Raw genomic sequence first — 112,412 nt, forward strand, 5'->3', positions numbered from 1 at the left:
CAGTGCCTCCCGTACCCACCGCAGTGCGGCGTACGACCCGGCGGGACCGTCGGGACGCCTGCGCACGTAGCCCTTGATGTACTCCACATAGGCCAGCCCGGACATCGGGCCGTCACGCAGCAGGAGGTGGGCGATGTCGGCCTCGCTGTGCCGCCGGCTCGCACGCGGATCCTGTCCCGCCTCTGCCGCCTTCAGTATCTCCCGCTGCCGATGGCGGCTCTCCTCGACGACCGTCCGGCAGGCGGAGTGCATCCGCTCCCACTCGTCGTCGGTGTACGCCTCGTACGACCCAACCGGGGGGTGCGGCAGGATCGCGTGCCCCTCCAGCAGCGCCCTCACCTCTGGTCGCAGGCACCTGTTCTCGTCGTCCAGGGCCTTCAGCACGATCCGGGTGTCGCACTCGCGCTCGTGTGTCCCTGCCATCCAGTAGCGCAGCAGCAGCGCCTTCGTGAGATCCCCCGCCGATTCGGCGAAGCCCATCGTCGCCAGCTTCTTGACCATCTGCCGCACCGAGACGGCGTACTTCTGGGCCGTGTTCTCCGCTCCGATACCGCCGTGCGGATGGGCGCATCCGGCCAGGCCCACTGCGAGGTCCCGGGCGAGCTGCGGGTTCGGCAGCCCGGCAAGACGGGCCGTCCACGTGCTGCCGTTGCGCAGTACGAACCGGACCGCCAGGGGCTCCTCGATCACGACGGCGGGCATCAGGCTCCCACCTCGTCCCCGTCGAACTCGGACTCCACCTCGTCGGCCGCCGCCCGCGGCACATCGAGCCCCAGGCGTTCCGCCGTCTCCCGGTACGCCTCGCGGTAGATCCGGGTCACGTCCAGGCGCGCGACATAAACTTCCGTGGAGAGCACGCTGGAGTGCCCCAGCAAGTCCCGCAGCACCAGCATCGGTTCGTGCCTGGTCAGATACAGCGCGAGCGCGGCGTCCTCGCCGGCCGTCAGGACCAGCTCCGCCGCCCGCTGGTAGTAGCCGGTGATCAGCCGCTCCAACGTGGCCATGGCGAAGCTGTGCCTCAGCCGGTGCGGGGAGACCGTGGGAAACCGGGGCTCGAACCGCTCCCGGATCCGCACCGCCGTACGGCGGAAGACCGTCGCCCAGTCGACGAACGGCTTGCCCGTGGACTGCAACCCCACCAGCGGCGACTGACCCTCCGGTGTGACCAGGCACAACCGCTCGCGCAGCGTCAGCTTCCGCCATGAGCGCCGTACACCGTTGACCGTGGCACCCTCCCAGTCCGGGGCTTCCACGAGAAGCGGCTCACCCAACCGCCATGGCGGACGCCACACGAACCCCTCCGCCGACGCGGCCCGGTCCAGATCGATGTACCGGTGCATGCGGGCCAGCGCGTCGTACGCGACCCAGGTCGCTCGGTCCTTCTTGCCCTTCGTCAGCGCCCTGCCCAGCGGGAACAGCACCGGCAGCGACGAACGCCGCCGCGGCATCGGCGGCACCTCGTAGATCGTCAGATGCGTGAACTCTTGCCGTCGGGGACCGCTGGACAAGACGAACTCACCCATCGCGGCATTCCGTGCTCCCTCACGACCCCGGAAGACCCGGTCCGGACAACCGTCGGGCTCAAGGCCCGCCAGGGCACGGACGAACAGGCCGCAGAAGTCCCGCTCCATGTACTTGATCGACGTGTGAGGCCGCGGGCCACGCACCCGCGCGAGGTTCCGCTCGACGTCCACCAACACGCCGTCGGCGATGCGCTTGCCCATCCGGTACGTGAACGGGACCCCCTGCGCAAACCCCTCGGCCCGGGCCCACCTGTAGAAGGCGGACAGATGACCGACATGGAGGTTCCAGGTAGTGCCGTCCCACCGCTTCTTCAACGGACCGGCGAAGCGGTACTCCGCATACATACTGAGCGCGGCACGCAGCTCCCGCCGCTCGCCCAGCGGATGAACCCCTCGGTCCTGCACAAAGGACATCCACTCGCACAGCGTGTTCGCATGGTTTCGCCAAGTCCGTTCCGCCGGCGCACCGTCGAGAGGCAGCTCCCTCAGCCACCGATTCGCGACCGCCGCCGGCCGCAGCACGCCCGGAGCGTCCTCGAAACGGAGGTCGTCATCGACGAGGACGGGCATCCGGTCGCGGATCAGCGGCTGTCGATCAAGGCCCCAGGACTCCTGGCCTCTCGCGGAGAAGTTGATCAGGTGCATGGCGTCGGACCCTAGATATCCAACATGACCTGCTGCAACAGACTGCGGTGAGCTCCACGAGAGAGTGGTCAGGAGAATGCGACACGCTGACTAAGCAGCGACTTCCGAGTGATATGTCAGAGACCCGACCTGAACCTCGAAGGGCGCGAAGTCTGCAAGCTGCTTGGTGAGTTCGCCGACCAACTCGTCGCGTTCAAGCTGGGGGATGAGAGCCGCATGGCAGTCAGTGATCTGGTCGAGCGTGACATGCAGCCACTGAAGAGGAACCGGGGTGAGTGGGAAGTCCTTCAGAGCCTCGTTCGCGCTGGTGTAGGCCCGCAATCGGAATGTCCTGTTCCGACGTGGTGACCTGGGCTTCACTCACCGTCTCATTCGAGGGACACGGCATTTCTGTCTCACGATCTTGTCCCTTTACGCTGGCCCGGCGCACCATGCGGAAGGTTGTGGCTGCGGTGAGGACGAGGGGCCCCGTCGTCTGCCGAGGGGCGGCAGGGCCGTCCGCGCTACTTTTGGAGGGCGTGTGCGAGGGCCTCGTCGAGTAGTTCCCGTAGGGCCGAGGAGGTTGGTGCGACGGCGGTGGCGAGCAGTGCCGGGCCGTTGGCCAGCGGTGTGAGGACGGCGCACCCGTCCCGGGAGCCCTGGCGGAGAAGGACGGGGTCTCGGGGAGTGTCCATCTCCGGGTTGACGAGCAGGAGTTGGCCGACGGCGCGGTGTCCGTGCAGGACGGCTGGGCCGTCCCAGCCGGGCTCTGGGGCCCCGTATGCCGTCTGCTGGTCGAGCAGTGGTTTTCCGGCGCGGTGGATCAGGAGTCGGCTGACGAGGTGGCCCGGTTCCTCGTTGGCTCGGCCCAGGAGCTGTTCCTCTCGCAGTAACAGCCGGGAGGTTGCGGCAAGTTCGACGGTGTAGGTCTGTCGGAGGTTGCTGCCGGCGGCGCTGATCAGCGGCTGGGGCAGCCAGCGCAGCCTGGTGTGTTCACCGGCGGTGAGCCGTACGTCGTAGGTGGCCGGGGCGGTGGTGGGGCCGCGCAGGGCGAGTGTGGCGGCGGCCGTCTTGACCTCCAGTGCGGACCGGTTCCCGGCGGTGACGTCGATGGTGAGCCGATCGCCGCCGAGGGGGGCGCTCATCGCGCCGATGATCCCGACCTTGGCGGTGTTCTTGTCGGTGCGCATGCGTCGGAGGTGGAACGGGCCGTCACTGCGTAGCTGCGGAAGGGTGGTGGCGCGTCCGTTGTATGTGGCGTGGATGCGGGCTGTTGCCCGCACTCCGTGCGGGTGCCCGGTGGGCGCGTCGGTGCCGGAGAGGGTTCCGGTCAACGCTGCCTGGTCCGTGGCGAGTTGTGCGGCGGGGCTCATACGGCTGCCTTGGTGTGCCACTCGGTGAGGTGGGCGGTGATCCAGTCGGCAACCTCGCGGATGCCGTCATCGCGGGTGAGGCTGGTGAAGATGACGGGAAGGTCGCCGCGTTGCCGTTTGGCGTCGGCGGCCATGGTGGCGAGGTCGGCGCCGACATGCGGGGCGAGGTCGGTTTTGTTGACGAGGAGGAGGTCGGCGGTGGTGATGCCGGGGCCGCCCTTGCGGGGGATGTCGTCGCCGCTGGAGACGTCGATGACGAAGATCTGCACGTCGACGAGACCCTTGGAGAAGGTTGCGGTGAGGTTGTCGCCACCGGACTCGACGAGCACGAGGTCGAGGGGGTGGAGGGTCTCCTCCAGGTGTTCGACGGCTTCCAGGTTGGCTGAGATGTCGTCGCGGATCGCGGTGTGCGGGCAGGCGCCGGTCTCCACCGCGGTGATCCGCTCGGGCGGCAGCACGGCCTCGCGCAGCAGGTACTCGGCGTCCTCGCGGGTGTAGATGTCGTTGGTGACGACGGCGATGGACCAGCTCTCGCGCAGGGTGCGGCAGAGCGCGGCCACGCTGGCCGTTTTGCCGGAGCCGACGGGCCCGCCCAGGCCGACACGGAGGGCTCGGCGGCTGCCGTCGGCGCTGAGCGGCTCGGCGCTGTGGGTGTGGCGCTGCGGCATGGTCACGGGGTGGTCGAGGTGCACGAAGAACTCCAGGTAGGCAGGGGAAGGTGTCAGGAGGCGAAGAGCCGGACGGTCCACGCGGCGTGCTGTTCACCGGTGATGTCCAGCAGCGGCGAGGACGCCGACGGCAGGGCGTCGATACCCTCGACTGCGACGCGGTCAGCGGCCTGGGCGGCAGCTTCGGCGACGGCGTCGATGTCGGAGCTGAGGCGGGCCAGCAGCCCCGAGGCGTCGAGCGGGTCGAGGCTCAGCAGGCGCACTGCCGCGGTGGCCGGGCCGCCGGCGCTCTCGTACGCGGCGGCATGGGCGGCGTCCAGCGGGGTAAGCCCGGCGGCCCGGGCAGCGAGGCCCAGCACGAGCGGCTGGTGGGCACCCTGGGGACGTTCGGCCGCCAGCCGTTCCAGGTCCTCGGACGGAAAGGTGGCACGGGCCGCGCGCATCATCTGCCGGCCGAGCCGACGGGCGACTGCGCGCAGCGCGGGGGCGGGGGTGCGTGCGTCGGCGGCGTCGTCCAACAGCAGCGGGTCGACTCCGGCGGCGGCTGCGGCGGCCAGGCCGGCCGTGGTCAGGCCGGTGGTGTGCAGACGGCCGCGGCAGAATGCCTGAAGGCTGTCGGTGTCGTGTACGGCTTGGTGGGCGATGGCGGCTTCGACGCCGCCGGAGTGGGCGTGGCCCCCGGCGGGGAAGCGGCCGTCGGCCAGCAGGAGCAGGGCTGCACGGCTCATCGGTGAGCGGCTGCCTTTCGCAGGGTCGGAAGAGGTGCCGAGCACGGGCGGGCATGGCGTACCCGCCCCGGGGCCGGGCCGCGGTGCTGTTGCTTAGACGGCCGGGCAGGTGGCGGTTTTAGAAGAGGAAGTACCGCTGTGCCAGGGGTACTTCGGTGACGTAGGAGCGCGGCACGGTCGCACCATTGAGTTCGGTGCGGGTGTCGGTCGTGGTCGCACCGCCGATGGTGACCTCGAAGCTGTTGTGGTCGACTTCGAGGCTGTCGGGCACGGTATCGTTCAGTTTCATGTCGGCCTTCGTGACGTGCCGGGTGCTGGTGATGTCCACGAAGTCCTTGTCGAGACCGAGACCCGGATGACTGCTGGTGCCGTCTCCGTTCAGGTTGCCGGCCACGCCCGGAGCCACGAAGTTCACCGAGTTGTGTCCCGGGGAGCGCCCGGTGGAGCCCCAGACCGGGCGCGGCTGGTAGGGCTGCGGCGTTGGGATCGACGCGTTGGCGTCGCCGACCTGCGCGTACGCGAGCTGGCCGCCCTTGAGAAGCATGTGTGGCTTGACGCCGAAGAACTTCGGCTCCCACAGCACCAGGTCGGCGAGCTTCCCCATCTGCACGGAGCCGACGTGGCCGTCGATGCCATGCGTGATCGCCGGGTTGATCGTGTACTTGGCGACGTACCGGCGCGCCCGGAAGTTGTCGTTCGGCTGCAGCTGCTGGTCGTTGAAGGAGTGGTTGGTGTCGTCGGCGATCCTGCGGACCTTCGCGGCTTCGAGGTCCTCCTTCAGCGGCCCGTAGCGGCACTTCATGACGTGCGCGGTCTGCCAGGTACGCATGATCATCTCGCCGATGCGGCCCATCGCCTGGGCGTCGGAGGACATCATGGAGATGGCGCCCATGTCGTGGAGGAGGTCCTCCGCGGCCATGGTGGACGGCCGGATCCGGGAGTCGGCGAAGGCCATGTCCGCCGGAATCTCCGGGTTGAGGTGATGGCACACGATCATCATGTCGACGTGCTCCTTGACGGTGTTGACCGTCAAAGGACGCGTCGGGTTGGTCGAGGCCGGCAGCACGTTCGGCTCCTTGACCAGCTCGATCATGTCCGGCGCGTGACCGCCGCCGGCCCCCTCGACATGGAAGATGTGGATGGAGCGTGCCTTCTTCTGCGTGAACTTGCCCCCGGCGTCCCTGCCGTCGCCGGTGAAGGCCGCCCGCGTGCTCTCCAGGAACCCCGACTCGTTCAGTGAATCGGCGTGCAGAGCGAGCTGGACACCGCGCTCTTCACAGACATCCAGGGCCCGGTCGATCACCGCGGGCGTGGCGCCCCAGTCCTCGTGAATCTTGAACCCGCAGACACCGGCGTCCACCTGCGCGTTGAGCTCGTGCTCGTTCATCGTGCTGCCCTTGCCGAGCAGACCGATGTTGACCGGGAACTCATCCAACGCCTCGAAGACCCGCCTGATGTGCCACGCGCCCGGGGTCACGGTGGTGGCGGTACTGCCCTCGGCCGGTCCCGTGCCGCCACCGATCAAGGTGGTCACACCCGAAGCCAGAGCCTCGTGGATCTCCCCGGGGCAGATGAAGTGAACATGGGTGTCCACACCACCCGCGGTGAGGATCCGCCCATTGCCGGAGACGACCTCGGTGCTCGGCCCGATGACGAAGTTTGTCGGCGTCACCGGCGGGGCTTGCTTCGTGGGCCCACGATCCGGCATCTCGAAGCTCGTGATCTTGTCCATCGTCTCGGGGTTGTACGCCTTGCCGATGGCCGCGATCCTGCCATCGCGGATGCCGATGTCGGCCTTGACCACGCCCCACCAGTCGAGGATCAGCGCGCCCGTGATGACGGTGTCCACGGGCCTGTGGTCCGTGGCCTTGCCCTTGCCGTCCTTCCCGTCCCTGGCGAGGTGCGACATTCCCATCGACTCGCGGATCACCTTGCCGCCGCCGAAGACCATCTCATTGCCGCTGTACGAAGGGCCGCCACTCCAGTCAGCCTCGATCTCCAGCGTGAGGTCGGTGTCGGCGAGCCGGACCCGGTCCCGCGTGGTCGGCCCGTACAACGCGGTGTAATCCGCCCGCGTCAGCTCATTGCTCGGCTTCGGCCGGCCCTTCACCGGCTTCGGCGCCCGGCCGGGGGCTTGTCCCTGCGGGTTACTCATCGGACGATCCCTTCGCGCAGTCCCTGGATCTTGGTCAGGTCGCTGGTGTTGCTGCCGCCGGCCGTGACATCACCCTGGATCTGCACCAGCTCCACACAGCACTCGTCGCCCGGCTCGAAGCGCACGGCCGTGCCCGCGGCGATGTTGAGCCGTCTGCCCTTCGCCGCATCGCAGTTCCACAGACTGCGGTCATCCGGGACTGTCTGACCGGCAGGGACCTCGATGCTGACGACCTTGAGCCCCGGGTTGACCTCGGCGAAGTGATAGTGGGAGGCAACCTGAACGGGACGGTCCGACTCGTTCTTCACCTTGATCTTCGTCCTTCCCGGCCCCGGCAAGGCGGTGGCGTCCCTCTGCAGACTGACGCCCTGCTGGTCCCCGTCGAGGTGCACATTGAAGTAGATCGCTTCGTACCGGGAGACCGTGTCGTCGTCCTCGTCGCAGCACACAGGCGAGTCGCCGCTGTCATCGCAGTCGACCGGGGAGCCTGGCTTGCGGGGCGGCTGCGGGTGCTCAACCTTGCCCGGGTAGACCTCGCTCTCCTCTGCGCCCTCCGGAATGGGGTCGTGGATGGTGACCAACTTGGTGCCGTCCGGGAAGGTGGCCTCCACCTGGACGTTCTTGATCATCTCCGGGACGCCGTCCATCACCTCATCACGGGTGAACAACTGCCGACCCGAGTCCATGATGTCGCTGACCGTCTTGCCATCGCGCGCTGCCTCAAAGACGTGCACCGTCAGCAGGGCCATCACTTCCGGGTAGTTGAGGCGCAGCCCGCGCTCGCGGCGCCTTTGCGCAACGTCGGCCGCGACATGGATCAGCAGGCGCTCCCGCTCATGCGGAGTCAAATGCACGATGAACCACTTCTCTTGGTCGGACAGTGCATGCGGCCAGGCACGCCGGAGACCACGAGCACGTTCCCCCAAGCCGGCAACCGGGCACTCCTCGATCATCAGCGGAACAAGATCAGCGAAACGGCTAAACCGCAGATGAACCACACCATCTGATGAAATCCGAGACGCGGGATACGCAGTCGCTACCCGGCCGGACCAGAGAACCTGGATACACAAAACTCGCTAGCCATAGGCGAGTTGAACGAGCCATGAGCTGCCTGTGCCCTCTGATGCGCATGGGCCTCGCGAGCCCAGAGCACATCGGGCAAGTCGGGCCGACCTGGTGCGCAGTCCGCGGGTCTCGGGCAGTGGCGTCACACCCCCGCGCCTGAGGGCACGGCGTTCCCCTGCTCGGCGCGAGCGGACCCAGAAGAACCAACTGTCGCTCGGGTTCCCCGCTCAGCGCGACGCGATGGCAATCGGCCAGCACGAACGAGAACCACTGAGAATCCGACTGCTTCAACGCGACAAGACGCCATCGTTCGTCTCACATGGGTGCCCCATGGGCCAGACACGGGCCACCTGCAATGAGAAAGGGACATCCGAATTGCGAACCTACAAGGCCGCTGTAGGCCCGCATTCGGAATGCCCCACTCCGCTGCAATGGCCTGGGCTTCCCCGACTGTCTCATTCGCGGGACACAGCACCTTCGTCTCACGATCTTGTCCCTTGAGGTCCAACGCGCCATGTCTCTGGACGGCCGGCCGTCTGCGAACGCGCAGGATGGCGGGTCCAGCTGCCTGGTTGGAGGCTGTCGACAGTAGAAGAGCGAGACACACGAGCGCCCCTGGAGCTGTACCTCGGACGGCCCGTGGGTGCCACTGTCCAGGGGTTTGGTGGCGTTCGGGGTGCCGACCAACGTCAGACACAGGGCTTTGCCGGGGTCGATGGAGGGTTCCGGCTCGTTTGGCCAGGAGGTTGCGGAGGTCCTGGTCGCTGGACCGGACGTGGGGCGAGGCTGCTGCCTGCCGGTCAGTTCCCCGTCGACGTGGGTGAGGGAGTCGATCAGCCCGCGGGTGCCGATGCCGTTCGGGAGCCGTGGCGGGTGCTGCTGAAGCGTCCGTACGGGACGGCGGCGCTGCAGACCACGGCCGCGTGTCTGACGGGCCCCTCGCCGTCAAATAACCCGAACAGGCTACCCCGCACTACTCAGAGCAGGCTCCTGAGCTGCAAGGAGCTTAGTGTCCCTCTATTGGGTCGGCTGGCCTCTCCTTCCCGGGATGGCCCGGCCGCCTCCGCTCCTCGCTTCCCAGAAGGGCACCTCGCCATGTCGCCTGCGACGACGGATACGCCAGCACACATACCGCTCCGACACAGTCCTGCCGTGTCGCGTTCTTCGACGAGGCGTCTCTTCGTCGCTGCGGGCACTGTCCTGGCGTTGCTGATCCCTGCCCCGGGGGCATCCGCGGGTGGGCCCGGACCCACCCCCACGCCCGAGCAGGGCCTCCACCTGACTTTGGATGGCGATTCGCTGACCGCCCAGGAGATGTTCGACGTCCTAGATGCCAAATCGCTGACGGTCAAACTTTCCGAGGACAGCCGCAAACGCATGCAGCGATTCCGCGACGGCGCGATCAACGAACTGGCAAGCGGTACACGCGTGTACGGGTGGAACCAGGCCCTCGGCCCACTCAAGGACAAGCAGCTCAACAGCCAGCAGCAGAAGGAATTCCAAAAACGCATCCTGCGCTCCCATGCCGCCGGCGTCGGCCAACCACTGCCCGAGCGGGTCACCCGCCTGGTCATGGTGCTGCGCGCCAACCAGATGGCCCGCGGACACATGGCGGTCCGCCCGGAGCTCGTCGACCGGATGAACTCCCTCGTCAACACCGGTGTCACGCCGGTCATACCGCAAGTCGGCTCGCTTGGCTCGGGCGACCTGCAGCCCATGGCCGCGCTCGGCATGGTCCTCACCGGCAACCGAGCCCCCGCCCGCTACCAAGGTGAACAGGCCCCCGCCTCGGACATCCTGCCCCGCGCCGGGCTGGAGCAGACCTTCGAGCTGGAGCAAGGTGAGGCACTGCCCATCATCAGCGGCAGCACTGTGGTCCTGGCCTCCTACATCGACTCCCTCCATCGCGCCACCAAAGCCGCCGACCTGGCCGAAGGCGTCCTGGCGATGTTCATGGACGCCACCCGCGCCGAAATCAACACCCTGGACCCACGCACCCACGCCGAACGCCGCATCCCCGAAGAGGAAAAGGTCGCCGAACGGCTCCGCCACCTGCTGCAGGGCAGCAAGTGGACCACCGACGAGGGACGCAAACGCCTCGGCGAAGACCACCCGCGCATCCAAGACGCGGTCTCCCTGCGCGCCGCACCCCACATCTACGGGACACTGCGCAAGACCATCGCCGAGGGCCGCCAGCACATGGAACGCGAAGCCAACGCCTCCACCTCCAATCCCCTGATCTTCGAACGCGACGCCGGCAGAGGCTACGAATTCGTCATGGGCGGCAACTGGGACGGAGCCCTCCTCGGCCACGCCGCCGACACCCTCAACGCCCAGATCGTCGACCTCGGCGTCCACACCCAAGAGCTCTCCGCCCGCCTGCTCTCCCCCAAGTGGAGCTACGGCCTGCCCGCCAACCTCGCCGGCGGAACGCCCGGCCTGAACTCCGGCATGGTCCAAGTCCAGACCGTCGCCACCGCCCTCGTCCCCGAGATGCAGGCCCGCGCTCTTCCCTCCGGCACGCTCTCCCGACCCGCAAAGGACGGCCAGGAAGACCACAACACCATGGCGATGGGCTCCGTCCGCAACCTCCACGAAAACCTCGACCGTCTGGAGACCATCCAGGCCGTCCTCACCCTCATGTCCGCCCAAGGCATCGACCTCATCCAGGACAAGATGACAGACCTCCCCCTGGGAGCCGCCGTGAAGGACCTGCACGACACCGTCCGCGGACACATCGAACCCCTCCACAACGACCGCTACATGACCCCCGACCTCGAAGAGATGACTGAACTCGTCCGGGGCGCCGAACTCACCACCGCGCTGCCGCGCCGGTAGTCATCGGACGGGAACGCCCCCGTCCAGAGACACGCCCCACGCGTGTCCAGACACGCTTCCCAGTCCGTAGCCCAAAGCGCACCTCTAGTGTGTTGCGCGGCGAGACCGCAGCCGAGTGCGCTGCGGGCGGCTGGGCGCCCGGCACCGTCCGTGCCTGCCCGGCATGGCCCCGACCGCCTGCCCGGCCACAGCACAGGTCGTCTGCGGACACCCGCGCAGAGCTCACGAGTTCGGTGAGAACGGCTACTTCGGGAGGCCACGGCGTAGATCCCTGGGTCTGCGACCACCTGCGAAGCAATCGCGACCGTGAGCGCGTAGGGCTCTTCGGGCGGGGACTGAAGCGGTCCAGCGGCGCGAAGATGGGGTGCTGGTAAGAACCGTGTCACCGATCCTGCTGGCTTATTCGGTCACGCGGCGAGGGAGAGGCCGAGGCGGGCGAGGTGGCTGACGCGGGTGCGGTCGAGGGGGTGGCCGTTCCACCAGGCATCGAGGCGGATGAGGTTGAGCGCAACGGCGGAGAGGACGTGCTCCAGGTGGGTCTTCTGGAGGCCGAGGTAGCGGGCACGTCTTATCCCGGTGACCGCGACGGCCTGGTGGATGGTTCCCTCGACGCCCGCGCGGCTTCCGTACTTGGCTCGCCACTGCTCGTCGGACTGCTGGAGGCGGGCATGGTCGAGGACTTCTTGCAGCTCGCGGGGTTGCAGGGAGAGGGTCCGGCCGCCGGTCTTCCAGCGGGTGCACTGGTCGCGCACCGGGCAGGGGCGGCCTCGGCCATGGAGGCTTCGGAGAGGTAGCGGCGTTCGAAGACCTGCCATTTGTCATGTAGTTCGGACAGAACGGCGGCGGCAAGCCGTTCCAGAGCGGCGGGGTTGGCGAAGACCTGGACGACGTCAGCCGAGCGCCGCACGAAGGTCTGCCCGTACTCGAACGCCAGCCGGGGCAACATCGATGTCCCTCTCGGCCGACGCCGACCCGCCTCCCGCAGCCGCCCCCTCTCGCCACAGGGCATTCACAGCACACTCATGTCATGACCACGACTAGATGATTGCATACAGCCTCAAGATCATCGATCTTCTGAAACGAGGCACTTGTGCGTCTTCGCCACTCCGTTGTCCCCCTCGCCGCCGCCACGGCAGCGTTCTCCCTCACCCCCTCACGGCCCAGGCTGCGCCCAGGGCCGACCAGGACGTCTCGGCGGGCGTCACCGTTTCCGTCGAGGAGAAGACCGACCGGGAGATCCGCGCCTACTGCACCCCCGGAGCGCGTGCGGGCCGCCGCGGCCAACCCGGCGGACATGCCGGGGCTGAAGAAGCGGCCCTCGGCCACCGCGGACGACGCGGCCGAGGACACCGCACCGGCCGTGGACTCGGCCCACGCCTCGGCTCCCTCGGCCAAGCCGGTGAACAGCACGTTCGCCACCACCGCCGCGGCGGCCTCCGAGATATCCGTCTCGCAGGAGGTCCCGTACACCACGGCACCGCAGTACTCCCTCGTGGGCCGCCTGTTCTACAGAGAGCCCGACGGCTCCGGCCACTCCTGCTCGGCCGCGGTCATCGTCTCCAATAACCGGAACACGCTGTGGACCGCCGGGCACTGCGTCCACATGGGCGACGGCACCGGCGACGCCGGATGGAACGACATGCTGCAGTTCATCCCCGGCTACCGCGACGGCAGCGGCCCCTACGGGGCCTGGACCATCAAGTCGAAGGTCGTCAACAACGAGTGGATGAGCTCCGCCGACTTCGAGGACGCCGACTACGCCGCCGTGGTCCTCAACGACCACCCCACCTGGGGCAAGCTCCAGGACAACGTGGGCGCGTTCGGCTACACCTTCACCGAGAATCTCACCGACCACCCCGAGGTCTATGCCGCGGGATACCCCGGCGAGGGCTACAACCGCACCGACCTCAATGCCGAGCGGATGATGTACTGCTACGGCGACACCGTGGACGCCGGCCCCTGGAACCCCTTGGACGACCGCATGTCGATGGACTGCGACATGGGCAAGGGTGCTTCCGGCGGCCCGATGATCGAGGGGAAGAACACCAGCGACCCGCGCATCATCGGCGCCATCAGCCACTACGTGACCGACGACGCTGGCGACCGCAACTCCGACGATCTGTTCTCCTCCGAGCACGACTCGAAGGCAGCCAACACGATGAGCGCCGCCAACGGCATCAGCTGAACCATCTGAACTAGCTGAATCAGCCCACGCGGCATGGTGGAGGGGCCCGCGTGCCGGCGCGGGCCCCTCCACCATGCCTTTCCACGGCCCGGACCGGGTCACCCTGGCTGAGCGTGCTTCCCCAGCTCCGTGCCCCACGCGTCGAGGATCTCCTGCGTGGTCATCGAGTCCACGTCCGCTGGCAGTTCCTTGCCGGACTTCTCCAGGTCCGCCTTCCACATCTCGATGTAGTCCGCACGGCTCCTCGCCGGTTCTGTGTGCACGGAGACGGACGTGTCCTCGGCGAAGGCGGCGTACGCGGCGGCGCCGGCTCCCGCGCACACGGCGGCCAGCAGCACGCCTGCTATCAGGGTCTTCTTCGTCACACGGGCAGGCTACCGACCCGACCGGAGCCGGACGGTCCTCCTTCGCCTTCCCACACGCAACCCCCTCCGATTCCGCCGAGCCGAGGAATCGCAGGCGGCCACCCGCTCACTGTCTCCAGCGATGACAGGCGAGGATCGCCGCCCCCCGTCCTTCCTGCCGAATCAACCATGACAGGCACCATGTGACGAACCGGGCTAAGCGGGACTCAGACCCCATTGATCGAAGCAAGATCCAATGCGAACTGGCCACGGCGAAGGCGAAAGACCGCGAATCTGCCAACTGGAATGCGACGTGTCCCGTCTCATTAGATCTTGCAGAGGCGGGGCCGTTGACCTGCGGGGTGACAGGGCGAACCGCGACTTACTGGGGGAATGACAAGGCGTCGCGGAAGACCCGCGGGCGGTGCCGATGGCGCGTCTCATTGATCACGGCGAGGGCGAAGCTGCCTCGGCAGGGGCTTGTCAGGATGGCGAGACGCTTGACGCCTGGTTTCGCGTTGAAGATGGCAGATTCATCGGCAGAGGCCGTAGCAGTAGACGCGTTCAGGAAGGATGTCGCCGCTGAGAATCCTGAAGCTGCCGACGGGCGGTCGACCAATCGATCTCGAACTCATTGGCCGACAACCACTGCGGGTCGTGCCCCTCCCACTCAGAGATAGTACTCCTGCCGTAGATCGTTATGTGTCCTGTTCTTGGGGCTGCCGCTGGCGGAAACTCAGGTGGCCTCAGCGCACCATCTGGGTAGAGTCGGGCGGTGCTTGAGTTGAAACGGCTGCATGCTGGCCATGCCCCGGCGGTCCTGGCCTTCGAGCTGGCGAACCGCGCCTACTTCGCGGCCTCGGTCTCCGACCGCGGCGACGAGTTCTACGAACAGTTCGCCGACCGGCACAGCGCCCTGCTGGCTGAGCAAGAGGCCGGCATCTGCGCCTTCTACGTGCTCGTCGCCGAGGATGGCTCGGTTCTGGGCCGGTTCAACCTGTACGACTTCGAAGACGGCACTGCCGTACTCGGCTACCGGGTTGCGCAGCACGTCGCCAGCCGCGGCGTGGCGACCGCGACCGTCCTGGAGCTGTGCGGGCTGGCGGCGGCGCGGCACGGGCTGCGCACGCTGCGGGCGGCCACCTCGCGCGACAACGTCGCGTCCCAGAAGGTGCTAACCAAGGCCGGGTTCGTCCCAGTTGGCCCGGCCGACCCGGCCGACATCGGCGGTAAGCCAGGCACCTGGTATCAGCGCGACCTGTACTCCAGCGGTATGCCGTGATCTTGCTGGTCGACCGGCTGCGGGAAGGCTGCGGCCACCGCTGATCATCGGTGTGTGAAGACTAACGATCTTACGGTGGCCGCAGGTCACAGCCTAGACCCTGCCCGCTGGCAGGAGGCGTTCGAGGTCCTGATGGGCCAGATAGCGGGCCGGTTCGCGCGGGTGGAGCCCCGGCGCCGGGTACGGGGCTTGGTGCTGGGGCTGTTGTCGGACCTGCCACGCAAGAACTGCTGGTCGATCGCCGAGTGGGCTGGGGAGGCGAGTCCGGACGGCATGCAGCACCTGCTCGGCCGGGCCAGGTGGGATGCCGACCGCGTGCGTGATGACGTGCGTGAGTACGTGCTGGAGCGGCTGGGCGGCCACGAGGATGCGGTGCTGGTGGTCGACGAGACCGGGGACGTGAAGAAGGGCACGCACACCGTTGGTGTCCAGCGCCAGTACACCGGCACCGCCGGGAGGATCGAAAACGCGCAGGTCGCCGTCTACCTCGTCTACGCAGGCCGCCGCGGGCACGCGGCGGTGGACCGGGAGCTGTACATTCCACGCTCCTGGACGTGCGACCCGGACCGCTGCCGGGCCGCGGGCCTGGCCGACGACACCGTCTTCGCTACCAAACCGGAGCTGGCCGCCCGCATGATCGGCCGGTTTCTGGACGCCGGGCACCGCGTGAGTTGGGTCGCGGCGGACGAGGTCTACGGCGGCAACCCTAAGCTGCGGTCCGCGCTGGAAGAGCACGGGGTCGGCTACGTGCTCGCCGTCGCCTGTTCGGCCGAAGTGACCACCGGCGCCGGGAAGTTCCGCGCGGACGCCCTGGCCGCGAGGGTGCCGAAGCGAGCCTGGCAGAAGCTGTCGGCCGGGGCCGGCGCCAAGGGCCACCGCTTCTACGACTGGGCCGTCATCGACCTGGCCGAACCCCGGCCCGGCTGTCACCGGCTGCTGATCCGCCGCAACCGCACCACCGGTGAACTCGCCTATTACCGCTGCTGGTCGCCCGCCCCGGTGCCCCTGACCACCATGGTCCGCGTCGCCGGGTCGAGATGGCGGGTGGAGGAGACTTTCCAGGCCGGAAAGGGCCTGGCCGGACTGGACGAGCACCAGGTCCGGCGCTTCACCTCATGGTCCCGCTGGGTCACCCTGGCCATGCTCGCTCACGCCTTCCTCGCCGTCGTCCGCGCCGACGAACACGCCCGCCATCCCGCCCCGGACGGGCTGATCCCGCTCACCTGCAACGAGATCCAGCGACTGTTCACAGCATTCGTCCGGCCCATGCGCGACGTGGCCCACCGGCTCCGCTGGTCCGCCTGGCGACGCCGCCACCAGGCTCGAGCCCAGGCCAGCCATTACCACCGACAAGCCGCGAATCAGACGTGAAGATCACGATCTACGGCTGGAGTAATAGGCGGTTCCGCGGTCAGACCGTAGACACTCTCGTATTCAGCCAACCGACCGGCACTTTGGGCTTCTTGCCACTCGACCAGCGAGGCAGCGGCCAAAGCCTTGCTTCCGGGCTCCTGCAACTCGACTTGCCGGATCACGTATCCATCGTTGTCCAGCTCGAAGTTGAACCAGACGGCTTCCTCGTCCCAGAAGCAACGAACCCAGCGCGTCACTGGTTCACCGCGTCGAAGGGCTCGTCGTGCCAGCGCCCGCCGGCGGTGCCGTCGTCGTGGATGTGCAGCATGAACTCAGCGACCGGACTGCCGTCGGGAAACGTCATGGTGAGCGCACTGCGGATCTGGGTTAGCAGGCGTCGGCCCGCTCCCAGTCCTCCTCGTCGACAGCCCGCTCTTGCTCCGCGAAGAGGGGGGCGGAACTCTTCAAAGCCAGGCAGTGTCTCGACTTCGGCGTGAGTCCAGGGCATGTCGGCGCCGGTCACGGTCAGCTGGCCAATCTCCTGGCCGCCGTGGTGGAGCCGCCAGATACTGCCGGTGGTCAGGTTCGGGTTGGTCACATCCCCATGATGGCGATCACCACTGACAGGCGGGGAGTGAGATCATCGCACCTTCTCGATTATGGGCACGACCATCTCGCGCAGCGGAAGTGAGACAGGCCACCTGCACCGAGACAAGAGAGCGGGACACCGTCTCACTTAAACCCGTTCCGGCGCCCTGCATCGCAAGATCCGCGCACAGACCAGTGCGACAAGCCGCGGTTCGCTGAGACGGGACACGACGGGACAGAAATTCGTCTCACTGATATGTCCTTTGGGTCGGACAGGGGCCACCGTCAATGAGAAAGGGACACCCAAAATGCGAACCTACAACTGGGCTGTAGGTTCCCATTCGGAGTGTCCCATTCCGGTGCAGTGACCAGGGATTTGTCGGCTTGTCTCATTCGTGGGTCACAGGACTCTGTCTCACGATCTTGGCCCTTGAGCTCCGGCTTCAAGCTGCTGGGAGAGTTCAGCGCCACTGCCCTCCTCCAGCCCTACCAGGAGAGACTCCAGGCACGGAACTGGTCGACCCGCACCGGATAGCCGAGACCGGTACGCGGGAGCGATTGACTTGGTCGCCTCGCTACATTCGATCTTCACGGACGGGGACCGTTTCGGGACGCCTCGGTGGGCCCCGCCGGAAAACAACGAAGTAGCCCCTGACCTGTCCCGTTGCCTGGAGCTGGTGGCTCGTTGGGCACGCGGGTGTTCTCCGATGAGGAGTTGGAGGCGCTGCGGTCGTTTCCGGCGATCGGCAAGGACGAGCTGATCCGCTACTTCAATCTCAGTTTCACAGCGAGCTGTTGGACACGCCGTGCCTCCGTGGCGTGCCGACTCCCGGAATGCGCCGCCTGCTCGGAGGTGTCCGCAAACCGGAAGGTGTGGTCCGCGTCTCACCCGAGTGCGGGGTGTCACATTTGTCGCCGCCGGGCTCCTCCTAGTTGACAAGACCAGCCTGGACGACGACAGCGTGCGCACTCTCCAGCCCACCCACCAACAGAGTCGTCCGCAGAAGAGAGGACCTCAAGTGAAGCTCGTCATATTCGGAGCGAACGGACCGACCGGACGGCAGGCCACCGAGCAGGCGATCGCCGAGGGGCACACGGTCACCGCTGTCACGCGCCGCCCCGAGGAGTTCCCGCTGAGCCACGGAGACCGCTGGGTGAACCAGTGAGGGAGGAACCCGGTGGAGGTGGTTCCGACCGGGGCGACACCTCTGCCCGAAAGAACCTCTCCCTGCGGTCATTTGACCGCCAGAGTCAAGATCAGAGGCGGTGACGGCGGGGAGCCGTTCGGATCGTCCCCTGCTGTGTGCACCTCTGCGCCCCCTCGGTCTCCTGCACCCCCTGTCTCCCTGCGATTAGATGATCGTGCTGACGGTAGGAATGACGGTGCTTGGGGAAGGGCCACCGGCGGCGGAGGGATGGTCTTCGGCAGTGCGCGTGAGACTGCGGGAGCGGTTGCGGTACTGGTTCGACAGGACGATGGACCGGGGGACGCAAGCCTTGATCGGCTGGCTGGGCATGGCCTCCGTCGTGTTGATCGTCCTGGTGACGTCTTTGGTGGTTCTGTTCACCGACGAGGGCACCGAGAGGAACGGCGGCTGGCTGGGCGTGGCCTGGATGAGCCTGCTGCGTACGCTCGATCCCGGCACGATGGGCGGGGATACGGGAGGTCGGCTGTTCCTCGGCCTCATGCTGGCCGCGACCGTCGGCGGGATCTTCATCGTCAGCGCACTCATCAGTGTGCTGACCGCCGGCCTGGAGGCCCGGATCCACGAACTGCGACGGGGCAAGTCCCGGCTGATCGAGCGCGGGCACACGGTCGTGCTCGGCTGGTCGGAGCAAGTCTTCACGGTGATCGCGGAGTTGGTCGAGGCCAACCAGAGTGAGCGGCGTTCGTGTGTCGTGATCCTCACCGAGCGGGACAAGGTCGAGATGGAGGACGAGATCCGCAGAAGGATCCCGGACACCGGACACACGCGGGTGATCTGCCGCTGCGGCAGCCCACTTCAGCGGGCGGATCTGGAACTGGTGAGTCTGGACGCGGCCAAGTCCATCATGGTGCTGCCGTCCGTCGGGGACGACGGGGACACCGATGTCATCAAGACCCTGCTACTCCTGAACAACCGGTCCTGGAGCGGCCCGCGCCCGAACATCGTTGCGGCTGTGCGCAGGTCACCCAATCTGGCGGCGGCCCGCCTCGCGGCCGGCGAGGAGGCCCTGGTGATCGACGTCGATGACGTCGCCGTGCGCCTCATCGTGCAGTCGCACCGGCAGACGGGCCTGTCCACCGTCTTCAACGAGATGCTCAGCTTCGTCGGCAACGAGTTGTATCCCTACCCCGTAACCGGGCTGGCCGGCGCCACGTACGGGGAGGCGCTCAACAGATTCGACCTCGGCATCCCGGTCGGCCTGCGCAGGAAGGACGGTGAGTCCCTGGTCAACCCGCCGATGAACACGGTCATCGCCCGCGATGACGAGGTGCTCGTCCTGGCCGAGGACGACCTGCTCATCCGGCCGGCAGCCGCCCGGCCCACGATTGTCGGCTCGGCGATCACCTCCGCCCCCGGCCGGCCTCCGACACCCGACCACACACTCATGATCGGCTGGAACTCCCGCTCGGCAAAGATCATCACACTGCTCGACTGCCTGGTCGAACCTGAATCGCTGATCGACATCGCGGCCACTCAACGCCCCGAGAACAATCTCCAGGAGCACTTGGAGAACCTCACCGTGGGCTACAAACCCTGCGAACCCACCCTCCGGCCATCGCTGGAGTCTCTGGGACTGGACGGCTACCGCAACATCATCGTCCTGACCGATGACGACATCGACCCCGAATCGGCCGATGCCCACACGTTGGTGACGCTGCTTCACCTCCGCGACATCGCCATCCGGTACGGCAGTGCGTACTCGATCGTCACCGAGATGAACAACGACGCCAACCGCGAGATCGCCCAGGTCACCAAGGCGGACGACTTCATCGTCAGCACCAAGATAATCAGCCTCCTGCTGACCCAACTCGTCGAGGACCGCCACCTCCACGCCGTATTCACCGATCTCTTCGATCCTGCGGGATCGGAGATCTACCTCAAGCCGGCCACCAACTACCTTCTTCCGGAAACACCGGCGAACTTCGCCACCGTCATCGAGGCGGCCCGGCAGCAGGGAGAGACAGCCATCGGCTACCGGATCGCCCGGCACAGCGACGAACCTCCGACCTACGGCATCTTCCTCAATCCCGCCAAGACCGCGCCGCTGACCCTGAGCGAGGACGACGCCATCGTGGTACTCGCCGAGAACGGCCGCCCGGCCGTCACCATGCCCTCGGCCAGAGACGGACACGGCACGGGCGGCGCGGAGGCGGTATCGCCGTTCAGTTCCGGCCGCGGTCCGTCCGCACAGGGCCCGTCTTGAATGCCCAGGGCATCTTGGGCTCCGTGCTGCCAGGATGGTCCTGCGTCAAAGTCCGGCGCTGTCTGAGCGACCTCGGCTGCGGAGATGGGTGAATCGTGACGTTTTGCCTTTTGCTCCGGCGTTGCAGAGGTCATATCCAGGCCATGCAGACGCGATCAGACTTCCGCATCATCCGCTTCAACGAACGTCTCGGAGACCGCAGGCCCCCCAGTAATTTCAACCCTGGGTCGTCTCACTATGCCGGGCAGGAGACGTCCGAGAAGCGATTCGAGGTGGACCGGGAGCCCGTCGGGGACGGGTATCTGGTGATCCAGGTGTACGGGGTGGACTTCCGCACACACCGCGTCCTGGTGAACGGCGAGGACCTTCCGCAATTCGACATTGCCAGTCAGCAGCCGGGAAGGCCCGTCTGGGAGACCTGGCTGGACCCGATCGAAGAAGGCATCCTGCGGAGGGGGCGGAACACGATCCGGATCATGCACGGCTCGACACCCCAGCCAGACAACTTCATCGTCGGGAACGTCGTCGTCCACTGGCGCGAGGAGGTCGACGGCTCCGGAGGCGACGGGTACGACAGGTACCGCAACCGCGACGATCACGGCGACTACTGACCCACCGCCGAAGCCCGGGGCATCCGACGGGAGCTGCCGCCGAGCCGAGGCACATGCGCGTACGGCTGTTGGCCCCGCCGGATCAGGCCAGGTCGATCCCATGGACGGCGTGGAGCATCGCTCGTTGCTGCGGGCGGCTGAAGGTGATCTCGGCTCGGCCGGTCTGGAGGATGCCCATGTCGGGCAGATCGGTACCCTAGGCGGCGATGCGGTCGGCGGTGTAGACACCGGTGTTCAGCAGGGCCAGGCCGTGCGCGGCGGTGTCGGCAGGGAGCAGGACGTCGAGCCATAGCCTGGACGGTGTGCAGGTCGAGTCGGCCACGTGCCATTGCCGCCACGCCTGGCCGGGGTGGGGAAGACGGAGGGGTATCGGGGGGTAGGAGCGGTCGCTGGTGGGGCGTAGGACGTTGCCGGAGATCGCGGTGATCAGCCAGTCTTGGCCGTCCTTGTGGCAGGCGGAGATGACGTCGGTCAGCACGATCGCGGCATCGGCGAACACGAACCGGCCAGGCTCCAGGACGAGCCGGTAGCCTCGCGGCACGGTGCGCAGTGCGTCATGGGCAGCGTCGGCGAAGTGCTCGCAGAAAGAGCCCGCCCGCTCCAGCATATTGCGCGCCTCCAGTCCGCCGCCCAGGTTGATGACCCTCAAACGGGTTCCGTGCGCGGTCGCGAACGCGGCCGCGAGGTCTCCCATCCGCTCGGCGAGTGCGGCGAATTGCTCGACATGGGTGCATCTGCACAGCTGGTGGGCGTGGAGGCCGGCCAGGTCCAGGTGCGGTGAGACTGCCGCCCGCTCCAGCAGCGCGTACGCTTCGTGCGGAGTGGAGCCCAGTTTGGAACGATCGGAGAAGAAGTCGTCCGCGGGCAGCGGATTGACCCGGATCGCCACCGTAGTCCGCACACCCAGGCGCCGCGCATGCCACTCAGTACGCTCCAGCTCTTCTGCACCATGCACCCCGAGCAGCACCTCCGGCGCGGCCAGCAGTCGCTGGAGGTGACCAGTGGGCCGGGCGACGCTGTCGGCGATGATCCGCCGACTGGTGAAGCCCAGGCGGTGGGCCAGCCGCCATTCGAGATCGCTCATGATCTCGATGCCGGCTCCGGCCGCCCGCAGGGCGTGGAGCACTCCCGGCACGTAACAGGCTTTGAGCGCGCAGTGCACGGAGACGTCGAAGTGCAGGGCGAACGCCGTGCGCAGTGCGTAATAGTTGTCGACCGCGCGGCGTGGCAGGTACAGCAGCAGCGGATGCCTGCCGTTCCACAGCCGAGCCACCGGCACCCCGTCGATGAACAGGTCCTGGCGGTCGCATCCGAGGTAGGGAAGCAGCCGCCCAATCTGCCCGATCTCACGCTGTGAGAACGTTTCGGGCCCGGTGCGGGCCAACGACCGCGACACACCCGCCACAACAGTGCCTCGCATCCTGCTGGTTCAGCTGTTGACCGCCCTGGCCAGGGCTTGCACAGCCCTCGGTCTGCTTAAGGGGCACACGCGCGCCCGCACCTCGCATTCCGGGGGCGTGTGCGGTCTGAGCGTCCCCGGACGTGCCTGTCGCTTTGTGCTGACCTGTCGGTGTCACCTGCCGACTGACGCATGTGTCCTCTGAACAGCCCGTTTGACAGGGGAGGGGGCGTGAGGGGCGCACTTCAGTGTGAGCGGCACCCTCGCGCGCCACTCAAGCCAATTACTCACCGTGACAGATTGCTGATAGTTCTGTGCACAGAACGTGACGACCCTGATGGTCGATGCGTCGATCGCTCGTGCGAGTAGGAAGAGGTATGTGATGTCGGTCGAGACCCGGACAGCCCCGGCGGGCGCCGAGGCGGCGCAGCAGCAGGAACAGCAGAGCCTCAGCACCGCGGCAGCGCGGAATCTGGCCACGACGACCAAGTCCGAACCCCAGATGCAGGGCATCAGCTCGCGCTGGCTGACCCGGATGCTGCCGTGGGTGAACGTGCCGGGCGCGACCTACCGAGTGAACCGCCGCCTGTCGTACACCCTGGGCGACGGCCGGGTGTCCTTCGTGAAGACCGGTCCGAAGGTCCAGGTCGTACCGGCCGAACTCGGTGAGTTGCCGCCGCTGCGCGGCTTCACCGACGACGACGCGCTCGGCGCGCTGGCCGAGAAGTTCGTGCAGAAGGAGTACGAGCCGGGCCAGGTCATCGTGCAGGCCGGCCGGAAGGCCGACCATGTGTACCTGGTCGCGCACGGCAAGGTGGAGAAGATCGTAGACGGCCCCTACGACAACGACGAGTCCGTCGTCGGGCTGCTGGCCGACGGGGACGCCTTCGGCGGGCAGGCGCTGGCCGAGCCCGGCAAGAAGTGGGACTTCACGGCACGTACGCTGACTGCCGCGACGATCCTCGCGCTGCCGCTGACGGCGTACAAGACGATCGCCGAGCGGCACGACAAGCTGCGCGCGCATGTGCAGATGATCAGCTCCAACGGGCACAAGAAGCTGAACAGGTCCGGCGAGGCGGAGATCGCGCTGAGCTCCGGGCACGTGGGCGAGGAGACCCTGTCGCAGACCTTCGCAGACTACGAACTCGCGCCGCGTGAGTATGAGTTGAGTGTGGCGCAGACGGTGCTGCGGGTGCACAGCCGGGTCGCCGACCTCTACAACGAGCCGATGAACCAGACGCAGCAGCAGCTGCGGCTGACCATCGAGGCGTTGCGGGAGCGGCAGGAGTACGAGCTGGTCAACAACAAGGAGTTCGGCATGCTGCACAACGCCGACTTCGACCAGCGGATCTCCACGTTCTCGGGCCCGCCGTCCCCGGACGACCTGGACGAGCTGCTGGCCATGCGGCGCAAGACCCGCTGTTTCCTCGCCCACCCGAAGTCGATCGCCGCGTTCGGCCGTGAGTGCAACAAGCGAGGCATCTACTTCGGCGGCGTGGAGTTGCACGGGAACCACCTGCCCGCCTGGCGCGGGGTGCCGCTGCTGCCGTGCAGCAAGATCCCGATCAGCAAGCAGGGCACCTCGTCGATCATCGCCATGCGCACGGGGGAGGACGACCAGGGCGTGATCGGGCTGTACCAGACCGGGATCCCGGACGAGGTCGAGCCCGGCCTGAACGTGCGCTTCATGGGCATCAACGAGAAGGCGATCATCTCCTACCTGGTCAGCAACTATTACTCGGCGGCCGTCCTGGTCCCCGACGCCCTCGGGATCCTGGAGAACGTGCAGGTCACCCGCTCGAACGGGACGAACGGGAGCTGACGCCGGTGTCGCTGATCTCCCGGATCACCGCGCCCGCCGCGAGTCATGACGTGGCGGGGCTGGTGCGGGCACTGCTCTCGGCGGGTGTGCCGGCCGAGCCGCGGCCGTCGGCGCCCGCCAAGGCGTCGCCCGGCCCACGACTGCCCTCCATCCCCACCGGGCTGGGTACGACGGCGGCACGCATCTCCTCCGGCACGGGCACGGCCGGAACCCGTACCGCGACCAGCGGCGCCCCGCGTGTCACGGCGCCCACCCTCCCCCTCCCGCCCCCGTCGCCCACCCGACAGACCGTGCCCGTCCTGCCCACCGGCCCCACCGGCCTCGGCACCGCCGCCGTCCGACCCGAGCCGGCTGCCCCACCCCGGCGGGAATCGGCACCGGCCGATCCCGCACCCCGGCTCCACTGCCCGCCCGCCGCCCGCGACGACCGGGCCCTCGGGGACACCGTCACCGAACGCCTCGTCCAGTGGGCCGAGGAGATCGGGATCTATCCCGGCCAGCTCGACAAGATCCGCAAGGCCGACTTCGGCCGGCTGATCATGCTCGCGCACCCGGAGTCCGACGACCCCGACCGGCTGCTCGCGGCGGCCAAGTGCGCCCTGTCCGAGTGGGCCGTCGACGACCACTACGTGGACGGCGAAGTGGAGGAGGCCCGGCACGACCTGCTCGGCCAACGCCTCGCCATCGCCCACTCGGTGATCGACCAGGCGAACCTCCCGCTGGCGTACGCGGGCCAGTTGGAGGAGGTCGTCACGGCGGACCCGGTATGCCGCGCCCTGCGCGACAGCCTGCGCAACCTCGCCTCGTACGCGACGACCTCACAGGTGCGCCGCCTGCGCCACGAGCTGGGCATCATGTTCGTCGCCTACGGCCAGGAGGGGGTCTGGCACACGAAGCGACAGACCCCGCCGGTCTGGGAGTTCCTGATGCACCGGCACGAGAACAGCTTCATCCCGTGCATGGTGCTCATCGACGCAGTCGCCGGCTACGAGCTGCCGTACGGCGAGTTCTCCGATCCCCGGGTCCGCCGGGCGTTCACCCTGGCCGGCACCGCCAGCGTGATCGTCAACGACCTCTACTCCATGGGCAAGGAGGACCCGACGGACTTCAGCCTGCCGAGGCTGATCGTCGCCGAGGACGACTGCTCGCTGCAGGAGGCCGTCGACCGGACGGTCGACATCCACAACGAGCTCATGCACACCTTCGAGGCCGAGGCCGCCGCCCTCGCCCTGACCGGCTCCCCAGAACTGCGCCGCTTCCTGGCCGGCACCTGGGCCTGGCTCGGCGGCAACCGGGAGTGGCACGCCAGCAGCGGCCGCTACCACGGCGACGCGAACGCCGCCTGACCACGGGCCCGTTCGCGCTCGGCCCCTATCCCATCCCACGAGTAAGGACCTGTACGACTCATGTCCCGCATTTCGACGCAGATGGAGGACATCGCCATGGGCGACGTCCTGCGCACCGAATACCAGAAGTCGGTCGCCGCGTACTGGAACGCCGAGAAGGATCCGGTCAACATCAAGCTCGGCGAGGTCGACGGCCTCTACCACCACCACTACGGCCTCGGCGACTACGACCCCTCCGTCCTGGTGGGTCCGGCCGAGACCCGCGAGCAGCGCATCATCGAGGAGATGCACCGCCTGGAAACGGCCCAGGCGGAGGTACTCCTCGACCACTTCGGCGACATCACCCCCGGCGACCGCCTCCTGGACGCTGGCTCCGGCCGCGGCGGCACCAGCATCATGGCCAACGCCCGCTTCGGCTGCCATGTCGACGGCGTCAGCATCTCCGAGCAGCAGGTCGCCTTCGCCAACGACCAAGCCGCCAAGCGCGGCGTGGCCGACAAGGTCCGCTTCCACTTCCGCAACATGCTCGACACCCGCCTGGACACCGGCTCACGGCGCGCGATCTGGACCAACGAGACAACGATGTACGTCGATCTTTTTGAGCTCTTCGCCGAGTTCTCCCGCCTGCTGGAGTACGGCGGCCGGTACGTCTGCATCACAGGCTGCTCCAACGACGTCACCGGCATGCGCTCCAAGGCCGTCAGCAAGATCGACGAACACTACACGTGCAACATCCACCCCCGCAGCGAGTATTTCAAGGCGCTCGCGGCCAACAATCTCGTCCCCATCCAGGTCATCGACCTCACCCCGGGCACCATCCCCTACTGGGAACTGCGCGCGAAATCCTCGGTCGCCACCGGCATCGAGGACCCCTTCCTCACCGCCTACAAGGAGGGCAGCTTCCACTACCTCCTGATCGTCGCCGACCGCATCTGACCCGCCGGTGTTTGCGGCCCGAGCATCCCCGGTAGCACCCGGGCCGCAACGCCAGTTCAGTCCAGAAACGTCACCTGTGGAAAGCGCGTTGAGGGCCCTCCAGCAGGCTCTGCGGTTTGCCTGTGAGGTGCTGGTCGAAGAAGGCAGTGACAGAGGCCCGCTGGGCGTCGACGCCCGGGGCCTCCTTGATCGAACCGAGGAGAGCGCGCATATCGTGCGGCACCTGACGCCCAGGGCTGGACAGATGACAGCCCAGGCCATGAACGTGTTGTGCCCGGCTCAGGTCAGCTGCAGGTCACGGTGGAATCCGCGGGGACGGAACCACTTGCATGCGGCGTCCACCGACGGGGCGATCTCGGGCCGCTCGGAGCGCACGAGCATCACCGGTCGGTCCAGCCCCACGCTCCGTACCGGCTGCGGCACGGGACCGTCGAGAGCGCATCCCTTTCCCGCCAGCATCGCTCAGAGCGTGGGATGGACCAGGGGCCCCTGCCAGTCGAGACGTTTCCGCCCACGCGTGGCCTGGCTGTCCGGACACGCCCCCAGGCGCGTCCGCACTATCCGGACGGACCTCCGACACCACAATCACCCGGCCGTAGGCGGCTTTGAGGCTCGGTGATCTCGCTGGTGACACGTTGACCGGCCGTTTCGCAATGATCAATGCCGTCGTTGATCCGCGTGATCCGCCCTGCCCCAACAAGCGTGGGAGACGACATGAAAACGAACCGCCCTTGGGCCAAGGCCGTTGTCATCGGCGGGAGTTACGCGGGGCTGGTGACGGCGCGGGTGCTGGCCGATTTCTTCGCGGAAGTCGTGCTCGTGGAGCGGGATGCCGTGGACGGGGACACCGGTGCCCATCCGGGTGCGCCGCAGGGCTATCACGCGCATGCGATGCTGGCCAAGGGGGGCGAGGTCCTGCAGCGGCTGTTTCCGGGGCTGCGGGAGGAGCTGCGGGAAGCCGGTGCGCCGGTGTTCGACTACGGGCAGGGGATCGACTTCCTGCTGCCGACCGGACTGGCACCCCGGGGACGGACGGGGGTGCAGATCCAGACGTTCACCCGCGACGAGTTGGAGCGCCGGCTGCGGCGCAGGGTGCTCGCGCGTGCCGAGGTCACGCTGATGGCCGCCACGCAAGTCTCGGGCCTGATCCGGGACGCCTCGGGGAGGGTGACCGGTGTGACGTGCAAACAGCAGGGCGCGGAGGCGATCGACCTGGCCGCCGATCTGGTCGTCGATGCCTCCGGACGGTCCAGCTCACTGGAGGACTGGCTGGGCGCGGTCGGCGTTACGGTCCCCCCGAAGCGGACCGTGAAGGCGAAGGTCACCTACACATCGATGAACTTCGACCGGCCCGAGGAGAACCACCCGAGCCACCCGGACTTCTACGTCGCGTACCAGATGCTGTTCGCTCCCCGTGTGCCCCGGGCCGGGGTCCTTCTGGCCGTGGAGCGCAACCGGTGGACGTGCTCGCTGTTCGGCTTCCAGGACCAGCCGCCGACCGACGACACGGGCTACCTGCGGTTCGCGGAGAGCCTGGACAACCCGCGCCTGGCCCAGCAGATCGCCCGCCGCACCGTCCAGGAGCCCACCCATCGCTACACCAACGTCGACAACCAGTGGCGGCCCTATCACGCCGTCAAGAACTGGCCAGACCGGCTGATCGCCATCGGGGACGCGGTCTGCGTCTTCAACCCCGTCTACGGCCAGGGCCTGACCGTGGCCGCGATGGAAGCGGAACTGCTGCACCGCATGCTGGCCCGCCACAGGGCGTCCGGGAAGCGGCTGGACGGGCTGGCCGGCGGTTACCAGAAGCGGGTGGGCCGGTTGCTGCTCGGCCCGTGGACGCTCTCCACCAATTCGGATCTGATGTGGAATCCGGACCGTCAGCCCTTTGGAGCGAGGTTCGCGCACTGGTACAACGCGAGGCTCTTCCAAGTCGCGGTGAAGGACGCGGCCGTTTGGTCGAGGTTCGTACGAGTGGTGAACATGGTGGCTTCCCCCGCCGTGCTCTTCCATCCCGCCGTGGCCCTGAGGGTCCTGTCCACCGCATTCACCCTGCGGGACTGACATCTCACGAACGCGACTCGGCGAGCAGGCCACGGACTCCTCCGCGAGACCGCCCACCTTCCCGGCGAGTGCCTCGAAGTGCCTCGACGACCACGCATCTGCACAGCAGCATGAGCAGGTCGCACAGGTCGGCGACTGAACACCAGGGTGAGCTATGTGCTCTCGATCCCACGGACGGTTCGCTGTCAGGTCAGAGCGGTCTGGTCGGCTTGCGGCTCGGTTGTGCTTTGGAAGCGATGGAAGTGTGCGGTGCGCTTTCCGGCGGTGAGGAGGGGGGTGAAGAGGGCGAGTTCGAGATCGAGACCGTGGTCGAGCGGGCCTTCGAGAGAGGCGTCCATCGCGCGCTTGGCGGCTGCCAGGGCGTCGGGCGGGCCGGCCGTGTAGCGGTGTGCCCGGGCCTGGGCCGCGTCGATCAGGGTGCCTTCGGGGACGACTTGGTCAACCAGGCCGATCCGCTCGGCCTCGGCCGCGTCGACCTGGCGGCCGGAGAAGAGGATGTCCTTGGCCCGGGACAGGCCGACCAGGCGGGGCAGGCGCTGGGTTCCGCCGGCGCCGGGGATTAGGCCGAGCGGAATCTCTGGCAGGCCGAAGCGGGCGGTGGGGTGCAGATGCGTACGTCGGCGGCGAGGGCGAGTTCGCAGCCGCCGCCGAGCGCGTACCCCTCCACGGAGGCGATCACCGGGACGGGCAGCGCCGCGACCTCGCGCGTCAGGCGGCTGATGCGGGCCGCGTAGTCGGCGACTTCCGCTGGCGTCAGCGTGCCCATCTCCGCCACGTCCCCGCCAGCGGAGAAGTGGCCGTTCGATCCGGTGAACAGCACCGCACGAAGGTCGGTGCGGTCGCGGAGCTCCCGCAGGGCGGCATCTGCCCGCCGCTGCTGGGCGGCGTCGAACAGGTTAAGGGGCGGACGGTCCAGGCGTACCCAGGCGAGGTCGTCCTCGTAGCGGACGCAGACCGTCACAGCACGCCTCCGTCGACATCGAGGACGTGGCCATTGACGTACGAGGCTGCCGGGCTGACCAGGAACACCGCTGCGTCCACCGCTTCCTGCGCGGAGCCCTGCCGTCCGGCCAGCAGGCGTGGCCAGTACATCTGCCGCAGCCGCTCGTCCGCCGCCACAGCCTCGCCCATGCCCACGCTCAGAATGCCGGGCGCCAGGCAGTTCACCCGGATCCGCCGGGAGGCGAACTCGACGGCGCAGCAGCGGGTGAACGCCTCGATCGCCGCCTTGGAGGCGATGTAGGCGCTGGCACCGACCGCAGGATGCGAGGTCATCGCGGAGGACACGGTGAGGACGGTGCCGCTGCCGCTGCGCTCCAGGTGAGGAAGGGCGGCTCGGACCGTGTGGAAGACGCCGTCGACGTTGGTGCTCATCACCTCGCGCCAATGTTCCGGACTGAGCCGGCGCACGGTGTTGTTGCGGGTGATGCCCGCGTTGGCGACCACGATGTCGATCCCGCCGAACCGATCCGCGGTCTCGGCCATCAGCCGTTCCAGGGACTCCGGCTCCCGCACGTCGCAGGGCACGTACGCGGCCCGGTCTTCATACCGGTCGACGATCTCGCCGACGCCGTGATCCCTCCTCGCCCCGCACACCACGCGCGCCCCCGCGCGCAGGAACCCTTCGGCGAGTTGCCGGCCCAGCCCCGTCGTCCCGCCGGTGATGACCGCGGTCCGATCGGCCAGCACCGCCGATGCCGGCCGTTCCTGAGCCGTCGCGGCCACCCGGATCCTCTCATCCGCCGCGACCGTCCTGTCCGTCGGGTCCGCCGCCGAGGAGCCGTCCGCTGTCTGCGCGATGACCGTCACTGGGGTCACGCCCCCTTTACCTGTCACTCAGCTTGTTCTTTATGGTCTTACCTGGTCACGTTCGGCGATGGTCTCGGGTCGCTTGACCGTTTTGCCTACGTCGTAGCGGGTGGCGGGGTGCCGGTTCTTCGAGCCGGGCGGGCGTCCGGGGCCAGGCCGGTTGGGTTTCGGCGCACGGGCCGGGCAGGGCAGGTTCGGGCGGAGGTTCCTGAACCCGCGGCGGACTCGGGCGGGGGTGAGTTGGCCGGGCTCGGCCGGCTTCTCCCAAGGGCGGCGGAGGTCCGCGGCCAGCGGCCGGGCGAGGCGGAGTTGGGTGTGGGCAGCAATGATCAGCCAGGTCCATCGGTCCGCGGCCCGGGGTGTGCGGAGCTTCGGGCGGGTCCAGCCCAGCGTCTGCTTGATCATCCGGAAGGTGTGCTCAAGATCGAATCTGCGCAGGAACGCATGCCAGCGCAGGTCGACGCCCTCGCCCGACAGGCCGGTGGCCGACGTCCACAGCCAGACGGGGAGTGGATCGTGGCCGCCGGGCAGGCGGTCGACCTGAAGACGGATCAACGTGCCTTCGATGACGGGGAGTTCGCCGGTGTGGTCGATCCACGCGGAGCGGGTAGTCAGACGAGGATGGATACGGTCCCAGACCATCGCGCGAGCGGTGCCGTAGCGGTCGGTGACCTGCAGGGTCGCGGCATCGGGCGCGCCCCAGGTGTCGGGCTTGGCGAAGCGGAACTCCTTGCCGTGCTTCGGCGGGCGCCCGCCCTGCGGCGGCGAGATCCACGGCACCGGGACCGGCTTGCGCATCACCCGGTCCGTGCGCATCCGCCCGAGGACCTCCACCGGCAGTCCTTCCAGCAGATAGGCCATGCGCGGAGCGTCGTACCCGGCGTCGAAGACGACCAGGATGTCGCGGTCACCGACGTGCCAACGGCCCATGTCGATGAGGTCCTCGACCACCCGGCGGACCTGGGCCGCGGTGACCTCGGCGACATCATCGGCCGGCCCCAGCGGCAACGCGTCCAGGATCTGGCACCAGGAGGTGCGGCCCGATTCCAGCGCGGCGACGAAGGAGTAGGGCCAGCCGGGCACGAACTGGTCCGAGGACCGGCCGCTGCGGCCGTAGACGTGGCAGAACAAGCGGTCCGGGCTGGTCGGCGCGTCCGGCCGGAGCCAGTGGGTGACGTCCACCGCCATGACCAGGCGCCCGTCGGCGGCCTCGGGTTGCGGCAGCCCGGCCAGCACCTGCCGCAGCCGCGGCACATCGACGTTCCCGCGGTTCAGCGCGTCGTACATCGCGCCGTGCCCACGCCGGTGCTCGGCCGTCAGTGTGAGGTCCACCGGCGTGGTCACCGGTCCGTCCGCGCACAGCAACGCGTCAGTCAGCTCGAACAGCGTGTCTCCACGCGCGGTCAGGCAATCGAAGAAGTCGTCCCGGAAGTGTGACGCCACCGCGAACGCTTCCCGCTGGACATCGTGATGCAGCAGACTCATTCCCCCACGGCCTTCGTGCTGGTCAGGTGCCTCTTTGGTCGGAGCACAGGATCAGACGAAGGCCGTGTTCACGTCCCCGGAATCCTCGTACGAGCGATCACGTTCGGGGCATCGTTCGAGGTCAGACCATAAGGACAAGCTCAGGAGCGAACCATCGTCATCTCCAGCCACTTGACGAGCTGCAGGAGCTCCAGAGTCAACCTCAGGGGCGGCGGTAGCACAGGGCGACGGCGCCTGTTGTGGGGATGGTGGTGGCGTGGGAAAGCCGCCATTTCGACGAGAGGCCGTCGGGCAGCAGGCGCACTCCTCCGCCGAGGGTCGTCGGGAGCACGGTCAGGCAGAGTTCGTCGATCAGGTCGGCCTTGAGCAGCGCCTTGATGATGCTGGCGCTGTTCAGGACGAGAATGTCGCGGCCCGGCGCGGCCTTGAGGGAGCGTACCTCGGCTTCGAGGTCGCGGGAGACTCGGGCGTTGGCCCATTCCGTCTTGTCCAGGTCGGTTTGCTGCAGGGTCGTGGAGATGACCACCTTGTCGACGGTGGCGAGCCAGTTACCCAGATCGCGAGTCCGGGCCGAACTGGTCGGGTCGCTGGTCAGGCCGGGCCATACGGAGGTGAAGCCCTCCCAGTTGACGCGGCCGACGACCGCTGTGCTTACCCCGCGCCAGATCCCCTCGTACATGATCTCGCTCTGCTCGCTGGTGATGTGCTCCATGGCCCAGCTCATGTCGTCCTCGGGGCCTGTACTGGTGTACCCGTCCATCGAGACGACGGCGTCGGCAATGACCTTGCGCTGCTGTTCGGTGTTCGCAGGCATGGTGGGTCCCTTCTGACTGTTGACGTTCGCCCATAGGACTCCTGGCACCACCGGAACTCATCGCTCGGCGAGCGTCACCGGAACCACTCTGCCCTCGCGCCTCTCGCGCTTATGGAGGCGCCTGCCAGCGTGTGTATCGGAGATGGGATGCCGTTCGCTGGCAACCAACAATCCCTTCGTCACTCACCGTGGTTGTGGGACAGCTTCTGAGCTTGTTCTTTATGGTCTGACCTGGTCACGTTCGGCGATGGTCTCGGGTCGCTTGACGGTTTTGCCCACGTCGTAGCGGGTGGCGGGGTGCCGGTTCTTCGAGCCGAGTGGCCTGCCAGGGCCGGGCCGGTTGGGTTTGGGCGCACGTGCCGGGCAGGGCAAGTTGGGGCGGAGGTTCCTGAACCCCCGGCGGACCCGGGCGGGAGTGAGCCGACCGGGCTCGGCCGACTTCTCCCAGGGGCGACGGAGGTCCGCGGCCAGCGGCCGGGCGAGGCGGAGTTGGGTATGGGCCGCGATGACCAGCCAGGTCCACCGGTCCGCCGCCTCGGGGGTGCGGAGCTTCGGGCGGGTCCAGCCGAGCGTCTGCTTGATCATCCGGAAGGTGTGCTCCAGGTCGAATCTGCGCAGGAACGCCTGCCAGCGCAGGTCGACGCCCTCGCCCGACATGCCGGTGGCTGACGACCATAGCCAGACAGGGAGCGGATCGTGGCCGCCTGGCAGGCGGTCGACTTCCAGGCGGATCAACGTGCCCTCGATGACGGGGAGTTCGCTGGTATGGTCGATCCACGCGGAGCGGGTGGTCAGCCGGGGGTGAATGCGGTCCAGGCCATCACGCGAGCGGTGCCACAGCGGTCGGTGACCTGCAGGGTCGCGGCATCGGGCGCGCCCCAGGTGTCGGGCTTGGCGAAGCGGAACTCCTTGCCGTGCTTCGGCGGGCGCCCGCCCTGCGGCGGCGAGATCCAGGGAACCGGGACGGGTTTGCGCATCACGCGGTCCGTGCGCATCCGCCCGAGGACCTCCACCGGCAGTCCTTCCAGCAGATAGGCCATGCGCGGAGCGTCGTAGCCGGCGTCGAAGACGACCAGGATGTCGCGGTCACCCGCGTGCCAACGGCCCATGTCGATGAGGTCCTCGACCACCCGGCGGACCTGGGCCGCGGTGACCTCGGCGACATCATCGGCCGGCCCCAGCCGCAACGCGTCCAGGATCTGGCACCACGAGGTCCGGCCCGACTCCAACGCGGCAACGAACGAGTAGGGCCAGCCGGGGACGAATTGGTCCGACGAGCGTCCGCAGCGGCCGTAGACGTGGCAGAACAAGCGGTCGGCACTGCACGGAGCGTCCGGCCGCAGCCAGTGGGTGACGTCCACCGCCAGGACCAGACGCCCGTCGGCGGCCTCGGGCTGCGGCAATCCGGCCAATACCTGCCGCAGTCGCGGCACATCGACGTTCCCGCGGTTCAGCGCGTCGTACATCGCGCCGTGCCCACGCCGGTGCTCGGCCGTCAGTGTGAGGTCCACCGGCGTGGTCACCGGTCCGTCCGCGCACAGCAACGCGTCGGTCAGCTCGAACAGCGTGTCACCGCGCCGGGTCAGGCACGAGTAGAAGTCGTCCCGGAAGTGTGAGGCGAAGTCGAACGCGTCCCGCCGGGCATCGTGGTGCAGCAAACTCACCTCTGCGGCCTTCGTATGAACCTGATTCCGTGGCGGAACACATGATCACGCGAAGGCCGTCCGCCTGCCCGGCGAGTCCCCGGACGAGCGAGCGCGTGCGATGCGACGTTCGAGGCCAGAGGTTGAAAGACAAGCTGAGCGAGCCCGCCGGACGATCAGTCGCCGAAGTAGGCCTTGGCAACGGCGTAGCTGTCCTCGTAGAGGTGGTAACGGGTGATCCGCCCGTCCCGGACCGTGGTGTGCAGGGCGAACGCGGTTTCGATGTCCCGGCCCGTCTTCTTGACCTCGGAGACCATGCGCCCGATGAGCACCACATCGTCGCCCTCGGCGATGACCTGGCGGAGGTCGAACTCCTTGGCTTGCACATGGATCTGCAGCAGCTCGAAGAACGTCCGCATGCCCTCCGCCGAGTCGACCTCCGGTACCCACGGAATGCCCGGCGGGTGCGGGATTGAGAACGACACCGAGTCGGCGAACAGCGCCGCCGCCTCCGCACTCTTCCCCTCGGCGAGCAGCGGGAACAAGCGTTGCACAGTCTGCGTCGGTGACTCTGCTGTCATGCGTGTCGACCTTACAGGCCGGATATGCGGTGCAAGCCCATCAAGCCCTGATTCAAGAGCACCCTCTAGGCCGTGCCGACATGTGTCGAAGCCGCAAGTCAACCGAGGCGGGGCCGTGCCCGCCTGCCCTGTGGGTGCACGGCCCCGTCGGAGGGCTTCAGCTGAGCTGCTCGGCGAGTCCGACGACGATGCCCTCGGGGCCGCGGACGTAGCAGAGCCGATAGATGTTCTCGTACTGCACGATCTCGCCGACGAGTTCGGCACCGTGGGCCCGCAGGCGGGCAACGACGTCCTCGATGTCGTCGACGGCAAACATGATTCGACGAAGGCCGAGCGTGTTCGCCGGCGCGTCTTTCAGCTCGGGGGTGATGGCCTTCGGCCTGTGGAACTTCGCCAGCTCTACTCGCCCGTGGCCGTCCGGGACCCGCAGCATGGCGATGTCCTGCCGGACGTCATCGAGCCCGATGACACGCTCCGCCCCGCGCCATTCGAGTGGCCCCTTACCCTCGAGCTCCATGCCGAGTTCGACGAAGAATGCAATGACAGCCTCAAGGTCGTCGACGACGATGAGGACGTTGTCCATCCGCTGGATCGTCATGTTGGGCCTCCTTCGTGCGGCACGGCCACGGTAGCCGCTTCTGCCCCTGAGACGGAGCTGAGAAGCCGCCCTCGACGTCCTCGGCCACATTCCCTTCGAGAACCGCAGGGCTGTCAGGATCATGGAGTCTCAGCGAGCGGCCTGCACCACTCAAACCTCGATGGCACGCGCTCAAGGTGCAGTGTCATAGAACAATCAGACTTCGATGAGACTGCTCAGACATCGATGGGGCAGGACAGCCGGAGGTTAAAGAACAAGCTCAGAAGCTGCCCGGAAACCGCGGAGATCGTTTCACCCGTCCCGGCCGAAGCCCGTTTCGATCTGCTCGCAGGAGTGAACTTGCCTGGCGATCCACCCAGTTGGCGCAATCACGGCTCGCTCGGCGCGCGAGTCAAGCTCAATGATCCACAAGTCCCTTGCGCGCTCGCTGCCACGCGAGCGGCCCACCCGCACGGAGGTCCCCGAGTTGCACGCCCGCCCCTTCCCCTACGAGATCGGCGGCGCCTGCGCCGAACTCGGCACAGTGATCGACATGGAGTCCTGGGCCCGGCAGGCAGGCGTCCCCGACCGGCGCAGGCCCGGGGCGCACCTCACCGGAGCCACCGTCACTCGGTTGTTGGCCGTGGAGTCCAAAGCCTGGGATCCCGACCGTTTCGCCGATCTGGAGACCGTCGCGCGGGTGGCCCGCGGCGCGCTGGACAGTGCCCGTCTGTCCCCTGCCGAGGTCACCGCGGTTGTCCTCGTGACGTGCACCCCGTACCAGGTCATGCTTGACCAGGACGCCTTCGCGCTGCTGCGCATCCTGGGAATCCCGGACCACGTCCCACCCGTCCAACTCGGCGCGGGCTGCGCAGGCTTGGCACGGGCAGCGGCGGTCGTGTCGTCCACCGACACCGAACGAGCCCTGGTCATCGCCTACAACGTCGCCAGCCGGGTCAGCACCGCCCCCGACGGCTCCCTGCTCCCCACTACACCGACAACACCGTGCACCCGTACGGCAAGAGCCTCTGGGCGTCGCCGGCGCTCTTCTCTGACGGCGCCGGCGCCCTGGTCCTGCGCCGCAGCAAGGACGCCGACGGGCTGGTGCTCTACTCGCGCGACAGCCAGTCGTTCGGCGACGAGCCAGGGCTCAGCGATCCCCTGATCCACTTCCCGGGCGGCGGCAGCCAGCACCCCGCGGGCTCCCCCGGCTCCTGCGAGCTGTCGGGCTACGGCATGAACTCACCCGAAATCCAGCGCTACTACAGCAGGGGCATGACCCTCAACCACGAGGCCCTGGAAAAGGTCCGCCCCGGCTATCTCAAAGAGGTGACCAGGCTCTACACCCATCAGGCCAACCCCCGGCTGGTCGACGCCTTCCGCGAGGAGATGGGCATCCCCGCCGAGCAGGCACCCTCGAACGTACGCACCATCGGCAACACCGCGGCGGCCTCGACCATCGCCCTGCTGCACGCTGACCTCGTCGCCGGAACAATCGTCCAACCCGACGAGGTGTGTTTCTCCGTCGTTGGTTCCGGCCCCGAACGCGGGGCGCTCGTAACGCCGGTCCGGGTACCCGCGCTACGGGTCTGAGATCATCCATGCTCAGCGAGACGGGACAGATCAGACAGGAGTGCGTCTCACCGCGCTGTCCCTTGGGCCGGACAGAGGCCATCGCCAATGAGAAAAGGACATCGGAAACACGAACCTACAGCTGGTGACGAGGTCGAGAAGGGCACGATCCCGGTCCGATACGGCCAGATATACGTGCAAGAGGGTGGCGCCCTCGGGCCAGCGGGCATCGGCGTGCTTGAAGACGAAGGGCTTCATGTCGTGTCACAGTATCGTCCGTGCAACCGAACTTGCCCTTGTGTGACGGGGGTTCGGCCAGTCACCCGTCTTTGGGGCGGCGGCGGTGCTGTGTCGCGGAGCGACGCAGCGTTCGAGCTGCTCGTGCCCGTTGCCGTAGGTGTGACTGCACGGTCACCGTCCTCAGCGGACGAAGGCGACGTAGGTGCCGAGGGTGAGGCCGCAGAAGGTGATGAGCTGGCGGGGCTTGAGGCAGGTGAAGGCGGTGTGCATGGCGATGCCGGCTTGCCTTTTGTCCTGCCGTGCGGTCTCAAGATCGTGACCGATTCCTCCGGACCGTCACCAGGGAGGGAGTCAGTGAGCGGATGGCAGAGGGGCGCTCTGGCGTAGGCAATTGCCGTAGGGGCGTGTGAGGTTGGATCATTGCGGCAAGTGGCGGGGCCGAGAGGGAACGTCGCGGAGAGTTCCTGCATGCCTGTGTCGGCGTCCCGGGCCGTGCGTGATCTTAGCTTAGAGGAGTGGGGCAGGGGGCATGGACGACGGCGGCAGTCGTAGCGGTGCTACGGACAGAAGGGTGCTGGCCCTGGGGGTCGCGCTGGAGGGGCGGGACGGAGAGGGCCCGCCGCCTATGGATGCGCTGGATCCCCTCCTCAAAGCTCCGCAGCATGCTGCGTACGTGTCCGAGGTCGTGCGCGAGTTCGGCTACAGGAAGCACTGTCCGGCGGACTCAGAGGCAGATCTTGCCGAGAAGGTCCGCAAGGCTCTGAAGAGCCCTGCTGAGGTGCTGATCGTTCATCTCGTCGGGCACGGCCGGCTGTCCGACACCGGCGAGCGGGGCCTGCATGTGGTGGGCGAGGACGGCAACAACCTGGATGATCCAGTGTCGTCGTGGATCAGCCTGATTGAATCCCATCCGGACAAGCCGCGGCCGCTGACGTTGTTCATCCTGGATCTGTGTCATTCCGGAGTCGCTGCGACGCTGCCCTGGCATCAGGAGATGCCCGCCATGCACCGCCGCGCTTGGATCATCGCCGCGACCGGCTCGCAGAACAGCGCGTTCAACTATCGGCTGAGCCGGGCCACATGCACCGTGCTGGGGAACTACCTTGACGGGACATCAACGGTGGACCGGGCCTGCGAGTACATTCCGCTTCCCACGGTGGGACTTGAGATCGCTCGTGAAGTAGCGAGCATGTGCGCCCAGGAAGGCTTCGAGCAGTTGGTCGAGGGCAGTCGTGTTGCCTTCCTCGAACGCGTCGAAGATCTGGAAGAACTGCCGTTCTTCCCCAACCCCCAATACGACAGCCGCTGGTCCAACCCGCTGTCCGACCTCGACAGTGGGATCGCCTCCCTGGTGGACGAGGCATTCGATGCCCGGCACTTCATGCTGCGGGGTGCAGGCAGTGAACCGCTGGACCGCGGGCTGCAGGAGGGCTACTTTCACGGCCGGGAGCAGGAGGTCCGTCTTCTGACCGACTGGCTCAACGGCGAGGGCAGCGGCTTCCGGGTGATCACCGGCAAACCGGGGGTCGGTAAATCGGGTCTGCTCGGGGTTCTGATGTGTGCAGCGCACCCTCAACTCCGCGAAGCGGCACGGAATCTGTGGTTCCGTCTACCGGTCAAGCCGGCGAGCAATGACCGACTCGCCGTGGTGCATGCACGGCGCCGCGATCTGGACCAGATAGCCGACTCCCTAGCGCGCCAGATGGGGGCGAGAGAAGATGATCGGCCTGCCGACGGATGGGACGCAGAGCGGCTCATTCAGCTCGCCGGTCCCGAAGGGTTCACGTTGGTGATCGACGCGCTCGACGAAGCCGAACGGCCCGCCGACGTCACCCAGGCCCTGCTGCTACCGCTGGCCCGCGCCGCCCTCGACGGCCATGCCGGAATACGACTCCTGGTCGGAACCCGCTCCGATCCGCCGTTCACCGCTTTGCTGCAACTGGCTCAAGACGCCGACGGGCTGATCAACCTCGACCACGCCCAACCGGACGACATCTACCAGGCGGTCCGGCAGTACGTCAGCGATCTGCTCGCCGTCGACACCCCCTACGCCGCTCGCGATGCCGTGAACGCCGCCAACGCGCTCGCCGAAGGCATCGCAGAACGCCTAACAGGCAAGGACGATCCGACGCGCAGCGAAGCCACGCCGGATGAGCCGAAGCCTTTGGGCTGGGGCGAGTTCCTAGTCGCGGGGCTCTATGTGCACCACGTCCTGACCCTGTCCACCGAACACGATCCTGGCCGCGCCAGAGAACTCGGCTGCCGAGTACCCCGAGACCTGCCTGCTCTCCTCGAACTCGACCTGGCCCGCCGTGCCGACCAGCCCGACCTGCGCGCGGTCCTGGCCGCTGTGGCCCACGCCCGGGGCTCCGGCATGCCCGAGCGCATCATCGCCACCGCTGCCACCGTGTTCACGCCCGGGACGGATCCCCTGTCCGTGCACCGGGTCCAAGGAGCCCTGGAACAGGCCCGCTTCTACCTGCGCCAGGACATCGACAGCGATGGCACCACCTTGTACCGGCTCTTCCACGAAGGTCTCGCCGAACACCTACGAGCCGACCCGCTCAGCCCTCAAGAACAGGGACAGAGCACGTGACCACAGCGCTTCGCCGGGAGCCATTTGCCGACGCCATCTTCCGGCAGCTCATCGCCTCGCTGCCCCGCACGGCCAACGAACGGCCCGCCTGGCACGTCGCCGAACCCTATCTGGTGCGCCACGCTGCCCAGCACGCCGCGAGCGCCGGGCTTGCGGACGAACTCCTCCAGGATCCAGGCTTCCTCGTCCATGCCGACCCCGAGACGGTGACCGCCGCCCTGCGCCAGGCAGCGACCCCTGAGGCACGTCTTTCGGCCGCGATCTACCGGGCTTCTCAGGGGATTCACCGAGACCTCGGCGTCGACCAGCGTCGACAGGTCCTCGCCCTCGACGCGGCACGATTCCAGGCCTCGGATCTCAGCCGCGAATTCGCCCGCAATACCGACTGGAGGCCGCTGTGGGCGACGGGCAGCCAGGTGTCGAGCGCACTCGTTGCTACCCTCACTGGCCACACCCGCGGGGTGAGGGAGGTGGCCACGGCGGTGGTGGACGGCCGGCCCGTCGCCGTCACCGCCGGGTTCGACGACACGGTGCGGGTGTGGGACTTGACCACCGGCCGCACCATTCACATCCTCGCTGACCACACCCGCGACGGCCGCGCCAGCTGGACGCAAGCAGTGGCGACGGGGTTGGTGGACGGCCAACCTGTCGCCCTTACCGCCAGCGCTGATTCCACGGTGCGGGTGTGGGACTTGACCACCGGGCATGCCCTGCACACCCTCACCGGCCATACCCAGGGGGTGTGGAGGATGGCGACGGCAGTGGTGGACGGCCGGCCCGTCGCCATCACCAGCAGCATTGACCTCACGGTGCGGGTGTGGGACCTGACCACCGGGCACGCCACCCGCGCCTTCACCGGAGACTTGGGCGACCATGTCAACGCGAGCGACGTGGGGACGGCGTTGGTGGACGGACTACCCATCGCTGTGACCTCCTACAACCGCGTGGTGCAGGTGTGGGATCTGAACAGCGGGCAAGCCACCCATACCCTCACCGACCACACCCGCAATGTGGGCGCGGTGGCGACGGCGGTGGTGGACGGTCGACCCGTCGCCGTCACCGCCTGCGGAGACGGCGTGGTGCGGGTGTTGGACCTGAACAGCGGGCAAACCATCCGTACCCTCACCGGCCACACCAACGCGGTGGTCTCGGCGGCGACGGCGGTGGTGGACGGCCGGCCCATCGCCCTCACCGGGAGCCTCGACGACACGGTGCGGGTGTGGGACTTGACCACCGGGCGGGCCACCCAAACCCTCACCGGCCACACCGGCGAGGTGCGTGGTGTAGCGATGGCGGTGGTGGGCGGACGACCGGTCGCCGTCACCGCCAGCAGAGACGGGACGGTACGGGTGTGGGACCTGAACAGTCAGCACGCCACCCTCACCGGCCACACCGCTGATGTGGATGCGGTGGCGATCGCGGTGGTGGGCGGACGGCCCGTCGCTCTCACCGCCGGCGCCTACGGTGATGGGACGGTGCGGGTGTGGGACCTGAACAGCGGGCACGCCATCCGCACCCTCACCAGCCACACTCGCTGGGCGAGCGCGGTGGCGACGGCGGTAGTGGACGGCCGACCTGTCGCCATCACCGCTGGCGGCGGACTCACGGTGACAGTCCCAAACCCGCACCCTTCCGGCGGCGGCACAGTGCGGGTCTGGGATTTGACCACCGGGCAAGCCACCCTCACCCTCACCGGCCACACCGCCCAGGTGCGTGATGTGGCGACGGCGGTGGTGCACGGTCGGCCCGTCGCCCTCACCGCCAGCGCAGACGGGACTGTGAAGATGTGGGACCTGAACAGCGGGCACGCCATCCGCACTCTCACCGGCCACACCGCCCAGGTGGTCTCGGTAGCGACGGCGATGCTGGACAGCCGTCCCGTCGCTGTCACCGCCAGCACCGACCAGACGGTGCGGATGTGGGACTTGACCACCGGACAAGCCACCCGCACCCTCACCGATCTCAGTGGCTACATTGGCCAGACGAGATCGGTGGCAACGGTGGTGGTGGACGGCCATCCGGTCGCCATCACCGCCAGCACCAGCGGCACGCTGGTGTGGGACCTGAACAGCGGGCACGCCCCCCACTCCCTTGGCGACGACGAGTGGTTGGGCGCGGTGGCGACGGCGGTGGTGGACGGTCGGCCCGTCGCCGTCACCGCCGGCGACACGGTGCGGGTGTGGGACTTGAAGAGCAGATCGTGCTTGACGACCCTTAGCCTCCCCCACCGTGCAAGGTGCATGGAGATCACCGCGGAGGGCACGGTCGTACTCGGCATGGGCAATGAAGTCATCGCCCTCACTTTGGAGCCGGTCTTCAGGAGATTTCGATGAGCAGTGGCAGCGTCGAGCCGTTGGCTGTCGTGGCCGTGCATGGCGTGGGATACCGCGATGCCCGAGCCACCGCCGACCAAGTACGCGCGGGACACATCCAGAGCTGGACGCGCCACCTCGCCAACGGACTAGGGATCGAGACAGCCCGCCTTGCCCTCGACTTCGCCTACTACGCGCACCTTCTCTATCCCGGTCCCATCGTTCAGGGCCCGCAGGAGGATGAGTTGCGGGATCCGCTGGCCAGGGAGCTGATGGCGGCTTGGCTGGCGGAGCTGGGTGCGCCGCGGCCCGTCGCTCAGGGGGCGCTGACGATGCCGGTGAGGTATGTCGCTTCCTGGGTGGCGGAGAAGTTCAGCCTGGATGGTCGGCTGACCGAGCTCTTCATTCGGGTCTTCTTTCGTGAGGTGGCCACCTACCTGGCCGACGTCGACTCCCCGGCGCGTGCTGCGGTGCGGGAGGAGGTCGCCACACGGATCGCCAAACACCGGCCCCGGGTTGTCCTCGCCCACTCGCTGGGCACCGTGGTGACCTATGAAGCCCTCCACGCGCACCCCGAACTGCAGGTTGAGCTGTTGGTGACGATGGGCTCGCCGCTCGCCCTGCCCCACGGCGTCTTCGACCGCCTCGTCCCCGGTCCCACCGGTGCCCCGTCCGCCCGCTTCGGCGTGCGCCCGGCCGGTGTTGCACGGTGGGTGAACATCGCAGATCCCGGAGACCCCGTGGCCATCCCGCCCCGTCTGGCCCGAGCCTTCACCGGAATCAGCGAGGACCTCACCGATCCCATTCACCCGACTTTCGGATTCCACCACGCCAAGAACTACCTGTCCTGCAAAGCCACTGCCGTCACACTGGCCCCGTACATAGGCGCACTGCGGCAGTGACGGTCCGCTCCTGTCCTCGATGGCGTCGTCTGCCCGGCGAGATCGAGCCGTTGATCGCAAGGCCCCGCGGGTAGCGTTCGCGTCATCGAGGGTCTGTCAAACGAACGCCCGTACATACCAAGTAGCGGTCAGTACCGGTGCACTGGCACCCAAACGTACGATTCCGGGTTGCACGATCGCCAAGGCGGCTTGAACAAGTTCGCTGAGGGTGCCCGCAAGGTCCTGCACGGGCTGGCATGAGCCCGACCAGAAACAAGGACGACAAGCGGGCTGCTCCGACACCCCCCTACCTTGCACCTGGGGTCACGGGGTTTCGTGACCCCCACCGGAAGGCCACCACGTTGGACGCAGGCATAGCCGCGGTCATCGGACTGACACGTACGGTGTCGTTCACTCCTCGTCGGCGGCGTCCGGGGAGCAAAGGCCGCAAGCCGCCGGGCAGGTCAGGGAGCTGGAACGAGTACCGGCCCATGTTGACGAGGTGCCGTTCGAACGGCGAGAGGCGGGCCAGGTCCTCGTCACGGACGTCGAGGCCGTCCGCGCGCAGATGGTTCACTGCGGCGTCCATGTACCGGGTGTTCCAGCACGCGGGCGTTGAGAACCAGGTCGGTATCCCTCAACTGAGCCAAGCTCGATCAGGTCACGTGCCTAACATGCCAGACACCATGCGAGACGCTTCACCTGGGTTTTTTCGCGCGACCTATTGATAACGAGCGTGACGTGGAGCCAACGGTCCTCGACACAGGTGATCGGAAAGCCGCGCAGTGCCTCTCGCCCGCGGTTCACCAGCGCGGCCAGCTCGCGATCTTGATCGGAGGGGGCGATGTGCGATGTACACGTGGAGCAAGGTCTCGCCCTCGGGCCACACGTCCTCGGCATGCTGGAACACGAACGGCTTCATGACCAAGCACCGTAGCGGCCCGAGAGTGAACACGCGTCATCTGTAAGGAAGTTGGGTGCGGCCCAGCCGGGCCATCAGCAGACTAGTCACCGGAACCCACTAGGGCCTGTTGCGAAAGTCGATCTTGTTCGTAGATGATCACGCGTCGTGGGGCGTGGTGATCTGACGAACGGCCAGTGGGCCCGGCTGGAGCCGTTGTTGCCGAAGGGCATCAAGCCGGGCCGTCCGCCGGTGTGGACTCGGCGGCAGTTGATAGACGGCATACGGTGGCGGACCCGGACCGGTGCTCCCTGGCGTGATGTGCCGGAACATTACGGGCCGTGAGACAGGGTCTATGCCCTGTTCCGGCGCTGGCAGCGGGACGGCAGCTGGGCGAGGATCGTTACCCGGCTGAAGGCCGAGGCGGACGCGAAGGGCCTCATCACGTGAGACGTCAGCGTAGACTCCACCATCGCGCGGGCGCACCAGCACGCTGCCGGGGCGCGTAAAAAGGGGCAGAGCAGAAGGAGCCGCCCGGCGGCGTCGACACCGAGCCCGACGACCACGGTCTCGGACGCTCGCGCGGCGGGCTGACCACCAAGCTGCACCTGGCGGTCGAGCAGGGACAAAAGCCGCTCTCGCTGCGCATCACGGCCGGTCATCGGCATGACAGCCCGCAGTTCCAGCCGGTCCTGGAGGCCATCCGAGTGCCTCGCCTTGGCCGGGGCCGACCGCGCACCCGTCCGGACAAGGTCCGAGCCGACAAGGCATACGGCTCTCGCGCGAACCGCGCCCATCTGCGTAGGCGCGGCATCGGCTGCACGATCCCGGAGAAGTCCGACCAGATCCGCAACCGCAAGAAGCTGGGCTCTCGCGGTGGTCGTCCGCCGAAGTTCGACAAGATCGACTACCGCGAGCGGCACGCTGTGGAGTGCGGGATCAATCGCCTCAAGCGCCACCGAGCGGTGGCCACGCGGTATGACTGTGAGGATGTGTGGGTGCCGCCTCGGGCGGTGGTCTGGCCCGCGATACGACTGGCCTTGGTGCCTTGAGTTTGATCTGCCGACCGCTGTCTGAGGCGGCGCAAACTGCCGCCGGACCGGGGGGCGTGTCCCGATAGGGGCCTTCGCGACAGGCACCGTCACAGTCCTGACCGCCGCACTCGGCCCGGCGTCGGCCGGTGTTCCCGAGGCGTCAGGAGACAGTCGACCGTGACCAGCATGGCCCAGCACACCCATCCACGTCACCACATCACTGACCTGAGCGAGGAGGTGGTGCTCGGGGTGGACACACACAAAGACGTACACGCAGCCGCTGTAGTCACCAGTACCGGAGCAGCGGTGGCCAGCCGTACCTTCCCCACCACGAGGGAGGGATACCGCCAGCTCCTGTCCTGGGCCCGCTCCTTCGGACACTTACAGCGGGCCGGTGTGGAGTGCACCGGCTCCTACGGAGCCGCACTGACCCGCTACCTGCTCAGCGAGGGCCTTACGGTCACCGAAGTCAACCAGCCGGACAAAGCCGTACGGCGCCGACGCGGCAAGACCGACGCGATCGACGCGGCAGCAGCGGCTCACGCCGTCCTCTCCGGTCGGGCCACCGCTGCCGCCAAGACCGCCAACGGCCCGGTGGAGACAATCCGGTTGTTCAAAATGGCCAAGACCTCCGCGGTCAAGTCCCGTTCGCAGGCCATCAACCAGCTCAAAGCCATCCTGGTCGCCGCAGACCCCGCCCTTCGTGAGTCCCTGGCCGGCCTGAGCAACCCCAAGCTCATCCGCTGTTGCAGCGAACTGAGCCACGGCGAGGGATCCAGCCCCGAGGCAGCCGCCCGACACACACTCCGTCTCCTGGCCAGGCGCATCCTGCATCTCACCGACGAAATCAGCGACCTCACCAAGCGGATCACGGCGGCGATCGGCGCCTGCGCGCCCAGGCTCCTTGATGTCTACGGCGTCGGCCCCGACACCGCTGCCGCGTTGCTGACAGCGGCCGGGGACAACCCGCACAGGATGGGCAGCGAGGCGTCCTTCGCCGCTCTCTGCGGCGCAAGCCCCGTCGAAGCATCCTCCGGCAAGACCCAGCGCCGCAGACTCAACCGCGGCGGTGACCGCCAGGCCAACTCCGCCCTCTACACGATCGTCCTGGCCCGGATGCGCTGGGACACTCGCACCCGCGCCTACGTCGAACGCCGAGTCTGTGAAGGCAAGACACGCCGAAAAGCTATTCGCTGCCTCAAACGCTACGTCGCACGCGAGATCTATCAGGCGATCGTCACACTCCGATCAAGCACGGACAAGCCAAGATCAGCTGCTTGACATCCATAGGGGCATCAAGCTCGCCGTCCGCTACGAGGCGACGGTGCTGATCGCCGTCATCAACGAATGGCTGTGACCGTCAGCATCACACTGCCGGGTCGCGCACCTGCGCCACGATGATCACGTTCCCGTACAAGTCGGCCAGGTGCAGCGACCGGCTGTCGGCGTCTTCCCGTTCGTTCCATACCCGCACCCCGTGCCCGAGCAGGTGTTCGCGGACCGTATCCAGGTCGGCGGTGTACAGGACGAGCAGAGGCTGACCGCCGCACTGCTTGCCGATCAGTTCGCGTTCCCGGTCGCTCGTGGCGGTCATGAGCCAGAGGCCGACCGCCTCCTGGCCGGGCACTCCGATATGCAAGTAGCGATAACCATCTGCCACCTGGTCGTGCAGGACACAGAAACCGAGAGCGCCGCGGTAGAAGGCCAGGGCTGCATCGGGGTCGTCAACAAGGACAACAACACGGCCGAGCCCCAAGAGCAGGCTCTTTTCAGCATGAGGAGTCATGATCGGCACCCTAGACCGGGCCACTGACAGCAAGCCGAACCACTCGGGACGCCTACAGTCGGAGCGGGGCAAGATCGACTTTCGCAACAGGCCCCTTCCGAGTCAGGAATTCTGTTCAGATATGTAGGGTTGCGGGGTGGCGCGTACTGGGCGGCCGAAGGCCGAGTTGATCCTGTCGGACGAGGAACGGGCTGCGCTGGAGGGCTGGGTGCGGCGCCGTTCCACCCCGCAGGCGTGGGCTCTGCGGTGCCGGATTATCCTGGCCTTGCGCGAGCGGGGCGTCGAACAAGGACGTGGCCGCTCAGCTCGGTTCGACGCCGCATGCGGTGGGCCGGTGGCGGGCGCGGTTCGTCGAGCACCGGATCGCTGGCCTGGGTGACATGCCACGGTCGGGCGGGCCCAGGACGGTCACCGACGAGCAGGTAGCCGCCGTGGTGACCAGGACGCTGGAGAGCACGCCGAAGAACGCGACGCACTGGTCAACTCGGGCGATGGCCAAGGAGATGGGCCTGTCGCAGTCGACCGTGTCGCGGATCTGGCGGGCCTTCGGCCTGCAGCCGCACTGCACGGAGACCTTCAAGCTGTCGACGGACCCGTACTTCGTCGACAAGGTCCACGACGTCGTTGGCCTGTATCTGGACCCGCCCGAGCGGGCCTTGGTGTTCTGCGTCGACGAGAAGTCACAGATCCAGGCGCTGGACCGCTCCCAGCCGGTGCTGCCGATGATGCCGGGCGTCCCGCAGCGGGTCACCCACGACTACGTGCGCGCCGGCACCCCCACACTCTTCGCCGCACTCGAGGTAGCCACGGGGAAGGTGATCGGCTCCCTGCACCGCCGGCACCGGGCCGAGGAGTTCAAGAAGTTCCTTATCAAGCTGGACCAGGAGGTTCCGAAGGGTCTGGACGTCCACCTGGTCCTGGACAACTACGCCACCCACAAAACCCCGGCCATCAAGGCCTGGCTGCTGGCCCGCCCCCGCTTCCACCTGCACTTCACACCCACCGGGTCGTCCTGGCTCAACTTGGTGGAACGCTGGTTCGCAGAGCTGACCAACAAGCAGATACGACGAGGCGTCCACCGATCCGTGCAAGCTCTGGAGAAGGACATCCGCAACTGGATCGCCGCATGGAACACCGACCCCAAGCCCTACATCTGGACGAAGACCGCAGACCAGATCCTCGAACGCCTCGCCAGCTATCTGAACAGAATTCCTGACTCAGAAGACTAGTTCCGCTCGGGAAGGCGCAGCTTTCCATCGCCGACCAGGCAGACTCCGCCGCCCACCTGGATCGATGTAGGCCGATCGGACTCGACTACAGCCACCGCCAACAGCGTTGAGGGACGCCCGACGGCCTCCCCCTGGCTCAGGGTGATCTGTGCCCCGGAGGCAAGATGTCCATGGCGTACAAGGTGCGCGGCGAGCGGTCCGGCCGCCGAGCCACATGCAGGATCCTCGGGGACTCGGCCGTACGGGCTGAACATGCGGGTCACTGCTGTGTTCGGTCCGGTGAGGGCGAGGACATTGATGCGGCTGCTGACTGCGGCTTCGCCCAATGCGGGGAAGTTGGGCACGATGCCACGTACCGTTTCGGGGTCGTCGGCCACGACATACACATGGGGAATCCCGGCGTCGTAGCGCGTAATGGGCAGCACGCTCGTCTTCAGCCCGAGGACGTCCAGGAGCCGCGCGGCCTGTTCCCGGGGAACGGTCTCCACCTGCGGCAGCGGCTGGTCCATCCAGCCGGTGAACCGTTCGCCGCCGTGGCGCCGGACTGTCACGGGGACTATGCCCACGTTCGTCTCGATCCGCAGCGCGACCTCGTCGTCGGCTCGCTGACACGCGAGGATCGCAGCCGTGCCCAACAGCGGATGGCCGGCAAAATCGATCTCGGTCATGGTGGAGTACAACCTCACGCGGGCGTCCACCGCGGGGTGCTGAGCGGGGAGGAGGAAGACCGTCTCGCTCAGGTTCATCTCCAACGCGATCGCCTGCATCAGATCGCTGTTGAGCGGGGCGTTTGTCTCGGCGAACACCGCGAGCTGGTTGCCGCCGAGGAAGGTCTCGGTGAAGACATCGGCAAGGTCATAGGGCAGTGACAGCACGGGAATCTCCATACGGTCGAAGGACCAGGTCGGTGGCCTACGCCGCAGCCTGGGGTTCGCCTGATCGCCCGTGACATCGCGCACCGCGGCCAGGGCGTGCCGATCGAATTCCCGAAGCCGCTCCTCGAAGGCGTCGATCAGCGCATCGCACTCCAACTCGGTGGGCCGAGTTTCCCGAGCAGCGCTGGACAGCAGATGCTGGATGGCCGGGATCATCTTGTTGGTGCTGGCGATGATGTACGGATTTGTAGGTTCCCATTCCGAATGGCCCATTCCGATGCAGTGACCAGGAGGTTTCACTCTGTCTCGTTCGCGGCCATGGCATTCCGTCTCACGATCTTGACCCTTGGGCACTGCCCATGGACTCCTCGGAGGTTTCAGGCTCCCGTCTGCCGTCATGCCCGCCGGGAACGACTTCAAGTCTGGGAACTGGCCGACATGCACCGGGTATCCGAGCCCGGCACGGCAGGGACCGACCCTTCTTCTCTCCGTTCCGGTAGAAGCCCTTTGTGTACTCCTCCCGGGCCCCCTCCGCCTCGTCCGCGAACTTGAGTGGTCCGGCCGAGGTGATGAGGGCAGCCTCAGGCATTGATGGTCCGGTGCAGATGTCACGTGTGCGTTCTGGAAACGGAGTTCTTCAGCGGGACGGCGGTCGTGCGGTCGAGGAACCGCCGCAGCCCGGTCCGCACGCCGTCAGTGGGCACGGTGGCGGCGAAGCAGGCCGCCTCGACCGCAAGTCCTTCGTCGACGGGTAGGTTGATGCCGCGGGTGACCGCGCGCAGGCAGGCCGCTACGGCCGTCGGCGCGTGCCGGATGATCCGGTCGGCCAGGTCCCGTGCGGCGTCGAGGAGTTCGTCGCCAGGTACGACGGCGTTGACGAGCCCGATCTCCGCAGCCCGCGCGGCCGGGATCGGGTCGCCGGTGAGGATCATCTCAAGGCCGCGTTTGCGGCCGACGTGCCGCGGCAGCCGCTGGGATCCACCGAAGGGCGGTGGGAAACCGAGGGAGATCTCGGGCTTGGCGAACATGGCGTGCTCGGCGGCGATCGCCAGGGGAGCGGCCTCCGTGATCTCGCAACCACCGCCGTACGCCAGCCCGTTGACGGCGACGATCACAGGCTTGGGGAATTCCTCGATCCGCCGGGTCAGCGCGTGTCCCCGTCGGACGATCTCGCGCAGGGCGCGCTCGGGCCCGCCGGCGATGCTCCCCGCCAGAGACGGAATGTCCGCTCCCGCACTGAACGCCCTGCGCCCGGCGCCGGTCAGGACGATCGCCCGGACGGAGTCGTCGGAGTCGAGGCGGTCAAGGCCCGCGAGCAACGCGTCGATCGTCGGGTAGTCGAGGGCGTTGAGCTTGTGTTCCCGGTCGATGGTGATGGTGACGACGTGCTCGTCCCGGTCGATGTGTACGGTCATGCCACCTGCTCCGTTCCGCCTGGGCTAGGACGCATCGAGGCTAGGAGCCGTACCCTAGGACGATCCATTAATTGTCCTGGATACAGATGGATGCAGGTGCCACATGCGGCCACCGTCCTACAAGGCCATCGTCGACGAGTTCGCCGCGTCGATCAGGTCCGGCGCGCTCCCGGCGGGCACCCGGCTCCCGACGCACCGCGCTCTCACCCGCGAACGGCGGATCGCACTGGCCACGGCCACCCGGGTCTACGCCGAACTCGCCGCCATGGGCCTGGTGGTGGGAGAACCGGGGCGCGGGACATTCGTGCGGGTGCAGTCCGGCTACGACGGCCTTGAACCGTCACGCGCCCTGCCGGTGCCGCGGATCGCGGACCTGTCGTTCAACCAGCCGCTGGGCGAAGGCCAGGCCGACCGACTGCGGCAGGCGCTGCGTGCGCTGTCCGTCTCGGGTGAGGTCGAGGCGCTGCTCCGCCAGGACCCGCCGGGCGGGCGCCTGCACGAGCGGGCGGTCGTGGCCACCTACCTGCTGGAGCGAGGGATCGACACAGCGCCGGCGAACGTCCTGCTCACCAGCGGCGCCCAGCAGGTACTCGATGCCGTGCTGCGCTCCCTCACCCGGCCCGGTGACGTCCTGGCGGTCGACGCACTCAGCTACCCCGGCATCAAGCTGTTCGCCTCGGCCCACAGGCTCGATCTGGCCCCGATCCCGGTCACGGAAACGGGGCCCGACCTCGCCGTGCTCGAGCGCCTGTGCCGCACACGCCCCGTCCGCGCGATCTATGCGATCCCCACCCTGCACAACCCGCTCGGCTGGGTCCTCGACCGGGAACAGCGCGACCGCCTTGTCACCATCGCCCGTTCACACGACTGCCTGATCGTCGAGGACGGCACCTACGCGTTCCTCGCATCGTCACCGCCTCCTCCCCTCCGGGCCCTCGCCCCTGAACGCACCTGCTACGTTGCCGGACTGTCCAAGAACGCAGCCTCCGGCCTGCGATTCGGCTTCGCCGTGCTGCCCGGCCCTCACGTGGAGACTGTTGCCAGGAGCCTTCGCCTGGCGGCCTGGGGCGCTCCGGGACTCATCACCGCGCTCGCCATCGGCTGGCTGGCTGACGGCACCATTGCCCGCTGGGAGGAGGAGCGCCGAGGCGACGCGGCCGCCCGGCAGGACATCGCCCGCGCCGTACTCGACGGCATGCACCTCACGGCACATCCCGTCTCCTACATGGTCTGGCTCGGCCTGGAGCCGCACCAGCGCCCTGACCATGTCGCAGCTCTACTCGCCAACGCAGGCATCCTCGTGTCCACCGCAGACGCCTTCGCCACCGGCCCTCACCGCCCCCGAGCACTCCGACTGGCGCTCGCCACACCACCCCGGGACCAGCTCGCGACCGTGTTGCAGCGCCTGAAGGACGTGCTCGATGCGATCCCACCGTGACGGCCTGCTGGCTGCCCACCTCTAGGTATCCGAGCAGACGTGAGTTCGTCTCACCCCGCTGTCCTTTGGGCCGGACAGAGGCCACCGTCAATGAGAAAGGGACACGGGAAACACGAACCTGATATGTAGACGATTTTGTCAAGTGGGCAGGAGTGTACGGGCTCGTCGGTGCGGGCCTGGGGGTGTCTGTGGGACCGGCGGGAGGCCGGTGGCGTGTCGTGCGTCGACGCGCGGTCAGCCTGATATCCGCGGGTTGGTTACCGCATGACCGGATGTTCGTCGGGGACGGAGCCTCCGGTCTACAGCCGAGCGTGGCCCGCCGGAGCGGGTGCTCATAGGGTCCGCGGGCATCGTCCCTCGCGCTGGCACGTCCGGCCTCCCGCCGGCCGTTCTGTGGACCCTGCAGGGTCAGTCCATCACCGCCAGACTCCAGCATCAGCCCGCCAGTTCGCGGGCCACCGCGACGGCGGCGACGTTGGTGTTCTTCCTGCGTGCCAGGAAGGACTCCCACCGCTGGTGAAGCCTCCGGTTTCCGAGGTCGGCCCGCTGCCGCACCGGCAGGGAGGCCAGTTCCATGCGACGGCGCAGGGTCACGCCCGGGCCGCGGTAGGGCTTGTAGTGCTGCCACGACGCCTCGACCAGCAGCCGCCTCGCGTGGCTGTTGCCGGTCTTGGTGATCGGCCCTTGGAAGCGGTTGGGGCCCGAGGAGTGTTCGCTGGGCACCAGGCCGAGGCAGGCGCCGATGGTCGCGCCGGTGAACCGGTGCCAGTCGCCGACTTCGACGGCCAGGCCGAGCGCGGAGAGTGTGTCGATGCCGCGCAGGCAGGCCAGGCGGCGCACGACCGGACACCATTCGGGGCGGGCGGCTGTGTCGGTGATGCGCTGGTCGAAGCGGTCGCGCATGGTCTCCAGGGCCAGGACCTCCTCGTATCCGTTGTCGAAGGCGAACTGGGTGTCCGCGTCGTCGAATCGCTGCTTGCGCAGCCACTCGTGGTGGATGTAGGTCCAGCCCGAGCCGCCGCGCCAGACCCGGCCCTGCCTCAGTAACAGCTTGGAGATCCGGTTGCGGGCCCGGGCCAGGTCCCGGCGCACGTCGTCGCGCCCTCGGACGAGATCCCGGGCGGCCTCCTCAGCCAGGGTCGGGACCCGTACCACCGGCAGCTCGTCCATCCGCAGCAGCTTGGCCAGTCGCTGGGCGTCCCGCTTGTCCGTCTTGATCCGGTCGCCTGCGGGTCGCTCCATCTTCGACGGGGCCGCCACCACGCAGCGGATGCCGATCCCGTTCAGGGCCCGGGCCAGCACGAACCCGGTCGGCCCGGCCTCATAGGCCACCGCCGTCGGCTGCGGCAGTGTGGCCACCCACGCCAGCACGTTGTGCGTCTCGGCATCGAGGCGCTCGCTATAGATCTCGCCCGTCTCGCCGTCCAGGGCCCAAGCCGTCGTGGTGCGGGCGTGGACATCCAGACCGACCGAAGTACGCTCGGAAAGCATCCGGTGCCTCCCGGTAATTGCGGTACTACCCGCCACCGTGCTCACCGGTGGGCAATCCGCGTCAACTTCCCTGCGGGGCATCGGTCTTCGGCGCGGCAACCGCCCCTCACCGACCAACTCAGGACGGCCGCTTCATACGGTCTACAGGATTCTTGTGCGCATCGAGCACGTCCGGCGCCGTGTGCAGCTTCTCGAGGAGCGCCCTGCGCTCGTCAACCGCGAGGCGGCTGCCCAACTGCCAGTGCGTCCGGACGCTCTGCACGATGTCCGTGACGGTGGCGGCGTACTGCCGGTAGGCCGCTGCGCGTACCTTCGCCGCACGCTGGCGGCCCGCCCTAGTCGTCAGGCGCAGCTGCTGCAGGTCGCTCACGTAAGGGGCGGCGCCCTGCAGCACCACGAACAGAACGATGCCAATGAGCACGGCAAACACCGACGGCATGCCGGCGAGCAGCATCACGGCCGAGAGGGCCACGGCACCGCAGCAGGTGATCAGATAGGAGGACGCCGAGATCTTCGGGCGAGCACCGGAGACCGGGGTACGTCTGACCAATCCTGAGAGCCGCAGGGGAGCGACCGGTGGCCGGTGCTCGGACGAGGGGGCGAGCAGTTCCACCATGTTCTGTCGGGTAATCTCCCGGTCCTCGGCGTCCCCGCCCTCGGCGCTCGTCAGCTGCTCAGCGACGTCATGCATCAGCCGCGTGAGGCGGCTGCCGCCCTCCTCAACCGGGAGCTCCCACGCCGCCGCTCAGGTACCGCGGATCAGAGCCTCGGCAACCGTGGTGTCGGGGAGCTGAAGGGCCTTCAACGCTTCAACGGCAGCGTCGCACTCCCCGTGACTCGGCGACCAACTGCCAACGGCGAGCTCGAACCTCAGCCGGACCATCCGTTCCGGGGCTTCACTAGGCGTCATGACGGCGCAGCCTAGGCGCCTCGATCACCGGGTGACCAGTGGAAGACGAAACCCGGCTACCGAGACCTGAAGATCAGCGATCCGGCGCTGTCGGATGGCCCGCCCGCCCACTACAAGTGGGGCCACTGAGAAGGCAAATCGGGACAAGATTCCGAGCTTTCCGAAGGTTCCAATATCTGACGCTTCCGTTATACGACGCGGCGAACTCGGCCCCCCTGAACAGCCGCCTGCGTGCCATCCCCCCGCGCCGGGCAACGCTGCACGTGGACACCCTGCACCTGCTGAACGTCCGTTTCACGATCGCCCCGGACACCGGCGGCTGGCGCATGACGTGGGAGCCGCTCGCCGAGATCACGCTCGGCGGCCAACTGCAGACCATCGCGCCCGCCCCTGTGGCGGCGGGAAGCGCAGGTCAACCTCATTTCGACGTGATCGCCCTCTCAGGCCGTCACGGGGTCACCCTGAGGATCAGGTCGTAGTCGGGGCCGGTGGTGCGGCCGTTGGTCAGCACCCACAGCGAGCCGTCCGGGGCCGCCGTTACGAGCCGTAGCCGGCCATATTGGCCGGTCAGCAACTGCTCGGGGGACGAGCCGTCGGTGGCGATCCGGTAGAGCCGCTCCCCGCGCAGGCAGGCGATCCAGATCCGGCCGTCGTGGTATGTCATCCCGCTGGGTGAGGCGTCGGCGGGTTTCCAGGTCGCTATCGGGTCCGTGAAGTCGGGCTCCCCACCGGTGCCTTCCACCTCGGGCCAGCCGTAGTTGGCGCCGGGTTCGACCTGGTTCAGCTCGTCGAGGTTGTGGTGGCCGAACTCGGAGACGTAGAGCCGGCCCTTTTCGTCCCAGGCGAGCCCCTGCGGGTCGCGGAACCCCCAGCTGTAAACCGGTGAGCCCTCGATCGGGTTGCCCGGTGCGGGCTTGCCCGTCGGCGTGATGCGCAGGATCTTGCCGCCCAGGTCGCCCCGATCCTGGGCCTTGGAACGGTCGTCCGCTTCCCCGGTGGTCACGTAGAGCATGCCGTCCGGGCCGAACCTGATCCGCCCGCCATTGTGGATTTCACCGCTGGGGATACCGGTCAGGATCGGCTCGGGTGGAGCCGACGAGTCCAGCCGCAGCCGGCTCACCCGGCTGTCCTGTTCGGTGGTGTAGTAGACGTAGATCCAGCCGTCCCGTTCGTAGGAGGGGGAGACTGCCACCCCCTGCAGCCCGGCTTGTCTGACCGGCTCGGCGATCTCCCGGATCGTCCGGACCTCAGTGAGCTGCCCGTCCGGGGTGACCTTCCTCAGACGGCCGGACTCACGCTCGGTGACCAGCGCCGACCCGTCGGGGAGGAACGCCAGGTCGAACGGGTAGCGCAGCCCGCTCACGAGCGGCTCCACGGCCGCCGGTTTCGCCTCCGGAGCGTCGCGGACGGTCGGGCGGGCCCACCAGCCATAGAAGGAACCGTAGGAGTACACCCCGACGGCCGCCGCCGCTACCAGCAGGCCAGCAAAGCCAAGCACGAGTCCCCGTCGCCATCGCACGCGGTGATCTTAGGAATTGCCCCGTCGGGCCATCCACTCCGAAACAGTGACCGTTAGCTGAAATGTTGGCTCTGCGAACCCGTCTCAGATGGGGACCCGGCAGCCCTGGCACCAAGACCCCGCCGCCTGCGGGCGGCGGGGCGTTTCGTTTCTCCGGCATGGCCTTTCCACTCACGCGGGCGGAGCCCCGGGGGGAAAGCGCTGATCGCGCCCCCTGGAGCACGGCTATCAACGGCACATGGTCAACGCTGTCCTGTGCGGCCTCGCTGCCGCTGCCCTCTGCGTCCTGCCTGCCACCGTCGCTACCCCTGCCCACGCCGCGGAGACCCTGCCCCTGGCCCAAGCCATCGACAGCCTGCCCGTGTCCACCGAATCCCGCGACGGCTACAGCCGCGACAAGTTCCGCCACTGAAACGCCGGTAAAGACCCGACCGACGGCTGCAACACCCGGGCCTGAGCGCACCGCTTCGCTCGTGCCGGTCGATGCGGGATTGCGCGATACTCCGTTCGCTGTCCCGATCCAGTGATCATCCCGCATGGCGCCGCCGACCCTCGCAGCTTCGCCTGTGACTCTCGCACCGAAAGGCCAGAACCCGCGAGAAGAGGAGTCGCTCATGCCCGACCTGATCACGACGCTGCCTATCGGCCCGGTGGCGATGTCCCATCACGTCACCGGGACGTACTTCATGTGCAACGACTGGCACGACGGTGTCGGCAACCATGCGCAGACCTGGGCTGAGTTCCCATTCCCGAAGGACGGGACCAGCCACAAGTGGTACTTGGTGACGAACCCGGGCGGGACCACGGCCCGTATCGAATCGTTCGCCAACCGCCGCTGCCTGACCGTCGGTTCCAAGCCTTCGGAGGTGGTCACCTTCCAGGAGCGAACTGACAGCCTCCACCAGGACTGGAAGTTCATCCGTCAGGATGTCAGTTCTGACAGCTTCGCCATCGTCTCGGCCGTGCATCCGCGATTTGCGCTGGGGCTCTCCGAATACCATCAACTCAATGACAAGGCGCTGGGCCTGACCCGGATGTGGGGTGGCGGGGTGCACATGGCCCAGGTGTGGCGGGTGTTCCCTGAGAGCGAGCTCTGAGCGTGCTGCATGACTACCGTCCGCATGCCCCGCTCGCGTCTGGCGCGGGGACGGGACACCTTCGGTTGCCGATGAGCTGAGGAGCGCGCCCCGGTTTTCCCGCCCCGGAGCTGGACCACCGATCAGTTCGGTCACGCTTCCCGCAATGACACCCGCAGACCGTCCGGGGTACGACTCCCCGGACGGCTCGTGTGTCACTCTGCGTTGCTCTCGACGACCGACCCTCGCCTGCGGTCGGCCGACGACAGCCTCAGGGTGAAGGACCGGCGGAACAGGTTCCCGACCGCGGCGGGTTCCAGGTCCAGGCTCACGCGGGCCCTGAGGCAGATTTCCCCGAGGAGGCGGGCGGTCTCACGGGGCCGGTGCCGGATGTACCAGGTGAGGAGTTTCACGGCACTCGTAGGCATGTCGGAGAGAATGATCTCCTCCCGGCCCTGGCCCTCGTCGCGGCGCCGTTCGACGTCTTCGGCGAGGCGGCAGAGGATGGCCTCGACCAGCACGTCACGCAGCGGACCATGGGGAATGAGGCCCTGGTTATGGCCGTACATGAGGCTGGCTGCCGCATCCCATGCGAGAGCGTCGGCGGCACTCTGCGCAAGGTCCCCTTCCATGTAGGACGCCTGCTTCTTGCCGCCGCGGTGGCGTTGTTCGGTCAGGGCTTCGTGGAAGACGCCGCGCAGCCGGTTGCGGTCGGCCACGAGGCCGGTGGGATGGGTGGTGTCGTACACGGTGGTCGCGGACAGCAGGTCTGCGGGGCCGTTGTCCCGGCGGTAGTTCTCGGCCCAGTCCCGCGCGACCGGCACGGACCACCACATGCTGCCGGCTGACTCGTACTGTGGTTCGGGTAACTCGCTACGCCCGCCGTACTTGGGGTCGGGCAGGTCGTCCGTGCTGATCGCCGCGATCTTCGCCAACCCGGCCACGTCGACGAGGCTTTCCGTGTCCAGTTCGGGAGCGTGAAGGTCGACGATGCAAGCGTCTAGTGGCAGCAGGCCAGGCTGCGACGCCCGGAGCTGCGCCCAAAGGGCCAGGTGGTCCTTCCAGTTCGGCACGGGGCCTTGCGCGGTGAAGCCGGCGATCTTCATGATGCTGGCGCTGTGAGGGCTGCTGCCAGAGTCCAGCAGGTCCGCCGCCGTGATGGTCGTGGGGTTGTCGACGGGCCGGGGGCCGTAGCTCTCGAAGGCCGCGTCCCACACCTGGCCGGGACGGTGCCGGCGTTCACCGTTCCACCGGTAGCCTCCGCGCCGGTGGAGGAAGCCCGAACGGCGGTACTTCCACTCATGGTGCAGATCGCTCTGGTCACCGTCACGGATCAGGAGGACGGTGCGACCGTGGGGCGGGTGGTCTTACACCGCCCACGCAAAGGACGGATTCTTGGGCTCCGTGGTGAACGCGACCCACCCGCCGTCCCCGGCGCGGTCGGTACGGCCCCAGAGCCGTTCCCCCTGATTCCGGCCTGTGCGTTCGATCGCGTCGGGCTTGTCCAGGGGTAAGCGGCCGTCATTGATGAACGGCAAGCCCGGGATGGGGTGGTCGGTGCTGGTGCTGTTGGCCACCGGGCGTAAGCGGTACACGTCGGTTTCCCTCTTCGTCGGTTGTTGATCGGGATGGTGGTGCTCTTGGATAACACCGGCCCGCTGGCGAACCGGATATGCCTCGTGAGACTGCCCCGAATCTTCCCGCCCCGCGTACAGCGAGCAACCCACCGGAACCGTGCTCCTCAGCCGGTCCCATCGGCGGCCGAAAAGCCATCCCGCTCGCTCGCGGATGACCCGGTCACAGCACCAGCGGACGGACTTGCGGGTGACTTCCGCGGCGGGCCGGACATGCGCGGCCGTCACGCGCCGGCACCCGTGTCGGTCTTGCCGAACTCCGGCGGGCTCCGGGGTTTCATGGAGAAGAGTGTCGCTGCCGGTTGGTAAGCGACCGAGCGATGCCGGACATTGCTGGGCTATGGATGCGGATGAATCCAGTGAGCGGCTGGAGCAGTTGTTCCGGCAGACGTTCCGGCGGGTGATGGCGTACTGCCTGCGCCGGACCGGTGATACGGCGGCACACGACGCCGTGGCAGAGGTCTATGCGGTGGCGTGGCGCCGGCGACGTCATCTGCCCGACGACGGTGAAGAGGCGGTGCTGTGGCTGTTGGGCATCGCGCGACGCGTGCTGGCCAACCAGGCGCGCAGCCAGCGGCGTTGGTCCCGACTGCTGCTGAGAGTGGCGGAGCAGCCGGATCCCCCACGCCGCCAGGAGCGTGACGCCGACGATGAGCTCTTGGCCGCCCTGGAGCAAGGGTCGGCCGCCGACCGGGAGCTGTTACGCCTGGCCTACTGGGACGACCTGTCCCGCCATGAGATCGCGGCGGTCCTCGGCATCTCCGTCGGTGCCGTCGACACACGCCTGCACCGGGCCCGGCAGCGGCTGAAGGAACGGCTCGCAGCCTCAAGCTCCGATCTGCATGCGACCAAGGAGAAGGATCATGCTGAGCGATGACGAACTCGTCCGGATGCTCCGGACCCGCGATCCACACCCTGACCTGTCGGAGACCGATCCGGACTCGCCGGTCGCCGACCGGATCCTGGCCCGGGTGCGTGAGCGTACGCGGCGGCGGCGCAAGCGCACGATGGTCGTGGCTCCCGTGGTGGCCCTGGCCGTGGTCGGTGGCACCGCCGGGACCTATGCGTGGGTCGCCGGTGACGGCGATGGCCACACGCTTGATTCGAGCGGGCCGACCTGCGTCGGATCCGAGCATGCCGACGCCGTGACCGGCTTCGATCCCATCGCCGACGACCCGATCCGGGTGTGCCGGCAGCTGTGGCAGGACACCTTCGGCAGGCCGGCGCCAAAGACGCTCACAGCCTGCGTCGACAGCTCCGCGCAGGGCTCGATCCAGGTCTACCCCGGCGGTCGGGACCAGTGCGCACGCCACCGCGCGGATCCGTACCTCGGACCGACCCGCGAGCAGCTGAACCTCGCCCACTTCCGCACCGACGTCAGGGAGCGTTTCGCCGAACGCGACTGCGTCAGCTACCCGGAGTTCCGGAACGTGATCAGCGAGCTCCTCGCCAAGCACCGCCTCACCGGCTGGTCGGCAGGCCACTTCCAGACCGCTGACGAGGAGCCGGAGGGCCCCTGCGCGCAGATCGTCTACTTCGACGAGCCGGAGCAGAAGATCTGGCTCGGAGACGCCAAGGCCGGCGACCCGATCCACGTGCCGTGGACGAGCCCCTGATGGTGGCCGTGGGCGTGGGCTGCGAGGGCGACGTGGAAAGCGCGGCCTCGTTCGGAGAGCCGCATGATCATGCCGTCGGGCGGTCCTGCGGCGGCCACGCCTTGGTCCGCTCGAGGGTTGTTCCCGGACCGCTGAATTCCTTACGGCCTGCCGGCGTCCCGGGGGACCCACCTTGCTCGTGGTGTACGCCTGGCGCAAGCTGGTCGTATGGGTGCGGACGACGGCCCTACGCTCATCACGTCCGTCCAGCGGGCCCTGCGCCTGCTGGAGGCGGTGAGTACGCACGAGAACGGCGCGCCGGCGAAACAGCTGGCGCGTGAGACGGGCCTGCCCTTGGCGACCGCCTATCACCTGCTGCGGACGCTGGTCCACGACGGATATGTGCGGAAACTGGACGACGGCGGGTTCATCCTGGGCGACAAGCTGCAGACGCTGCAGACCACGGGCCGTGGACAGGCGCTGCTCAGCCGCGTTCGTCCCACGCTCGCCGCGCTGCGGGACGAGCTGGCGACGGCCGCCTACCTCACCTTCTACGAGGACGGTGAAATCCGGGTCGCGGAGATCGTCGACGGCCCTCGGGCGCCTCGCGTCGACCTCTGGGTGGGGTTCGAGGACGCGGGGCACGCCACCGCGCTGGGCAAGTCCGTGCTCCGGGAACTGGATGAGGCCGACCGCAAGGACTACCTCTCCCGTCACCACCTCGCCGACCTCACACCACGGACGATCACCAGCCTGCCGGAACTGCTCCGGCGACTGGACTCCTCACCCGGGGCCCCGGCCGTCACCGACCTGGAGGAGTACGCCCTCGGCACGGTCTGCGTCGCCGTACCCGTCTACAGCGGGGACACGCTCGGCTCGCTCGGAGTCTCCCTGCCGGCTGACCGGCTGTCCCGGCTCCCCGAGATTCGGGCACGGCTGATCCCGACCGCGAGTCGCGTCACCAGGAGCCTTTCGCTCACTATCTGAAAATCCTGTTCTTGTGAGTGGCCGGGCTGACCCGTTTTATGGATGAAACAGGCATTTCAGGTGTGTGCCCTGCGTACAGGTGAGGACTGCGGACGAACATGAGTCAGGCCCGAGACCATGGTGGCAACCACTGGCCGATGCGGCTGCTCAGAAACCGAGTGGCCGGTCCCAGGGCTTCGGCCCGCAGGCGCGCCGTCGCGCAGTTGGCCGCCGGGATGCCCGTCCTGCCCGTGCTGATCGTCTCTGCCGTCGTATTCATCGATCTCGCCGACGGAGCGGGGATGATCTGGCTGCCCCTGCTCGCGGCGGGGCCCGCCCTGGCCGCCACCACCAACGGACCACGCGGCGTGCTCTGGGTCGGTCTCCTCACGGTGGTGCTCGGCGCCACGCTGGGAACCCGGGACGGTATTCCGGGCCGTGAACTGGCCGCTGTGCTGTCCGCCCTGGTGGCTGTCACCCTTGCGAGCGGCCTGGCCAGCGCGTTGCGCGGGCGCCGTGAACGGGTGCTCGCGGCCGTCCGGTCGGTCGCGGAGACGGCGCAGCATGCGCTGCTCAAGCCTGTGCCGGCGACCGTCGGGCCGTTTCAGGTGGCGGTCCGCTACAGCGCCGCGGCGGCCGAGGCCCGTATCGGCGGTGATCTCTACGCTCTGGTACCCACCCCGTACGGAGTGCGGCTGATCGTCGGGGATGTGCGCGGCAAGGGGCTGCCGGCCGTGGGGACCGCCGCCCTGGTGCTCGGTGTCTTCCGCGAGGCCGCCTACGACGAACCCGATCTCCTCGCCGTGGTCGACAGGATCGAGCGGAGTCTGGCGCGCAATCTCGGTCACGACGACTTCGTCACCGCCGTGGTCGCCGGATTCCCGCAAGCAGGGCATCTGGAAGTGGTGAACTGCGGGCACACGCCTCCGTTGCTGGTACACGCCTCGGGGAGCGTCGCGGCGGTCGAGCCCATGCATCCGGCCCCGCCCCTCGGACTGCGCGCCCTCACGGGTGAAACGCCGGGCCTCGGAGTGCTGCCCTTCGCCGACGGTGATCAACTGCTGCTCTATACCGACGGGGTGACCGAGGCCCGAGACCGCGGCCGTGCGTTCTATCCGCTTGCCGAGGGTCTGGAGCGCCACGTCTCCCACGAACCGGCACGCACCCTCGACGCGCTCCATGACGAGCTGCTGGCGCATGTCGGCGGTCGACTGCACGACGACGCGGCGCTGCTCCTGATACGCAAGCCGACGCATTCCGAATCGCGGGTTCCCGAAGTGGCCGTTCCGGCGGCGACCGTTCCCGAGCCGGCGCCCCGGCCCGCGGCGGCTGCTTCTCCGAGGCCCAGGACGTGGCTCCAGGCCGCTGACTGGGCCTGACGCACCCAGATCCGCGTCGGCTCGGCGAGCCCGATCCCGGCTCGGCCAGGAATGCCTTCATCGCGGCCCACTCCGTCGTGGAGCTCGGACGGAGTTCTGAGGCGGTCTGAACTGCGGCCGACCGCTCACCCCACGCCAAGGACTCGAGCGACGGGACGGCGGAGGAACTCGCTCGTCTCCAGCGCTGAAGGTGGGGAGGGCGTACGGGATTTTCAGAGGCGTCAACCGAGGCTGAGCGCCTTGCACCGACGACACCGCCCTGGTCCTCATCCGCCCGTGCACCGGCCCGGCCCGCAGCACGGCGCGTTGCCCGGGCCGGAGTCCAGGGCCGTGGCGCGGGGCGTGTGGCCCACCATGGTCCTGTGCGGTCCTCGCCCCGCCCTGCGGATAGCATCAGAGGTCCGGCGCGGTTCCCAGCAGAGGCGACGATCATGGATCCGGCCGCGGTTTCTCTCTCCCCCGCAGCGAGCATCAGCCTGCGTCATTTGCTGATGGCGCTGGGGGACTCGTTGGTGGAGGTGCAGGTCGCTCCGGCGGGGCTGGATGTCGAGATCCGTGGCGTTGCGCTGCTCGATCCCGAGGATCCGCCGACCGCGCAGGCGCCCAGCGCGCCGACCGCCGCCACCCCCGCGAGCAGCGACCGCGTTGGATGAAGCCCGGTGCCGTCTGGAGGACTTCGCAGCGGATGTGTTCGAGCCGTTCGCTCGGGCGGATCAGCGTCGGTGGGGCGGGGTGTATCTGCGGGGACTGCTGCTGGGAGGGCAGCGCAAATCGGTGGAGCCGATGGCCGCCCGGCTGAGTGAGGACGGCAACCGCCAGGCCCTGGCCCACTTCATCACCACCAGCCCATGGGATGCGGCGCATGTGCGAGCCCGACTCGCATGGAAGATGGCCCCGGCGGTCGTGCCTGTGGCGGCCTACGCGCGCGATGTGGCCTCACGCTGAGCGTGGATTGTCGGCATGTGGCGGCCCCCAGGCACTGAGCGGCGACAGCGCGTCATTCAGCTCCACGCCGTGCTCGGTGAGCGAGTACTCCACCCTGGGTGGGACCTCGCGGTGCACGATGCCGTGCGCCTCCAGTTCGCGCAGCTGCTGGATCAGCATCTTCTCGCTGACGCTGGGCAGTTCACGGCGCAACTCTCCGGTACGGCCCTCGTGCAGGGCCCACAGGATCAGGCCCTTCCACTTGCCGCCGACGACGTCCATGGCCGCGTCGATACCGCAGATGTACGGCCGATGCTTGGCTATGGTCCCAACTTCCGTTCGATGCTTACCAATTGGTGAGTACCGCACAGAATAGTTGGTACTTGCCGAGCCTGGCTGCCTGGGAAAGCATCGAGGTCGTGAACACCCGTCAAGAGGGCCGTGCGCAGGTGACGCGGCCGACGGGTCACGCTTTCTCGAGACAGGAGCACTCCGTGAGTAATACGTCACCCGTAACCGTCCTTGGCCTCGGAGACATGGGCCGGGCCCTGGCCGCAGCGTTCCTCGCCGCGGAGCGGGCGACCACTGTCTGGAACCGCACCGCTGCCAAGGCCGATGAGCTGATCGCGCTGGGTGCCGTGCGGGCCGGCTCGGTCGCCGAGGCGGTAGCCGGAAGCCCTTTGGTGGTGGTCTGCCTGCTGGACTACGGCATCGTGCGGGAGACCTTGGAGCCGGTAGCGGGGCAGCTGCGCGGCAGGACGGTCGTCAACCTCACCAACGGCACTCCGTCGCAGGCGTCCGAGAGGGCCGCCTGGGTGGCGGGCACGGCGGGGACTACCTGGACGGCGGCATCATGGCCGTGCCGACGACTGCGGCGACCCCTGAAGCGTTCATCCTCTACAGCGGCGAGCAGCGGATTTTCGACACGTACCGCGAGGTGCTCAGGGAATCTGCCGTCAGGGCCAAGCTCGGGAGTCAATGAGCAGCGAAAACACTGCTGTCGTCACCGTGCGCAATGTTGCATCTGGTGCAATTCAGCACGTTTACCGATGCCATCCGCTTCGGCCTACCACCCCACATCGCCCAGGTCATCGTCGGACACACCAACATCAACACCACCATGGGCTACAACGCCGTCTACCCCACCGAGACCATCGAAGCCCACCGCGCCTTCATCACCCGCCGCCGCCCCCTGCGCCCCGCCGAGGAGTACCGCACCCCCACCGAAACCGAGTGGGAGGACTTCCTCGGCCACTTCGAACGCCGCAAACTCTCCGTCGGCACCTGCGCCCGCGCCTACGGCACCGCCTGCATCCACGAACACGCCTGCTTATCCGAACTAGGTGTGCTGCTTGGACACGTTGGTGACGCGGCTGGCTGGGGTTTGGCCGCTGATTCCTGTGTGGGGTCGGTGGTAGTTGTACCAGTCCAGCCAGTCGGGAAACGCCGCTTGGCGTTCGGTTTCTGAGGTGTAGGGCTGCCGGTAGGCCCATTCGTCGAGCAGGGTGCGGTGGAAGCGTTCGACCTTGCCGTTGGTCTGGGGCCGCCAGGGGCGAGTCCACCGGGGGCTGATACCCAGCTCGTGGCAGGTCTTGCGCCAGGTGTTCTTCGTGTAGGCCCAGGCGTTGTCGGTCAGCACCCGCTCGATGACGACGCCGTATTTGGCGAACCATGCGGTGGCCCGAACCAGGAAGGCCGCGCAGGTCGGGGCCGTTTCATCGGGCAGATGCTCGGTGTAGGCAAGGCGGGAGTGGTCGTCGAGGGCGGTATGCAGGTACAGGTAACCGTGGCCTGCGCGGGCCTGGTTGCTCCGGCCGGTGGCCCGGCCGAGTACCTTGTGGCCGCCGCCGTCAGGGATGCGGCCGAGCTTCTTGACGTCGATGTGGACCAGTTCGCCGGGGCGTGTGCGCTCGTAGCGGCGCACCGGTCGGCCGGTTGCCCGGTCCAGACTTGCCAGCGGGGGCAAACAGTGATCACGCAGGATGCGGTGGGCGGTGGAAGCGGCCACACCGGTGCGCACTGCCAGCCTGAGCGGTCCGATCCGGTGCTCTTGCCGCAGGTGCACCACCCGCTCTTCGACCGCGGCCGCAGTCTTGCGCGGGGAGTGATGGGGGCGGCTGGAGCGGTCGTACATGCCGGCCCATCCCCGCAGCCGGTAGCGGTCGGCCCACCTTTTCGCGGTGGTGTGGCTGATCTGGAACCGTTCGGCTGCCTGCCGTAACGGCCAGCCGTCCTCGACCACGCACCAGGCCAGACGCAGTCTGCCGGTAGGCGTCAGCGGGGCATTACGGTGGCACATGAGGGCCTCCTGCGGTCGGCGGACGATGTCGCAATCCCCACCGAATCCAGAAGGCCCTCACCCATGCAAGACCACGGTGCCGTCACCAACGTGCCCGAACAGCACAACTAGGGCCTGTTTCAAAAGCCTGCCTCGTGCGAGCGGTCAGTCGGCGGAGAGGATGTCGGCAAGACTCACAGCGGGGCGGCCAAACATGTCTGTCAGCGTGCGCTGCTGGCGCTCGGTCAAGGTGGCAACGAAGATCACTGCGTCAGCTTTGACCTGGTCACAGGCCTGAGCCACCTCGCGGACCTTTCCGTAGCTCAGCAGAGTCCGCGAGGAGTAGGGCAGGCCCATCTTCTGGACCCCGCCGTCCGAGACGCCTCGTCGTTGCACGATCTGCACGACGACCCGAGCGCCGTGCGCTGCCAGTTCCGTCGCTGCCGACGCCATGAGCGCTTCGAAGTCCTTCTGCTTCGCAGAGAAGTAGCCAACCAGGACCACATCAGCGCCCACGGCTGTGAGCCGGAACGCCTCGCGCTGGGCTGGCTCCGACGGCGCACGGCGAGCCAGGCGCCGGTCGCGCCTTCGTGGCTGATGCATGCGCCACAGGCTAAATGTCTGGCTACCTGCAGCGATACCGCATTTCTCGCTAACCGAGGCTGGCGAGCAAGGTCAGAGCCACTCGTTGATGACGGCGATGGTGACGGTGGCCTCGTAGCGGACGGCGAGCTTGATGCCCCTATGGATGTCAAGCAGCTGATCTTGGCTTGTCCGTGCTTGATCGGAGTGTGACGATCGCCTGATAGATCTCGCGTGCGACGTAGCGTTTGAGGCAGCGAATAGCTTTTCGGCGTGTCTTGCCTTCACAGACTCGGCGTTCGACGTAGGCGCGGGTGCGAGTGTCCCAGCGCATCCGGGCCAGGACGATCGTGTAGAGGGCGGAGTTGGCCTGGCGGTCACCGCCGCGGTTGAGTCTGCGGCGCTGGGTCTTGCCGGAGGATGCTTCGACGGGGCTTGCGCCGCAGAGAGCGGCGAAGGACGCCTCGCTGCCCATTCGCTGTGGGGTGTCCCCGGCCGATGTCAGCAGTCCCCGGCCGCTGTCAGCAGCGCGGCAGCGGTGTCGGGGCCGACGCCGTAGACATCAAGGAGCCTGGGCGCGCAGGCGCCGATCGCCGCCGTGATCCGCTTGGTGAGGTCGCTGATTTCGTCGGTGAGATGCAGGATGCGCCTGGCCAGGAGACGGAGTGTGTGTCGGGCGGCTGCCTCGGGGCTGGATCCCTCGCCGTGGCTCAGTTCGCTGCAACAGCGGATGAGCTTGGGGTTGCTCAGGCCGGCCAGGGACTCACGAAGGGCGGGGTCTGCGGCGACCAGGATGGCTTTGAGCTGGTTGATGGCCTGCGAACGGGACTTGACCGCGGAGGTCTTGGCCATTTTGAACAACCGGATTGTCTCCACCGGGCCGTTGGCGGTCTTGGCGGCAGCGGTGGCCCGACCGGAGAGGACGGCGTGAGCCGCTGCTGCCGCGTCGATCGCGTCGGTCTTGCCGCGTCGGCGCCGTACGGCTTTGTCCGGCTGGTTGACTTCGGTGACCGTAAGGCCCTCGCTGAGCAGGTAGCGGGTCAGTGCGGCTCCGTAGGAGCCGGTGCACTCCACACCGGCCCGCTGTAAGTGTCCGAAGAAGCGGGCCCAGGACAGGAGCTGGCGGTATCCCTCCCTCGTGGTGGGGAAGGTACGGCTGGCCACCGCTGCTCCGGTACTGGTGACTACAGCGGCTGCGTGTACGTCTTTGTGTGTGTCCACCCCGAGCACCACCTCCTCGCTCAGGTCAGTGATGTGGTGACGTGGATGGGTGTGCTGGGCCATGCTGGTCACGGTCGACTGTCTCCTGACGCCTCGGGAACACCGGCCGACGCCGGGCCGAGTGCGGCGGTCAGGACTGTGACGGTGCCTGTCGCGAAGGCCCCTATCGGGACACGCCCCCCGGTCCGGCGGCAGCTTGCGCCGCCTCAGACAGCGGTCGGCAGATCAAACTCAAGGCACCAAGGCCAGTCGTATCGCGGGCCAGACCACCGCCCGAGGCGGCACCCACACATCCTCACAGTCATACCGCGTGGCCACCGCTCGGTGGCGCTTGAGGCGATTGATCCCGCACTCCACAGCGTGCCGCTCGCGGTAGTCGATCTTGTCGAACTTCGGCGGACGGCCACCGCGAGAGCCCAGCTTCTTGCGGTTGCGGATCTGGTCGGACTTCTCCGGGATCGTGCAGCGGATTCCGCGTTTGCGTAGGTAGTCGCGGTTGGCTCGGGACCCGTAGGCCTTATCGGCCCGCACCCGGTCCGGTCGTCGGCGCGGCCTTCCGATGCCTACGCGGGGCACCCGGATGCGCTCCAGGACCGGCTGGAACTGGGGACTGTCGTGCCGGTGGCCGGCGGTGACCAGGAAGGACAGCGGCTTCTGTCCGTGCTCGACCGCCAGGTGCACCTTCGTGGTCAGTCCACCGCGTGAGCGTCCGAGCCCGTGGTCGGCGGGCTCGACTGTGACTCCGCCGGGTTTGTCTCGCTGCAGATCCCCCTTTTGCGAGCTCCGGCGGCGTGCTGATGGGCTCGCGCGACGGTGGAGTCAACGCTCACGTCCCAGGTGATCAGGCCTTTCGCGTCGGCCTCGGCCTGCAGCTGGGTGAGGATCCGACTCCAGGTGCCGTCGCGCTGCCAGCGACGGAAGAGTCCGTAGACGGTCTCCCACTCGCCGTAGCGTGCGGGAACGTCGCGCCAGGGGGCGCCGGTTCGCGTACGCCAGCGTATGCCGTTGATCAGCTGCCGCTTGGACCAGACCGGAGGCCGTCCCGGCTTCTTGCCCGCCGGTAACAGCGGTTCCAGTCTGGCCCATTGCCCGCTCGTCAGATCTCCACGCTCCACGAGTGGATCATGGCAGACCTTGATCCACTTTTGAAACAGGCCCTAGTAGGGCTTGGTCAGGTTGGTGTCGCGGTGGGCTGCGCCCTGTTCGGGGCGGTGACGATCCGCGCCCGCAGGTTCCCCAAGGTGCCGTCATGGGCGTACGCCGTCGCGCTGCCGCTGTTCGCGTTTCTGATCGCGCTGCCCGACTCGGTGTTCACGAGCGCGCTGCACATCGTCGTCGGGGCCACGTTGAAATGGCTCTCGGCGGCGCTGTGGCAGTCGTCCCCGACGAGCGACCGGGTCGGCGTTCCGCGAAGTGATGCTCGCGCTGCCTGACGACTCAGCGCAGAAGCACTTCGAAAGCCTGCGTGGGCTGCTGGGCGCCCGCTTCGACCGGCGCTCAGGCCTAACTGGCGAAGTGGGGCTGGGCACGAGGTGACGGGGGCCGGCCGCGCTGCTCCGCGAACAGCGCATCCCGCGTGCACGGTGCCCCTCGATGGCAACGGACGCGAGTACGGCAGTCAGATTCCTGATCGGTCCGCGGTGGCTGAACGAGCGGCTCGCGCCGCGCACCACGACGAATGGTGCGCGGCGTGAGCGCTGCTGGGACGACGGTCGGGCTTGTCGTCAGGCCAACAGTTCCTGACGAACCGCGGCCTTCAGGTCGGCCAGCGCTTGGCGGTAGAACCGGGGGCCGTAGGAGACTCGCGCTACGCCCAGCGCACTGAGCTTGGCCAGGTCCAGCACGTCCGGCCTGGTGTTGGCGTTGACCGGCCCGGGCAATTCGGCGACCAGGGTGACAAGGTCCCGCTCGTCGCCGACACCGATCGGGTAGACGCAGTCAGCCCCCGCCTCCAGGTAGCGGCGGCCTCGGCGGACCGCTTCCGCGACCCGCTCCTCCTCAGCCACCCCGGCTCCCGGCAGGAAGGCGTCGACGCGCGCGTTGACAACGAGGGGGACCCCGGCGTCGTCCGCGGCGGCTCGGATGGCCGACAGCCGCTCGGCATGCGCACCGGCGTCGACGAGTCCGCCTGCGGGGTGATCGGTGTCCTCCAGGTTGCAGCCGACCACGCCGGTCTCCAGCAACCGGTCCACCAGTTCCCGCGGCCGCAGTCCGTATCCCGCCTCGGCATCCATGGTGACCGGGACCTCCACCACACGGGCGATCCGGCCGGCCGCGGCGAACATCTCCTGCCAGGGCGCGCCCTCGCCGTCGGGGTAACCGAGCACCTCCGCGATCGCCGCGCTCGTGGTTGCCACCGCGGAGAACCCGGTCTCAGCCATGATCCTGGCGGTGGCCGCGTCCCACGCGTTCGGCAGAACGAGCATCTCATCGGCGTGATGCAGCTCGCGGAGCCGAACGGCATACGCCTTCAAGTCAGCGGTCATGTGATTCCTTCAAGTCGTGCGGACGCACCGTCAATCGGTGATCAAGCCGCCGGTGAGGTTGGTGATGGCCCCGGTCATCGCGCTGCAGCGGTCCGAGGCGACGAAGGCGGCGACATTGGCGATCTCGGCAACTGTGGGCAGCTGCTTGCGCAGCGTCAGGTCGGCCATGCGGCCGCTGAACGCGTCGCGGCTGATGCCGTAGGCAGCGGCGTGCAAGCCGTACACCTCGGACAGCTGCGGCGTTTCCGGCATCCCCGCCGCGTTCAGGCACACGACTCGGACGCCGTGCGGTCCCAGTTCGGCGGCCAGCCCCCGGGACAGACCTTCGATCGCCGCCCATGCCGGTGCCATGCCTCCCATGAGAGGGACGGCCGTCCGTGACGGACTCGCCGTGAGCGTCACGATCACGCCTGCCCCCTGCTCGGTCATCCGCCGTGCGGCGGCTCTGGCGGTCAGGAAGTTGGCCCTGGAGTACGTGGCGATGGGCAAGTCGAAGGCGTCGGGCGACAGATCGACGATCCTGGTGCCCTGTATGCCCGTCTGGGGCAGGCTGATGGCGTTGAACGAGATGTCGAGCAAGCCGGCGGTCCGGACCACCGCATCGGCGTGTGCTTCGACGGCGCCCTCATCCAGCGCATCCACCGTGGCCACCTCGGCGACGGCACCCGAGGCGCGGATCTCATCGGCGATCACCTCCAGCGCGCCGCTGGTGCGTCCGGTGAGGAAGACCCGTGCTCCCTCCGCGGCGAAGGCCTGGGCGACCGCGCTTCCGACGGCACCGCCGGCTCCGTAGACGATCGCGTTCTTCCTTTCGAGCAGCACTATTACTCCCGGTGTCAGGTGGCCGGCACAGCGTCGAGCAGTGCCGTGTTCCGGCGCTCGAGCGCCTTGACCGCACCGGTGTGCCAGCTCTCCTCCAGCGCCGCCGACATGGGATCGGGGAAGATTTCCTCCTCACCGTTCTCCACGCCCTCGACGATCGCTCGCGCGACGGCCTGCGGAGAGGTCTTCGGGATGTCCCAGTCCCGGATCATGTCGGTGTCCACGGGGCCGGGCAGAGCGGCGTGCACGGTCACGCCCTGCCGCTTCAACAGGGCGCGCAGCGACTGTGACAGGGAGAACGCCGCCGCTTTGGAGATCGCGTACGCCGGAGTGATCGGCACCGTGGCGAGCGCCGCGAGCGACAGCACGTTGACGATGGCTCCCTGAGAACGAGTCAGCAACGGCAGGAAGGCCTGGGTGACGCCATAGGTGCCGAAGAGGTTGACGGCGAGGTGCTGTTCGAGTGCGGAAGGATCGCTGAGGTCGTCGGGGAGAGCCACGCCGGCGTTGTTGATGAGGACGTCGAGACAGTCCACGCTCTGGGCGGCTGCCCGCACCTGCGCCGCGCTCGTCACGTCCAGGGTCACGGGAGTGACCCGCTCGTCCGGATGAGACACAGGCCGACGCGCGGCGGCGTACACCCGCTTCGCGCCTCGCCGCAAGGCTTCCTCGACCAGCGCCTGCCCGATACCGCGGTTGGCGCCGGTCACCAAAACGGTCCTGTCTGCGATTGTCATGCCACTCTCCCGATGAATGCGGACCGTCCACTGCGGCGGCTGCCGCTGCGGACACGTTCACTACGACAGACACAGCGCCCGCCCGAAATTGGGCACCCCGACAGCGACCAGTTCCGCTGCCCGCCGGTGTCAGTACGACGGAGGATCCAGACGGAGGTGGCAGATGGAACTGCTCCAGCGGGCGCGTGCCGGCGACCGGGACGCGTTCAGTGCCCTGATCGAGCCGCACCGGGGCGAACTGCGGGTGCACTGCTATCGCATGCTCGGTTCGCTGCAGGACGCCGAGGACGCGCTGCAGGAGACGCTCCTGGCAGCGTGGCTCGGCGTCGACGGCTTCGAGGGGCGCTCGTCCCTGCGCACCTGGCTCTACCGCATCGCCACGAACCGGTGCCTCAACCTGCTGCGCTCGGCCAGCCGGCAGCCGGTGACCGCTCCGGTACCGGTATCGCTGCCGGAGCCGAGCCGCCTGGGTGAGGTGCTCTGGCTACAGCCGTATCCCGACGCCCTGCTGGAGGAGTTCACCGATCAGGCGCCGGGACCCGAGGCCCGATACGAGTCCCGCGAGGCGATCTCGCTCGCGTTCGTCACCGCCGTCCAGCTCCTGCCGCCGAACCAGCGCGCCGTACTCCTGCTGCGCGACGTGCTCGGGTACCGCGCCCGCGAGACCGCCAAGCTGCTCGGGCTCACCGAGGACGCGGTCACCAGCGCCCTCAAACGCGCCCGCGCGACGATGAACGCGACGCGCTCCGCCGTCCCGCCACCACCCTCACCCGGTGGGCCGGAGGAACGTGCGCTGCTCGACCGCTTCGTCGCGGCCTTCACGCAACTCGACGTCGACGCGCTCATCGCGCTCATGACCGACGACATCTGGGTGCGGATGCCGCCTCTTCCCTTCGAATACCGTGGAAGCGACGACGTGCACCGCTTCTTCAGCGTGATCCGCACCCTGCTGGGGCGGATCGATCGGATGGTGCCCGTCCGGGCGAACGGTCAGCCCGCGTGGGGGGAGTATGTGCGCGACCAGGTCACTGATGGCCTCCACCTCGTCGGCGTCATCGTGATCGGGCTCGCCGGCGACAGGATCTGCGAGCTCACCCGGTTCGAGACGGCGGTGGCGCCGTACTTCGGTCTGCCCCGGACACTCGACTAGGGCGCGTATCGAGTCATGAGCAATCTGCGCGATTCGCCCTCGCGGCGGGACCGGCACCGGGAATTGGACCGTAGACCTCCTGCAAGACGCGAGTGCAACTGACGGACGAGGAATGGGAGTTCACCGGGCCGTACTTGCCGATGGGCTGGCGGCTGTTCGTGCCCGAGAGCTGGGATCCCGCCTCGCCGAAGGCCGAGGCCACCAAGGTGGCCCGCCGCACCCGGTGCGGCATCCCCGCCGAGGTCGGACACGTGGAGAAGCGGCAGCTGGCCCTGGACATGACCGACGAGACCAGATCGTGGGGCATCGATGTCCCGCTCGTCGTTGCACGACCACCGCCCAGCCGGAAGCGGCACGGCCGCACACCCCGCCCTACGCAGGTCGCGGCCCAAGGCCCCAGCCCGTTTGTCCCGAGCCGGCCAGACGGTGAAGAAGCTGGTCATCGCGGCCGGCACACAGGCGGCCCGGGCCGGTGCAGTGGCGGGAAGCCTCCCGTCCGGGCAGCGGCCGCAGCAGGGTCAAGCGCATGTACTCACGGTTCGTGGCCCTGCGGATCCGGCCCGCCGGACGCGAGATCCACAAGGCCGCAAGCGGACCCGAACTGCCGGTGCGCCGGCTGCCGGCCGAATGGCCCGCCACCGAGCCCGCACCCGTCCAGTTCTGGCCGTCCAACCTGCCCGCCGACACGGCGCTGGCCACCCTCGTGCGCACCGCGAAAACCGCGCTGGTGCATCGTGCACGACTACCGCGAGATGAACAGGTCTGGGCCTGGCCCACTTCGAAGGCCGGACCTGGCCATGCCTCTACCGAGTCGCACGCGAACTGCAGTTACTCCTCGCGCTCTGGACCGGCGCCTGCCCCACCTGTCAACGCGACATGCCAGAAGAGCCACAGCACCCCGGCACGGTCACGGGCGATGACATCGGCCTCGGGTGTGCCGCCCAGGTCGCCGGGTGACAGCAACTGGTCGTACTGACCCCATCGGCCGTCGAGCAGCGTCTCGCCCTGGTCGGTCACACAGAACAGCCGGCCGTCGGCCCGCTGCCCGTAGGCGCCTTCGGCGAGACCGTCCCGGTCGTGGTCGACATGGGTGGCGCCCCGGTGGGTCTGCCAGCCGCCGAGCACGAACTCCCGGGGCCCGAGGTCGCCTCGGCCGTCGGGCCAGTACACATAGACGTCGCCCGCCCCGTCGACCGCGGTCAGCGGGAACTGCGGGGCGTGCGGTGGTACCTCGGCGCCGTCGCCGGTGGCGGCAACTGCCTGCGGGACGGCGATCGCGGCGGCCAGGGCGGTGGCGACGGCCGCTGTGGCCAAGGACGTCAGGGCGCGCCGGGCGCAGCGCACGGAGGGCAGGTGAGGCACGGCGAACCCCAGGGTGTTCGGGGCCAGGAACGTGCGGCGCCAGGGGGTGGGGCGCCGCACGTTCCTGGGGACGGTCACGGCACATCGTCGGGTGGTGACCGCGGACCTTCGGTTTCCGCGGGAGCCGGCGGGAGGCGCGGGCGAGGTGTCGCCCCGCCCGCACCCGCCCGCCGTACCCGCTATCGGGCGGCTGCGGCCAGCTGCTCCTCCAGCGGGCCGTCGGCCGCGACGGGCGCGGGGACGTCGGTGTCCTCGGCCGGTGCGGGGGCGGAGCCGGTCGGCGGAACATGCCGCAGCATGGTGACCGCGAGCACCGTGAGAGCGGTGACCAGAACGCCGCCGATGAGGGCGACGACGTTGAGACCGGACGCGAACGCCTCACGGGCGGGCGTGATGATCTGGTCGGCCAGCGGACCCGGCAGGCTCGACGTGGCGTCGAGGGCCAGGGCGAGGGTGTCGCGGGTGGCGTCGGCCGCGGCGGCCGGGGTGTCGGCGGGGAGATCGTCGACGACGCCGTTGCGGTACATGGTGGTGCCGATGCTGCCCAGGGCGGCGATGCCCACTGCGAGGCCGAAGTCGCTGCTGGTCTGCTGCAGCGCGGCGGCGGCACCGGCCTTCTCCGGAGGTGCGGAGCCGACGATCAGCGAGACGCTCAGGCCCATGACGGGACCGATGCCGGCGTAGATGAAGCCGAAGCCGACGACCACGAGCGCCACGCTCTTGCTCGGGTCGGCCTGCGTGAGGATGAAGTAGCCGATGGCGGACAGGGTCAGGCCGATCGCGGTGACATTGCCGGGACGGATCCTGCGCGCCGCGATGGGGGCCAGCATCGACGTGGCGATGAGCGCGGCCGCCGCGGGCAGCAGCCACAGACCGGCGCGCAGCGGCGACAGGTCGGCGACCATCTGCAGGTACTGGGTGACGAACAGGTAGATGCCGCCCATGGCGACGGCGGCGAAGAGCATCACGCCGAGGGCCACGCTGAACGCCCGGCTGCGGAACAGGCTGAGGTCCAGCATCGGGTCGTCCAGGCGCAGTTGGCGGCGGCCGAAGGCATAGCCGAACGCCGCGCCGACGATGATGGCGATCACGGAAGCGGGCTCGATGCCGTGCTTGGCGATCTCCTTGACGCCGTAGATGACCGGCAGGATGGCGGCGAGCGACAGCAGGACGCTGGCCAGGTCGATCCGCCCGGCGTTCTCGTCCTTGTACTCGGGCAGCAGGATCGGTCCGGTGATCAGGAGCAGTACCATCACCGGCACGGCGATCAGGAACACCGAGCCCCACCAGAAGGCCTGCAGCATGGCGCCGCCGACGACCGGGCCGAGCGCGATGCCGACGGAGAAGCTGGCGGCCCAGATACCGATGGCGGTGCCGCGCTGCTTGGGGTCCTGGAACATATTGCTGATCAGGGCGAGCGTGGAGGGCATCAGGGTCGCGCCCGCGATGCCGAGCAGGGCCCGGGCGGCGATGAGCATCTCGGGGCTGTTCGCATAGGCGGCGATCACCGAGGCGACACCGAAGGCGACCGCGCCGATCAGGAGCAGCTTGCGCCGGCCGATGCGGTCACCCAACGTGCCCGCGGTGACCAGGAATCCGGCGATCATGAAGGCGTAGATATCGATGATCCACAGCATCTGGGTGCTGCTCGGCGCGAGTGCCGCTCCCAGGTGCGGCACCGCGAGGTGTAGCAGCGTCACATCCAGGGACAGCAGGATGCTGGGCAGGGCCAGCATGGCGAGCCCGGCCCACTCCCGCCGGCCGGCCCGGGCTACGCCCGTGGCGATGGTCGAAGTCATGGCTATGGCCTTTCCTTTGGACTGTTCGAGGGGGGCTCGCCGCCTCGCTCGGAGACGAGGCGGCGAGCTTGACGGTGCGACGGCCGGGCGGGGACGGCCGCCACAGGATCAGTGGGCGCCGCTGAGGCCTTGGGCGAAGCCGCCGTCGACCGGGAACTCGACGTTGGTGCTGAAGGTGGCGTCGGCGGCGAGGAACAGGGCGGCCGCGGCGACCTCTTCGACCGTGCCGTTGCGCTTGAGCGGGGTGGTCTGGCTGCCCTGCTCCTCGAACTCGCGGCGCTCTTCCTCGGTCAGCCCGGCGACGCCCATGGTGGGGGTCTTGATGTAGCCGGGAGCCACGAGGTTCACGCGGATCTGGCGGGGCAGGAACTCGGCCGCGAGGACATGGGCGGCCGCGCGCACTGCCTCCTTCGAACCGGAGTAGGCGCTCAGGCCAGGGAAGATCAGGTCGTTGGCGACCGTGGTGAAGACGATCGCGCCGCCGTCGTTGAGGAGCGGCGACAGGCTCTGCACGGTGAAGAAGGCGCCCTTGGTGTTCACCGCGAAGGCCCGGTCCCAGGCCTCCTCGGTGACCTCCTCGAGGGTCTGTACCTCCGCGATGCCGTGGTTGACGAAGAGATAGTCGACCCGCCCGAGCTTGTCCTGGGCGGTGTCCGCGAGGGCCCGGATGTCGGCCATGCTCGCGGCGTCGGAGCGGACGACGTGCGCGGAGTCCGACTTCAGCTCGGTCCGCGCCTCCTCGATCTTCTTCTCGTTGCGACCTGTGAGGACCACCTCGGCACCGCCGTCCAGGAGCGCTTTGACGATGGCCAGGCCCATACCGTGGGTGCCGCCGGTGACGACGGCCTTCTTGCCTGCGAACTTGCTCATGATGACTCCCTGCTAAGACAGCGTGCGAGGCGCTCGTTACGCCGGTTTTCACCGGTGCACGCAGAGTGCGGGCAAGGGCTTGCAGTCGGCTGTCGGTCCGCTTGCAGTGCACTGACACACCCGGCAATGACCACGGGGCGTCTACCTTGATCTCATGCGTTTCGGGGTACTGGGTCCGCTGGCCATCTGGTCGGCGGACGGTGAACTGGTAGGGGTGCCGGAGGCCAAGGTCCGCTCGCTGCTCGCGGCCCTGCTGACGGCTCAGGGGCAGGTGGTCTCCGCCGACCGCCTGGTCGACGAGCTGTGGGGGGACGCGCCGCCCGCCAACGCCGCGGGGGCGCTGCAGACCCTGGTGTCGCGGTTACGGAAGGTGCTCACCCGGGCCGGAGGTCCCGGCCTCCTGGCGTACCAGGCCCCCGGATACGTCCTGGAGGTGGCGGACGACGCGGTGGACGCCGGCCGCTTCACCGCACTCACCGCCCGGGCGCGTACGGCCGCGGACCCCCGGGAGCGGGCCGAGCTGCTCACCGAGGCCCTCGGGCTCTGGCGCGGCCCCGCCTTCGCCGGCTTCCAGGACGAGCAGTTCGCCCGCGAGGCCCTCACCCGGCTCGAGGAACAGCGGCTGCTCGCCCTGGAGGAACAGGCGGAAGCCCGCCTCGAGTTGGGCGAGCACAGCCTCCTGGCCCCGGAGCTCGGCGAGCTGACCCGGCGCCACCCGCTGCGGGAGCGGCTGCGCGGCGCCCATATGCGCGCCCTGTACGGCGCGGGTCGCGCCAGCGAGGCCCTGGACAGCTACCAGGACCTGCGCCGCCGCCTGGACGAGGACCTGGGCCTCGAACCGGGGCCCGAACTGGCGGCCCTGCAACAGGAGATCCTGCAGCAGGACCCCGCCCTGCGGGCCGTGCACGCCCCCTCGGCCACACCTCGGCCGCGCACCAATCTGCCCACCCCGGTCACCGACCTGATCGGCCGCTCCGACTCCGTGGACGCCGTGCGCGACCTGGTGGAGTCGGGCCGCCTGGTGACCTTGACCGGGCCCGGCGGGGTCGGCAAGACCCGCCTCGCGGTGGAGGTGGCGACCCGCCTGTCCGAGTCCGAGGCGTACGCGGACGGCGTCTGGCTGGTGGAGCTGGCCTCACAGGCCTTCTCCGCCGAGTCCGGGGCGGCCGCGGGCGACGACCTCGCCGAGGTCGTCGCCGCGACGCTCGGAGTCCGGGACGACACCGGCCCCGGACCGCTGCCCAGCGGCCTGCCGCGTACGCTGCTCGACCGCCTCACCGACGCCCTGCGCGGCCGTCGCCTGCTCCTGGTCCTGGACAACTGCGAGCACGTCATCGAGGCGGCCGCGGGGCTCGCACAGGCGCTGCTGCGCGGCGCACCGGGCGTCCGCGTCCTCGCCACCAGCCAGGAGCCCCTCGACATCGCCGGCGAGCAGCTGTGGCCGGTGCGGCCGCTCGACCTGCCCGAGGCCTCGACCGACCCGGCGGTGCTGCGGCGCTCCAGCGCGGTACGGATGTTCCTCGACCGGGCCGCGGCCACCTCGCCCGGCTTCGAGCTGACCGACGACAACGCCCGGGCCGTGGCCTCGATCTGCCGCCGCCTCGACGGAATCCCGCTCGCCCTGGAGCTGGCGTCCACACGGGTACGCGTCCTCGGGGTGCGCGAGCTCGCCAAGCGCCTGGACGACCGGTTCAAGCTCCTCACCGGCGGCCACCGGGGCGCACCCGCACGGCAGCAGACACTACGGGCGATGATCGACTGGAGCTGGGAGCTGCTCACCGCGGCCGAGCAGTCGGTCCTGCGCCGGCTCGCCATCCACTCCGACGGCTGCACCCTGGACGCCGCCGAGGCCGTCTGCGCAGGCGACGGTGTGAAGCCCGCCGAGGTCCTGGATCTGCTGACCCGCCTGGTGGACCGCTCCCTCGTCCTGGCCAGCCACGAAGCCGACGGGCCCCGGTACCGGCTCCTCGAGTCGGTGTCCGCGTACTGCCTCGAACGGCTGCGCGCCACCGAGTACGAGCGGGTGCGGCGCATCCACGCGCACTACTACGCGGCCTTCGCCGCACGGGCCGACTCCTTACTGCGCGGCGGCGACCAGCGGCAGTGGCTGCGGCGCCTGGACGCGGAGAGCGCCAACATCCGCGGCGCGCTCGACGCGGCCGCCGCGGAAGGCGACGCCGGCCTGATGCGGGGCCTGGCGCACGCGATGGTCTGGTACTGGTTCCTGCGCGGCCGTCTCACCGAGGCCAAGCGCCAGCTGACCGTGGCCCTCGGTCTGCCGGGCGAGGCGGAGCCGACGGCCGAAGGCGACCCGGGCCGCGCGGTGACCGCGGCTTGGCGGGCCGGGGTGGGCCTGCTGTCCGGCGCCCCGGACGGCTCCGTGCGCCGCAGCGCCGCGGTTCTCGAGCTGTACGAGGACATCCGCGACCCGCACGAGCGGACCAGGGCCGGCTGGTTCCTCGGGTTCGCGGTCACCCGGTTCGGGGACTTCGCGGTGGGCGAGGAGCTGGTGAACCGGGTGCTCGCCGAGTCCCGTGCCCTGGGCGACCGCTGGGGGATCGCCGCGGGACTGAGCACACGAGGCATGCAGACCTATGTGTGCGGGAACCTGACGGCTTCCCGCAGTGACGGCGAGGAGAGTCTCGCGCTGTTCCACGAGGCCGGCGACGGGTGGGGCCGGCTGCAGGCGATGGCGGTGCTCGGGCGGCTCGCGGAGATCGAGGGCGACTACCGGGAAGCCGCCCGGCTGCACGAGCGAGGGCTGCGCGTCGCCGAGGACCTGGGTCTGTGGACCGACGCGTCGATGCGCTGGTCCGACCTCGGCCGGATCGCCCTGCTGACCGGGGAGTACGCCCGCGCCGACGAGTTCCACGAGCGAGGCCGGCGGCTCGCGGTCGAACAGGGCGACAAGCCCGCCGAGGAGTTCGCCGAGCTCGGCCTTGCCCTCGGCGCGCGGCGGCAGGGACGGCTCGACGCCGCCGAGTCGTATCTGCGCACCTGGCTGGCCTGGAACCGGCAGTTCGACGCGGAGTACGGGGCGGCCCTGATCCTGGCCGAACTCGGCTTCGTCGCCGAGCTGCGCGGGGACGCCGTCGCCGCTCTGTCCCTGCACCTGGAGGGCCTCGCCGCGGCCCGCGACACCGGCGATCCGCGGGCCGTCGCGCTGGCGGCGGAGGGACTCGCGGGAGCGCGGGCACTGGCAGGGCACGCCGGGCAGGCCGCGCGGCTGCTCGGGGCGGCGGCCGCGGCCCGCGCCTCGGTGGGCGCACCGCTGCCGGCGGGTGAGCGCGGCGACGTGGACCGGGTGACGGCCGCGGTACGCGCGGTACTCGGCGAGGCGGACTTCACGGCGGCGTTCGAGCGGGGCGCCGCCTCGGACCCGGTCAAGGAGGCGGAGTCACTGCGGACCTGACACGTCAAGGCGCACCGGGTCATGGCCCAGGGCACCGGAGCCGCGCGCCCGCGAAGGGGCTCTCGCGGTGCGAGTACACGCCCCGCACTCGCACCGCGCCGCCCGGCCGGGCGCGGCTACGCGCCCGGCCGGGCGGGGAGAGATCAGGCCGTGGCCGGGATGATCCCCTGGGCGAGGCCGCCGTCCACGGCCACCTCGGTGCCCGTGGTGAAGGTCGCCTCGAAGGCCAGGAACAGCGCCGCCGCGGCGATCTCCTCGATCGTGCCGTGCCGCTTCATCGGGCTGATCTCGTTCATCTCCTTCTCGTGGACGGCCTTGTCCGCCTCGGTCATCGCCGTAGCCCATGGACGGCGTCTTGATCGGCCCCGGGCTGAGCGCGTTGACACGGACGCCGCGCGGCATCAGCTCGGCGGCGAAGCCCTTGGCGAAGGTCCGCAGCGCGGCTTTGGCCCCGCCGTAGACGGTGATGCCCGGGTAGCCCATGTTGTCGGCGATGGAGGTCGTGAAGAGAACCGCGCCGCCTTCGTTGATGAGCGGGGCGAGACGCTGCACGGTGAAGAAGGCGCCCTTGGTGTTGATGTCGAAGATGCGGTCGTAGCCCTCCTCGGTGACCTGGTCGAACGGCACGAGTTCGGCGATGCCGACATTGATGTACACGAAGTCGATACGGCCGAGCTTCTCTTCGGCGAAGTCGCCCAGGGCCCGGATGTCCCGCAGATCCCCGGCGTCGGAGCGCACCACGTGCGCGGCCTGCCCGGCGAGTTCGGCGCGTGCCGCCTCGATGTTGGCCTCGTTGCGCCCGGTCAGCACCACTTCGGCGCCTTCGGCGAGAAGGGTCTTCGCGACGCCGAGACCCATGCCGTGCGTCCCGCCCTGGATGACGGCTTTCTTCCCTTCGTACTTACTCATGTCTCTTTCTCCGTAACTGATACGAGGAGACGGATCAGACCCGCTCCAGGACAACTACCGGGATGACACGGCGAGTTCTGGCCTCGTAGGTGTGGTAGACGGGAGCGAGATCGGTCATCAGCTTCCACAGCCGCTGCCGCTCCTCTCCCTGCGCGGTGTAGGCACGCACGTTGATCTTCTCGGCGAGCACCTGGATCCGGACCTCGGGATTCGCCATCACGTTGAGGTACCACTTGGGATGCGTGTGCGTGATGGAGGAACCGGAGGCGATGAGGATGTAGCGGCCGTTGTCCTCACCGAAGAAGAGACCGGTGCGATACAGCTTTCCGGTCCTGCGGCCCCGGTAGGTGAGCACCAGATTGGTCGCTCCCCCCTCCGTGTAGCCGCTTTGGCCCCGGTGGTGAACCCCGCCCATGAGGCGCTGCCCCGGGCCCGGCTCGTGCACGTCGACCAGTAATACCTGCGGGCCGACACGATCGCCGCAGCGAACGGGCGGCTGATCGGAGCCCAGGCCGAGGCGCCCATCGTGAAGTTCTGGGGCGAGGGCCTGCTCGCCTCGGTCGACGGACTGCGGTTCGTCGTCCCCGTCCGGACCGTCAGCGCGGCGCCGTGGCCGAAGTACTTCGGGTTCAAGCGGGGCATCACCTGGCTCAACGCGGTCAATGACCAGGTCGCGGGCATCGGGCAGATGGTCGTCCCCGGCACCCCGCGCGACTCCCTGCACATCCTGGACGCGCTGCTGAACCTGGACGGCGGGGTCAAGCCGGAGATGGCGGTGACCGACAACGCCTCGTACTCCGACATGGTGTTCGGCCTGTTCAAGATCCTCGGCTACAACTTCAGCCCGCGGTTCCAGGACGCGCGGCAGAAAGCCAGTCGATCGTCGACAGACTCCTCGGCGACGGACAACTCCAGCCTCGCGACGCAGTCCTCGTACACCGCTGCCCAGGTCCGGGCCATCGCGCGGCAGATGGTGCCCAGCGATCAGTTCCAGTGCTTCAGCAACATCGTGGACCACGAGTCCGGCTGGAATTACAAGGCGGTCAACCCCTCTTCCGGGGCCTACGGTCTCGTACAGGCCTATCCCGGCTCCAAGATGTCGTCTGCCGGAGCCGACTGGCAGACCAATCCGGCCACGCAGATCAAGTGGGGCCTGAACTACATGAACGACCGCTATGGCAGTCCATGCGACGCTTGGCTGTTCTGGCAGGCCAACGGCTCCTACTGAGCCGATGCCGTTGAGACGCCATCCGCTTTCCGAACGGGGTCGTTTGGTTCGTGCTGTGTGGGCATGAACTCCGGCTGGTGGCGGGAGAGATGGGCGTGGTTCGTCCGTTGGTCTCGCTCGTGGAGGTGGCTGGTGCCGTCGGTGCTCGGACTGCTGGAGGCCCGGGAGAAGAAGGTCCGGGAAGAGGTCGCGCGGCTGCAGGAGGAGGGCGAGCGGGTGCGGGCGGCGCTCGTCGAGGCGGAGAGCAGGCTGGCACGGCTGGCCGATGCCCGGGTGACGGTGGCCGAGGTGCTGGCCGAGCCGACTTCCACGGTCGCGGAGCCGGTGGCAAGCGCGATGACGGGGTCGGTGGTGCCGCGTTGGGCCGAGGGTATGACAGCGTCGGTCCTGCCTCCGGATTACCAGCGGATCATGAACGTGCTGGAGTCGGAAGCGGGCCGGGAAGGCATGTGCTGTCAGCAACTGGCCACAGCCTTGGGCCTTCAGGCGGTCCCGGCGAAGGTCGAGGGGCTGCGATCGAAGGCGAAACGCCTGGTGGAGCGGGGGTGGGCCCTGCAGGTGCGGCCGGGGGTGTTCACCCCGCTCGGGACACCGGCTGGCTAACGGCACCGGGGCGGCGTCCAGGCAGACGGCCGCTCATGAGCATGGTCATCGACCACAGCACCATGGCCTCGTGCATGGCCGGCAGCGTCTCGTAGTCGCGTGCCAGGCGACGCGAACGCTGGAGTCTCTCCTTCGCCCAGTCGACCAGGCGCCCGGCGTAGCCGCCGTCCGCCCACACCTTGCGGATGGAGAAGTACATCTCGCGCAGCCTTTCGAGCAGGGGGGACGGCGGCATCGCGGTCCTGCACGCTCGCCGCGGTCACCGCGACGGTCAGGACCAGGCCCAGGCAGTCGACCACCAGGTGCCTCTTGCGTCCGCCCACCTTCTTCCCGCTGTCCCACCCGGACGTCGAACGCGGGATGTTCGCCGCCGCCCGCAGCGACTGCGAGTCCACGATCGCCGCACTCGGATCCGGTGAGCGTCCTTCCATCACACGCACGCGGTCGCGCAGCCGGTCGTGGAGCTCGGTGAGCAGGCCCTCGATCTGCCAGCGGCGGGCGAATGCGTGCACCTGCTTGAACGGCGGGAAGTCCATCGGCAGGTTCGCCCACTTCACGCCGTTGTCGGCCACGTAGCGCACAGCATCGATCATCTGCCGGTGGCAGTAGCCCTCGGGCCGGCCGCCCGGTTTGGTGCCGGTGAACGTCAGTGACATGGAATCCCTTGGCACGGTCCGCAGCGCGGAAAGCGGCGAGACCTGCACGATCCTGCCGTGCTCGGTGGTCGCCGTTCACGGCGACCCACGCCGCCTCGGTGTGCGTCGCATCGCGGACCCGGTACTGCGGCGCTACATCGCCGTACGCACTGCCATGGACCGCTACGAGCCACGCGCTGCCATCGTGGTGGTCCGCCGGGGCATCGTCGAGGTCACCAGGGAGCCGGCCGCCGCGGGCCGCTTGCCGAGTATTCACCTGACGTGACTGGCGGTGGCGCCACTCGGCGTCCTCCTCGCGACAGGGGGTTAACCCCACCACCGATCCGGTTGATCGCCCCATCGCTCCGGCTCACCCGTAGCGGGGATCGTGGAGTGACACCGTAGGGCCGGACGATCAAGGAAAACATGCTCAAGCACAAGCGCGCGCTGGGTGGCGCCCTCACGCTGGCCGTGGCGATGGGTGTCGTGGGGGGCGTGCTGCCGGCCACCGCCACCGCGGTCCCCGCCGCGGAATCCACCGCCGGGGAATCCGCGCACCACACCGACGACGCGCGGCTGCGCGCCCTGCTGCACCGGCTGACCACGGTCGACGGCGCTCCCGGAGCGCTCGCCGAGGTGCGGGCCCGGCACCGCAGTACGGTGCTGACCAGCGGCGTCGCGGACGTCGACAGCCACGCGCCGGTGCACCGGGACAGTAGGTTCCGGATCGGCAGCATGACCAAGACGTTCACCGCGACGATGATGCTGCAGCTCGTGGGGGAGCGGCGCATCGACCTCGACGCACCGGTGGAGCGCTACCTGCCCGGCGTCGTCCGCGGCCACGGCAACGACGGGCGCAAGATCACCGTCCGGCAGATGCTCCAGCACACCAGTGGCCTGCCCGACTTCCTCGCCTACCTCAAACCGCAGGATGTCGTCCAGGACCCGATGGCCCACCACGCCCCCCAAGACCTGGTGCAGCTGGCGCTCGCCCACCCGCCGACGTTCAAGCCGGGCACCGACTGGAAGTACTCCAACACCGGCTACGTACTGGCCGGCATGATCATCGAGAAGGTGACCGGCCGCTCGTACGGCGAGGAGCTGCAGCGGCGGATCGTCGAGCCGTTGCATCTGCGGGGGACGTCCTTCCCAGGCGGCGACCCGGCGATCCCCGGACCGCACCCGCGCGGATACGCGCAGCCCGGCCCGGACGCGCCGCTCTTGGACATCACCGCGATCAACCCCACGGTAGGCGGCACGGCCGGCGGAATCATCTCCAGCGGCACCGACATCAACCGGTTCCTGAGCGCGCTGCTGGGCGGCAAGCTGCTGCCCCCGGCGCAGCTCAAGGAGATGATGAAGACCCGCCCGACCGGCAGCTCGGACGGCCGGGCGTACGGCCTCGGCCTGGAGAGCAAGCCGCTGCCCGGGGGCGGCCTTTACTGGGGGCACACCGGCGACTTCCTCGGCTACGAGACGGCCGCCGGCGCCACGGTCGACGGCAGGCAGGCCACGGTCATGGTGAACCTCGGCCCGGGCAGCTCGGACGCCCAAAGCGAGGACATCCAGGCCGCCATCGAAACGGCGCTCTCCCAATGAGGCGTGCCCCTTCCACGCCACCCGGGCGGACCTACTGCGTGGACTGGGCCGCGACGAAGGGGCAGGGGCCGCCTACGAGCGAGCAGCCGCCCTGGCGCCGACGGATGCCGAGCGGAACTTCCTCAGGCAGGGCGGCCGGACAGGACGCTGAACGCACCGTCGGCCACGTTCATGGCGGGTGTCCCGAGACCTGTCGAATCCCTGTCATCCGCTGAGGCACTGTTGCCCGTGCGTACCGCTCGTCACTACCGTGCTCGTTGAGATTTCAAAGGGAAATCCGAGGGAAGGGCCTGTCATGCCCATGCCTGAATGTACGGATGTGTCGCCGCCGGTCGGCCTGGCGACTGCCCCAGGAACCGCTCTCTCTGCTCGCTGAGCAGGCCGTACCTGTCCGCAGGCTGACCGACTGCGCACCGTGCCTGCCTGCGGGAACGTGTCTGTGGAAGCTCGCCGCACCGCAGGAACACGCCTTCCCTTGCGCACCCCCCACCAGCCTGTGGGCATGTCCCCGCCCGCAGCAGAAGGAGATTCCCCATGGACAGTGAGCCTCTCGACTACCTCGTTGTCGGCGGCGGACCAGCCGGGCTCCAGATCGGACAGTTACTCCAGGCGGGAGGGCACGGATACCGGATCCTGGAAGCGGGCAGCGCTCCCGGCACCTTCTTCCGTACCTTCCCGCGTCACCGCAAGCTGATCTCCATCAACAAGGTGCACAACGGCACCGACGATCCCGAACTTAACCTCCGGATGGACTGGAACTCGCTCCTGTCCCCGGACCCGGAGCTGCTGTTCACCCGCTACAGCAAGCGTTACTTCCCGCACGCCGACGACCTGGTGCGCTACCTGGCCGACTTCGCCGAGGCGTTCAAGCTGGACATCGCGTACGACACCCGGGCGGAGCGGATCCGGCGCGGTGCCGACGGCGGATTCACCGTCACCGATCAGCACGGCCAGGAGCATCACGGTCGCCGACTGGTCATGGCCACGGGGCTGACCCGGTCCAACACCCCGGACATCCCCGGCATCGAGACCGCCGACGACTACTCGGCCGTATCCGTGGATCCCGAGGACTTCACCGACCAGCGCGTCCTGATCCTCGGCAAGGGAAACTCCGCTCTGGAGACGGCGGACAACCTCGTCGAGACCGCGGCGGTGATCCATGTCGCCGGGCCGCACTCCATCCGGATGGCCTGGAACAGTCACTACGTCGGGCACCTGCGCGCGGTGAACAACAACTTCCTCGACACCTACCAACTCAAGTCGCAGAACGCCTTGTTGGACGGACACGTCCTGTCGATCGAGAAGGACCAGGACGCATACCGGGTCCGTTTCAGCTTCTCCCGTGCCGACGAGGTCGTGAAGGAACTGCGCTACGACCGGGTCATCGTGTGCACCGGCTTCCGTTTCGACGCCTCGGTCTTCGAGGCGGAGTGCCGGCCCGAACTGGTCATCAACGACCGGTTCGCCGCCCTCTCCCCGGCGTACGAGTCGGTGAACGTACCCGGCCTGTACTTCGCGGGCACCCTGATGCAGCAGCGTGACTTCAAGAAGTCCACCGGTGGCTTCATCCACGGCTTCCGGTACGCCGTACGCGCCCTGAGCCGCATCCTCGACGAGCGGCACCATGACCGGCCCTGGCCGCACCAGCCGCTGGATGCGTCCCCGTCCGCGTTGGCGGACGCCGTGGTGGCCCGGGTCAACCGCAGCTCGGCGCTGTGGCAGCAGTTCGGTGTGCTCGGGGACCTGGTCGTCACGGCGTCCGGCGAACCGGCCCGCTACCACGAGGAGGTGCCGGTCGCGTACGCCCACGAGAGCCAACTCACCGAGAACGGCGACTACTTCACGGTCACCCTGGAGTACGGGCCCGACCACGACAAGGTCGACCCGTTCGACATCACGGTGCGCCGCACCGCCCAGAATTCGGTCGACGACGCCTTCGATGCCGCCTATCTGCATCCGGTGATCCGTCACTTCCGGGGCGGTGAACTGCTCGGCACGCATCACATGGCCGAGAACCTGGAGAACGAGTGGGACCACCCGGAGGTCCACCACGCCCCGCTCGCCGAGTTCTTCGCTCGCGAGCTGGACCGCCGGCCGAGCCCTGCCGGGCGGTGAGCGGCGTGCAGTTCACCGTGCACGACTTCGAGACCGCGGCGCGCGCCGAACTGGACCCCGTATACGCCGACTTCATCGCCGGCGGGGCACGCGACGAGATCACCGTACGGGCCAACGAGGCGGCATTCGGACGCCTGCAGCTGCTGCCCCGGGTGCTGCGGGGGAGTGCCGTACGGGAGCTGGACGTCGACCTGCTCGGCAGCCGGGCGAGCCTGCCGATCCTGCTGTCCCCGACGGCCTTCCACAAACTGGTCGATCCAGAAGGGGAGTTGGCTACCGCGCGTGCCGCGGCCGCCGCCGGCGCCATCATGATCGTCTCCATGGCGTCCACGGTGGCCGTGGGCGAGATCGCCGACGCGGTCCGCACGACCGGCGACGACGTACCTCTGTGGTTTCAGCTCTACATCCAGCCCGATCTGGAGATCACCGAGGCGCTGGTACGGCGGGCCACCGACGCAGGGTGCACCGCCCTCGTGGTCACCGTGGACACCCCGGTGCTGGGTGCGGGGGAACGCAACCGGCGCAACGGCTTCCATGACCTGCCGCCCGGACTGCGCTGCGAGAACCTGGTGGACCTGAGGGACGGCGAGAGCGGGCACGTACGGCAGATCGCCATGTCCCCGAAGCTGTCCTGGGAGCACATCACCTGGCTGCGGGGCGTCACGGACCTGCCGGTCCTGCTCAAGGGCGTGCTGCACCCCGAGGACGCCCGGCTCGCGGTCCGGCACGGCGTCGACGGACTGCTGCTGTCCAACCACGGCGGGCGCCAACTCGACACCGTACCGGCCACGTTGGAACTGCTGCCCGAGTTCGTCGCCGCGGTGGCGGGCCGCATCCCGATCGTGCTGGACGGGGGAGTCCGGCGCGGCACCGATGTCGTCAAGGCCCTGGCGCTCGGCGCGTCCGCCGTGGGCATCGGCCGGCCCGTGATGTGGGCGCTGGCCGAGGGCGGCGAGAAGGGCGTACGACGGCTGCTGGAGCTGCTGCGCGAGGAACTCGACGACACCATGGCCCTGTGCGGTGCGTCGGGGCTCGCCGACCTGACGCCCGATCTGGTGCGCGTGCCGACCTGGGGGCCCGCGCCGGGGCCGGCCGTGGCTCCGGGGGCTGACACCCGATTCGGCGGGGTGGTCGCGTGAGTCCCACCGGATGGCTGATCACCGGCGCGGCTCTGGTCCTGCTGGCCTGTCTGCCGTACTGGCTGCCCAGGACCGTGATCGCACTGCGCGTGCGCATCTTCGCCTGGGTCGGCGGCGAGGAGGGCATCCGGGCGCCGGGCCGGGAGGTGCCCGCCGAGGAGTTCAAGAAGGTGTACGGGCATCCGGCGGCCAACGGCCGCAGCCGGGGCGCCGCCCTGTCCGACCTGTTCTGGTACTGGCTGTCGCCCGGCCCGGAGGTGCACCAGGAGCATCTGGAGCCCGGACCGCGCTACGACGACGTGGCCAGGACCACGCGGCAGATCCTGGCCGGGCTGTCCCGGGAACAGTGGAGCGATCTGGTCGGCCGCTGCACCCGCCGCGTGCTCGACGAACTCCCCGCCCCGGCACAGGTGCACCACATCAGGCTCCGCGACCTGATGATGCCCGTCTGGGCCGAGGTCTACTACGAGGTGGTCTTCCGCGAACCCTGCCCGCGCCCCGTCCGGGACCTCATCACCGGCAACGCGGACGACGTGGTCAGCGCCCTGAAGTGCACCAGTCTCCGGCACATGGACCGGCGGGCCCGGCTCACGGAGCACCTGCGGGACCGGCTCGCGAACGACCCTCCGCCCGTGCCGCTGCCCTCCACGCTGTCCGAGCGAGAGCAGGCGTACTACCTGCAGGGCACGTTCTTCAACACCGCCGTGGTGCAGATGTCGGAGGCGATGGCCCACCTGCTGCTGGCCCTCGCCACGCACCGGACGGTCCAGGAACGCGTGCTGGCCGGCGAGGAGGACCCGGACTTCCTGGACCGGGTCATCAACGAGACGCTGCAGCACTTCCCGCTCTTCGGCGTGGCCCACCGGATCACCTCCGGGGACATCCCCAGGGACGGTCGGGCCCCCATCCCGGCCGGCTCGGTCCTGCTGTTCAACTACCCGGAGTACCAAGGGTCCGGCGGGGACGCGTTCGACCCCGACCGCTGGCTGAATCCGGACACCAAGCCGTCCGCCTTCATCCCCTTCGGAGTCACCGCCAACCGCCCCTGCCCGGCGCGCGGCTTCGCCGTCCTCACCATGCGAGTCGCGGCCGAGGAGACCCTGCGGCGGTTCCGGCTGGACTCCTCGGTGGAGCACACCCGTTCGCTGCCCAGCCGCGGTCCCTGCCTGCTCGTCCCACGCACCGGCGCCGAGGCGGCGGCGAGCCCGGCTCGTCCACGGACCCGGCTCGCGGCGATGCGGCTGGCCGATCGCTGGGAGGGGGTCGGGCGCAGCCTCGTCCAACTCGTCCTCGGCACCTACATGGTGTGGGATGCCCGCCGCCAGGGGCTGTGCCGGAACCACTTCGCCGCCTCGTCCGGCGGCCCCGCCGCCTCCGTCGGCGCCGGACGTTGAGAGGGAACGAGACCATGACTCCTGTGGAGCTCGCTCCCGCCTTCTTCCTCGCCGTGGTCGTCATTCTGCTGACGTGCCGCCTGGTCGTCCTCGTCGCGGGCCGCTTCGGGCAGCCGCCCGTGGTCGGCGAGATGATCGCCGGCGTGCTGCTCGGCCCTTCGCTGTTCGGACTTCTCGCCCCGGATCTCTCCGCCGAGGTCTTCCCGCCGGAGCTGAAGCCGGTGCTGTACGTGGCCGGCCAGATCGGTCTGGTGACCCTGATGTTCGCCGCCGGGTACGAGTTCCGGGCGCACGCCGGGCGCGGTCTGGCCGGCACCGCCGTCGCGGTCTCCTCGGCCGGGGTGGCGATCCCACTGGCGCTGGGCGTGGGGCTGACCCTCGCAGCTCACGGCCACGTCGGCATCTTCGTCGACGGTGTCTCGGTCTGGGTGACGGCGGCCTTCGTCGGCGTCGCCCTGGCCATCACCGCCTTCCCGATGCTGGCCCGGATCATCACCGAAAGGGGCCTGGCAGGCTCCCGGTTCGGCTCCCTCGCCCTGGCGTCCGGGGCGACCGACGACGCCGTCGCGTGGATTCTGCTCGCGGGCGTGCTGAGTGTGGCCTCCGGTGAGGTGGAGCCCATCCTGACGGCGGTCGGCGGCTCCCTGCTGTTCGTGGCGGTCCTCTTCCTGCTGGGGCGCCGCCTGCTGGCGTGGATCGTGAACCGGGCGGGTCTCGGCGACGACACCCGGCTGCTGTTCACCGTCGCCGTGCTGTTCTGCGCCGCGTGGTTCACCGACATCATCGACCTGTACGCCGTGTTCGGGGCGTTCTGCGTCGGCATGGCCATGCCGCGCGGCGAGGCATCCGAACGGCTGGTGCGGACCACCCAGTCCGTGACCCAGGTCGTGTTCGTGCCGATGTTCTTCACCTACTCCGGCCTCAACACCCAGTTCGACGTGTTCGCCGACCCGGCCGTGATGGCGTTCGGGGCGGCCGCCGTCGTCCTGGCGGTGATCGGCAAGTTCGGCGGCTGCTGGGCCGCCGCCCGGTTACGTGGCGAACCCGGCCCGGTGGCCGTCCGGGTCGGCGCTCTGATGAACGCCCGCGGGCTGATGCAGCTGATCGCGCTCAACATCGGACTGGCGGCCGGCATCGTCAGCCAGGAACTGTTCGCCGCGCTGGTCCTCGTGGCCCTGGTCACCACGGTCATGACGGTTCCGGTACTGAGCTGGCTGGACCGCCGGGACGCCAGGACACGACCCGGTGAGGCGGCACCCGAGGAGGAAAAGGTGGCGGCGAGATGGAGCTGAGCGGAGCGCAGGCGCTGGTGGGCCAGTTGGAGCGGGACGGCGTCCGTCATGTCTTCGGCGTGCCGGGCGTCCAGCTCGACCACGTCCTGGACGCCCTGGCCCGCGCCCGGGCCGCCGGAGGGCCGATCGAGTACATCGCCGCCCGGCACGAGCAGGGCGCGGCCCACATGGCGGAGGCATACGCACGGACCACCGGGCGCCCCGGCGTCTGCCTGGTCGTCCCCGGCCCCGGCGTGCTCAACGCCCTGACCGCGGTGGCCACCGGGTACGCGTGCTCGTCGCCGATGCTGTGCGTGGCGGCGGACATCCCCTCGGGGCTGGCCGGCCGGGGACTGGGCATGCTGCACGAACTGCCCGACCAGGACGGCCTCTTGGCCTCCGTCACCAAATGGTCGGCGCGGGCCGAAGCCCCGGCCCGGATCCCCGGACTCGTACGGGAGGCGATACGGCAGTCACGGTCCGGCCGCCCGAGGCCGGTGGCCCTGACCATCCCGGCGGATGTGCTGACCGCGCGAGCGGAGATGGAACCGGAGCGTGCGGGACCGGGACAGGACGACGGCAGGCTGGGCGCGTCCGGCGTGGCAAGGACGTTCACGGAATCGGAGCAGGACGTCGTCGCGCAGATCACCGCCGTGCTGCGGACCGCACGCCGCCCCTTGATCTACGCCGGCGGCGGCGTGCTCGCCTCACGGGCCGGCACCGCCCTGACCGCCCTGGCCGAGGAGTTGTCCGCCCCGGTCGTCATGAGCCGCAACGCGGGCGGCGCCGTCCCGGCCCACCACCGGCTCGCCTTCCCCAGCCTGGCCGCACCCCGGCTGCTGCCCACCGCTGACGCGGTACTGGTCGTGGGCAGCCGCTTCATGACTCCCCGCGGCACAGCCGTCCCGACCCACCCCGAAGCGACCGTCGCCCTGGTCAACGCGGACCCCGCCGACCTCGGCCCGCCCCGCCGCGCCGACCTCACCCTGTGCGCCGACGCCCGGACGGTGTTGGAGGACCTGCGAACCGCACTGCCTGGTACCTCGGCACCACCTTCAGGACCGGAGCCCGGGTGGCCGCCCGGCGAGCTGGCCGACGTACGCGCCTGGTGCGCACGGAAGGTCGAGGGCGTCGAACCGCAATGGTCGTACGTCCGCGCCCTGCGCGAGGCGATCCCGGACGACGGCTTCCTGGTCAACGAGCTGACCCAGGTCGGCTACCTGGCCGCCGTCGGCTACCCCGTCCACCACCCCGGGACCTTCCTCACCCCCGGCTACCAGGGCACCCTGGGCTACGGCTACCCGTCGGCGCTCGGGGTGAAGGTGGGCAACCCGGACCGGGCCGTCGTCTCCATCAACGGCGACGGCGGATTCTGCTGGAACATGCAGGAACTGGCGACCGCCCGCAAGTACGGCATCGGCGTGACCGCGGTGGTCTTCAACGACAACGCCTACGGCAACGTCCGGCGCATCCAGGCGGACGAGTTCGAGGGACGGTTCATCGGCAGCGACCTGACCAGCCCCGACTTCGTGCGCCTCGCCGAGTCGTTCTCGGTGCCCGCCGTCCGGGCCGAGACCCCGGCACGGCTCGCCGGGGCTCTCAAGGACTGCCTCAGCGAACCAGGTCCCTCACTCATCGAGGTACCGGTGACCGAGATGCCCAGCGTATGGCCACTGCTGCTCGGCGGCTCACCGGGTTCGGTCCGTGACTGAGCCCTCCGGGGCGGTCATCAGCCCACCTCCGGGAAACCGGCCCGGCCGCCGGCGAGTGCCATGTCCTTTTGGAACTGGACCATCTCCATCCGGCGCGCCTGGGGGTCGGTCTCTTTCCAGAAGGCGTGCATCAGTACGGCGGTCGGCACGAGGAAGACGATCAGGAGCAGCGCCCCGAGGTCCGGCCACACGCCGAGGAGAACGCTCAGCCCGCCCGCCACAAGCAGCACGCCGCTGCCCAGCACGGCGGGAACCGCGGCCGGTACGCCGCGGGACGTCGCGTATCCGGCCATCGCCTTGGTCTGGGTCAAGTGGCCGACCGCGCTTGCGAGGAAGAGGGCGGCGAAGAGGATGCGCCCGATCAGTACCAGGACGTCCATGGCGGCCTCCCGCAGGAGTTTGATTGAAGGTCCAACCACCTGGCCCCAAGCTACCTCCGACGACGGGCCGACGGGCGGCGGCACCGCAGTGCGGTACGCAGGCCTCGCGCGTGCGTCGCTACGTCACACTGGCTCCCGCCGGCTCACCCGGTGTGCTCGCCGAAGGCGGACGGCTACTGCTGTCAGAAGCAGAACGCCGACGAGTACGGCCATCACGCCGGGGCCGGTGGCGTCCAGGAACTCGGCGACGGAGCGCTGGATGGCGCCCGCGGTGTCGACGACCGGGTCGGTGGTTGCGGGGTCGCGCTGGACGCGGATTTCGTACCAGCCGTAATACGCGGCATACGCGCCGACGAGGAGGAGCAGACCCCCGCCGAGGCGGGGTGCGAGGGCGCCGAGGCGGCGCAGCCGGATGACGGCGGTGGCGCGGGTGAGGGCGACGGTCAGGGAGGCGGCGCCGACGATCAGGCCCATTCCGGCGGCGTACGCGATGAACAGCGCGATGCCCTCGCCGGTGGAGCCGGTGCGGAAGGCGGAGACGACGATGGCGAGGAACGGGGCGATGGTGCAGCCGAGGGAGGCGGTGGCGTACGCCATGCCGAACAGCGCCATGGAGGGGAGGGAGCGGGTGAGGGTAGGGGCGCGACGGAGTTTCGGGGCGAGGCTGGGTAGTCGGCGGCCGGCGAGCAGCCAGCCTCCGGCGGTGGCGATGAGAGCACCGAAGATGATGGTGAACCAGGGCAGGTGCTGCTGGAGTTGACCGGCAACGGGTTGGACGGCGAGGCCGAAGACGCCGAAGAGCGCGGCGAATCCGGTCGTCATGGCGGCGGTGGCGGTCAGGGCGCGTCCGACGGCGACGGTACGGCTGGGCGTGTCGTCGCCGAGGACCAGCAGGGACAAGTAGGCGGGCAGGAGGGCGAAGCCGCACGGATTGACCGCGGCGAGCATCCCGGCGCCGAGCGCGAGGGCGAGAGGCAGATCCGTCATGGCGCGTTCAGCCGGTGAGGGAGGCGACCTTCTCGGCCAGCCCCTCGCCGCCGGGCAGGACACCCTCGTAGACGGTGGCGCCGTCCTTGTCGAGGATCACGTAGATGCTCTGCTGGGTGATCTCGAATCGCTTCCACACGTCCCCGGCCTCGTCGGAGAGTTGGGGGAAGGAGCCGGTCCCGGTCTCGGAGACGAAGTCCCGCATGGCGGCGTTCTTGTCGAGGCCGGCGACGCCGACGACGTTGGCCTTGCCTGCGTGGTCGGCGGCGACCTTGGCGGTCTCGGCCGCCTGGCCGCGGCAGGTGGGGCACCAGGGTGCCCAGAACCACAGCACCGTCGGCCTGCCCGCGAGAGTCTTCGCGTCGAACGGCTTGCCGTCCACCGTCGTGGCGGTGAAGTTCAGCGCCTCGGGCACCTCGGCTCCGGCCGCCTCGGTGCCGCTCCCGTCGGAGTCGGCGGGCGCCTGGACGCTCGCTGCCTTCGAGGGGGAGACCTCCGCATCACCCGCGGACTCGGAGCCACAGCCGGTGAGGGTGAGCACTGCGGCGGCCAAGGCCGCCGGGAGGAGGGTGCGGGCACGCATGAAGGACTCCTGCTGTTTGTGGGGACGCGCTGTGAGCGTAGGACCAGGGGATCGAGTGGGCAGCAGGTGGCGGCCTTACGGTTTGATGACGTCAGCCCGCCGCGTCTTTGAGGCGATCGGTGTCGACGACGGTGATACGGCCCCGGGCGAGACGGATGAGGCCCCGGTCGGCGTACTCGCGCAACACCTTGGTGCACGTCTCGCGGGATGTGCCGGCGAGCGCGGCGAGCTGGTCGTGGGTGAGGGCGACCTGGGGGTGGCGTCCGACGGGACGTAGGGGACTGGCCGGGGGCTGGGCGGTGGTCAGGGTGGTGAGCGTGGTGGCGATGCGTTGGGCGACGGTCTTGAACACGCTGTCGGACAGACGTTGTTCGAGGTCGGCGAGGCGGCGGCCGAGGATCGCGGTGATGCGGGCGGCGATCCGCGCGTCCGAGAGCAGGAACCTGTGGACGTCGGCGCGGCTCATCACGCAGACGGTGACGTCGTCGAGGGCCTCGGCGTAGTTGTCGTACATGTGCTGCCCGAGCAGGACCATCTCACCGAAGATGGTGCCCGGCGTGATGATGGCGGTGGTGAGGGCGCGGCCGTCCGCGGAGACCCGGAAGATGCGCACTCGGCCGCGTTTGAGGATGAACAACACCTCGGACGGCTGGGACGGCGAGTGCAGAATCTCCCCGGCGCCGTACGTCTTCATCGGCGCCGCTCGGGCGATGGCTTCCATCTCCGGCTCGGACAGGTCGCAGAAGATGTCGACCTCGGACAGGCACCAGGTCCGCTCGTCGGCGTCTGCTGCGGCGTCGGTCATGGTGTGCGTCTCCTCGCGTCGTCCCGGGGCCCAGGGCGGGGGCGCGGCACCCCATGCCGGGCCGGCCAGCGCCTCGGCTCCGTCGGCCAGACAGTAGGGCACCGCATCTGCCTCGGCTGCCATGCGGCGCGGCGTGGCACCCGGTCGATGGCTGCCGGGGTCGGGTATGGACGCGGGCGGTACGGAATTCATCCTCGGGCCGAGCCGCTGTTCTCGTTCATTGTCCGAGCGACGACGGCGTACGTCACTCCGGCCAGCAGCCCGAAGACGAGGTGGGCGCCGAGGCTGGAGGAAGTGACGTCGTTCCACTCGAAGACGGGCATGCCCATGTTCGCCGGCATGATCCACAGAGCACCGACGACCCACCACGCCGCGCCGTAGGCCAGGCCGAGGACGAGGGCGGATGCGAGGCGCTCGGCGAACCGGCCCAGCAGCGCGCCGAAGGTGACGCCGGCGAAGAGCGCGATGCCCAGGTGGATCAGCCAGCCGGCGAAGGCGTTGGTGGAGCCGAGGAGCCCGGCGACCATGGTGATCATCGCGGTGTCCATCATCGGCCGGGACACCGATATCCAGATGCCCATCCCGACGCCTCCGACCAGCCCGGCCGCGGCACCCCACACCGCGTGGACCGGGATGACGGCCGTGCCCGGGGATACCCGCAGGGTGGTTGTCATGATGAGTGCCCCTCTCACATGCGGTGATGTCTCCTGTGGGTTCGACGCTATGACTCGTGCAGGGTGCAGGTATGTGAGGGCGCTTACGTACGCAGGAGTAGACAGCAGGGCCGTCAGGGGGATTTCACCGCGGTCAGCAGGGCGTAGCCGAGCGTGCCGTCAGCAACGGCAGCACGAGCTGCTCTGAGCACGTTCGGGGCCGCCGTGAGGTCCACGCCGGCGTCGGTGAGGCGGGTCGGGGCGGTGATCCGCAGCAGGTTCAGGCGTGCCTCGATCTGGTCGATCATGCGCAGCATGGCCTGGTTGTGGCGCTCGGTGGCCGTGACGTGCAGGCCGGCTCGGGCCAGGATCTGTGCGTATGCGTCCAGGGGGCGGGCGTCGGCCACGCAGGCGATGCGGGCGCCGAGGCCGAGCAGTTCGGGCGGCAGTCGGTCCGGGTCGGTGGTGACGTCGGTGATGCCGACGCGCCCGCCGGGCCCCAGCACGCGGGCGAACTCGGCGGCTGCCCGGGCTTTGTCGGGGAAGGTGCACAGTGCGCACTCGCACACCACCGCATCGAACATCCCGTCGTCGTACGGCAGGCGCTCGGCATCGCCGGTGGTGAACACGGCCCGCTCGGCGAGGCCGGCGGCGTCGGCGGCACCTTGTGCCAGGGCGGTGTTGGCGGGCGCGTAGTCGATGCCGTCCACTCGTACTCCGTGGACGTCGGCGAGCAGCAGTGCCGTGGTGCCCCGGCCGGAGGCTACGTCCAGCACGCGCATGTCCGGGGTGAGAGTGAGTGCGTTGGCCAGGCGGCGGGTGAGGGCGGTGCCGCCGGGGTGGTAGGAGTCGCCGAGCAGCAGGGCGACGATGTCCCTGGAGTAGGCGTCGGCGCAGCAGGACTTGATGTCGTCGTGATTCACGGCCGGTGCTCCGGGGGCTTCGTGGTCTTCGAGCCGTAGGGGGTGTCGGTGAGCCGGTCGGCGAGGGGCAGCGCGTTGGGTGCCACGTCGGCGACGGGGACACCGGACATCCGGGCGCGGACCTGTTCGCGGTAGCCGACGGAGTTGTACGCGCAGAACGGGATGAGCCGCCCGTCCGGGGTGATCTCCTCGACGCAGCACTTCATCAGTTGCTTGACGTTCAGGGTGTAGGGGTCCTGGAAGTCCTGGACCACGATCATGAACGCCTTGTCGTTGAGGTCCTTCACGGCTTCGGGCAGGTCGATGCCGCAGGTGTCCGCGCAGTCCAGGGCCTCGGCGGTCGCCCGGAGCTTGTCCTCGGTCGTGGCCGTGCCCATGAACGCGGAGGCCGACCACAGCTTCTCAAGGGCCTCGCGGATGCCGTCGTCGGGCATGACCCGGTTGGTGACGTAGTCGAGGTAGTCCTCGACGTTCAGCAGCCGTGGGATGGGGACCACGATGCGGTCGCCCGGTACGCCGTCCACCAGCAGGTAGGTGATCGAGCGGCAGGTGGGGAAGCAGCACGGCACGGGGAAGAAGTCGCCCTTGGTGAACCAGCCGGGAAGTTGCTCGCCGATCAGGCGGATCACATCGGGGTTGGTGAGACGGTTCAGCGGGTCGAAGGGGACGTGCCGGCCGGAGTGGGTGACCGGCTGGAAGGCCACCGAGCGGACGGCCGGGTGGTCGACGCCGTACTCGATGATGGCGCCCAACTCGTGTTCGTTCAGCCCGTGTTCGACCGCGGCGACCAGGGTGACGGTGAGGCCGGCCTCGGCGCAGTTGTCCAGGGCCCGCTGTTTGAACGTACGCAGGTCCCGGCCCCGGATCTCCAGGTGGGTGCGCTCGTCGAAGCCGTCGAACTGGAGGTAGACGTTCACCGACCTGCCGGGCGTCTGGTTGCGCCTGCCGAGTGCGGCGACGAAGGTCGTGTTGGTGGCGAGGCGGATGCCGTTGGTGTTGAGGGTGACGTTGCGGATGGGGCGGTCCTGGGCGAGGTCGATGAAGTCCAGGATGTGTTTGTGGATGGTGGGTTCCCCGCCGGAGAACATCACCACCTCCGCCTCGCCCTCCGAGGCCACGAAGGTGTCCAGCATGCGTGCGCACTGCTCGTGGGTGATGGAGTAACCGTCCGGCTGGTGACCGGAGTCGGCGAAGCAGATCGGGCAGTCCAGGTTGCAGCCGGTGTTGACCTCGATGATGCCCAGGCAGGCGTGCTGCTTGTGCTCCGGGCACAGCCCGCAATCGCTGGGGCAGCCGTCGCGCACCTCGGTCTGGAAGGTCAGCGGAATCGTGCCCGGCTTGTTGAAGCGGGACGAGGACAGGTACTCCTCGGCGTCCGCGTAGACCAGCGCCTCGAACTCGCCGTGCTCACGGCAGCGCTTACGCAGGTAGACCTTGTTCTCACGAATGTTGACCTGGGCGTCGACGGGCGTCTTGCACATCGGGCAGATCGACTTGGTGAACTCCACGAACACCTCGTCGCGGTCCACCTTGCGCCTCGGCGCGGGGGCTTGGGTCATCCTGGGCTCCTTCACCTGCGGTTGTGGCCGGGCTCCCGCGCCGGCCTGGGCAGTTCGAGGGGACACGGTCGGGCAGCAGTCCTCCGGCCGGGTGCCGTGACGGCGCCGGATCCGCCACCAGTCCGCCCCGACGAGGGTGATCACGGGACACGGACATGACGGCTCGCCCCCACTCCACCGGCAGGTTCCCGGGCGGAGGCCCTGCGGGCGGCGCGCAGCAGCAGTCCGGCGTACACCAGCGTCAGGGCGTCCTGGAGCAGCACGAGCCAGCTCAGCGACTGCGTCAAGTAGACCCCGAAGCAACCGCAGTTGGACACCATCAGCCCACGTGCGTACGCCTGGACGGCCAGCAGCGACCACACCACCGACACCGCCGTGTACACCCACACCGGGGCGAGGGCCTTCGACCGCGGGCGAGCCAGGAACCAGACCCCGCACACCAGCTCGCCCACGATCAGTGCCACGGCCGGCGCGGTCGCTGCGACATCGGCCACGACCCCGTACGCCCCCAGAATCCCGGGCATGTGCCCGAAGGAGGCGAGCTGGCCGACCGCCATCGCGGCGTACACCGCACCGAGCACCATCCGCAGCACCATGACCTGAACGCTAGGCCGGGAAAGGGCCCGAGAACTGTAAGCGCGCTCACCGAACCAGCACCTTGATCGGGGGAGTCGTCGCCCTGCTCGTGGACGGAGGTGTCATCGGCTCGCAGGTTGTCTCGGACCGTCCGTCGGATTCGGTACCAGCCGTGCAGCCAGGGCAGGATCCGTCGCTGGTGGCTCTGGCCGGAGCTGCCGTGTCCGGCGGCCCGGCAAGGACGGAATCCCCTCCGCTGACAGGCCCCGGCTGGTCGCGGCAGGCGACGTGTCCTCTCTCGCCGCCGACGACCCGGTCTTCGGCAACCGCCCGGTCACGCACTCGCGCCGATGTCGGTTCGTTCGTCCGCGCCCGGGGATGGCGCCCGAAGGTCTGCCCCAGGCAGGCCAACCGGCAGTCGCCCGCCCGGTCTCGCGTGGGCGGGGCGGGGGCTGCCGGGCGCTCCCGTCTTCTCCCGCGGCCTCTGTCAGCGGGCGATCGGAGTGCTCCGGCTGCTCGCGGGTGATCGTCCGCCGGTGCACGGGCGAAGGCCGGGGGCTCAGGTCAGGGCCGCGCGCCGCTCCGCCTCCTGCCGGACCGTGGCCAGGGACGCGGCCACGGTTGCCTCCCACCGCGAGGCTACCTGGGCGCCCCACCACTGCCCGGCACGCCACAAGTCGGTGGCGAGCTCACCCTCGTACACCAGCCGCGTGCCCCCTTCGCGATCCCGCAGCGTGAAGGACTCCGTGACGGCGGGCACGGGGCCGCGCACCAGGTGGAAGTCGACCCGCTCCGGCCGGGTGAACCGCACTGTCTCCACCGTCGTCGCTGTCAGACGCCCGCCTGCCACCGGGGTGTGATGGGCGGCGAGCACCATGTCGGACCCCCGCTCCACCACCTGCACCTTCTCCCGCATCGCTCGGGTCGCCCGCCCCAGATAGGGCTGGGCGATCACTTCAAAAACCGTCTCGCGTGGTGCTGCGATGTCGACGGTCTGTGGCCCGAGTGGGCGAGTCCGCCGCCCCACCCCCAGATCGAGCGGCAGGGCGCCCGTGACCAGACCCAGATACCCGGCCGCCACCGCACCACCCCCGCCGGCCACCGCCACGACCGCCAGCCGCCCGAACCAGGCCATGCAGAGCTCCTTCCGCTCCTTCAACAGCAGAACGCTACGGCCGACGCGTTCCGGTGATCCGTAAGCGCGCTCACGTTCAGGCGTCGGCCCGGTCGCCTACCGTGAACGCAAGGCCACCGGAAAGGCGAGGTCGTGCGTGTATCCGACATCGACGACAGCCGCGCCGCGACCAACGCCCTATTGGCGGCAGCGCGAGAAGCCCAGTGGAGACCTCACGCCGTCGCCCGCTTCCTGGGGCAGGCTACGGAACGGTCGGCCCGGCAGGCGGCCCGCCGCCCCCGGGCACTCGCCGAACTCACCGCTCTGCACTGCCTGCTGCTACCCCTGACCCGGAACCGCCAGGACCGCAGATGGGTCACAGCCAGCTGGACACTCGGCGCACTTCACCTGGGCCTGCTGGAGCGCCGTGACCGGCTCTCCGCTGCCGACGCGCTCACCCTGATCCGCGGCAACCTTCCCGCCACGTCCGTCGGGTCGAGCCGCTTCTCGGGCGTGCTCGCGATCGCGTCCGATCTGGCGGACGGCCACCTGGCCCGGCGTCAGTCCACCGACTCCCCGTTCGGCGACTACGCCGACACCTTCGCCGACGCCGCTTTCTGGACGTGGCTCGCTCTGCGGCACGAACCGAGCAGTACGGTTCGGGCGGCGGCGATCGCTGCCTGGGCCGCACCGGTCGTCGCGGTCACTGCCGTCGCCCTCGTCCGCGGCGCGATGCCGGAGCGGCCTCGTCCTGCGCTGCTGCGCCCGGCCGCGGTGATGCAGGGCGTTGTCGCGCTCCGGCACCTGCTACGCCGCTGATCCCGCGGTGCCGCTCCGCGTCGGCTCCGGCGTGCCCTTGCCGGCAACGAGCGGCGTGTGGCCGAACTGCGCAAGAGCTGTACCGCGCGGATGGGCCTCGGGCCTCAGGGGAGCCCGCTGGCGGCGGCGAGGTCACCGATGCGCATGTCAGCGCTCGCCGGCCGCGCCGTGGGGGATGACGGGTTCCCCGACGGTTCAAACAAACCCACCACTGATGGAACGGGCTGCCTCCCCCCTGTTTCGCCAGTCTTGCGTGCGGTTCCTCGGCGACATCACGCGTCGGCTGAACCGCGCCGTAGGCAGCGTGGAAGCGGAGGTACGGGCGCGCTACCAGGCGCAAGTCATCGCGCCCCGCCGCAGGCGGCTGCGCGGCATCCTCGAGCAGGCCCAACTGCTCGGGCTGATCGATGCCGACGCCGATATCGAGGTCGCCGTCACGATGGCCACGGGATCGTGGTACGCCCGCGCGCTCGCCGGGTCGCCTCCTCCGCCTGAGTGGCCCCGCAGGACTGCCGCGCTGCTCTGGCGCTCCTTGGGCGGCACCCCGCCTTCGCCACCAACGAGGTCAGTTCAACGCCTCGAGGACGACCACGGTGAAGGTGGGCATCATCAGTAGGGGGTGGGCTCTTCTCTGCCCGCGTCGGGGCAATCTCGTCCAGGGCCAAGCCGAGCGGTTGCATGGGGCGGATGATCACCAGGCGAGCGACGTCGGTCTCCGCGTAGAGGCCGAGGCAATGAACGCTGTCGTGGTCGCGGAAGAAGCCGTCGCAGGTCGCGCACCAGGAAACGCCCCGGCCGGACAGCTCGTCCTCGCGCAGGCCGAGCTTGCGGTAGTCGGAACGGTCGCGAAGATCACGGTCTTGGCCCGGTGGACTGTGCCCGCGGTGTCGGTGACGGTCTTGATGTCCCTGTGAAGCCGACCTCGACGATGTCGTCGTCGACGATCTGCGCGACGAAGCGCATCGCCGGGGCGCGCCCGTTCGCCATCAGGTCCGGGCCGTCGATGCCCAGGGGGGAGCCGGGGAAGTTCTCGGCCTCGGTCGTCGTGGTCAGCGTCCCGCCGACGAAGATCGCTCCGCCGATGACGATGACCCCGCGTATGGGGTTGTCCGTCACCGAGGTCACGCCTCCTGCTGGGCGTCGATCTCGGCGATCAGCTGCTCAATGCGGGTCTTGATCTCGTCGCGGATGGGGCGCACGGACTCCACGCCCTTGCCGGCCGGGTCCTCCAGGGCCCAGTCGAGGTACTTCTTGCCCGGGAAGATCGGGCAGGCGTCGCCGCAGCCCATGGTGATGACGTAGTCGGAGGCCTGGACCGCCTCGGTGGTGAGCACCTTGGGCTGCTGGTCGGAGATGTCGACGCCGACCTCCTTCATGGCCTCCACGGCAGCCGGATTGACCTGGTCGGCGGGAATGGAGCCGGCCGAGCGGACCTCGATCCGGTCGCCCGCGAGGTGGGTGAGGAATCCAGCGGCCATCTGCGAGCGCCCGGCGTTGTGGACGCAGACGAACAGCACGGAGGCAAGCGGGGTCGAGGACATCGGATCTTCCTTCTTCTTGGGCAGGTGTACGGGGTTCAGGTGCTCGGCAGGGAGTCGAGCAGTTCGGTGATGTGGGCGTCGATCTCGTCGCGGATGCCGCGTACGACGTCGATCGGGGCGCCCTCAGGGTCGGTGGTCGGCCAGTCCAGGTAGCGGCGGCCGGGCACGAGGGGGCAGGCGTCGCCGCAGCCCATGGTGATGACGACGTCGGCGGCCTGGACGACCTCGTCGGTGAGCGGCTTGGGGAAGGCTGCCTCGCTCAGGTCCACGCCGACCTCGGCCAGCACCTGCCCGACGGCCGGCTCGACCTCAGCGGCGGGACGCGTGCCCGCTGAGGAGACGACCACATGGCCGTGGGCCCGGTGGGCGAGGAGAGCGGCTGCCATCTGGGACCGTCCGGCGTTGTGGGTGCACACGAACAGCACCCGGGGCAGGCCGACGCCCGGCGAGCCCTGAATGTGCGCGATGGCGTCGAGCCGGTCCTTCGTCAGGTGCTCGGTCAGCACGATCAGGTGGGTGCGGACGTGGGCGTGCTCGGCGAGACGCTCGTACGAGTCGGCGATGACGCTCTGGATGGTCTCCGCGGAGAAGTGGCCCCGGTAACGCAGAGCCAGCCGGGCCACGCTGGCTTCGAGGTGCTCATCAGGCAGAACGGGGGGTGAGGAGGACGTCATGGTGACCCCCTTCAAAGGGTCAGGGGCCCAACGGGGAGTTGGGTGCGGGTCCCGATGATCAGCATGGATCAGCCCAGGCTGGTGTCAGCCGTGGATGATGTGAGAGTATCAGCCCATGATGACGTCAGTCGACACTGATCTGATCCGGGTTCTGGCCGACCCGCTCAGGCTCCGGATCGTGACCCTGCTCGCCAAAGAGACGCTGTGCACCACCCACCTGGTGGAGGAGACCGGCGCCCGCCAGACCAACCTCTCCAACCACCTGAGAGTCCTGCGCGAGGCCGGGGTCGTCGAGACGGAGCCGTGCGGCCGGTACATCTACTACAAGCTTCGCCCGGATGTCGTCGCTCTGCTCGCGGACCAGTTCGCCGACCTGGCTGAGTCCGCCCGCACCGCGGCCGACAACAAGCGGTCCTGCCCCTGATCCCCGCCGCGTGAGGCGACTGCACCAAGGAGTCTTTGTTGACCGCCACCCATGAGTCCGCCGCGGAGTCCGTCATATCCGCGGGCGAGCCGCAGCCCGCGCCCGGAGCGACACCGCCGCGTACACCCCTGGTCGCCAGGGCCGCCGCCGAGCTGGTCGGCACCGCTGCCCTGGTGACCGTCGTGGTCGGGTCCGGCATCCAGGCCACCGAGCTGACCCAGGACGTCGGGGTGCAACTGCTGGCCAACTCCCTGGCCACGGTCTTCGGGCTCGGCGTGCTGATCGTGCTGCTCGGTCCGGTCTCCGGGGCGCACTTCAACCCGGCCGTCACGCTGGCCGAGTGGTGGACCGCGAGGCGAGGAGGCCCCGGGGTCACCGCGCGGGAGGTCGCGGTGTACGTCCCCGCACAGATCGTCGGCGCGATCGCGGGCGCCGTCCTGGCCAACGCGATGTTCGGCGAGCCGCTGGTGGAGTGGTCGACGCATGATCGCTCGGCAGGGAATCTGCTGCTGGGCGAGGTCGTGGCGACGGCCGGTCTGATCCTGCTGATCTTCGGCCTGGCCCGCACCGACAGGCTCCGCTTCGCCCCGGTCGCGGTCGCGTCGTACATCGGCGCCGCGTACTGGTTCACCTCGTCCACGTCCTTCGCCAATCCGGCAGTGACCATTGGCCGCGCGTTCAGCGACACCTTCGCGGGGATCGAGCCGGGTTCCGTGCCGGCGTTCATCGGAATGCAGGTGATCGGCGCCGTGGTGGGGCTGGCACTGGTGTCGCTCATCTTCATGAACGGCCGCACCGCTCCGGAGGCATGAGTCAGGCGACCCAGGGCGTCGTCATCGGCGGCGGCCAGGCAGGGCTCGCCGCCGCCGGGGGTCTGGGGGTGTCCCTCAGAGCGCACAGCCATCTGCGCCGCCTGGGCATCGAGTTCGTCATCGTCGGGAAGGATCTTCTGCCCCCGCCTCGCTCGCGGTGTAGGTCAGGAGGGACTTCAGGGCGGGCAGGGTCTCCTTGTTTGAGGCGGTCCTGGCGGTCGGTACGGCGGGCTGGGCGGCCCCGGTGTCCACGCGCGGGCGACAGCCGGGGATGCGTGCACGACGCACAGGGTCTGTGGATGCTTCGTCGGAGACCCGCGCAGCACGACATGTTTGGCACGTTGTCCGAGGATGGGGTATCGCAGGTGCTGCGAGGCCTACGGGTACGACGTGATGACTAGGGGCAGCTGTCCGATCCTGCGCGGAATCGCGGAACTCGTCGAGTTCCGCCGCTTCCCGTATGAGGGGAGTACCGACGTCTCCGTCGGCGCGATCCATCGCGGCCTGTATCCGGACGAGCAGCGCCGAGGCACGCGGTGTGCGCACGACTGGGCCGGTACGCCGCCCGGGCGGCACCATGAGGGTGACCCGCTCCCGGTACACCGTGCTGAGCTCGACCGCCAGCCGCTGGCCCGGCGCGTCGTCACCGCACACGATCATGTGCCGGGCCCGTGGTACCCCGTGCGTCGGTTGAGGGAGGACGACCGTGCCGTGTGCGACCTCCCGGTCAGGCGAGGGCGAAGTAGCGCAGCCACACATACCCGGCCGACAGCGCCACCGTGACGAGCGTGACGACGAGGCCGTATTTGGTGAACTGCCAGAAGGAGATGGGCTGCCGGTTGCGTTCGGCGATGCCGAGGGCGACGACGTTGGCGCTGGCGCCTATGGCGGTGGCGTTGCCGCCGAGGTCCGCGCCGATGGCCAGGGCCCACCACATGACGTGGTCGGGGGCGCCGCCCATGTTGTTCACCAGGTCGGCGGTGATGGGGGCCATGGTGGCGACGTAGGGGATGTTGTCGACGATCCCGGACAGCACCGCCGAGACGCTGAGCAGCAGCATGGAGTTGCCGAGTTCATTGTCGCCGATGGCGTCGGCGAGGCTCTTGGAGACCTCGCCGATGACGCCTGTCTCGATCAGGCCGCCGATCATGATGAACAGCCCGGCGAAGAAGGCGAGGGTGGGCCACTCGACCTCGCCGAGGACGTCTCCGGTCTCCACTGTGGAGACCGCGAGGAGCAGGCCCGCACCGAGCAGGGCGACGATGCTGGGCTCGTAATGCAGTACGGGGTGCAGCACGAAGCCCACCACCACCAGGGCGAGGACGACCAGGCCAGGCCCTGGATCAGCAGCCGGGGGTCGCGATGGCCTCCCGCTCCTCCAGCTCCATGATCTCGGCGGCGCGGTCCTCGTCGTACACGAAGGACTTGCGGAACAGAAACCGGCACATCACGACGAGCACCACTGTCAGGACGGCGGACAGCGGGGCCAGATGGACGAGGAAGTCGTTGAAGGTCAGGCCGGCCCGGCTGGCGATGATGATGTTGGGCGGGTCGCCGACCAGGGTCGCGGCGCCGCCGATGTTCGAGGCCATGACCTCAGCGATCAGGAAGGGCGCGGCGGGCAGCGCCAGCCGCTCGCACACCAGCAGGGTGACCGGGGCGATCAGCAGGACCGTGGTGACGTTTTCCAGCAAGGCCGAGGCGACGGCGGTGATGACGACGAGCATGGCCATCACCCGGAAGGGCTCGGCCCGGGCGCGTTTCACCGCCCAGATGGCCAGGTACTCGAACATGCCCGTCTTCTTGAGCACGCCGACGATCAACATCATGCCCATGAGCAGGAAGATGACGTTCCAGTCGACGCCGGAGTGCTCGGATCGGAAAGAAGGCCGACTTGTCGTCGGTGGCGCCGATCGCCAGCATCAGCGCGGCGCCGCCCAGGGCCGCGCCGACGCGGTGGATCTTCTCGCTGATGATCAGGCCGTACGTGGACACGAAGACGGCGATGGCCGCCCAGCTCTGCCAGCCGTTCACGATCCTCCGACGAGTCGTTCCATCAGGCGGGCGGCCGTGACGGCGCCCGCGAGGCGGGTCCGCTCGCCGTCGTGTTCGACGACGGCGACCAGGGGGGTGTGCGTGCGCGCCATGAGGGCTGCGATCTGCATGACGCTCGCGCCCGGTCCGACGGTGGGTGGCCGGAACCTGCGGCGCGGCAGCCATTCGGCCACCGTGAGCCCGGCGAGCCTTTCCGGCACCTCGTCCAGGTCCTGGTCGTCGATCACCGCCGCGAGCGTCGGGTCCTCCAGCGCGTACTCGGGTACAAGCTGTCCGATGAGCTGAGAGCCGGGCACGATGGCGTACGGCTGGCCGTCGGGATCGACGACCAGGAGCGCGGGCAGCTTGTACTCGGCCAGCAACCGGGCCGCGTCGGTGGCGTCGTCGGTGGACGCGGACGGGTAGGGCTCGGCAAGCTCACGCGCCGACATGGCCGGCCTCCTTGGCGGTACGGGTTGCTGGGGTGCCGCCGTCCACGCCGGCGATGTTCTCGACATGGAAGAGACGGGCGATGGGCACGTCTGTGGAGCTGTGGGCGATGATCGAGAAGGCTATGCACACGGCGATCAGGGTGAACGCCTCCTCGCCCTGCGGTATCCCGGCCTGCAGCACCAGCAGTCCGTACACCACCGACGCGAAGCCCTTCGGCCCGAACCAGGCGGCCACCAGCTTCTCCTGCTGAGTGAACCGGGTCCCGATGAGGGAGAGCAGCAGGGATGCTGGGCGGATCAGCACGATGGCCAGGACGACGGCGACGTATCCGCCGAAGGACAGATCGCCGAACAGGTGCGGCGTCAGCAGCGCGCCGAACACCAGCAGCGCCGCGAACTTGGCCAGCTCCGCCAGTGCCTCACCCAGCGGCTCGAAGGCCTCCTTCGCCTCCAGCGAGCGGGCGGTGAGCACGGCGCCCGCGGAGAACGCGGCGAGGTAGGGGTTGGCGTGTGTGAGATGGCAGACCGCGTAAAGGATCACGCCGATCGCGAGCGGCAGCAGCGGCTGCAGCTTGGGTTCGGCGCCCAGCAGCCGGAACCGTACGAGCTCGATCACCACGAACGGTAGAACGACTCCGAGGACCAGGCCGAGGACCAGCTCCAGTGCGATCTTCCCGAAGTCGGCCTCGGCATGCCCGGAGGTCGGCCCCGCCGCGGCGATCAGGATGAGGACGACCGGCAGGGCGAGCCCGTCGTTGATGCCGCTCTCCACGTTCAGCAACTGCCGCAGTTTCGCGGGGACTTCCTTGCGTCCGACGATCGCGGAGGCGAACACCGGGTCGGTCGGTGCCAGGACGGCTCCGACGAGGAAGGACGTCGTCCAGTCCAGGCCCACCAGGAAGTGCGTGATCAGTGCCATGCCGACGAACGCGAGCGGCATGCCGAGCCCGAGGGCTCGGGCCGGGTTCCTCCAGTTCTCCCGCAGCCTCGGGAAGGAGACGTGCATGCCGTCGGTGAACAGCACCGCGAACAGCGCCAGATCGGCCGTCACGGACACGATCTCGCTGTCCGGTGTGATGTGGATCAGGCCGAGGAACCCGTCGCTGACGAGCGCGCCGCCGACCAAGAAAAGGAACGATGTCGACAGGACGGTCCGGGCGGCCAGCCCGGACAGCAGCACGGCGATGAGCAGCGCCACCCCGAAGACCGCGACGAGCACCATGACCCAGACCCCGATCGGTGAAGAGAGTTGTCCTCAAACCGCCGACCAGGCTTCCCGGCACACCGCGGGGAACCCTACAGGTCCTTTACGCGGCATTGACACGACCTTGGCACGCAGTCAGACAGGGCTGCCATTGCCGGATCCCGGCAGAGAGCACTGCCCGTGTCCAGGATCATGTCGGTTCACAGCAGTTTCTCGATCTGGCGGAGTTCCTGGCGTGCGGTCTCCGGCTCGGCGCGCTCGCGGTCCAGGACCAGCAGGAGGAAGAGGCCTTCGTGGGTCCGGCGGGTCAGCGGGCGGAGGAGATGGTATTCGCCGTCGAGGGTGACCAGGATGTCCTCCAGCTGCTCCGGCTTGCGGCCCATCATGTCCAGGGCGGAGAGATGGGCGCGTACAACGTCTGTGCCGCTGTGGGCGACCCGGTTCAGGTCGAGATCCTTCCGGTGGCTCAGGGTGCCGAGTGGCATGCGGCTGAGGTAGTCGACGACGGCGACGCCGAGCGCTCCGTCGAGGCGCATCGCCCGGTTGAGCGCGAACTGGATGGCGGACACGGTCGGCTCCTTCTTCGGCACAACGGCGATCTTCCGTGCCGACCAGGCTTCCCGGCGCTCCAGTCCCGGCCGACGTCCCTTTGCGGGCCATACGGCGGGTCACCTTTGCATCGTGCCATGGTTCGCGGCTGTTCGGCTCTCCCCAGGTGGTTTCCCGGCGTGCAGGCCCTGGGCCCGGGCGGATCCGCGGGCGCTTTTCGTCGCGCGTAGTCCTCCCTGCGACCCGAACCGCGTCCGCCTTGGCCGCCCCCTCCCCGCTGCCACCACCAGTGCACGGTCCTGGAAAGGACTCCCTTCGATGCAGCGTGTCTCATCCGGCAGTCACCGACGAAGAGGACAGCTGAGTGACGGCGGATCCAGGCGGGGCGTGGGTTGCCGTGGGCAACTCGTGGGGTAGGTCCTCCAACTGCTGCACGATGAAATCGTCCGTCGCGTCGTCAGGAGTGCCCGCGCTGGTGGAGAACCAGGACCAGGCCCCCGGGGCCAGAGCGACCGCCGCGGCCGTGGCGATCACGTGGCCGACGCGCCGGAGCCTCGCGCGGCGGTCCAGGTTCCGCCAGGCCGGGCCGGGCGAAGCGTCGTCCGGCTGCCACAGGTCGCCGACCGTATCCATCCCGGAGCTGACCGACTCGTCGTGCGGATATCGCGTCCGCGGCCCTGCCCTGTCCGCGCCGACCGTTCGCGGGTGCGGTCCCGGTGCGCGTTCTCGGGCGGAGGGTTTTTTGGGCGCGGACCGGCGGATCGCGCCCTCGCTGTCCGTAAGGAACTTCAGCCAGACTTCCTCGGAGCCGGACGGCGTACCGCCCCGCTCTTCGGGTGTTCCCTCGCCGTCTGGCTCTTGGGTGGTCACGGTCCCAGTCTTCCTGACCCTGCTCACAGGCTGTGGGCAGCGTCTTCCTTGCCCCTGAGGGGCCGTGCGTGTCCCCAACGGCCCTCGCGTATCGGGCCCCTGGCCGTGTGGTCCAGCGGTGGTGGACCAGCAGAGGCGGGGGAGCCCGCCGACGGCCGATGCGCCGTCCCGCTTACCTTGCCGGTGTCACTCCTGGGCGCCGGACGGCGGTCAGCCGGCGGCTTGCCCCCCTGTCCGATCATTGCATGATGCAAAATGAGATCGCCAGTCCCTCCGGCCGCTTTCCGCGCACTTCCCTGCGATGGCTCGGGCGATGCGCCTCGTGCCGCGGCGAGGGCGTCACAGACCTGGCGGTGACACAGGACGAGAAGTTCCTCCACGTGCAGAACGCCGTCTCCGGCACGGTCGACGGCTTCCGCATCGGCAGGAACGGCTCCCTCACCAAGGTCACCACCGCCACCGGACTGCCCGCCTTCGCCGAGTCCGGCATGGAGGGCATCGCCGCGGTGTAAGGGAAAGCGGCCACCGCGGCGCGGACGCCCCGGACACCACGTCCGGGACGTCACGCGCGCGAGCGTCGGTGCTGATGGTGTCCGAGGGACGCGTCGAGGCGTACGAAGGGGATCGCTCGCCCCGCCTCGCGATACGACGCCTCGCTGCCGTCGATGGGAAAACCCATGTATGCGCACAGACGACGGGCCGTGCGGGGATGCCGGCGGGCGTAGTCGGCCATGATCTCGGCGCCTTCGTCGGGTGTGGGGAAGCGGGCGGTGACGGCGTGGGGTCGGTTGCCGAATTGGATGAGGGTCTTCGGCTGCTCGCGCAGGTTCTGGTACCAGTCGGCCTTCGGCCCGAATCCGGAGGCGACGGTCCAGCTTGCGCCGATCGGGTCGTAGGACACCACTTCGAGGACCACCCTGCGGTCCAGGCCGCTGACGCGGCCGACGTGGTGCAGCAGGAGCAGCCGCTTTCCGAAGAGGGATCCCAGCCCCGCGCGGAAGAGCAGGATCGGCAGCCGCAGAGCCAGGCGCCGCCATCCGGTGGGGAGTTGGGGGTGGCGAGATGTGGTTTGTCTGTGTGTCATGGTCGCCTCCGCGGGTCGGGAATATCGGCTCTCGGCCTCGATTGGGTAAAGGACCGGGGTTGTGAGCCGCCTCGCGCACGCCACCTTTGCATAGTCTAAAAGTGAGTGAGGGGCGCCCTGCGGGGACGAGGGGCGGCTCTCGAGCGCGCGACACCGCTGGAGTGCGACATGACCGACAAGAGGCCGCCATCGAGCTGGACCGTGCTGTCTTGGATGCCGGTTGTGGTGATGGCGATCGTCGCGGTGATGGACGTCGTGGCCGGTCCGGGGGTCGGGTTTCTCCCGCTCGTCTCGCTCGGGCCTGCCTTCTCCGGGCTGGTCGGGGGGTGGCGTCGTACGGCGGTGTTCGGGCTCGTGGCCCTGGTGCTGTGCGTGGCGCTCGGGTTGTACGACGGGTTGTTCGAGGAGCGTCGGGGGTTCACCGCGCTGGCCTCGGTGGCCGGCGTGACGGGCGTCGGCATCGCGGCGGCCGTGATGCGTTCGCGCCGGGAGGGGGAGCTGGCCAGTGTCCGGTCGATCGCGGAGGTGGCTCAGCGGGTGCTGCTGCGGCCGGTGCCGCTGACGGCGGGGCCGTTGCAGGCGGCCGTGTCGTACACCTCGGCTGTCGCGGAGGCGCGCATCGGCGGGGACCTGTACGAGGTGGTGGCCTCGCCGCACGGCATCCGGGTGATCGTGGGCGATGTGCAGGGCAAGGGACTTGCCGCGGTGGAGACGGCGGCTGTCGTCCTTGGCGCGTTCCGGGAGGCGGCGCACGACGAGCCGGACCTGGTGGGGCTCGGCGAACGCCTGGAACGCAGCGTGGCGCGGGAGTTGGAGGGCGAGAAGTTCGTCACCGCGATCCTCGCCGAGATCGGCACCCGCCACCAGGCCGTCTTCCTCAACTACGGCCATCCCGCCCCCATGGTCGTACGCAAGGGCGGCACGGTCGACTTCCCGCAGCCGCCCGCCTACGCGCTTCCGCTGGGGCTGGGCGCCCACGGGAGCGAGGGCCCGAAGCCGTATCGGGTCGACTTCGCCCCCGGCGAGCAGCTCCTGCTGTACACCGACGGCGTCACCGAGGCCCGGGACCAGGACGGCCGCTTCTATCCCGTCGGAGAGCGGGCGCACCTGCTGAAGGATTCCGACGCGCACCGGGCCCTGGACGCCCTGCGCGCGGATCTCGCTCAGCACGCCGCCGGGCCACCGCACGACGACGCCGCGATGCTCCTGCTCCGCTACCACGGTCACGAGGAAGGAAAATCTGTTCCCATCGCCTGAGTGAGCAGGGACTTCGGCACGGTACAAAGGACGTATGCCGGAGCGCGAGACCCCCGCGGGGGCGATGGACGATGTTGACGTGGTGACCCGTGCGGTGCTGACAGCGTCGCGACTGCTGGTGGCGGTCTCCGCCCGTTCCCTCGCCGAGGTCGAGGAGAGAGTGACGCTCCCGCAGTTCAGGATGCTGGTGGTGCTGTCCACGCGCGGAGCGACCAAGCTGGTCGCGCTCGCCGACCTGCTCCAGGTGGCGCCGTCCACCGCGATGCGGATGGTGGACCGGCTGATCGCGGCCGGGTTGGCCGACCGGAGCCTCAACCCCGGCAACCGCCGTGAGACCCTCCTGCAGCTCACCGAGGAAGGCCGGCGTACGGTCGAGGACGTCACCGCCCGGCGCCGAGCCGAGATCGCCGCGATCGTCGAGCGGCTCACCCCTACCCAGCGGCTGGCGCTCATGGAGGCCCTCGCCGCCTTCAACGAGGCCGGGGGAGAGCCCCTGGCGCCGGCGCTCGATGACGCGGAACCGCACCCGCTGGGCTGGGCGGTGGACGTCCCGGCGGCCCGCGACGCCTGATGTGCCGGGCGTCACTGTCGGATTTGGGCTGCTGTTCTCCGCGCTGCGTTTTGCATAATGCAAGCGAATGTTGGGGGTCCGTGGTTTCGCTGCCTGGATGGCGGACGCTGAAGGACGCCGATAAGGGGAGGGAAACGCGCATGCGCCGACGACGTCCTCCCCGGCCCGCGCAGGAACGGCACCTGATGGCGCATTCTGCGGAGCACGGTGTGGGGGC

Annotated in this window: 105 protein-coding genes and 15 pseudogenes (1 of these 120 running past the window's edge); 53 read left to right on the forward strand and 67 right to left on the reverse strand. The window is 68.8% G+C overall.

Features of this window, described 5'->3' with window-relative positions; genetic code table 11:
• The 9 genes and pseudogenes from QQY66_RS47230 to QQY66_RS47270 form a co-directional block, all read right to left on the reverse strand.
• Nucleotides 1-702 carry the start of a hypothetical protein gene (locus QQY66_RS47230; protein ID WP_301986707.1) on the reverse strand. It extends 1,041 nt beyond the left edge of the window, so the window shows 702 of its 1,743 coding nt (coding positions 1-702); the start codon lies at nt 700-702; its stop codon lies off the left edge, out of view.
• Complete coding sequence (locus QQY66_RS47235) at nt 702-2,168, reverse strand: site-specific integrase (RefSeq protein ID WP_301986708.1); 1,467 nt, start codon at nt 2,166-2,168, stop codon at nt 702-704. Before QQY66_RS47235 ends, QQY66_RS47230 begins: the two co-directional genes overlap by 1 nt.
• 90 nt (nt 2,169-2,258) lie before the next feature.
• Nucleotides 2,259-2,489 carry a hypothetical protein gene (locus QQY66_RS47240; protein WP_301986710.1) on the reverse strand — a complete coding sequence of 77 codons (231 nt, stop codon included), beginning with the start codon at nt 2,487-2,489 and terminating at the stop codon, nt 2,259-2,261.
• A gap of 182 nt (nt 2,490-2,671) precedes the next feature.
• On the reverse strand, nt 2,672-3,520 hold the full coding sequence (locus QQY66_RS47245; protein ID WP_301986712.1) for an urease accessory protein UreD: 849 nt from the start codon (nt 3,518-3,520) through the stop codon (nt 2,672-2,674).
• Nucleotides 3,517-4,212, reverse strand: a complete 696-nt coding sequence (ureG, locus tag QQY66_RS47250) for an urease accessory protein UreG (RefSeq protein WP_301987734.1) — start codon at nt 4,210-4,212, stop codon at nt 3,517-3,519. Before ureG ends, QQY66_RS47245 begins: the two co-directional genes overlap by 4 nt.
• A 29-nt stretch (nt 4,213-4,241) precedes the next feature.
• The gene (locus QQY66_RS47255; protein WP_301986714.1) at nt 4,242-4,916 is read right to left on the reverse strand and encodes an urease accessory protein UreF; all 675 of its coding nucleotides are present in this window, start codon (nt 4,914-4,916) and stop codon (nt 4,242-4,244) included.
• 118 nt (nt 4,917-5,034) lie between these two features.
• Complete coding sequence (gene ureC, locus QQY66_RS47260) at nt 5,035-7,071, reverse strand: urease subunit alpha (RefSeq protein WP_301986716.1); 2,037 nt, start codon at nt 7,069-7,071, stop codon at nt 5,035-5,037.
• Nucleotides 7,068-7,520, reverse strand: a complete 453-nt coding sequence (locus tag QQY66_RS47265; protein ID WP_301987735.1) for an urease subunit beta — start codon at nt 7,518-7,520, stop codon at nt 7,068-7,070. Before QQY66_RS47265 ends, ureC begins: the two co-directional genes overlap by 4 nt.
• Before the next feature lie 108 nt (nt 7,521-7,628).
• Nucleotides 7,629-7,925: pseudogene (locus QQY66_RS47270) on the reverse strand (urease subunit gamma); the annotation flags it as partial.
• Between the two features lie 1,306 nt (nt 7,926-9,231).
• Here QQY66_RS47270 and hutH point away from each other — a divergent pair.
• On the forward strand, nt 9,232-10,974 hold the full coding sequence (hutH, locus tag QQY66_RS47275; RefSeq protein ID WP_301986718.1) for a histidine ammonia-lyase: 1,743 nt from the start codon (nt 9,232-9,234) through the stop codon (nt 10,972-10,974).
• A 407-nt stretch (nt 10,975-11,381) separates the two neighbouring features.
• Here hutH and QQY66_RS47280 read toward each other — a convergent pair whose 3' ends face one another.
• Both QQY66_RS47280 and QQY66_RS47285 read right to left on the reverse strand, forming a co-directional pair.
• Nucleotides 11,382-11,726, reverse strand: a complete 345-nt coding sequence (locus QQY66_RS47280; protein WP_301986719.1) for a transposase — start codon at nt 11,724-11,726, stop codon at nt 11,382-11,384.
• Nucleotides 11,727-11,743: 17 nt separating this feature from the next.
• Nucleotides 11,744-11,983 (reverse strand): annotated as a pseudogene (locus QQY66_RS47285) (transposase); the annotation flags it as partial.
• Nucleotides 11,984-12,238: 255 nt separating this feature from the next.
• On the opposite strand from QQY66_RS47285, the gene QQY66_RS47290 reads away from it, so the two are divergent.
• Nucleotides 12,239-13,159, forward strand: a complete 921-nt coding sequence (locus tag QQY66_RS47290) for a serine protease (RefSeq protein ID WP_301986720.1) — start codon at nt 12,239-12,241, stop codon at nt 13,157-13,159.
• Between the two features lie 98 nt (nt 13,160-13,257).
• Here the strand turns inward: QQY66_RS47290 and QQY66_RS47295 are convergent, their stop codons facing one another.
• Complete coding sequence (locus QQY66_RS47295) at nt 13,258-13,524, reverse strand: hypothetical protein (protein ID WP_301986721.1); 267 nt, start codon at nt 13,522-13,524, stop codon at nt 13,258-13,260.
• 754 nt (nt 13,525-14,278) lie between these two features.
• Between QQY66_RS47295 and QQY66_RS47300 the strand changes: the two genes are divergently transcribed.
• Together QQY66_RS47300 and QQY66_RS47305 are read left to right on the forward strand one after the other, a co-directional pair.
• The gene (locus QQY66_RS47300) at nt 14,279-14,785 is read left to right on the forward strand and encodes a GNAT family N-acetyltransferase (RefSeq protein ID WP_301986724.1); all 507 of its coding nucleotides are present in this window, start codon (nt 14,279-14,281) and stop codon (nt 14,783-14,785) included.
• Nucleotides 14,786-14,917: 132 nt separating this feature from the next.
• A complete protein-coding gene (locus QQY66_RS47305; RefSeq protein WP_301987736.1) occupies nt 14,918-16,156 on the forward strand; it encodes an IS701 family transposase in 1,239 nt (412 codons plus the stop codon).
• Here QQY66_RS47305 and QQY66_RS47310 read toward each other — a convergent pair.
• Complete coding sequence (locus QQY66_RS47310) at nt 16,147-16,395, reverse strand: hypothetical protein (RefSeq protein ID WP_301986725.1); 249 nt, start codon at nt 16,393-16,395, stop codon at nt 16,147-16,149. The two genes, QQY66_RS47305 and QQY66_RS47310, sit on opposite strands and share 10 nt — an antisense overlap.
• Nucleotides 16,392-16,736, reverse strand: a complete 345-nt coding sequence (locus tag QQY66_RS47315) for a hypothetical protein (protein WP_301986726.1) — start codon at nt 16,734-16,736, stop codon at nt 16,392-16,394. The genes QQY66_RS47310 and QQY66_RS47315 overlap by 4 nt, the downstream gene beginning before the upstream one ends.
• 1,009 nt (nt 16,737-17,745) lie before the next feature.
• Here QQY66_RS47315 and QQY66_RS47320 point away from each other — a divergent pair.
• The 3 genes and pseudogenes from QQY66_RS47320 to QQY66_RS47330 form a co-directional block, all read left to right on the forward strand.
• Nucleotides 17,746-17,847: pseudogene (locus tag QQY66_RS47320) on the forward strand (NAD(P)-dependent oxidoreductase); the annotation flags it as partial.
• 307 nt (nt 17,848-18,154) lie between these two features.
• Nucleotides 18,155-20,137: a potassium transporter TrkA gene (locus QQY66_RS47325; RefSeq protein ID WP_301986727.1), complete on the forward strand. Its 1,983-nt coding sequence runs from the start codon at nt 18,155-18,157 to the stop codon at nt 20,135-20,137.
• 272 nt (nt 20,138-20,409) lie between these two features.
• Entirely contained in the window at nt 20,410-20,748 is a 339-nt protein-coding gene (locus QQY66_RS47330) for a hypothetical protein (protein WP_301986728.1), read from the forward strand.
• A gap of 196 nt (nt 20,749-20,944) precedes the next feature.
• On the opposite strand, the gene QQY66_RS47335 is transcribed toward QQY66_RS47330, so the two are convergent.
• Nucleotides 20,945-22,144: a hypothetical protein gene (locus QQY66_RS47335; RefSeq protein ID WP_301986729.1), complete on the reverse strand. Its 1,200-nt coding sequence runs from the start codon at nt 22,142-22,144 to the stop codon at nt 20,945-20,947.
• Between the two features lie 385 nt (nt 22,145-22,529).
• Here QQY66_RS47335 and QQY66_RS47340 point away from each other — a divergent pair, with 385 nt between their 5' ends.
• The 3 genes from QQY66_RS47340 to QQY66_RS47350 are packed head-to-tail and all read left to right on the forward strand — an operon-like array spanning nt 22,530 to nt 26,251.
• Nucleotides 22,530-23,969 carry a family 2B encapsulin nanocompartment shell protein gene (locus QQY66_RS47340; protein ID WP_301986730.1) on the forward strand — a complete coding sequence of 480 codons (1,440 nt, stop codon included), beginning with the start codon at nt 22,530-22,532 and terminating at the stop codon, nt 23,967-23,969.
• A gap of 5 nt (nt 23,970-23,974) precedes the next feature.
• Nucleotides 23,975-25,315 carry a family 2 encapsulin nanocompartment cargo protein terpene cyclase gene (locus QQY66_RS47345; protein ID WP_301986732.1) on the forward strand — a complete coding sequence of 447 codons (1,341 nt, stop codon included), beginning with the start codon at nt 23,975-23,977 and terminating at the stop codon, nt 25,313-25,315.
• Between the two features lie 60 nt (nt 25,316-25,375).
• Nucleotides 25,376-26,251 (forward strand): geranyl diphosphate 2-C-methyltransferase, encoded by an 876-nt coding sequence (locus tag QQY66_RS47350; protein WP_301986733.1) that lies wholly within the window; start codon nt 25,376-25,378, stop codon nt 26,249-26,251.
• Between the two features lie 279 nt (nt 26,252-26,530).
• Here the strand turns inward: QQY66_RS47350 and QQY66_RS47355 are convergent, their stop codons facing one another.
• Nucleotides 26,531-26,710, reverse strand: coding sequence for a hypothetical protein (locus tag QQY66_RS47355; protein WP_301986734.1), 180 nt, complete (start codon nt 26,708-26,710; stop codon nt 26,531-26,533).
• Nucleotides 26,711-26,965: 255 nt separating this feature from the next.
• Between QQY66_RS47355 and QQY66_RS47360 the strand changes: the two genes are divergently transcribed.
• Nucleotides 26,966-28,318: an NAD(P)/FAD-dependent oxidoreductase gene (locus tag QQY66_RS47360; RefSeq protein WP_301986735.1), complete on the forward strand. Its 1,353-nt coding sequence runs from the start codon at nt 26,966-26,968 to the stop codon at nt 28,316-28,318.
• A 185-nt stretch (nt 28,319-28,503) separates the two neighbouring features.
• Here QQY66_RS47360 and QQY66_RS50720 read toward each other — a convergent pair whose 3' ends face one another.
• From QQY66_RS50720 to QQY66_RS47400, 8 genes and pseudogenes are all read right to left on the reverse strand, one after another.
• Nucleotides 28,504-28,959, reverse strand: a complete 456-nt coding sequence (locus QQY66_RS50720; protein WP_367667101.1) for an enoyl-CoA hydratase/isomerase family protein — start codon at nt 28,957-28,959, stop codon at nt 28,504-28,506.
• The gene (locus QQY66_RS47370; RefSeq protein ID WP_301986737.1) at nt 28,878-29,279 is read right to left on the reverse strand and encodes an enoyl-CoA hydratase/isomerase family protein; all 402 of its coding nucleotides are present in this window, start codon (nt 29,277-29,279) and stop codon (nt 28,878-28,880) included. The genes QQY66_RS50720 and QQY66_RS47370 overlap by 82 nt, the downstream gene beginning before the upstream one ends.
• A complete protein-coding gene (locus tag QQY66_RS47375; RefSeq protein WP_301986738.1) occupies nt 29,276-30,136 on the reverse strand; it encodes an SDR family NAD(P)-dependent oxidoreductase in 861 nt (286 codons plus the stop codon). The genes QQY66_RS47370 and QQY66_RS47375 overlap by 4 nt, the downstream gene beginning before the upstream one ends.
• Before the next feature lie 30 nt (nt 30,137-30,166).
• A complete protein-coding gene (locus QQY66_RS47380; protein WP_301986740.1) occupies nt 30,167-31,612 on the reverse strand; it encodes an NF041680 family putative transposase in 1,446 nt (481 codons plus the stop codon).
• Nucleotides 31,613-31,814: 202 nt separating this feature from the next.
• Nucleotides 31,815-32,426 (reverse strand): dihydrofolate reductase family protein, encoded by a 612-nt coding sequence (locus QQY66_RS47385; RefSeq protein ID WP_301986742.1) that lies wholly within the window; start codon nt 32,424-32,426, stop codon nt 31,815-31,817.
• 219 nt (nt 32,427-32,645) lie between these two features.
• A pseudogene (locus QQY66_RS47390) lies at nt 32,646-34,090 on the reverse strand (NF041680 family putative transposase).
• Between the two features lie 155 nt (nt 34,091-34,245).
• Nucleotides 34,246-34,650 (reverse strand): nuclear transport factor 2 family protein, encoded by a 405-nt coding sequence (locus QQY66_RS47395; protein WP_301977525.1) that lies wholly within the window; start codon nt 34,648-34,650, stop codon nt 34,246-34,248.
• A gap of 157 nt (nt 34,651-34,807) precedes the next feature.
• Nucleotides 34,808-35,248: a VOC family protein gene (locus tag QQY66_RS47400; protein WP_301977526.1), complete on the reverse strand. Its 441-nt coding sequence runs from the start codon at nt 35,246-35,248 to the stop codon at nt 34,808-34,810.
• Nucleotides 35,249-35,648: 400 nt separating this feature from the next.
• Between QQY66_RS47400 and QQY66_RS47405 the strand changes: the two genes are divergently transcribed.
• From QQY66_RS47405 to QQY66_RS47425, 5 genes are all read left to right on the forward strand, one after another.
• Nucleotides 35,649-36,392 carry a hypothetical protein gene (locus tag QQY66_RS47405; RefSeq protein ID WP_301986743.1) on the forward strand — a complete coding sequence of 248 codons (744 nt, stop codon included), beginning with the start codon at nt 35,649-35,651 and terminating at the stop codon, nt 36,390-36,392.
• Entirely contained in the window at nt 36,332-36,820 is a 489-nt protein-coding gene (locus tag QQY66_RS47410; RefSeq protein WP_301986745.1) for a 3-oxoacyl-[acyl-carrier-protein] synthase III C-terminal domain-containing protein, read from the forward strand. Before QQY66_RS47405 ends, QQY66_RS47410 begins: the two co-directional genes overlap by 61 nt.
• Before the next feature lie 892 nt (nt 36,821-37,712).
• The gene (locus tag QQY66_RS47415) at nt 37,713-39,635 is read left to right on the forward strand and encodes an AAA family ATPase (RefSeq protein ID WP_301986746.1); all 1,923 of its coding nucleotides are present in this window, start codon (nt 37,713-37,715) and stop codon (nt 39,633-39,635) included.
• A complete protein-coding gene (locus tag QQY66_RS47420) occupies nt 39,632-41,968 on the forward strand; it encodes a WD40 repeat domain-containing protein (protein ID WP_301986747.1) in 2,337 nt (778 codons plus the stop codon). Before QQY66_RS47415 ends, QQY66_RS47420 begins: the two co-directional genes overlap by 4 nt.
• Entirely contained in the window at nt 41,965-42,849 is an 885-nt protein-coding gene (locus QQY66_RS47425) for a hypothetical protein (RefSeq protein ID WP_301986749.1), read from the forward strand. Before QQY66_RS47420 ends, QQY66_RS47425 begins: the two co-directional genes overlap by 4 nt.
• A gap of 418 nt (nt 42,850-43,267) precedes the next feature.
• Here QQY66_RS47425 and QQY66_RS50725 read toward each other — a convergent pair.
• Nucleotides 43,268-43,454: pseudogene (locus tag QQY66_RS50725) on the reverse strand (Tn3 family transposase); the annotation flags it as partial.
• A gap of 443 nt (nt 43,455-43,897) precedes the next feature.
• On the opposite strand from QQY66_RS50725, the gene QQY66_RS47435 reads away from it, so the two are divergent.
• The 3 genes from QQY66_RS47435 to QQY66_RS47445 all read left to right on the forward strand — a co-directional run bounded on the left by QQY66_RS47435 (nt 43,898) and on the right by QQY66_RS47445 (nt 46,044).
• Nucleotides 43,898-44,074 carry a transposase gene (locus QQY66_RS47435; RefSeq protein WP_301986752.1) on the forward strand — a complete coding sequence of 59 codons (177 nt, stop codon included), beginning with the start codon at nt 43,898-43,900 and terminating at the stop codon, nt 44,072-44,074.
• 245 nt (nt 44,075-44,319) lie between these two features.
• The gene (locus QQY66_RS47440; RefSeq protein WP_301987737.1) at nt 44,320-44,781 is read left to right on the forward strand and encodes a transposase; all 462 of its coding nucleotides are present in this window, start codon (nt 44,320-44,322) and stop codon (nt 44,779-44,781) included.
• A gap of 168 nt (nt 44,782-44,949) precedes the next feature.
• A complete protein-coding gene (locus QQY66_RS47445; protein WP_301987738.1) occupies nt 44,950-46,044 on the forward strand; it encodes an IS110 family transposase in 1,095 nt (364 codons plus the stop codon).
• Nucleotides 46,045-46,129: 85 nt separating this feature from the next.
• Here QQY66_RS47445 and QQY66_RS47450 read toward each other — a convergent pair whose 3' ends face one another.
• Nucleotides 46,130-46,549, reverse strand: a complete 420-nt coding sequence (locus QQY66_RS47450) for a VOC family protein (protein ID WP_301986753.1) — start codon at nt 46,547-46,549, stop codon at nt 46,130-46,132.
• Between the two features lie 136 nt (nt 46,550-46,685).
• On the opposite strand from QQY66_RS47450, the pseudogene QQY66_RS47455 reads away from it, so the two are divergent.
• A pseudogene (locus QQY66_RS47455) lies at nt 46,686-47,778 on the forward strand (IS630 family transposase).
• Here the strand turns inward: QQY66_RS47455 and QQY66_RS47460 are convergent.
• Complete coding sequence (locus tag QQY66_RS47460) at nt 47,775-49,007, reverse strand: PhzF family phenazine biosynthesis protein (protein ID WP_301986754.1); 1,233 nt, start codon at nt 49,005-49,007, stop codon at nt 47,775-47,777. The pseudogene QQY66_RS47455 and the gene QQY66_RS47460 sit on opposite strands and share 4 nt — an antisense overlap.
• Before the next feature lie 254 nt (nt 49,008-49,261).
• Nucleotides 49,262-50,068 (reverse strand): enoyl-CoA hydratase-related protein, encoded by an 807-nt coding sequence (locus tag QQY66_RS47465; RefSeq protein WP_151476051.1) that lies wholly within the window; start codon nt 50,066-50,068, stop codon nt 49,262-49,264.
• 103 nt (nt 50,069-50,171) lie between these two features.
• Here QQY66_RS47465 and QQY66_RS47470 point away from each other — a divergent pair, with 103 nt between their 5' ends.
• A complete protein-coding gene (locus tag QQY66_RS47470; RefSeq protein ID WP_301986757.1) occupies nt 50,172-51,506 on the forward strand; it encodes a PLP-dependent aminotransferase family protein in 1,335 nt (444 codons plus the stop codon).
• 435 nt (nt 51,507-51,941) lie between these two features.
• Here QQY66_RS47470 and QQY66_RS47475 read toward each other — a convergent pair whose 3' ends face one another.
• Nucleotides 51,942-52,997: an IS110 family transposase gene (locus tag QQY66_RS47475; protein ID WP_301986759.1), complete on the reverse strand. Its 1,056-nt coding sequence runs from the start codon at nt 52,995-52,997 to the stop codon at nt 51,942-51,944.
• A gap of 118 nt (nt 52,998-53,115) precedes the next feature.
• A complete protein-coding gene (locus QQY66_RS47480; RefSeq protein ID WP_301986760.1) occupies nt 53,116-53,688 on the reverse strand; it encodes a hypothetical protein in 573 nt (190 codons plus the stop codon).
• Between the two features lie 482 nt (nt 53,689-54,170).
• On the opposite strand from QQY66_RS47480, the gene QQY66_RS47485 reads away from it, so the two are divergent.
• The gene (locus tag QQY66_RS47485) at nt 54,171-54,386 is read left to right on the forward strand and encodes a hypothetical protein (protein ID WP_301986761.1); all 216 of its coding nucleotides are present in this window, start codon (nt 54,171-54,173) and stop codon (nt 54,384-54,386) included.
• Here QQY66_RS47485 and QQY66_RS47490 read toward each other — a convergent pair.
• Entirely contained in the window at nt 54,356-55,405 is a 1,050-nt protein-coding gene (locus QQY66_RS47490; RefSeq protein ID WP_301986762.1) for a sorbosone dehydrogenase family protein, read from the reverse strand. The genes QQY66_RS47485 and QQY66_RS47490 overlap by 31 nt on opposite strands.
• A gap of 259 nt (nt 55,406-55,664) precedes the next feature.
• On the opposite strand from QQY66_RS47490, the gene QQY66_RS47495 reads away from it, so the two are divergent.
• Nucleotides 55,665-55,838 (forward strand): hypothetical protein, encoded by a 174-nt coding sequence (locus tag QQY66_RS47495; protein ID WP_367667053.1) that lies wholly within the window; start codon nt 55,665-55,667, stop codon nt 55,836-55,838.
• A gap of 202 nt (nt 55,839-56,040) precedes the next feature.
• Entirely contained in the window at nt 56,041-56,523 is a 483-nt protein-coding gene (locus QQY66_RS47500) for a hypothetical protein (RefSeq protein ID WP_301986763.1), read from the forward strand.
• Nucleotides 56,524-56,717: 194 nt separating this feature from the next.
• On the opposite strand, the gene QQY66_RS47505 is transcribed toward QQY66_RS47500, so the two are convergent.
• Both QQY66_RS47505 and QQY66_RS47510 read right to left on the reverse strand, forming a co-directional pair.
• Complete coding sequence (locus QQY66_RS47505; protein ID WP_301986764.1) at nt 56,718-57,719, reverse strand: hypothetical protein; 1,002 nt, start codon at nt 57,717-57,719, stop codon at nt 56,718-56,720.
• A 150-nt stretch (nt 57,720-57,869) separates the two neighbouring features.
• Entirely contained in the window at nt 57,870-58,364 is a 495-nt protein-coding gene (locus QQY66_RS47510; RefSeq protein ID WP_301986765.1) for a hypothetical protein, read from the reverse strand.
• A gap of 112 nt (nt 58,365-58,476) precedes the next feature.
• Between QQY66_RS47510 and QQY66_RS47515 the strand changes: the two genes are divergently transcribed.
• The 6 genes from QQY66_RS47515 (at nt 58,477) to QQY66_RS47540 (ending at nt 63,021) form a co-directional block, all read left to right on the forward strand.
• Nucleotides 58,477-59,013 carry an RNA polymerase sigma factor gene (locus tag QQY66_RS47515; RefSeq protein ID WP_301986767.1) on the forward strand — a complete coding sequence of 179 codons (537 nt, stop codon included), beginning with the start codon at nt 58,477-58,479 and terminating at the stop codon, nt 59,011-59,013.
• A complete protein-coding gene (locus tag QQY66_RS47520; RefSeq protein WP_301986769.1) occupies nt 59,000-59,752 on the forward strand; it encodes a hypothetical protein in 753 nt (250 codons plus the stop codon). The genes QQY66_RS47515 and QQY66_RS47520 overlap by 14 nt, the downstream gene beginning before the upstream one ends.
• 207 nt (nt 59,753-59,959) lie before the next feature.
• Nucleotides 59,960-60,718 (forward strand): IclR family transcriptional regulator, encoded by a 759-nt coding sequence (locus QQY66_RS47525; protein WP_301986771.1) that lies wholly within the window; start codon nt 59,960-59,962, stop codon nt 60,716-60,718.
• Nucleotides 60,719-60,933: 215 nt separating this feature from the next.
• Nucleotides 60,934-62,076 carry a PP2C family protein-serine/threonine phosphatase gene (locus QQY66_RS47530; protein WP_301987739.1) on the forward strand — a complete coding sequence of 381 codons (1,143 nt, stop codon included), beginning with the start codon at nt 60,934-60,936 and terminating at the stop codon, nt 62,074-62,076.
• A gap of 431 nt (nt 62,077-62,507) precedes the next feature.
• Nucleotides 62,508-62,729 carry a hypothetical protein gene (locus QQY66_RS47535; protein ID WP_301986773.1) on the forward strand — a complete coding sequence of 74 codons (222 nt, stop codon included), beginning with the start codon at nt 62,508-62,510 and terminating at the stop codon, nt 62,727-62,729.
• Between the two features lie 34 nt (nt 62,730-62,763).
• Nucleotides 62,764-63,021 (forward strand): transposase, encoded by a 258-nt coding sequence (locus QQY66_RS47540; RefSeq protein WP_301987740.1) that lies wholly within the window; start codon nt 62,764-62,766, stop codon nt 63,019-63,021.
• Here QQY66_RS47540 and QQY66_RS47545 read toward each other — a convergent pair.
• A complete protein-coding gene (locus tag QQY66_RS47545) occupies nt 63,013-63,282 on the reverse strand; it encodes a helix-turn-helix domain-containing protein (protein ID WP_301986775.1) in 270 nt (89 codons plus the stop codon). The genes QQY66_RS47540 and QQY66_RS47545 overlap by 9 nt on opposite strands.
• 254 nt (nt 63,283-63,536) lie before the next feature.
• Here QQY66_RS47545 and QQY66_RS47550 point away from each other — a divergent pair.
• A pseudogene (locus QQY66_RS47550) lies at nt 63,537-63,946 on the forward strand (NAD(P)-binding domain-containing protein); the annotation flags it as partial.
• A 393-nt stretch (nt 63,947-64,339) separates the two neighbouring features.
• Here QQY66_RS47550 and QQY66_RS47555 read toward each other — a convergent pair.
• From QQY66_RS47555 to QQY66_RS47570, 4 genes and pseudogenes are all read right to left on the reverse strand, one after another.
• On the reverse strand, nt 64,340-65,299 hold the full coding sequence (locus QQY66_RS47555) for an IS481 family transposase (protein ID WP_301986777.1): 960 nt from the start codon (nt 65,297-65,299) through the stop codon (nt 64,340-64,342).
• 144 nt (nt 65,300-65,443) lie between these two features.
• Nucleotides 65,444-65,881 carry a hypothetical protein gene (locus QQY66_RS47560; RefSeq protein ID WP_301986779.1) on the reverse strand — a complete coding sequence of 146 codons (438 nt, stop codon included), beginning with the start codon at nt 65,879-65,881 and terminating at the stop codon, nt 65,444-65,446.
• 148 nt (nt 65,882-66,029) lie between these two features.
• A pseudogene (locus QQY66_RS47565) lies at nt 66,030-67,144 on the reverse strand (IS110 family transposase).
• A 168-nt stretch (nt 67,145-67,312) separates the two neighbouring features.
• Nucleotides 67,313-68,196 (reverse strand): IS5 family transposase gene (locus QQY66_RS47570; RefSeq protein ID WP_301986781.1). Its coding sequence is split into 2 segments (ribosomal slippage): nt 67,313-67,849 and nt 67,852-68,196, totalling 882 coding nucleotides; the frame shifts between segments, so codons are not numbered across the junction.
• A 9-nt stretch (nt 68,197-68,205) separates the two neighbouring features.
• Here QQY66_RS47570 and QQY66_RS47575 point away from each other — a divergent pair.
• Nucleotides 68,206-68,514, forward strand: a complete 309-nt coding sequence (locus QQY66_RS47575) for a hypothetical protein (protein ID WP_301986783.1) — start codon at nt 68,206-68,208, stop codon at nt 68,512-68,514.
• Between the two features lie 291 nt (nt 68,515-68,805).
• Here the strand turns inward: QQY66_RS47575 and QQY66_RS47580 are convergent, their stop codons facing one another.
• Genes QQY66_RS47580 through QQY66_RS47590 form a run of 3 tightly spaced genes read right to left on the reverse strand, consistent with a single transcriptional unit; the run spans nt 68,806 to nt 71,126 of the window.
• Nucleotides 68,806-69,567: an isocitrate lyase/phosphoenolpyruvate mutase family protein gene (locus QQY66_RS47580; RefSeq protein WP_301977070.1), complete on the reverse strand. Its 762-nt coding sequence runs from the start codon at nt 69,565-69,567 to the stop codon at nt 68,806-68,808.
• Between the two features lie 30 nt (nt 69,568-69,597).
• Nucleotides 69,598-70,389 (reverse strand): SDR family NAD(P)-dependent oxidoreductase, encoded by a 792-nt coding sequence (locus QQY66_RS47585; protein WP_301986784.1) that lies wholly within the window; start codon nt 70,387-70,389, stop codon nt 69,598-69,600.
• A gap of 14 nt (nt 70,390-70,403) precedes the next feature.
• Nucleotides 70,404-71,126, reverse strand: coding sequence for an SDR family NAD(P)-dependent oxidoreductase (locus tag QQY66_RS47590; protein WP_301986785.1), 723 nt, complete (start codon nt 71,124-71,126; stop codon nt 70,404-70,406).
• Nucleotides 71,127-71,289: 163 nt separating this feature from the next.
• Between QQY66_RS47590 and QQY66_RS47595 the strand changes: the two genes are divergently transcribed.
• Nucleotides 71,290-72,276 carry a sigma-70 family RNA polymerase sigma factor gene (locus QQY66_RS47595; protein ID WP_301986787.1) on the forward strand — a complete coding sequence of 329 codons (987 nt, stop codon included), beginning with the start codon at nt 71,290-71,292 and terminating at the stop codon, nt 72,274-72,276.
• Between the two features lie 140 nt (nt 72,277-72,416).
• A pseudogene (locus QQY66_RS47600) lies at nt 72,417-73,071 on the forward strand (transposase); the annotation flags it as partial.
• A 33-nt stretch (nt 73,072-73,104) separates the two neighbouring features.
• Here QQY66_RS47600 and QQY66_RS47605 read toward each other — a convergent pair.
• The 3 genes from QQY66_RS47605 to QQY66_RS47615 all read right to left on the reverse strand — a co-directional run bounded on the left by QQY66_RS47605 (nt 73,105) and on the right by QQY66_RS47615 (nt 76,307).
• Nucleotides 73,105-73,716 (reverse strand): hypothetical protein, encoded by a 612-nt coding sequence (locus tag QQY66_RS47605; protein WP_301986788.1) that lies wholly within the window; start codon nt 73,714-73,716, stop codon nt 73,105-73,107.
• A gap of 101 nt (nt 73,717-73,817) precedes the next feature.
• Nucleotides 73,818-75,437: an MFS transporter gene (locus QQY66_RS47610; RefSeq protein ID WP_301986790.1), complete on the reverse strand. Its 1,620-nt coding sequence runs from the start codon at nt 75,435-75,437 to the stop codon at nt 73,818-73,820.
• A gap of 108 nt (nt 75,438-75,545) precedes the next feature.
• A complete protein-coding gene (locus QQY66_RS47615; protein ID WP_301986792.1) occupies nt 75,546-76,307 on the reverse strand; it encodes an SDR family oxidoreductase in 762 nt (253 codons plus the stop codon).
• Nucleotides 76,308-76,461: 154 nt separating this feature from the next.
• Between QQY66_RS47615 and QQY66_RS47620 the strand changes: the two genes are divergently transcribed.
• A complete protein-coding gene (locus tag QQY66_RS47620) occupies nt 76,462-79,719 on the forward strand; it encodes a BTAD domain-containing putative transcriptional regulator (protein WP_301986793.1) in 3,258 nt (1,085 codons plus the stop codon).
• 143 nt (nt 79,720-79,862) lie between these two features.
• Here the strand turns inward: QQY66_RS47620 and QQY66_RS50730 are convergent, their stop codons facing one another.
• The 3 genes and pseudogenes from QQY66_RS50730 to QQY66_RS47630 form a co-directional block, all read right to left on the reverse strand.
• The gene (locus tag QQY66_RS50730) at nt 79,863-80,051 is read right to left on the reverse strand and encodes an SDR family oxidoreductase (RefSeq protein ID WP_367667102.1); all 189 of its coding nucleotides are present in this window, start codon (nt 80,049-80,051) and stop codon (nt 79,863-79,865) included.
• A gap of 70 nt (nt 80,052-80,121) precedes the next feature.
• Nucleotides 80,122-80,628: pseudogene (locus QQY66_RS47625) on the reverse strand (SDR family NAD(P)-dependent oxidoreductase); the annotation flags it as partial.
• Between the two features lie 34 nt (nt 80,629-80,662).
• Nucleotides 80,663-81,073 carry a nitroreductase/quinone reductase family protein gene (locus QQY66_RS47630; protein ID WP_301986794.1) on the reverse strand — a complete coding sequence of 137 codons (411 nt, stop codon included), beginning with the start codon at nt 81,071-81,073 and terminating at the stop codon, nt 80,663-80,665.
• Between QQY66_RS47630 and QQY66_RS47635 the strand changes: the two are divergent.
• From QQY66_RS47635 to QQY66_RS47645, 3 genes and pseudogenes are all read left to right on the forward strand, one after another.
• Nucleotides 81,017-81,511, forward strand: a pseudogene (locus QQY66_RS47635) (Tn3 family transposase); the annotation flags it as partial. The gene QQY66_RS47630 and the pseudogene QQY66_RS47635 overlap by 57 nt on opposite strands.
• Nucleotides 81,512-81,598: 87 nt before the next feature.
• Complete coding sequence (locus QQY66_RS47640; protein WP_301987742.1) at nt 81,599-81,856, forward strand: transglycosylase SLT domain-containing protein; 258 nt, start codon at nt 81,599-81,601, stop codon at nt 81,854-81,856.
• A gap of 132 nt (nt 81,857-81,988) precedes the next feature.
• Nucleotides 81,989-82,459: a hypothetical protein gene (locus QQY66_RS47645; protein ID WP_301986796.1), complete on the forward strand. Its 471-nt coding sequence runs from the start codon at nt 81,989-81,991 to the stop codon at nt 82,457-82,459.
• Here QQY66_RS47645 and QQY66_RS47650 read toward each other — a convergent pair.
• Entirely contained in the window at nt 82,431-82,694 is a 264-nt protein-coding gene (locus tag QQY66_RS47650; RefSeq protein WP_301987794.1) for a hypothetical protein, read from the reverse strand. The genes QQY66_RS47645 and QQY66_RS47650 overlap by 29 nt on opposite strands.
• 46 nt (nt 82,695-82,740) lie before the next feature.
• Nucleotides 82,741-83,115: pseudogene (locus QQY66_RS47655) on the reverse strand (transposase); the annotation flags it as partial.
• Between QQY66_RS47655 and QQY66_RS47660 the strand changes: the two are divergent.
• From QQY66_RS47660 to QQY66_RS47695, 8 genes and pseudogenes are all read left to right on the forward strand, one after another.
• The gene (locus tag QQY66_RS47660) at nt 83,114-83,380 is read left to right on the forward strand and encodes a hypothetical protein (RefSeq protein WP_301986798.1); all 267 of its coding nucleotides are present in this window, start codon (nt 83,114-83,116) and stop codon (nt 83,378-83,380) included. The pseudogene QQY66_RS47655 and the gene QQY66_RS47660 sit on opposite strands and share 2 nt — an antisense overlap.
• A gap of 140 nt (nt 83,381-83,520) precedes the next feature.
• Nucleotides 83,521-84,693 (forward strand): serine hydrolase, encoded by a 1,173-nt coding sequence (locus QQY66_RS47665; RefSeq protein ID WP_301986799.1) that lies wholly within the window; start codon nt 83,521-83,523, stop codon nt 84,691-84,693.
• Nucleotides 84,694-84,703: 10 nt separating this feature from the next.
• Nucleotides 84,704-84,844: pseudogene (locus tag QQY66_RS47670) on the forward strand (RNA polymerase sigma factor); the annotation flags it as partial.
• A 383-nt stretch (nt 84,845-85,227) separates the two neighbouring features.
• Complete coding sequence (locus QQY66_RS47675; protein ID WP_301986801.1) at nt 85,228-86,808, forward strand: NAD(P)-binding domain-containing protein; 1,581 nt, start codon at nt 85,228-85,230, stop codon at nt 86,806-86,808.
• A 5-nt stretch (nt 86,809-86,813) separates the two neighbouring features.
• Nucleotides 86,814-87,947: an alpha-hydroxy acid oxidase gene (locus tag QQY66_RS47680; protein WP_301986803.1), complete on the forward strand. Its 1,134-nt coding sequence runs from the start codon at nt 86,814-86,816 to the stop codon at nt 87,945-87,947.
• Entirely contained in the window at nt 87,944-89,341 is a 1,398-nt protein-coding gene (locus QQY66_RS47685; protein ID WP_301986804.1) for a cytochrome P450, read from the forward strand. The genes QQY66_RS47680 and QQY66_RS47685 overlap by 4 nt, the downstream gene beginning before the upstream one ends.
• A gap of 14 nt (nt 89,342-89,355) precedes the next feature.
• Nucleotides 89,356-90,633 (forward strand): cation:proton antiporter, encoded by a 1,278-nt coding sequence (locus QQY66_RS47690; protein ID WP_301986805.1) that lies wholly within the window; start codon nt 89,356-89,358, stop codon nt 90,631-90,633.
• Nucleotides 90,624-92,324, forward strand: coding sequence for a thiamine pyrophosphate-dependent enzyme (locus QQY66_RS47695; RefSeq protein WP_301986807.1), 1,701 nt, complete (start codon nt 90,624-90,626; stop codon nt 92,322-92,324). The genes QQY66_RS47690 and QQY66_RS47695 overlap by 10 nt, the downstream gene beginning before the upstream one ends.
• Before the next feature lie 17 nt (nt 92,325-92,341).
• Here the strand turns inward: QQY66_RS47695 and QQY66_RS47700 are convergent, their stop codons facing one another.
• The 9 genes from QQY66_RS47700 to QQY66_RS47740 all read right to left on the reverse strand — a co-directional run bounded on the left by QQY66_RS47700 (nt 92,342) and on the right by QQY66_RS47740 (nt 99,925).
• Nucleotides 92,342-92,704: a DoxX family protein gene (locus QQY66_RS47700; RefSeq protein ID WP_301986808.1), complete on the reverse strand. Its 363-nt coding sequence runs from the start codon at nt 92,702-92,704 to the stop codon at nt 92,342-92,344.
• Nucleotides 92,705-92,827: 123 nt separating this feature from the next.
• Nucleotides 92,828-93,691: a cytochrome c biogenesis CcdA family protein gene (locus tag QQY66_RS47705; RefSeq protein WP_301986809.1), complete on the reverse strand. Its 864-nt coding sequence runs from the start codon at nt 93,689-93,691 to the stop codon at nt 92,828-92,830.
• Between the two features lie 7 nt (nt 93,692-93,698).
• Complete coding sequence (locus QQY66_RS47710; protein WP_301986811.1) at nt 93,699-94,274, reverse strand: redoxin family protein; 576 nt, start codon at nt 94,272-94,274, stop codon at nt 93,699-93,701.
• 91 nt (nt 94,275-94,365) lie between these two features.
• Nucleotides 94,366-95,202 carry a Crp/Fnr family transcriptional regulator gene (locus tag QQY66_RS47715; RefSeq protein WP_301986812.1) on the reverse strand — a complete coding sequence of 279 codons (837 nt, stop codon included), beginning with the start codon at nt 95,200-95,202 and terminating at the stop codon, nt 94,366-94,368.
• 65 nt (nt 95,203-95,267) lie between these two features.
• Complete coding sequence (locus tag QQY66_RS47720) at nt 95,268-95,753, reverse strand: hypothetical protein (RefSeq protein ID WP_301986813.1); 486 nt, start codon at nt 95,751-95,753, stop codon at nt 95,268-95,270.
• Nucleotides 95,754-95,866: 113 nt separating this feature from the next.
• The gene (locus tag QQY66_RS47725; protein ID WP_301986815.1) at nt 95,867-96,655 is read right to left on the reverse strand and encodes a class I SAM-dependent methyltransferase; all 789 of its coding nucleotides are present in this window, start codon (nt 96,653-96,655) and stop codon (nt 95,867-95,869) included.
• On the reverse strand, nt 96,652-98,214 hold the full coding sequence (locus QQY66_RS47730; protein ID WP_301986816.1) for a radical SAM protein: 1,563 nt from the start codon (nt 98,212-98,214) through the stop codon (nt 96,652-96,654). Before QQY66_RS47730 ends, QQY66_RS47725 begins: the two co-directional genes overlap by 4 nt.
• Before the next feature lie 140 nt (nt 98,215-98,354).
• Entirely contained in the window at nt 98,355-98,810 is a 456-nt protein-coding gene (locus tag QQY66_RS47735) for a MauE/DoxX family redox-associated membrane protein (RefSeq protein WP_367667054.1), read from the reverse strand.
• Between the two features lie 539 nt (nt 98,811-99,349).
• Complete coding sequence (locus tag QQY66_RS47740) at nt 99,350-99,925, reverse strand: SRPBCC family protein (RefSeq protein WP_301986817.1); 576 nt, start codon at nt 99,923-99,925, stop codon at nt 99,350-99,352.
• A gap of 132 nt (nt 99,926-100,057) precedes the next feature.
• Between QQY66_RS47740 and QQY66_RS47745 the strand changes: the two genes are divergently transcribed.
• The gene (locus QQY66_RS47745) at nt 100,058-100,723 is read left to right on the forward strand and encodes a CDP-alcohol phosphatidyltransferase family protein (RefSeq protein WP_301986818.1); all 666 of its coding nucleotides are present in this window, start codon (nt 100,058-100,060) and stop codon (nt 100,721-100,723) included.
• Nucleotides 100,724-100,937: 214 nt separating this feature from the next.
• Nucleotides 100,938-101,339 (forward strand): TetR-like C-terminal domain-containing protein, encoded by a 402-nt coding sequence (locus tag QQY66_RS47750; RefSeq protein ID WP_301986819.1) that lies wholly within the window; start codon nt 100,938-100,940, stop codon nt 101,337-101,339.
• A 127-nt stretch (nt 101,340-101,466) separates the two neighbouring features.
• Here the strand turns inward: QQY66_RS47750 and QQY66_RS47755 are convergent.
• The 3 genes and pseudogenes from QQY66_RS47755 to QQY66_RS47765 form a co-directional block, all read right to left on the reverse strand.
• A pseudogene (locus QQY66_RS47755) lies at nt 101,467-101,848 on the reverse strand (NAD(P)/FAD-dependent oxidoreductase); the annotation flags it as partial.
• Nucleotides 101,845-102,264 (reverse strand): arsenate reductase ArsC, encoded by a 420-nt coding sequence (locus tag QQY66_RS47760; protein ID WP_301986820.1) that lies wholly within the window; start codon nt 102,262-102,264, stop codon nt 101,845-101,847. The pseudogene QQY66_RS47755 and the gene QQY66_RS47760, both read right to left, overlap by 4 nt.
• Nucleotides 102,265-102,299: 35 nt before the next feature.
• A complete protein-coding gene (locus tag QQY66_RS47765) occupies nt 102,300-102,938 on the reverse strand; it encodes a low molecular weight phosphatase family protein (protein WP_301986822.1) in 639 nt (212 codons plus the stop codon).
• A gap of 115 nt (nt 102,939-103,053) precedes the next feature.
• Between QQY66_RS47765 and QQY66_RS47770 the strand changes: the two genes are divergently transcribed.
• Both QQY66_RS47770 and QQY66_RS47775 read left to right on the forward strand, forming a co-directional pair.
• Nucleotides 103,054-103,362, forward strand: coding sequence for a helix-turn-helix transcriptional regulator (locus tag QQY66_RS47770; RefSeq protein ID WP_301986824.1), 309 nt, complete (start codon nt 103,054-103,056; stop codon nt 103,360-103,362).
• 38 nt (nt 103,363-103,400) lie between these two features.
• Entirely contained in the window at nt 103,401-104,174 is a 774-nt protein-coding gene (locus QQY66_RS47775) for an MIP/aquaporin family protein (protein WP_301986825.1), read from the forward strand.
• A 727-nt stretch (nt 104,175-104,901) separates the two neighbouring features.
• On the opposite strand, the pseudogene QQY66_RS47780 reads toward QQY66_RS47775, so the two are convergent.
• From QQY66_RS47780 to QQY66_RS47800, 5 genes and pseudogenes are all read right to left on the reverse strand, one after another.
• Nucleotides 104,902-106,208: pseudogene (locus tag QQY66_RS47780) on the reverse strand (SLC13 family permease).
• Nucleotides 106,205-106,660, reverse strand: coding sequence for a CBS domain-containing protein (locus QQY66_RS47785; protein ID WP_301986826.1), 456 nt, complete (start codon nt 106,658-106,660; stop codon nt 106,205-106,207). Before QQY66_RS47785 ends, QQY66_RS47780 begins: the two are co-directional and overlap by 4 nt.
• Nucleotides 106,647-107,882: a sodium:proton antiporter gene (locus QQY66_RS47790; RefSeq protein WP_301986827.1), complete on the reverse strand. Its 1,236-nt coding sequence runs from the start codon at nt 107,880-107,882 to the stop codon at nt 106,647-106,649. The genes QQY66_RS47785 and QQY66_RS47790 overlap by 14 nt, the downstream gene beginning before the upstream one ends.
• A 182-nt stretch (nt 107,883-108,064) precedes the next feature.
• Complete coding sequence (locus tag QQY66_RS47795; RefSeq protein ID WP_301986828.1) at nt 108,065-108,433, reverse strand: hypothetical protein; 369 nt, start codon at nt 108,431-108,433, stop codon at nt 108,065-108,067.
• Between the two features lie 310 nt (nt 108,434-108,743).
• A complete protein-coding gene (locus tag QQY66_RS47800) occupies nt 108,744-109,283 on the reverse strand; it encodes a hypothetical protein (protein ID WP_301986830.1) in 540 nt (179 codons plus the stop codon).
• 353 nt (nt 109,284-109,636) lie between these two features.
• On the opposite strand from QQY66_RS47800, the gene QQY66_RS47805 reads away from it, so the two are divergent.
• On the forward strand, nt 109,637-109,795 hold the full coding sequence (locus tag QQY66_RS47805) for a hypothetical protein (RefSeq protein ID WP_301986832.1): 159 nt from the start codon (nt 109,637-109,639) through the stop codon (nt 109,793-109,795).
• Between the two features lie 50 nt (nt 109,796-109,845).
• Here the strand turns inward: QQY66_RS47805 and QQY66_RS47810 are convergent, their stop codons facing one another.
• The gene (locus QQY66_RS47810) at nt 109,846-110,367 is read right to left on the reverse strand and encodes a nitroreductase family deazaflavin-dependent oxidoreductase (protein WP_301986834.1); all 522 of its coding nucleotides are present in this window, start codon (nt 110,365-110,367) and stop codon (nt 109,846-109,848) included.
• Nucleotides 110,368-110,535: 168 nt separating this feature from the next.
• Here QQY66_RS47810 and QQY66_RS47815 point away from each other — a divergent pair, with 168 nt between their 5' ends.
• The gene (locus tag QQY66_RS47815; protein WP_301986836.1) at nt 110,536-111,624 is read left to right on the forward strand and encodes a PP2C family protein-serine/threonine phosphatase; all 1,089 of its coding nucleotides are present in this window, start codon (nt 110,536-110,538) and stop codon (nt 111,622-111,624) included.
• A 34-nt stretch (nt 111,625-111,658) separates the two neighbouring features.
• Nucleotides 111,659-112,195 (forward strand): MarR family winged helix-turn-helix transcriptional regulator, encoded by a 537-nt coding sequence (locus QQY66_RS47820; RefSeq protein WP_301986838.1) that lies wholly within the window; start codon nt 111,659-111,661, stop codon nt 112,193-112,195.
• The last annotated feature ends 217 nt before the right edge of the window (nt 112,196-112,412 follow it).

The organism is Streptomyces sp. DG2A-72, assembly GCF_030499575.1.
Classification (GTDB): Bacteria; Actinomycetota; Actinomycetes; order Streptomycetales; family Streptomycetaceae; genus Streptomyces.

Excerpts from the sequence above, each read along its gene's own strand:
- QQY66_RS47235 (WP_301986708.1), bottom strand. The coding sequence starts at position 2,168 with ATGCACCTGATCAACTTCTCCGCGAGAGGCCAGGAGTCCTGGGGCCTT.
- QQY66_RS47245 (WP_301986712.1), bottom strand. The coding sequence starts at position 3,520 with ATGAGCCCCGCCGCACAACTCGCCACGGACCAGGCAGCGTTGACCGGA.
- QQY66_RS47255 (WP_301986714.1), bottom strand. The coding sequence starts at position 4,916 with ATGAGCCGTGCAGCCCTGCTCCTGCTGGCCGACGGCCGCTTCCCCGCC.
- ureC (WP_301986716.1), bottom strand. The coding sequence starts at position 7,071 with ATGAGTAACCCGCAGGGACAAGCCCCCGGCCGGGCGCCGAAGCCGGTG.
- hutH (WP_301986718.1), top strand. The coding sequence starts at position 9,232 with ATGTCGCCTGCGACGACGGATACGCCAGCACACATACCGCTCCGACAC.
- QQY66_RS47305 (WP_301987736.1), top strand. The coding sequence starts at position 14,918 with ATGGGCCAGATAGCGGGCCGGTTCGCGCGGGTGGAGCCCCGGCGCCGG.
- QQY66_RS47340 (WP_301986730.1), top strand. The coding sequence starts at position 22,530 with ATGTCGGTCGAGACCCGGACAGCCCCGGCGGGCGCCGAGGCGGCGCAG.
- QQY66_RS47350 (WP_301986733.1), top strand. The coding sequence starts at position 25,376 with ATGTCCCGCATTTCGACGCAGATGGAGGACATCGCCATGGGCGACGTC.
- QQY66_RS47355 (WP_301986734.1), bottom strand. The coding sequence starts at position 26,710 with ATGCTGGCGGGAAAGGGATGCGCTCTCGACGGTCCCGTGCCGCAGCCG.
- QQY66_RS47360 (WP_301986735.1), top strand. The coding sequence starts at position 26,966 with ATGAAAACGAACCGCCCTTGGGCCAAGGCCGTTGTCATCGGCGGGAGT.
- QQY66_RS47380 (WP_301986740.1), bottom strand. The coding sequence starts at position 31,612 with ATGAGTCTGCTGCATCACGATGTCCAGCGGGAAGCGTTCGCGGTGGCG.
- QQY66_RS47385 (WP_301986742.1), bottom strand. The coding sequence starts at position 32,426 with ATGCCTGCGAACACCGAACAGCAGCGCAAGGTCATTGCCGACGCCGTC.
- QQY66_RS47395 (WP_301977525.1), bottom strand. The coding sequence starts at position 34,650 with ATGACAGCAGAGTCACCGACGCAGACTGTGCAACGCTTGTTCCCGCTG.
- QQY66_RS47400 (WP_301977526.1), bottom strand. The coding sequence starts at position 35,248 with ATGACGATCCAGCGGATGGACAACGTCCTCATCGTCGTCGACGACCTT.
- QQY66_RS47405 (WP_301986743.1), top strand. The coding sequence starts at position 35,649 with ATGATCCACAAGTCCCTTGCGCGCTCGCTGCCACGCGAGCGGCCCACC.
- QQY66_RS47425 (WP_301986749.1), top strand. The coding sequence starts at position 41,965 with ATGAGCAGTGGCAGCGTCGAGCCGTTGGCTGTCGTGGCCGTGCATGGC.
- QQY66_RS47445 (WP_301987738.1), top strand. The coding sequence starts at position 44,950 with ATGGCCCAGCACACCCATCCACGTCACCACATCACTGACCTGAGCGAG.
- QQY66_RS47450 (WP_301986753.1), bottom strand. The coding sequence starts at position 46,549 with ATGACTCCTCATGCTGAAAAGAGCCTGCTCTTGGGGCTCGGCCGTGTT.
- QQY66_RS47465 (WP_151476051.1), bottom strand. The coding sequence starts at position 50,068 with ATGACCGTACACATCGACCGGGACGAGCACGTCGTCACCATCACCATC.
- QQY66_RS47470 (WP_301986757.1), top strand. The coding sequence starts at position 50,172 with ATGCGGCCACCGTCCTACAAGGCCATCGTCGACGAGTTCGCCGCGTCG.
- QQY66_RS47475 (WP_301986759.1), bottom strand. The coding sequence starts at position 52,997 with ATGCTTTCCGAGCGTACTTCGGTCGGTCTGGATGTCCACGCCCGCACC.
- QQY66_RS47480 (WP_301986760.1), bottom strand. The coding sequence starts at position 53,688 with ATGCATGACGTCGCTGAGCAGCTGACGAGCGCCGAGGGCGGGGACGCC.
- QQY66_RS47495 (WP_367667053.1), top strand. The coding sequence starts at position 55,665 with ATGGTCAACGCTGTCCTGTGCGGCCTCGCTGCCGCTGCCCTCTGCGTC.
- QQY66_RS47500 (WP_301986763.1), top strand. The coding sequence starts at position 56,041 with ATGCCCGACCTGATCACGACGCTGCCTATCGGCCCGGTGGCGATGTCC.
- QQY66_RS47515 (WP_301986767.1), top strand. The coding sequence starts at position 58,477 with ATGGATGCGGATGAATCCAGTGAGCGGCTGGAGCAGTTGTTCCGGCAG.
- QQY66_RS47520 (WP_301986769.1), top strand. The coding sequence starts at position 59,000 with ATGCTGAGCGATGACGAACTCGTCCGGATGCTCCGGACCCGCGATCCA.
- QQY66_RS47525 (WP_301986771.1), top strand. The coding sequence starts at position 59,960 with ATGGGTGCGGACGACGGCCCTACGCTCATCACGTCCGTCCAGCGGGCC.
- QQY66_RS47530 (WP_301987739.1), top strand. The coding sequence starts at position 60,934 with ATGCCCGTCCTGCCCGTGCTGATCGTCTCTGCCGTCGTATTCATCGAT.
- QQY66_RS47535 (WP_301986773.1), top strand. The coding sequence starts at position 62,508 with ATGGATCCGGCCGCGGTTTCTCTCTCCCCCGCAGCGAGCATCAGCCTG.
- QQY66_RS47545 (WP_301986775.1), bottom strand. The coding sequence starts at position 63,282 with ATGGACGTCGTCGGCGGCAAGTGGAAGGGCCTGATCCTGTGGGCCCTG.
- QQY66_RS47555 (WP_301986777.1), bottom strand. The coding sequence starts at position 65,299 with ATGTGCCACCGTAATGCCCCGCTGACGCCTACCGGCAGACTGCGTCTG.
- QQY66_RS47560 (WP_301986779.1), bottom strand. The coding sequence starts at position 65,881 with ATGCATCAGCCACGAAGGCGCGACCGGCGCCTGGCTCGCCGTGCGCCG.
- QQY66_RS47575 (WP_301986783.1), top strand. The coding sequence starts at position 68,206 with ATGGCAGACCTTGATCCACTTTTGAAACAGGCCCTAGTAGGGCTTGGT.
- QQY66_RS47580 (WP_301977070.1), bottom strand. The coding sequence starts at position 69,567 with ATGACCGCTGACTTGAAGGCGTATGCCGTTCGGCTCCGCGAGCTGCAT.
- QQY66_RS47590 (WP_301986785.1), bottom strand. The coding sequence starts at position 71,126 with ATGACAATCGCAGACAGGACCGTTTTGGTGACCGGCGCCAACCGCGGT.
- QQY66_RS47595 (WP_301986787.1), top strand. The coding sequence starts at position 71,290 with ATGGAACTGCTCCAGCGGGCGCGTGCCGGCGACCGGGACGCGTTCAGT.
- QQY66_RS47610 (WP_301986790.1), bottom strand. The coding sequence starts at position 75,437 with ATGACTTCGACCATCGCCACGGGCGTAGCCCGGGCCGGCCGGCGGGAG.
- QQY66_RS47615 (WP_301986792.1), bottom strand. The coding sequence starts at position 76,307 with ATGAGCAAGTTCGCAGGCAAGAAGGCCGTCGTCACCGGCGGCACCCAC.
- QQY66_RS47620 (WP_301986793.1), top strand. The coding sequence starts at position 76,462 with ATGCGTTTCGGGGTACTGGGTCCGCTGGCCATCTGGTCGGCGGACGGT.
- QQY66_RS50730 (WP_367667102.1), bottom strand. The coding sequence starts at position 80,051 with ATGACCGAGGCGGACAAGGCCGTCCACGAGAAGGAGATGAACGAGATC.
- QQY66_RS47640 (WP_301987742.1), top strand. The coding sequence starts at position 81,599 with ATGGTGCCCAGCGATCAGTTCCAGTGCTTCAGCAACATCGTGGACCAC.
- QQY66_RS47650 (WP_301987794.1), bottom strand. The coding sequence starts at position 82,694 with ATGCCGCCGTCCCCCCTGCTCGAAAGGCTGCGCGAGATGTACTTCTCC.
- QQY66_RS47660 (WP_301986798.1), top strand. The coding sequence starts at position 83,114 with ATGGAATCCCTTGGCACGGTCCGCAGCGCGGAAAGCGGCGAGACCTGC.
- QQY66_RS47665 (WP_301986799.1), top strand. The coding sequence starts at position 83,521 with ATGCTCAAGCACAAGCGCGCGCTGGGTGGCGCCCTCACGCTGGCCGTG.
- QQY66_RS47675 (WP_301986801.1), top strand. The coding sequence starts at position 85,228 with ATGGACAGTGAGCCTCTCGACTACCTCGTTGTCGGCGGCGGACCAGCC.
- QQY66_RS47690 (WP_301986805.1), top strand. The coding sequence starts at position 89,356 with ATGACTCCTGTGGAGCTCGCTCCCGCCTTCTTCCTCGCCGTGGTCGTC.
- QQY66_RS47695 (WP_301986807.1), top strand. The coding sequence starts at position 90,624 with ATGGAGCTGAGCGGAGCGCAGGCGCTGGTGGGCCAGTTGGAGCGGGAC.
- QQY66_RS47700 (WP_301986808.1), bottom strand. The coding sequence starts at position 92,704 with ATGGACGTCCTGGTACTGATCGGGCGCATCCTCTTCGCCGCCCTCTTC.
- QQY66_RS47705 (WP_301986809.1), bottom strand. The coding sequence starts at position 93,691 with ATGACGGATCTGCCTCTCGCCCTCGCGCTCGGCGCCGGGATGCTCGCC.
- QQY66_RS47710 (WP_301986811.1), bottom strand. The coding sequence starts at position 94,274 with ATGCGTGCCCGCACCCTCCTCCCGGCGGCCTTGGCCGCCGCAGTGCTC.
- QQY66_RS47715 (WP_301986812.1), bottom strand. The coding sequence starts at position 95,202 with ATGGCAGCCGAGGCAGATGCGGTGCCCTACTGTCTGGCCGACGGAGCC.
- QQY66_RS47720 (WP_301986813.1), bottom strand. The coding sequence starts at position 95,753 with ATGACAACCACCCTGCGGGTATCCCCGGGCACGGCCGTCATCCCGGTC.
- QQY66_RS47730 (WP_301986816.1), bottom strand. The coding sequence starts at position 98,214 with ATGACCCAAGCCCCCGCGCCGAGGCGCAAGGTGGACCGCGACGAGGTG.
- QQY66_RS47735 (WP_367667054.1), bottom strand. The coding sequence starts at position 98,810 with ATGGTGCTGCGGATGGTGCTCGGTGCGGTGTACGCCGCGATGGCGGTC.
- QQY66_RS47740 (WP_301986817.1), bottom strand. The coding sequence starts at position 99,925 with ATGGCCTGGTTCGGGCGGCTGGCGGTCGTGGCGGTGGCCGGCGGGGGT.
- QQY66_RS47750 (WP_301986819.1), top strand. The coding sequence starts at position 100,938 with ATGGAACGGGCTGCCTCCCCCCTGTTTCGCCAGTCTTGCGTGCGGTTC.
- QQY66_RS47760 (WP_301986820.1), bottom strand. The coding sequence starts at position 102,264 with ATGTCCTCGACCCCGCTTGCCTCCGTGCTGTTCGTCTGCGTCCACAAC.
- QQY66_RS47765 (WP_301986822.1), bottom strand. The coding sequence starts at position 102,938 with ATGACGTCCTCCTCACCCCCCGTTCTGCCTGATGAGCACCTCGAAGCC.
- QQY66_RS47770 (WP_301986824.1), top strand. The coding sequence starts at position 103,054 with ATGATGACGTCAGTCGACACTGATCTGATCCGGGTTCTGGCCGACCCG.
- QQY66_RS47785 (WP_301986826.1), bottom strand. The coding sequence starts at position 106,660 with ATGTCGGCGCGTGAGCTTGCCGAGCCCTACCCGTCCGCGTCCACCGAC.
- QQY66_RS47790 (WP_301986827.1), bottom strand. The coding sequence starts at position 107,882 with ATGGTGCTCGTCGCGGTCTTCGGGGTGGCGCTGCTCATCGCCGTGCTG.
- QQY66_RS47810 (WP_301986834.1), bottom strand. The coding sequence starts at position 110,367 with ATGACACACAGACAAACCACATCTCGCCACCCCCAACTCCCCACCGGA.
- QQY66_RS47815 (WP_301986836.1), top strand. The coding sequence starts at position 110,536 with ATGACCGACAAGAGGCCGCCATCGAGCTGGACCGTGCTGTCTTGGATG.
- QQY66_RS47820 (WP_301986838.1), top strand. The coding sequence starts at position 111,659 with ATGCCGGAGCGCGAGACCCCCGCGGGGGCGATGGACGATGTTGACGTG.